The sequence below is a fragment of the Pantoea coffeiphila genome, from assembly GCF_016909495.1.
In the GTDB taxonomy this organism is placed as follows: Bacteria; Pseudomonadota; Gammaproteobacteria; order Enterobacterales; family Enterobacteriaceae; genus Erwinia; species Erwinia coffeiphila.
In genome coordinates, this window is record NZ_JAFBFW010000010.1 from 1 (window position 1) to 115,343 (window position 115,343).

The 115,343-nt window shown below is 51.3% G+C and carries 112 protein-coding genes and 1 riboswitch (1 of these 113 running past the window's edge); of the genes, 60 read left to right on the forward strand and 52 right to left on the reverse strand.

Translation table 11 applies throughout. The features are described from left to right. Positions 1-145: 145 nt before the first annotated feature. Entirely contained in the window at positions 146-997 is an 852-nt protein-coding gene (gene murI / locus JOE09_RS23455; RefSeq protein ID WP_205067544.1) for a glutamate racemase, read from the reverse strand. Then, entirely contained in the window at positions 942-2,813 is a 1,872-nt protein-coding gene (btuB, locus tag JOE09_RS23460; protein ID WP_205067545.1) for a TonB-dependent vitamin B12 receptor BtuB, read from the reverse strand. Before btuB ends, murI begins: the two co-directional genes overlap by 56 nt. 67 nt (positions 2,814-2,880) lie before the next feature. Further along, a riboswitch (cobalamin riboswitch) is annotated at positions 2,881-3,061 on the reverse strand. Between the two features lie 123 nt (positions 3,062-3,184). Between btuB and trmA the strand changes: the two genes are divergently transcribed. Beyond that, complete coding sequence (gene trmA / locus JOE09_RS23465; RefSeq protein WP_200548090.1) at positions 3,185-4,285, forward strand: tRNA (uridine(54)-C5)-methyltransferase TrmA; 1,101 nt, start codon at positions 3,185-3,187, stop codon at positions 4,283-4,285. 33 nt (positions 4,286-4,318) lie between these two features. Here the strand turns inward: trmA and JOE09_RS23470 are convergent, their stop codons facing one another. Both JOE09_RS23470 and fabR read right to left on the reverse strand, forming a co-directional pair. After that, entirely contained in the window at positions 4,319-4,672 is a 354-nt protein-coding gene (locus JOE09_RS23470; RefSeq protein ID WP_105594511.1) for a YijD family membrane protein, read from the reverse strand. Between the two features lie 12 nt (positions 4,673-4,684). Continuing rightward, positions 4,685-5,326 carry an HTH-type transcriptional repressor FabR gene (gene fabR, locus JOE09_RS23475; RefSeq protein WP_205067546.1) on the reverse strand — a complete coding sequence of 214 codons (642 nt, stop codon included), beginning with the start codon at positions 5,324-5,326 and terminating at the stop codon, positions 4,685-4,687. A gap of 192 nt (positions 5,327-5,518) precedes the next feature. On the opposite strand from fabR, the gene sthA reads away from it, so the two are divergent. Beyond that, positions 5,519-6,919: a Si-specific NAD(P)(+) transhydrogenase gene (sthA, locus tag JOE09_RS23480; protein ID WP_105594520.1), complete on the forward strand. Its 1,401-nt coding sequence runs from the start codon at positions 5,519-5,521 to the stop codon at positions 6,917-6,919. Here sthA and oxyR read toward each other — a convergent pair. Further along, positions 6,902-7,819, reverse strand: coding sequence for a DNA-binding transcriptional regulator OxyR (gene oxyR / locus JOE09_RS23485; RefSeq protein ID WP_105594509.1), 918 nt, complete (start codon positions 7,817-7,819; stop codon positions 6,902-6,904). The genes sthA and oxyR overlap by 18 nt on opposite strands. 134 nt (positions 7,820-7,953) lie before the next feature. On the opposite strand from oxyR, the gene JOE09_RS23490 reads away from it, so the two are divergent. Then, on the forward strand, positions 7,954-8,685 hold the full coding sequence (locus JOE09_RS23490; RefSeq protein ID WP_205067547.1) for a redoxin family protein: 732 nt from the start codon (positions 7,954-7,956) through the stop codon (positions 8,683-8,685). A 90-nt stretch (positions 8,686-8,775) separates the two neighbouring features. Here JOE09_RS23490 and JOE09_RS23495 read toward each other — a convergent pair whose 3' ends face one another. The 4 genes from JOE09_RS23495 to argB form a co-directional block, all read right to left on the reverse strand. Beyond that, positions 8,776-9,072, reverse strand: a complete 297-nt coding sequence (locus tag JOE09_RS23495; RefSeq protein WP_105594507.1) for a colicin V synthesis protein — start codon at positions 9,070-9,072, stop codon at positions 8,776-8,778. 296 nt (positions 9,073-9,368) lie between these two features. After that, complete coding sequence (argH, locus tag JOE09_RS23500; protein ID WP_105594506.1) at positions 9,369-10,742, reverse strand: argininosuccinate lyase; 1,374 nt, start codon at positions 10,740-10,742, stop codon at positions 9,369-9,371. A gap of 97 nt (positions 10,743-10,839) precedes the next feature. Next, a complete protein-coding gene (locus tag JOE09_RS23505) occupies positions 10,840-12,054 on the reverse strand; it encodes an argininosuccinate synthase (RefSeq protein ID WP_205067548.1) in 1,215 nt (404 codons plus the stop codon). A 25-nt stretch (positions 12,055-12,079) separates the two neighbouring features. After that, positions 12,080-12,856 carry an acetylglutamate kinase gene (argB, locus tag JOE09_RS23510; protein WP_105594504.1) on the reverse strand — a complete coding sequence of 259 codons (777 nt, stop codon included), beginning with the start codon at positions 12,854-12,856 and terminating at the stop codon, positions 12,080-12,082. Positions 12,857-13,033: 177 nt separating this feature from the next. Between argB and argE the strand changes: the two genes are divergently transcribed. Continuing rightward, complete coding sequence (gene argE / locus JOE09_RS23515) at positions 13,034-14,185, forward strand: acetylornithine deacetylase (protein WP_105594503.1); 1,152 nt, start codon at positions 13,034-13,036, stop codon at positions 14,183-14,185. 249 nt (positions 14,186-14,434) lie between these two features. Continuing rightward, entirely contained in the window at positions 14,435-17,086 is a 2,652-nt protein-coding gene (gene ppc, locus JOE09_RS23520) for a phosphoenolpyruvate carboxylase (RefSeq protein ID WP_205067549.1), read from the forward strand. Between the two features lie 102 nt (positions 17,087-17,188). Here ppc and metF read toward each other — a convergent pair whose 3' ends face one another. The 3 genes from metF to metB all read right to left on the reverse strand — a co-directional run bounded on the left by metF (position 17,189) and on the right by metB (position 22,112). After that, the gene (gene metF, locus JOE09_RS23525) at positions 17,189-18,094 is read right to left on the reverse strand and encodes a methylenetetrahydrofolate reductase (protein WP_205067629.1); all 906 of its coding nucleotides are present in this window, start codon (positions 18,092-18,094) and stop codon (positions 17,189-17,191) included. Positions 18,095-18,513: 419 nt separating this feature from the next. Continuing rightward, on the reverse strand, positions 18,514-20,949 hold the full coding sequence (locus tag JOE09_RS23530; RefSeq protein ID WP_105594500.1) for a bifunctional aspartate kinase/homoserine dehydrogenase II: 2,436 nt from the start codon (positions 20,947-20,949) through the stop codon (positions 18,514-18,516). 2 nt (positions 20,950-20,951) lie between these two features. Beyond that, complete coding sequence (metB, locus tag JOE09_RS23535; protein ID WP_105594499.1) at positions 20,952-22,112, reverse strand: cystathionine gamma-synthase; 1,161 nt, start codon at positions 22,110-22,112, stop codon at positions 20,952-20,954. A gap of 248 nt (positions 22,113-22,360) precedes the next feature. Between metB and metJ the strand changes: the two genes are divergently transcribed. Further along, positions 22,361-22,678, forward strand: a complete 318-nt coding sequence (gene metJ, locus JOE09_RS23540; protein WP_013200201.1) for a met regulon transcriptional regulator MetJ — start codon at positions 22,361-22,363, stop codon at positions 22,676-22,678. On the opposite strand, the gene JOE09_RS23545 is transcribed toward metJ, so the two are convergent. Beyond that, positions 22,675-23,553 (reverse strand): LysR family transcriptional regulator, encoded by an 879-nt coding sequence (locus JOE09_RS23545; RefSeq protein WP_205067550.1) that lies wholly within the window; start codon positions 23,551-23,553, stop codon positions 22,675-22,677. The genes metJ and JOE09_RS23545 overlap by 4 nt on opposite strands. 108 nt (positions 23,554-23,661) lie before the next feature. Between JOE09_RS23545 and JOE09_RS23550 the strand changes: the two genes are divergently transcribed. Beyond that, entirely contained in the window at positions 23,662-24,750 is a 1,089-nt protein-coding gene (locus JOE09_RS23550) for a linear amide C-N hydrolase (RefSeq protein WP_205067551.1), read from the forward strand. Between the two features lie 78 nt (positions 24,751-24,828). Here the strand turns inward: JOE09_RS23550 and rpmE are convergent, their stop codons facing one another. Further along, a complete protein-coding gene (gene rpmE, locus JOE09_RS23555; RefSeq protein ID WP_105594495.1) occupies positions 24,829-25,041 on the reverse strand; it encodes a 50S ribosomal protein L31 in 213 nt (70 codons plus the stop codon). Between the two features lie 243 nt (positions 25,042-25,284). Between rpmE and priA the strand changes: the two genes are divergently transcribed. The 7 genes from priA to rraA all read left to right on the forward strand — a co-directional run bounded on the left by priA (position 25,285) and on the right by rraA (position 33,592). Beyond that, on the forward strand, positions 25,285-27,483 hold the full coding sequence (gene priA, locus JOE09_RS23560; RefSeq protein ID WP_205067552.1) for a primosomal protein N': 2,199 nt from the start codon (positions 25,285-25,287) through the stop codon (positions 27,481-27,483). A gap of 234 nt (positions 27,484-27,717) precedes the next feature. After that, complete coding sequence (gene cytR / locus JOE09_RS23565) at positions 27,718-28,755, forward strand: DNA-binding transcriptional regulator CytR (protein ID WP_205067553.1); 1,038 nt, start codon at positions 27,718-27,720, stop codon at positions 28,753-28,755. Positions 28,756-28,927: 172 nt separating this feature from the next. Next, on the forward strand, positions 28,928-29,935 hold the full coding sequence (ftsN, locus tag JOE09_RS23570) for a cell division protein FtsN (RefSeq protein ID WP_205067554.1): 1,008 nt from the start codon (positions 28,928-28,930) through the stop codon (positions 29,933-29,935). Between the two features lie 90 nt (positions 29,936-30,025). Next, positions 30,026-30,556, forward strand: coding sequence for an ATP-dependent protease subunit HslV (hslV, locus tag JOE09_RS23575; RefSeq protein ID WP_105594491.1), 531 nt, complete (start codon positions 30,026-30,028; stop codon positions 30,554-30,556). Between the two features lie 11 nt (positions 30,557-30,567). Next, the gene (gene hslU / locus JOE09_RS23580) at positions 30,568-31,899 is read left to right on the forward strand and encodes an HslU--HslV peptidase ATPase subunit (RefSeq protein ID WP_205067555.1); all 1,332 of its coding nucleotides are present in this window, start codon (positions 30,568-30,570) and stop codon (positions 31,897-31,899) included. A gap of 171 nt (positions 31,900-32,070) precedes the next feature. Beyond that, on the forward strand, positions 32,071-33,000 hold the full coding sequence (locus tag JOE09_RS23585; protein ID WP_205067556.1) for a 1,4-dihydroxy-2-naphthoate polyprenyltransferase: 930 nt from the start codon (positions 32,071-32,073) through the stop codon (positions 32,998-33,000). A gap of 106 nt (positions 33,001-33,106) precedes the next feature. Further along, positions 33,107-33,592, forward strand: a complete 486-nt coding sequence (gene rraA / locus JOE09_RS23590) for a ribonuclease E activity regulator RraA (protein ID WP_105594488.1) — start codon at positions 33,107-33,109, stop codon at positions 33,590-33,592. A 66-nt stretch (positions 33,593-33,658) separates the two neighbouring features. Here the strand turns inward: rraA and zapB are convergent, their stop codons facing one another. Further along, positions 33,659-33,898, reverse strand: a complete 240-nt coding sequence (gene zapB / locus JOE09_RS23595) for a cell division protein ZapB (protein ID WP_105594487.1) — start codon at positions 33,896-33,898, stop codon at positions 33,659-33,661. Positions 33,899-34,343: 445 nt separating this feature from the next. On the opposite strand from zapB, the gene JOE09_RS23600 reads away from it, so the two are divergent. The 3 genes from JOE09_RS23600 (at position 34,344) to glpX (ending at position 37,856) form a co-directional block, all read left to right on the forward strand. Next, positions 34,344-35,186: an MIP/aquaporin family protein gene (locus JOE09_RS23600; protein ID WP_105594486.1), complete on the forward strand. Its 843-nt coding sequence runs from the start codon at positions 34,344-34,346 to the stop codon at positions 35,184-35,186. A 54-nt stretch (positions 35,187-35,240) separates the two neighbouring features. After that, positions 35,241-36,752, forward strand: a complete 1,512-nt coding sequence (gene glpK, locus JOE09_RS23605) for a glycerol kinase GlpK (protein WP_105594485.1) — start codon at positions 35,241-35,243, stop codon at positions 36,750-36,752. A gap of 93 nt (positions 36,753-36,845) precedes the next feature. After that, positions 36,846-37,856, forward strand: a complete 1,011-nt coding sequence (gene glpX, locus JOE09_RS23610; RefSeq protein WP_205067557.1) for a class II fructose-bisphosphatase — start codon at positions 36,846-36,848, stop codon at positions 37,854-37,856. Positions 37,857-37,910: 54 nt separating this feature from the next. On the opposite strand, the gene emrD is transcribed toward glpX, so the two are convergent. After that, positions 37,911-39,089, reverse strand: a complete 1,179-nt coding sequence (gene emrD, locus JOE09_RS23615) for a multidrug efflux MFS transporter EmrD (protein WP_205067558.1) — start codon at positions 39,087-39,089, stop codon at positions 37,911-37,913. A gap of 308 nt (positions 39,090-39,397) precedes the next feature. Here emrD and fpr point away from each other — a divergent pair, with 308 nt between their 5' ends. After that, on the forward strand, positions 39,398-40,144 hold the full coding sequence (gene fpr, locus JOE09_RS23620) for a ferredoxin--NADP(+) reductase (RefSeq protein WP_200547461.1): 747 nt from the start codon (positions 39,398-39,400) through the stop codon (positions 40,142-40,144). On the opposite strand, the gene JOE09_RS23625 is transcribed toward fpr, so the two are convergent. Continuing rightward, positions 40,145-40,579 carry a DUF805 domain-containing protein gene (locus JOE09_RS23625; RefSeq protein ID WP_205067559.1) on the reverse strand — a complete coding sequence of 145 codons (435 nt, stop codon included), beginning with the start codon at positions 40,577-40,579 and terminating at the stop codon, positions 40,145-40,147. A gap of 89 nt (positions 40,580-40,668) precedes the next feature. Here JOE09_RS23625 and JOE09_RS23630 point away from each other — a divergent pair, with 89 nt between their 5' ends. Further along, on the forward strand, positions 40,669-41,262 hold the full coding sequence (locus tag JOE09_RS23630; protein WP_205067630.1) for a YiiQ family protein: 594 nt from the start codon (positions 40,669-40,671) through the stop codon (positions 41,260-41,262). 117 nt (positions 41,263-41,379) lie between these two features. Then, a complete protein-coding gene (gene tpiA / locus JOE09_RS23635; RefSeq protein ID WP_205067560.1) occupies positions 41,380-42,147 on the forward strand; it encodes a triose-phosphate isomerase in 768 nt (255 codons plus the stop codon). 31 nt (positions 42,148-42,178) lie between these two features. On the opposite strand, the gene pdxR is transcribed toward tpiA, so the two are convergent. Further along, positions 42,179-43,618, reverse strand: coding sequence for a MocR-like pyridoxine biosynthesis transcription factor PdxR (gene pdxR / locus JOE09_RS23640; RefSeq protein ID WP_205067561.1), 1,440 nt, complete (start codon positions 43,616-43,618; stop codon positions 42,179-42,181). A 93-nt stretch (positions 43,619-43,711) separates the two neighbouring features. Between pdxR and JOE09_RS23645 the strand changes: the two genes are divergently transcribed. Both JOE09_RS23645 and mqo read left to right on the forward strand, forming a co-directional pair. After that, on the forward strand, positions 43,712-44,167 hold the full coding sequence (locus JOE09_RS23645) for a carboxymuconolactone decarboxylase family protein (RefSeq protein WP_105594478.1): 456 nt from the start codon (positions 43,712-43,714) through the stop codon (positions 44,165-44,167). A 312-nt stretch (positions 44,168-44,479) separates the two neighbouring features. Continuing rightward, a complete protein-coding gene (mqo, locus tag JOE09_RS23650) occupies positions 44,480-46,084 on the forward strand; it encodes a malate dehydrogenase (quinone) (RefSeq protein WP_200547465.1) in 1,605 nt (534 codons plus the stop codon). Positions 46,085-46,176: 92 nt separating this feature from the next. Here the strand turns inward: mqo and JOE09_RS23655 are convergent, their stop codons facing one another. Next, positions 46,177-46,764: a LysE family translocator gene (locus JOE09_RS23655; RefSeq protein WP_205067562.1), complete on the reverse strand. Its 588-nt coding sequence runs from the start codon at positions 46,762-46,764 to the stop codon at positions 46,177-46,179. A gap of 138 nt (positions 46,765-46,902) precedes the next feature. Between JOE09_RS23655 and JOE09_RS23660 the strand changes: the two genes are divergently transcribed. Then, positions 46,903-48,357 carry an aminotransferase class I/II-fold pyridoxal phosphate-dependent enzyme gene (locus JOE09_RS23660; protein ID WP_205067563.1) on the forward strand — a complete coding sequence of 485 codons (1,455 nt, stop codon included), beginning with the start codon at positions 46,903-46,905 and terminating at the stop codon, positions 48,355-48,357. Between the two features lie 3 nt (positions 48,358-48,360). Here JOE09_RS23660 and JOE09_RS23665 read toward each other — a convergent pair whose 3' ends face one another. Beyond that, positions 48,361-48,984, reverse strand: coding sequence for a glutathione S-transferase family protein (locus tag JOE09_RS23665; RefSeq protein ID WP_200547467.1), 624 nt, complete (start codon positions 48,982-48,984; stop codon positions 48,361-48,363). Between the two features lie 128 nt (positions 48,985-49,112). On the opposite strand from JOE09_RS23665, the gene JOE09_RS23670 reads away from it, so the two are divergent. Beyond that, positions 49,113-49,964: a PhzF family phenazine biosynthesis protein gene (locus tag JOE09_RS23670; protein WP_205067564.1), complete on the forward strand. Its 852-nt coding sequence runs from the start codon at positions 49,113-49,115 to the stop codon at positions 49,962-49,964. A gap of 175 nt (positions 49,965-50,139) precedes the next feature. On the opposite strand, the gene JOE09_RS23675 is transcribed toward JOE09_RS23670, so the two are convergent. After that, a complete protein-coding gene (locus JOE09_RS23675; RefSeq protein WP_205067565.1) occupies positions 50,140-50,898 on the reverse strand; it encodes an SDR family NAD(P)-dependent oxidoreductase in 759 nt (252 codons plus the stop codon). A gap of 115 nt (positions 50,899-51,013) precedes the next feature. Here JOE09_RS23675 and JOE09_RS23680 point away from each other — a divergent pair, with 115 nt between their 5' ends. Both JOE09_RS23680 and yhjD read left to right on the forward strand, forming a co-directional pair. Further along, positions 51,014-51,913, forward strand: a complete 900-nt coding sequence (locus JOE09_RS23680) for a LysR family transcriptional regulator (protein WP_205067566.1) — start codon at positions 51,014-51,016, stop codon at positions 51,911-51,913. 54 nt (positions 51,914-51,967) lie between these two features. Next, the gene (gene yhjD / locus JOE09_RS23685) at positions 51,968-52,966 is read left to right on the forward strand and encodes an inner membrane protein YhjD (RefSeq protein ID WP_205067567.1); all 999 of its coding nucleotides are present in this window, start codon (positions 51,968-51,970) and stop codon (positions 52,964-52,966) included. 29 nt (positions 52,967-52,995) lie between these two features. Here yhjD and JOE09_RS23690 read toward each other — a convergent pair whose 3' ends face one another. From JOE09_RS23690 to cpxP, 5 genes are all read right to left on the reverse strand, one after another. After that, entirely contained in the window at positions 52,996-53,742 is a 747-nt protein-coding gene (locus JOE09_RS23690) for a CDP-diacylglycerol diphosphatase (RefSeq protein ID WP_205067568.1), read from the reverse strand. Between the two features lie 182 nt (positions 53,743-53,924). Next, complete coding sequence (locus JOE09_RS23695) at positions 53,925-54,914, reverse strand: sulfate ABC transporter substrate-binding protein (RefSeq protein ID WP_105594468.1); 990 nt, start codon at positions 54,912-54,914, stop codon at positions 53,925-53,927. Positions 54,915-55,058: 144 nt separating this feature from the next. Then, complete coding sequence (pfkA, locus tag JOE09_RS23700) at positions 55,059-56,021, reverse strand: 6-phosphofructokinase (RefSeq protein WP_205067569.1); 963 nt, start codon at positions 56,019-56,021, stop codon at positions 55,059-55,061. Between the two features lie 215 nt (positions 56,022-56,236). Further along, positions 56,237-57,133, reverse strand: coding sequence for a CDF family cation-efflux transporter FieF (fieF, locus tag JOE09_RS23705; protein WP_205067570.1), 897 nt, complete (start codon positions 57,131-57,133; stop codon positions 56,237-56,239). 189 nt (positions 57,134-57,322) lie between these two features. Continuing rightward, complete coding sequence (gene cpxP / locus JOE09_RS23710) at positions 57,323-57,832, reverse strand: cell-envelope stress modulator CpxP (protein WP_205067571.1); 510 nt, start codon at positions 57,830-57,832, stop codon at positions 57,323-57,325. A gap of 152 nt (positions 57,833-57,984) precedes the next feature. Between cpxP and cpxR the strand changes: the two genes are divergently transcribed. The 3 genes from cpxR to trmL are packed head-to-tail and all read left to right on the forward strand — an operon-like array spanning position 57,985 to position 60,571. Next, positions 57,985-58,683 (forward strand): envelope stress response regulator transcription factor CpxR, encoded by a 699-nt coding sequence (gene cpxR, locus JOE09_RS23715; RefSeq protein ID WP_105594464.1) that lies wholly within the window; start codon positions 57,985-57,987, stop codon positions 58,681-58,683. Beyond that, positions 58,680-60,059 (forward strand): envelope stress sensor histidine kinase CpxA, encoded by a 1,380-nt coding sequence (gene cpxA / locus JOE09_RS23720; protein WP_105594463.1) that lies wholly within the window; start codon positions 58,680-58,682, stop codon positions 60,057-60,059. The genes cpxR and cpxA overlap by 4 nt, the downstream gene beginning before the upstream one ends. Positions 60,060-60,097: 38 nt before the next feature. Beyond that, positions 60,098-60,571 (forward strand): tRNA (uridine(34)/cytosine(34)/5-carboxymethylaminomethyluridine(34)-2'-O)-methyltransferase TrmL, encoded by a 474-nt coding sequence (gene trmL, locus JOE09_RS23725; protein ID WP_200547475.1) that lies wholly within the window; start codon positions 60,098-60,100, stop codon positions 60,569-60,571. A gap of 14 nt (positions 60,572-60,585) precedes the next feature. Here the strand turns inward: trmL and cysE are convergent, their stop codons facing one another. The 5 genes from cysE to JOE09_RS23750 form a co-directional block, all read right to left on the reverse strand. Next, on the reverse strand, positions 60,586-61,407 hold the full coding sequence (gene cysE, locus JOE09_RS23730) for a serine O-acetyltransferase (protein WP_105594461.1): 822 nt from the start codon (positions 61,405-61,407) through the stop codon (positions 60,586-60,588). 65 nt (positions 61,408-61,472) lie between these two features. Next, on the reverse strand, positions 61,473-62,492 hold the full coding sequence (gene gpsA, locus JOE09_RS23735; RefSeq protein WP_105594460.1) for an NAD(P)H-dependent glycerol-3-phosphate dehydrogenase: 1,020 nt from the start codon (positions 62,490-62,492) through the stop codon (positions 61,473-61,475). After that, entirely contained in the window at positions 62,492-62,953 is a 462-nt protein-coding gene (gene secB, locus JOE09_RS23740) for a protein-export chaperone SecB (RefSeq protein ID WP_105594459.1), read from the reverse strand. The genes gpsA and secB overlap by 1 nt, the downstream gene beginning before the upstream one ends. Positions 62,954-63,039: 86 nt before the next feature. Continuing rightward, positions 63,040-63,291 carry a glutaredoxin 3 gene (grxC, locus tag JOE09_RS23745; RefSeq protein ID WP_105594458.1) on the reverse strand — a complete coding sequence of 84 codons (252 nt, stop codon included), beginning with the start codon at positions 63,289-63,291 and terminating at the stop codon, positions 63,040-63,042. Between the two features lie 17 nt (positions 63,292-63,308). Continuing rightward, the gene (locus tag JOE09_RS23750; protein WP_105594457.1) at positions 63,309-63,740 is read right to left on the reverse strand and encodes a rhodanese-like domain-containing protein; all 432 of its coding nucleotides are present in this window, start codon (positions 63,738-63,740) and stop codon (positions 63,309-63,311) included. Positions 63,741-64,092: 352 nt separating this feature from the next. On the opposite strand from JOE09_RS23750, the gene envC reads away from it, so the two are divergent. Continuing rightward, entirely contained in the window at positions 64,093-65,400 is a 1,308-nt protein-coding gene (gene envC, locus JOE09_RS23755) for a murein hydrolase activator EnvC (RefSeq protein WP_205067572.1), read from the forward strand. Positions 65,401-65,402: 2 nt separating this feature from the next. Further along, positions 65,403-66,335, forward strand: coding sequence for a divergent polysaccharide deacetylase family protein (locus JOE09_RS23760; protein ID WP_205067573.1), 933 nt, complete (start codon positions 65,403-65,405; stop codon positions 66,333-66,335). 35 nt (positions 66,336-66,370) lie between these two features. Here the strand turns inward: JOE09_RS23760 and tdh are convergent, their stop codons facing one another. Then, positions 66,371-67,402: an L-threonine 3-dehydrogenase gene (tdh, locus tag JOE09_RS23765; protein WP_205067574.1), complete on the reverse strand. Its 1,032-nt coding sequence runs from the start codon at positions 67,400-67,402 to the stop codon at positions 66,371-66,373. Between the two features lie 9 nt (positions 67,403-67,411). Next, positions 67,412-68,611, reverse strand: a complete 1,200-nt coding sequence (locus tag JOE09_RS23770; RefSeq protein ID WP_205067575.1) for a glycine C-acetyltransferase — start codon at positions 68,609-68,611, stop codon at positions 67,412-67,414. A gap of 227 nt (positions 68,612-68,838) precedes the next feature. On the opposite strand from JOE09_RS23770, the gene rfaD reads away from it, so the two are divergent. From rfaD to JOE09_RS23800, 6 genes are read left to right on the forward strand one after another with little or no spacing between them, the layout of a single operon-like run. Further along, positions 68,839-69,771 carry an ADP-glyceromanno-heptose 6-epimerase gene (gene rfaD, locus JOE09_RS23775; RefSeq protein ID WP_105594452.1) on the forward strand — a complete coding sequence of 311 codons (933 nt, stop codon included), beginning with the start codon at positions 68,839-68,841 and terminating at the stop codon, positions 69,769-69,771. 16 nt (positions 69,772-69,787) lie between these two features. Then, the gene (rfaF, locus tag JOE09_RS23780) at positions 69,788-70,834 is read left to right on the forward strand and encodes an ADP-heptose--LPS heptosyltransferase RfaF (protein ID WP_205067576.1); all 1,047 of its coding nucleotides are present in this window, start codon (positions 69,788-69,790) and stop codon (positions 70,832-70,834) included. Continuing rightward, positions 70,835-71,800, forward strand: a complete 966-nt coding sequence (rfaC, locus tag JOE09_RS23785; protein ID WP_105594450.1) for a lipopolysaccharide heptosyltransferase RfaC — start codon at positions 70,835-70,837, stop codon at positions 71,798-71,800. Further along, positions 71,797-72,966, forward strand: a complete 1,170-nt coding sequence (locus JOE09_RS23790) for a glycosyltransferase family 4 protein (RefSeq protein WP_205067577.1) — start codon at positions 71,797-71,799, stop codon at positions 72,964-72,966. Before rfaC ends, JOE09_RS23790 begins: the two co-directional genes overlap by 4 nt. A 22-nt stretch (positions 72,967-72,988) precedes the next feature. After that, a complete protein-coding gene (locus JOE09_RS23795; RefSeq protein ID WP_420830703.1) occupies positions 72,989-74,224 on the forward strand; it encodes an O-antigen ligase family protein in 1,236 nt (411 codons plus the stop codon). Further along, positions 74,217-75,200: a glycosyltransferase gene (locus JOE09_RS23800; protein ID WP_205067579.1), complete on the forward strand. Its 984-nt coding sequence runs from the start codon at positions 74,217-74,219 to the stop codon at positions 75,198-75,200. The genes JOE09_RS23795 and JOE09_RS23800 overlap by 8 nt, the downstream gene beginning before the upstream one ends. 3 nt (positions 75,201-75,203) lie before the next feature. Here JOE09_RS23800 and JOE09_RS23805 read toward each other — a convergent pair whose 3' ends face one another. Further along, a complete protein-coding gene (locus JOE09_RS23805) occupies positions 75,204-76,301 on the reverse strand; it encodes a glycosyltransferase family 9 protein (protein WP_205067580.1) in 1,098 nt (365 codons plus the stop codon). 1 nt (position 76,302) lies between these two features. After that, a complete protein-coding gene (locus JOE09_RS23810) occupies positions 76,303-77,259 on the reverse strand; it encodes a polysaccharide deacetylase family protein (RefSeq protein WP_205067581.1) in 957 nt (318 codons plus the stop codon). Between the two features lie 161 nt (positions 77,260-77,420). Here JOE09_RS23810 and rfaQ point away from each other — a divergent pair, with 161 nt between their 5' ends. Genes rfaQ through JOE09_RS23825 form a run of 3 tightly spaced genes read left to right on the forward strand, consistent with a single transcriptional unit; the run spans position 77,421 to position 80,728 of the window. Next, on the forward strand, positions 77,421-78,491 hold the full coding sequence (gene rfaQ / locus JOE09_RS23815) for a putative lipopolysaccharide heptosyltransferase III (RefSeq protein ID WP_205067582.1): 1,071 nt from the start codon (positions 77,421-77,423) through the stop codon (positions 78,489-78,491). Next, positions 78,488-79,615 (forward strand): glycosyltransferase family 4 protein, encoded by a 1,128-nt coding sequence (locus JOE09_RS23820; protein WP_205067583.1) that lies wholly within the window; start codon positions 78,488-78,490, stop codon positions 79,613-79,615. Before rfaQ ends, JOE09_RS23820 begins: the two co-directional genes overlap by 4 nt. A 3-nt stretch (positions 79,616-79,618) precedes the next feature. Beyond that, complete coding sequence (locus JOE09_RS23825) at positions 79,619-80,728, forward strand: glycosyltransferase (protein WP_205067584.1); 1,110 nt, start codon at positions 79,619-79,621, stop codon at positions 80,726-80,728. On the opposite strand, the gene JOE09_RS23830 is transcribed toward JOE09_RS23825, so the two are convergent. Then, on the reverse strand, positions 80,717-81,733 hold the full coding sequence (locus tag JOE09_RS23830) for a glycosyltransferase family 9 protein (RefSeq protein WP_205067585.1): 1,017 nt from the start codon (positions 81,731-81,733) through the stop codon (positions 80,717-80,719). The genes JOE09_RS23825 and JOE09_RS23830 overlap by 12 nt on opposite strands. A gap of 291 nt (positions 81,734-82,024) precedes the next feature. Here JOE09_RS23830 and JOE09_RS23835 point away from each other — a divergent pair, with 291 nt between their 5' ends. From JOE09_RS23835 to coaD, 4 genes are all read left to right on the forward strand, one after another. Then, complete coding sequence (locus JOE09_RS23835) at positions 82,025-83,023, forward strand: glycosyltransferase (protein WP_205067586.1); 999 nt, start codon at positions 82,025-82,027, stop codon at positions 83,021-83,023. Between the two features lie 158 nt (positions 83,024-83,181). Then, positions 83,182-84,456, forward strand: coding sequence for a lipid IV(A) 3-deoxy-D-manno-octulosonic acid transferase (gene waaA, locus JOE09_RS23840; RefSeq protein WP_205067631.1), 1,275 nt, complete (start codon positions 83,182-83,184; stop codon positions 84,454-84,456). Further along, positions 84,457-85,233: a glycosyltransferase family 2 protein gene (locus tag JOE09_RS23845; protein ID WP_205067587.1), complete on the forward strand. Its 777-nt coding sequence runs from the start codon at positions 84,457-84,459 to the stop codon at positions 85,231-85,233. Next, positions 85,230-85,706 (forward strand): pantetheine-phosphate adenylyltransferase, encoded by a 477-nt coding sequence (gene coaD, locus JOE09_RS23850; RefSeq protein WP_205067588.1) that lies wholly within the window; start codon positions 85,230-85,232, stop codon positions 85,704-85,706. The genes JOE09_RS23845 and coaD overlap by 4 nt, the downstream gene beginning before the upstream one ends. 2 nt (positions 85,707-85,708) lie before the next feature. Here coaD and mutM read toward each other — a convergent pair whose 3' ends face one another. From mutM to radC, 4 genes are all read right to left on the reverse strand, one after another. After that, positions 85,709-86,518: a bifunctional DNA-formamidopyrimidine glycosylase/DNA-(apurinic or apyrimidinic site) lyase gene (mutM, locus tag JOE09_RS23855; RefSeq protein ID WP_205067589.1), complete on the reverse strand. Its 810-nt coding sequence runs from the start codon at positions 86,516-86,518 to the stop codon at positions 85,709-85,711. A 103-nt stretch (positions 86,519-86,621) separates the two neighbouring features. Further along, a complete protein-coding gene (gene rpmG, locus JOE09_RS23860) occupies positions 86,622-86,789 on the reverse strand; it encodes a 50S ribosomal protein L33 (protein ID WP_001051798.1) in 168 nt (55 codons plus the stop codon). A 16-nt stretch (positions 86,790-86,805) separates the two neighbouring features. Continuing rightward, positions 86,806-87,042: a 50S ribosomal protein L28 gene (rpmB, locus tag JOE09_RS23865; protein ID WP_105594435.1), complete on the reverse strand. Its 237-nt coding sequence runs from the start codon at positions 87,040-87,042 to the stop codon at positions 86,806-86,808. Between the two features lie 296 nt (positions 87,043-87,338). Further along, a complete protein-coding gene (gene radC / locus JOE09_RS23870; protein WP_205067590.1) occupies positions 87,339-88,010 on the reverse strand; it encodes a RadC family protein in 672 nt (223 codons plus the stop codon). A 194-nt stretch (positions 88,011-88,204) separates the two neighbouring features. Between radC and coaBC the strand changes: the two genes are divergently transcribed. The 3 genes from coaBC (at position 88,205) to slmA (ending at position 90,566) form a co-directional block, all read left to right on the forward strand. Next, the gene (coaBC, locus tag JOE09_RS23875; RefSeq protein WP_205067591.1) at positions 88,205-89,419 is read left to right on the forward strand and encodes a bifunctional phosphopantothenoylcysteine decarboxylase/phosphopantothenate--cysteine ligase CoaBC; all 1,215 of its coding nucleotides are present in this window, start codon (positions 88,205-88,207) and stop codon (positions 89,417-89,419) included. After that, entirely contained in the window at positions 89,397-89,855 is a 459-nt protein-coding gene (dut, locus tag JOE09_RS23880; RefSeq protein ID WP_172606646.1) for a dUTP diphosphatase, read from the forward strand. The genes coaBC and dut overlap by 23 nt, the downstream gene beginning before the upstream one ends. Before the next feature lie 114 nt (positions 89,856-89,969). Beyond that, entirely contained in the window at positions 89,970-90,566 is a 597-nt protein-coding gene (gene slmA / locus JOE09_RS23885; protein ID WP_105594432.1) for a nucleoid occlusion factor SlmA, read from the forward strand. Between the two features lie 63 nt (positions 90,567-90,629). Here the strand turns inward: slmA and pyrE are convergent, their stop codons facing one another. Both pyrE and rph read right to left on the reverse strand, forming a co-directional pair. Beyond that, complete coding sequence (pyrE, locus tag JOE09_RS23890; RefSeq protein WP_105594431.1) at positions 90,630-91,271, reverse strand: orotate phosphoribosyltransferase; 642 nt, start codon at positions 91,269-91,271, stop codon at positions 90,630-90,632. Positions 91,272-91,328: 57 nt separating this feature from the next. Then, the gene (gene rph / locus JOE09_RS23895; protein ID WP_205067592.1) at positions 91,329-92,045 is read right to left on the reverse strand and encodes a ribonuclease PH; all 717 of its coding nucleotides are present in this window, start codon (positions 92,043-92,045) and stop codon (positions 91,329-91,331) included. A 213-nt stretch (positions 92,046-92,258) separates the two neighbouring features. Here rph and JOE09_RS23900 point away from each other — a divergent pair, with 213 nt between their 5' ends. Continuing rightward, positions 92,259-93,443, forward strand: a complete 1,185-nt coding sequence (locus JOE09_RS23900) for a NupC/NupG family nucleoside CNT transporter (RefSeq protein ID WP_205067593.1) — start codon at positions 92,259-92,261, stop codon at positions 93,441-93,443. Positions 93,444-93,493: 50 nt separating this feature from the next. Here the strand turns inward: JOE09_RS23900 and JOE09_RS23905 are convergent, their stop codons facing one another. Next, entirely contained in the window at positions 93,494-93,925 is a 432-nt protein-coding gene (locus JOE09_RS23905; protein ID WP_205067594.1) for a DUF3574 domain-containing protein, read from the reverse strand. 183 nt (positions 93,926-94,108) lie between these two features. Here JOE09_RS23905 and JOE09_RS23910 point away from each other — a divergent pair, with 183 nt between their 5' ends. From JOE09_RS23910 to JOE09_RS23955, 10 genes are all read left to right on the forward strand, one after another. Beyond that, entirely contained in the window at positions 94,109-94,972 is an 864-nt protein-coding gene (locus JOE09_RS23910; protein ID WP_200562133.1) for a YicC/YloC family endoribonuclease, read from the forward strand. 203 nt (positions 94,973-95,175) lie between these two features. Further along, the gene (locus tag JOE09_RS23915; protein WP_205067595.1) at positions 95,176-96,399 is read left to right on the forward strand and encodes a tyrosine-type recombinase/integrase; all 1,224 of its coding nucleotides are present in this window, start codon (positions 95,176-95,178) and stop codon (positions 96,397-96,399) included. 17 nt (positions 96,400-96,416) lie between these two features. Continuing rightward, on the forward strand, positions 96,417-97,313 hold the full coding sequence (locus JOE09_RS23920) for an SMEK domain-containing protein (RefSeq protein WP_205067596.1): 897 nt from the start codon (positions 96,417-96,419) through the stop codon (positions 97,311-97,313). A gap of 27 nt (positions 97,314-97,340) precedes the next feature. Further along, positions 97,341-97,811, forward strand: a complete 471-nt coding sequence (locus JOE09_RS23925; protein WP_205067597.1) for a hypothetical protein — start codon at positions 97,341-97,343, stop codon at positions 97,809-97,811. A gap of 412 nt (positions 97,812-98,223) precedes the next feature. Beyond that, positions 98,224-99,696, forward strand: a complete 1,473-nt coding sequence (locus tag JOE09_RS23930) for a hypothetical protein (protein ID WP_046623977.1) — start codon at positions 98,224-98,226, stop codon at positions 99,694-99,696. Between the two features lie 88 nt (positions 99,697-99,784). Next, a complete protein-coding gene (locus JOE09_RS23935) occupies positions 99,785-100,657 on the forward strand; it encodes a DNA adenine methylase (RefSeq protein WP_021463360.1) in 873 nt (290 codons plus the stop codon). Positions 100,658-100,679: 22 nt separating this feature from the next. Further along, entirely contained in the window at positions 100,680-102,368 is a 1,689-nt protein-coding gene (locus tag JOE09_RS23940) for an AAA family ATPase (protein ID WP_205067598.1), read from the forward strand. Positions 102,369-102,579: 211 nt separating this feature from the next. After that, complete coding sequence (locus JOE09_RS23945) at positions 102,580-102,963, forward strand: hypothetical protein (RefSeq protein ID WP_205067599.1); 384 nt, start codon at positions 102,580-102,582, stop codon at positions 102,961-102,963. Beyond that, entirely contained in the window at positions 102,960-104,147 is a 1,188-nt protein-coding gene (locus JOE09_RS23950) for a relaxase/mobilization nuclease domain-containing protein (protein ID WP_205067600.1), read from the forward strand. Before JOE09_RS23945 ends, JOE09_RS23950 begins: the two co-directional genes overlap by 4 nt. Before the next feature lie 237 nt (positions 104,148-104,384). Next, the gene (locus tag JOE09_RS23955; RefSeq protein ID WP_205067601.1) at positions 104,385-104,963 is read left to right on the forward strand and encodes a DUF4755 domain-containing protein; all 579 of its coding nucleotides are present in this window, start codon (positions 104,385-104,387) and stop codon (positions 104,961-104,963) included. A 51-nt stretch (positions 104,964-105,014) separates the two neighbouring features. On the opposite strand, the gene JOE09_RS23960 is transcribed toward JOE09_RS23955, so the two are convergent. The 7 genes from JOE09_RS23960 to JOE09_RS23990 form a co-directional block, all read right to left on the reverse strand. Next, positions 105,015-105,434 carry a hypothetical protein gene (locus JOE09_RS23960; protein ID WP_142470228.1) on the reverse strand — a complete coding sequence of 140 codons (420 nt, stop codon included), beginning with the start codon at positions 105,432-105,434 and terminating at the stop codon, positions 105,015-105,017. An 83-nt stretch (positions 105,435-105,517) separates the two neighbouring features. Continuing rightward, positions 105,518-105,925, reverse strand: coding sequence for a hypothetical protein (locus JOE09_RS23965; RefSeq protein ID WP_096960497.1), 408 nt, complete (start codon positions 105,923-105,925; stop codon positions 105,518-105,520). Positions 105,926-105,935: 10 nt separating this feature from the next. Then, positions 105,936-107,771 carry a DNA-binding protein gene (locus JOE09_RS23970; RefSeq protein WP_205067602.1) on the reverse strand — a complete coding sequence of 612 codons (1,836 nt, stop codon included), beginning with the start codon at positions 107,769-107,771 and terminating at the stop codon, positions 105,936-105,938. A 4-nt stretch (positions 107,772-107,775) separates the two neighbouring features. After that, the gene (locus tag JOE09_RS23975) at positions 107,776-109,089 is read right to left on the reverse strand and encodes a site-specific integrase (protein ID WP_205067603.1); all 1,314 of its coding nucleotides are present in this window, start codon (positions 109,087-109,089) and stop codon (positions 107,776-107,778) included. Then, positions 109,082-110,296 (reverse strand): tyrosine-type recombinase/integrase, encoded by a 1,215-nt coding sequence (locus JOE09_RS23980; RefSeq protein WP_142470231.1) that lies wholly within the window; start codon positions 110,294-110,296, stop codon positions 109,082-109,084. Before JOE09_RS23980 ends, JOE09_RS23975 begins: the two co-directional genes overlap by 8 nt. 297 nt (positions 110,297-110,593) lie before the next feature. Next, on the reverse strand, positions 110,594-110,791 hold the full coding sequence (locus tag JOE09_RS23985) for a helix-turn-helix transcriptional regulator (protein ID WP_021463370.1): 198 nt from the start codon (positions 110,789-110,791) through the stop codon (positions 110,594-110,596). Positions 110,792-110,883: 92 nt separating this feature from the next. Beyond that, positions 110,884-111,741: a DUF6387 family protein gene (locus JOE09_RS23990; RefSeq protein WP_033631362.1), complete on the reverse strand. Its 858-nt coding sequence runs from the start codon at positions 111,739-111,741 to the stop codon at positions 110,884-110,886. 317 nt (positions 111,742-112,058) lie between these two features. On the opposite strand from JOE09_RS23990, the gene JOE09_RS23995 reads away from it, so the two are divergent. Beyond that, positions 112,059-112,397: a zinc ribbon domain-containing protein YjdM gene (locus JOE09_RS23995; protein WP_205067604.1), complete on the forward strand. Its 339-nt coding sequence runs from the start codon at positions 112,059-112,061 to the stop codon at positions 112,395-112,397. Positions 112,398-112,882: 485 nt separating this feature from the next. Here the strand turns inward: JOE09_RS23995 and JOE09_RS24000 are convergent, their stop codons facing one another. Further along, positions 112,883-113,527 (reverse strand): response regulator, encoded by a 645-nt coding sequence (locus JOE09_RS24000; protein ID WP_205067605.1) that lies wholly within the window; start codon positions 113,525-113,527, stop codon positions 112,883-112,885. A 768-nt stretch (positions 113,528-114,295) separates the two neighbouring features. Here JOE09_RS24000 and JOE09_RS24005 point away from each other — a divergent pair. Next, complete coding sequence (locus tag JOE09_RS24005; RefSeq protein ID WP_205067606.1) at positions 114,296-114,913, forward strand: trimeric intracellular cation channel family protein; 618 nt, start codon at positions 114,296-114,298, stop codon at positions 114,911-114,913. Between the two features lie 11 nt (positions 114,914-114,924). Here JOE09_RS24005 and ligB read toward each other — a convergent pair whose 3' ends face one another. Then, a protein-coding gene (ligB, locus tag JOE09_RS24010) for an NAD-dependent DNA ligase LigB (protein ID WP_205067607.1) crosses the window boundary here: on the reverse strand, positions 114,925-115,343 show its end. The gene runs 1,258 nt beyond the window's last position; 419 of the gene's 1,677 nt are visible here — the last part of the coding sequence; its start codon lies beyond the right edge, outside the window; the stop codon is at positions 114,925-114,927.

Genomic DNA, 115,343 nt, shown 5'->3' on the forward strand with positions numbered 1-115,343 from the left:
TCAGACAACTTCCTGAACCTCTAACACGCTGGCCTGTAAGCCGTTGTTCCGTGTCAGTGGAGGCGCAGTATAGGGATTTTCTGGCGGCTGACAAGGGCTAATTTTAAAAAGATGTTCGAGTGTTGTTTTTTTGCCCAAAAGTGCTTCAGAGCGCTAGTTTTTCGAGCTTTTCAAACCCGTAGCGCTGCAAAACGGGCATTAATTGTACTGCCTGTTCCGTAATATCCATGCAGTAAGCGATATTACTATCTGTAGAAAAGGCTTCTGGCGATTCATTTTCTAATAACCAGACGGTACGGCGAGCAATCGCAGCGCCGGAATCTATTAACCGGGTCCCTTCAGGCAGTACCTGCTGGAGCTCTTCACTAATAAGAGGGAAATGTGTACATCCCAGCACGACCGTATCCGGTGGCTCCTTCATACGCAGCCAGGGTTGTAAAATCCGCTTCACGTCTTCTATTGCCACCGGTTTACCGTGCAGTTTCGCTTCTGCCAGTTCGACCAGCTCCGCTGAGCCCAGCATTTCGGTTTTGCATTCGCTGGCAAAACGCGCCACCAGCTCATGGGTATAAGGACGCTTCACCGTTCCGCGAGTCGCTAACAGGCCCACAATCCCGTTGCGGGTTAAACGCGCCGCAGGCTTGATCGCCGGCACAACGCCCACCACAGGGAAGGAAAACCGTTCACGTAATGCTGGTAGGGTCACGGTGCTGGCCGAGTTACAGGCAATGACCACCAGCGCGAGGGGATAACGAAGCGTGACCGCTTCTACAATAGAGACAACCCGATCAACGATAAACTCTTCCGACTTTTCACCATAAGGAAAGGCAACGTTATCGAACGCGTAGAGATAGTGGAGATCCGGCAATAGCTTGCGGATCTCATCATAGACTGAAAGCCCACCGACGCCGGAGTCAAAAACCAGCACGGTGGGGCGCAGATTAGAAGGTGTAGCTGCCGTTGAGGTAGTATTCCCGTCCAGGGGTTTCATAGCCATACACTGTCTCGTAGTCTTTATCGAACAGGTTGGCAATTCTACCACGAACAGTCAGATGGGATGTGATCGGATACGACACGGCGAGATCCCAAAGGCTGACTCCGCCCATTTTCACTGTAGGGTTGGGATAAACGTTGAAATCCTTATCATAGCGCTGGCCGAGATACTGATAGGTCACAGACCAGTCGAAGTCATATACCGTCCAGTCGAGCTGGTACTTCACCTGCTGTTTCGCACGGCGCAGTAAGATCTCATTGGTCGCACCGTTACGCGGGTCCAGATAGTCGAAGGAGACTTCGTGGCTCAGCGGACCGGTATCAAATGAAGCCGTTGCTTCAACGCCCTTGATCGTGGCTTTCGAGATATTGTAGTAACGGTAGGTCGTTGGATCGCTATCAACCAGATTGTCGATATCATTACGATAGCCGGAGATATGCCACGTGACCGGGCCGGTCAGTCCCTCAAATCCGGCTTCCCACTGCTTACTCTCTTCCGGCTTCAGGTCATCGTTGCCGTAGAAGTTGCTGTACAGCTGGGCCAGATTGGGCGCTTTAAAGGCCGTACCGTAGGAAGCAATAAAGCGATAACCGTCCACAAACTCCCAACCGGCACTTGTCTGCCAGGTGTTATGCCAGCCGAACTGGGAGTTATCATCACCGCGCACCGCGCCTTCAACGGTAAACTCACCGAACCGCTGCTGCCCGGTCAGATACAGGCCGGTATTGCGTAGCTCGGTGCTGTTTGCCAGCGAGCTGGTGCCCGGCTCCGTGGTTTCCTTCTGCCAGTCTACGCCGCCGCTAACAGCCCCCTGCCCCACGGCAAATGTATTGCCCCACTGCACATTATACTGTTTGCTTTCATCCAGCGTGGTTGCTGCGCTGTAGCGCCCCAGACGCGGATCGTAGTTGTAATCCTTGACGTGGCTGATACTGGCAACAAGCTGTGAGGAGTAGATACCCTGATTAAAGCGCAGCCCGGTGTCCCAGGTCTGGCTGTAGAGCTGGCGCGTATCGACTAACGAGCCCGGTACGGTATAACCGTAGCCGCTGTCATAGCCGGTACGATTATCAAAACCGTATCCGCGCACGAAACCGCTGAACTGCTCGTTAAACTGGTGATTCAACGCGCCGTACAGCGTTTTGCTCATAAAGCCATCGCGATCTGGCTGAGCCGGGCCGTAATCATTTGGATAACCGGCCTTCACGTCGAAACCGCGGGTGTAGGTATAATCCCCGGCCAGCGTCACCTGAGTATTTTCACCCAATTTCTGCTGGGTGGAACCGTTGTAATTTTGGTAACTGTTTGATCCCACGCCGGCTTCCAGCGTCGTGCCTTCGCCTTCACGCGTGGTGATAATGTTAACCACGCCGCCAATCGCATCGGAACCATAAACCGCAGAACGGGCACCGCGAATATATTCAACGCGCTGCACCAGCGCCAGCGGGATCTGGCTGATATCCGCTGAACCGGTAATGCCGGACTGATTCAGACGAATACCGTCAATCAGCACCAGCACATGGTTTGAGTTAGTACCGCGAATAAAGAGACTGGTCTTTTGCCCCAATCCACCACTTTGTACCGCATCAACGCCCGGTAAGCGGCGCATCACATCACTCAGGCTTTTAGACTGCCAGCGATCGATTTCAGCGCGAGTCACAACGGTGGTAGGCGCAAGTACTGTATTGATCGGCTGCTGAAAGCGGTTCGCCGTTACAACCTGCGTCTCTTCTTTATTATCCTGTGCAAAGCCATACTGCGCCCAGAGTGCAATTGCCGTTGCGCTAAAGGCGAACAGCGATTTATTCATTTTTTTCATTGTATAGAGCATCCAAAAAACCAGCAGGATGCCGCAGGCTTACGATCGATAGCACGCGATGATCGTAATAATGCGACGTTAATCCGGCAGGTCTTCGGGCTCAGTGTCGTAAAAGGCAATGACTTCCCATCCGTAGACAGTGTCTGCTTGCGCGATTGCCATGACATTCTATACCGCTGCGCGTCAGCTCCAGATTTTCACTGGATTCCCTTTTAACTCGTGGGGAGGCCGGAGAGCGCATTTTATGTATAACGTAATTGGAAGTCCAGATAGCTGGACATCCATAATGGCAATTCGCTCACAATGCTGGACATCAGATATGGAATCCCTACAATCGCCCGGCTATCTCCGCCAAATATCCAGGAACCACTATGACGCCCGAACAGCTGCCCGTAGAACACTATGAAGATCAGCTTGCCGAAAAGGTAAACCGCCTGACGTCGATGATGTCGGCCTTTAACGCGCCCGAAGTTGAAATCTTTCGTTCGCCGGTCAGCCATTATCGGATGCGTGCCGAGTTTCGCGTCTGGCACGATGGTGATGACCTCTATCACATCATCTTCGATCAGCAAACGCGTGAAAGAATCCGCGTTGACAGCTTCCCGGCCGCCAGCGAGCTGATTAATCGCCTGATGCCAAGATTACTGGCTACGCTGCGGGAAACACAGGCGCTGCGCTTTAAGCTGTTCCAGATTGACTACCTCTCTACGCAAAGCGGTCAGGTCGTGGTCTCCCTGCTGTATCACCGCAAGCTGGATGAAGTCTGGCAGCAGGCCGCCGAGCAGCTGCGCGATGCGCTGCGTGCAGAAGGATTTAACCTGCATCTGATTGGCCGCGCCACGAAAACCAAAATCTGTCTGGACCAGGATTTCGTGGATGAGTGCCTGACGGTGGATGGCCGGGAGATGATTTACCGCCAGGTCGAAAACAGCTTCACCCAGCCTAATGCCGCCATGAACGTGAAAATGCTGGAATGGGCGCTGGATACCACCCGTAACTCAAGCGGCGACCTGCTGGAACTGTACTGCGGCAACGGCAACTTCTCGCTGGCGCTGGCACGTAATTTCCGCCGGGTGCTGGCTACCGAAATCGCCAAGCCTTCAGTCGCTTCGGCGCAGTACAATATTGCGGTAAATCAGATTGATAACGTACAGATCATTCGTATGGCGGCGGAAGAGTTCACCCAGGCGATGAACGGTGAAAGAAGTTTTAACCGTCTGGAAGGGATCGACCTGAAAAGCTACGAGTGTGAAACCATCTTTGTCGATCCGCCACGCAGCGGTCTGGATGATGAAACGGTGAAAATGGTGCAGGCCTATCCGCGCATCCTTTATATCTCCTGCAATCCTGAAACGCTGTGCAACAACCTCGCCACGCTATCGGCCACTCACGATGTGACCCGCCTTGCGCTGTTCGATCAGTTCCCGTATACCCATCATATGGAATGCGGCGTACTGCTAACCCGACGTTAAACAATCAGGGCGATCGTTCGATCGCCCTGAAATTCAGCTGCTCTTACGCACCCGCCACTTGCTCACAATCCAGAACACGACCGCCACCATCAAGATGGTCGGGATAAAGTTCGAACCAATGTCCGGATACTCCGCCCGTACCATCGCGCTATACAGCAGAATACCCAGCAGGAAGAATGCAGCGGCCAGCGACGGCATCCCGTCAGGCATTGAGCGATTCAGATAGCGCTGGTGCAGACTCCAGGCGGCGAGCACCAGGGCAATAATCGGGAACATTGAAAAGGGTACTATCGAGCTAAAAAGTGCAGAAAAACTGCCGTTAATGGAAAGCCCGGTTAAAAACGCCAGCAGCAGCGTTCCTTTGTCTCTGCCTGAAGCTAAACTCATGTCTCCACCTTTTTAATCGTTGGATGCCAGCGTCACAGCCAGTCTCTCCTGCTCACGGCGATACCAGTAATATGCCCCTTTCGAGATCATACGCAGCTGCAGTACCAGCCGTTCTTCCAGCTGACGACGCTGTACGGCATCAATATCCAGTGCTTCTGCACCGGCGTTAAACACAATGATGACCATCGCTTCCGCCTGCGCTTCAGTGAAGCTGCGAGGCATGCGATTTTCTACTTCCAGATAATCCGCCAGTTCGGCGATAAAATGCTGTATTTCCCGGGCCACGGCGGCACGGAAGGCGGCGGATGTCCCTGAACGCTCACGCAGCAGAAGGCGAAAGGCGTTAGGGTTATCGCCGATAAACTCCATGAAAGTTGACACGGAAGTACGAATAACGCTGCCACCTTTGGCAATACGCTGACGTGCCTGTCGCATTAGTTGACGAAGCATTAAGCCACTTTCGTCTACCATGGTTAACCCCAGTTCATCTACATCACGAAAGTGACGATAAAATGACGTCGGGGCAATGCCCGCCTCTCTGGCCACCTCGCGCAGACTCAGGCTGGCAAAGCTACGCTCGGCACTTAGCTGGCTGAATGCCGCCTCGATAAGTGACCGCCGTGTACGTTCTTTTTGCTGCGCTCTGACGCCCATTTTTGTGCCTGTTTAGCCTGCAAGTGGGCACTATAGCAAAAATTTCAGCGTACAGTGCCGCAAACTTTGTGACCGCCTGTTAACCTGGAAATTTGGCAAATGGTGGCAAAAAAAGCGGTAAGAATTGGGAAGTTGGCCGCTGGATGTTAGAATATCGTTGTAAAATTGTTTTATAAAATAGGACGTATTGGTATGCAACAGTCTTATGATTACGACGCCATAATTATTGGTTCAGGCCCGGGCGGTGAAGGTGCTGCCATGGGGCTGGTGAAACAGGGAGCGCGAGTCGCAGTGATCGAGCGCTACCACAATATCGGCGGCGGATGTACACATTGGGGAACGATTCCGTCGAAAGCACTGCGTCATGCCGTTAGCCGCATTATCGAATTTAACCAGAACCCACTGTATAGCGACCACTCACGTCTCCTTCGCTCCTCCTTTGCCGACATTCTTAACCACACCGAGAACGTAATTAGTCAGCAAACCCGTATGCGCCAGGGATTCTACGAACGAAATCACTGTGAGATGTTCCAGGGGGATGCACGTTTCGTTGATGCCAACACCATCGAAGTAGAAAGTCCTGATGGCACCACCGAACGCCTGACCGCCGAAAAATTTGTGATCGCCTGTGGTTCACGCCCTTACCACCCGCCGGATGTCGACTTTACCCATCCACGGGTTTACGACAGTGACTCGATCCTCAACCTTCACCATGAGCCAGGCCATGTCATTATCTATGGTGCCGGGGTCATTGGCTGTGAATACGCTTCGATCTTCCGTGGGCTGAACGTCAAAGTCGATTTGATTAATACCCGCGACCGCCTGCTGGCCTTCCTCGACCAGGAGATGTCAGATTCGCTTTCGTACCACTTCTGGAACAACGGCGTGGTGATTCGCCATAATGAAGAGTTCGAGAAGATTGAAGGGGTTGAGGATGGCGTGATTATGCATCTGAAATCCGGCAAAAAGCTGAAAGCGGACTGCCTGCTGTACGCCAACGGACGCACCGGTAACACCGACTCGCTGTCGCTGGAAAATGTCGGGCTGAAGGCCGATGGCCGTGGGCTGCTGAAGGTCAACAGCATGTATCAGACCGCGCAGCCGCACATCTACGCGGTGGGCGATGTGATTGGCTACCCAAGCCTGGCTTCTGCCGCCTACGATCAGGGGCGCATTGCGGCACAGGCCCTGATGAAAGGCGAAGCCAACGCACACCTGATTGAGGATATTCCTACCGGTATCTACACCATTCCGGAAATCAGCTCCGTGGGCAAAACCGAGCAGCAGCTGACGGCGATGAAAGTGCCGTATGAAGTGGGACGCGCACAGTTCAAACATCTGGCACGCGCGCAGATTGTCGGGATGAACGTCGGCAGCCTGAAGATCCTGTTCCATCGCGAAACCAAAGAGATCCTCGGCATTCACTGCTTTGGTGAACGTGCCGCCGAGATTATTCATATCGGTCAGGCGATTATGGAGCAGAAAAACGGTGGCAACACGATTGAGTACTTTGTGAATACCACCTTCAACTACCCGACTATGGCCGAAGCCTATCGGGTGGCGGCGCTAAACGGCTTAAATCGCCTGTTTTAATCCGCCAATCATCACGCCCTGCATATGCGTTCGGATCGCCTCTGCCAGCTGTTCATAACGGCCGCGCAGGGGCGAACCCGGACGATAAACCAGGGCAATGGTGCGCTGTGGTTCAGGCTTGTAGCAGGGCAGATAGCATACGCCATCACGCACCCGCTCTTTCGGCACGGCCAGCGCAGGTAACAGCGTAATTCCGCTGCCCGCCGCCACCATGTTACGCAGCGTTTCCAGACTGGTCGCGCGGAAATGCGTATCCTCATCGGCACCGGCCTGGAAGCAGAAGCCCATCGCCTGATCGCGCAGGCAGTGACCATCTTCAAGCATCAGCAGCTTTTCACCGGCCAGATCCGACATCGGCACCCGATCGCGATCGTGCCACGGGTGATCCTGATACACCGCCAGCTTCATCGGCTCATCAAACAGCGGCACTTCAATAAACGCTTCCGACTCTTTCACCAGTGCAAGAATGGCACAGTCCAGCTTACCGCTGTCGAGCTGCGCCAGCAGCTGCTGGGTTTGCGCCTCGTGCAGGTACATCTCCAGCTTAGGGAACGTTTTATGCAGCGAAGGAATAATCTGCGGCAGCAGATAAGGGCCCACGGTGGGGATCAGCCCGATATGCAGCGGGCCGGACATCGCCTCACCCTGCTGGCTGGCCATCTCCTTCAGCACCTTAACTTCACGCAGAACGGTGCGCGCCTGATCCACCAGCAGAAGCCCCGCCTGGGTAAACAGCACCTTACGGCTGGTGCGCTCAAGCAGCATAACGCCCAGTTCATCCTCCAGCTTGCGGATCTGTCCGCTCAGGGTTGGCTGGCTTACATGACAGGCATCCGCTGCACGACGAAAATGACGATGCTCCGCCAGCGAAACCAGATACTCAAGATCACGAATATTCATCTTATCCTCCAGACCACGATAGTCCGTGGCGATAGATAGGATAGCAATCAACGATTAGCCCTATCAACCCTCGATCACAATAATGTGTCCGTACACAAATAGCACACCCGAAAATTAAACGATGAGGTCTTTACATGTTTGCAAGTCAGGAAGGTAAATCCATCCCACAGGTCACTTTTCACACGCGTCAGGGCGACAGCTGGGTTGATGTCACCACTGATGAGCTGTTCAAAGACAAAACGGTGATCGTCTTCTCCCTGCCCGGTGCGTTTACCCCCACCTGTTCCTCAAGCCACCTGCCGCGCTATAACGAACTGGCTGGCGTGTTTAAAAGCCATGGTGTGGACAGCATCCTCTGCGTGTCCGTTAACGACACCTTCGTGATGAACGCGTGGAAAGCCGATCAGCATGCCGAGCACATCAACTTTATTCCCGACGGCAACGGTGAGTTCACCCGCGGTATGGAGATGCTGGTAGAAAAAGCCGAGCTCGGCTTCGGCCCGCGCTCATGGCGCTATTCAATGCTGGTGCGTAACGGCGTGGTGGTCAAAATGTTCGTTGAACCAAACAAGCCGGGCGACCCGTTTGAAGTGTCTGATGCCGATACCATGCTGCGCTATGTTGCGCCGGAATTTAAAGTGCAGGAGTCCGTTTCGCTGTTCACTAAGCCCGGCTGCCCGTTCTGCACCAAAGCCAAGCAGATGCTGCTGGATCGCGGAATTCAGTATGAAGAAATCGTACTGGGCCAGGATGCTACGACCGTGAGCCTGCGCGCCATGACCGGCCGCGCCACCGTACCTCAGGTGTTTATTGGCGGGCGCCATATCGGCGGCAGCGATGATTTAGAGAAATTTTTTGCTGCATAATAATAAAGCAATTACTCTTTATATAGAGTAATTAACGATAAATAGCGGGAAAAACAACCCGCTATTTATTATCGGAAAATAACCGACCTTTTATTTAGTCATATTACCATTTTCGATGCTTCCCATAATTTCGGAAGACTCTTTCCAGGACTGTTCATTAGACTGGGTCAGCCCTTTTACAAATCCACCTACGGTGCCGTAAATACCACCTGCAACTAAGCCTACGCCATTGCCGATAAGACCAAAGCCGAGAAGACCGCCATTAGATCCACCATAGCGGCCACCAAGGATCGCCCCAGCCCAGCCAGCAGTGGTTGCCAGACTAATCGCCCCCAGAAGTCCAGCACCGCTTACCATCTCAATTTCTTCATTATTTAATGTTTTCATTTCAATATCCTTATCAGATTAAATAGAAAACCAAAAATAGCCCAGAAAAAGAGATTATCAAATAGTAAAGAGGCCAATTGACCTAAAGTAGAAATGATTTAATAACATTAACGATATTATCTAAAGTAAAAAGCCACCTTCATAGACGGTGGCTTTAATTACGACTCAGAAGGGCACACTAAATTCGGACGCATAGAGGTCCTTTCTTTAGAAAGCATGGAGCGGTAGTTGTTTATCATCCACTTCATGCTTTTCTTAATACTTGACGTATTTGCGCAGATTTAATATTTAAACGATTAAATGAGACGCTGTTTCGCTTCGGTAATCGCCAGCGAAACCTGATGCGGAGACACACCGCCTTTCGCATTACGCTTATCCAGACAGGATTGCAGCGACAGCACAGGATAGACATCTTCGCCAATCACGCTGCTGAACTTCTGCAGGTCAGCCAGTGCCAAAGCTTCCAGCGCCACGCCCTGATTGATCGCTTCCACTACCGCTTCACCGACGATATGGTGCGCTTCGCGGAACGGTACGCCTTTCGCAACCAGATAATCCGCCAGCTCGGTAGAGTTCGCATAGCCCTGCTCTGCCGCTTCCTGGCAGCGCGGACGTTTTACCTGAATGCCGTCCAGCACCAGCGTGGCCATATGCAGACAGTCGTACCAGGTATCCAGCGCATCAAACAGGCCTTCTTTATCTTCCTGCATGTCTTTGTTATACGCCAGCGGCAGGCCTTTCAGCGTCATGCTCATGGCGGTCAGTGCGCCCTGTACGCGGCCTACTTTGCCGCGGATCAGCTCCAGTGCATCCGGGTTTTTCTTCTGCGGCATCAGCGAAGAGCCGGAGGTCACACGGTCGGACAACTCTACGAAGCCCGCTTCGCCGGTATTGAAGAAGATCAGATCTTCAGCAAAGCGCGACAGGTGGATCATACCGATCGAGGCATCGGACATCAGTTCCAGCACGTGGTCGCGATCGGAAACGGTGTCCAGGCTGTTACGGGTCGCGGAGGCAAAGCCTAACCAGCCCGCCAGCTGCTCGCGGTCGATCTCATAGGCGGTACCCGCCAGCGCACCGCAGCCCAGCGGGCTGACGTCCAGGCGCTTCAGCGTATCCTGCAGACGGCTTTCGTCGCGGGCCAGCATTTCAACATACGCCAGGCACCAGTGCGCAAACGTCACCGGCTGCGCACGCTGCAGGTGAGTATAACCCGGCATCACCGCATCCTGATTTGCTTCAGCGGTGGCCACCAGCGCCTGCTGGAACTGGCGAGTTGCGGCCAGCAGTTCACTGACCTGCAGTTTGCACCACAGTTTCAGGTCGGTTGCGACCTGATCGTTACGGCTACGGCCGGTGTGGAGTTTTTTACCCAGCGCGCCGACCTTATCGATCAGTTTGCCTTCCACCCAGCTGTGAATATCTTCGGCGTCGCTTTCCACAATCTGCTGCGGATTCGCGCGCACTTCTTCCAGCAGGACATTCAGCGCGCTTTCCAGCTGCTGCTGCTCTTCTGCGGTTAATACATTGACCGTCACCAGCGCTTTGGACCAGGCAACGGAACCGGTAATGTCCTGCTCTGCCAGACGATAGTCGAAGCGCAGTGAATCATTAAACAGTTTGAAACGTTGATCTGCTGCCTGCGTAAACCGTCCACCCCAAAGTGCCATGCTCAGTACTCCATTCAGAATTTATGCAAGAGGCGGCACGGATGCCGCACTCTGGAAATCATGCAGGGGCGAGGCACGCCTCACCCACCGCAACAGATTACTTTTTCTCGTTCAGCGCGCGGATGCGTGAAGAGAGGGAGAACAGACGGATAAAGCCGCCCGCGTGACGGTGATCGTACACTTCGTCTTCGCCGAAGGTGGCGAACTCTTCAGAGTACAGGCTGTTAGCGGATTTCTTCTGAATCGCGGTAACCTGGCCTTTGTACAGCTGCAGTACCACTTCGCCGTTCACTTCTTCAGCCAGCGCTTCTGCTGAAGCCTGCAGAGATTTACGCAGCGGTGCGAACCAGCGGCCATCGTAAACAACGTAGGACATTTCCAGGCCCAGCTGCTCACGCCATTTGAAGCTGTCGCGGTCCAGAACCAGCTGCTCAACGGCACGCAGCGCGTTAACCATGATGGTGCCGCCAGGGGTTTCGTAGCAGCCGCGAGACTTAATGCCCACCAGACGGTTTTCTACGATATCGATACGACCCACGCCGTGACGTGCACCGATCGCATTCAGTTTGTCCAGGCAGCCGAACGGCGTTAACGCTTCACCGTTAACCGCAACTACGCGACCTTTTTCAACGACAATCGTTACCTGCTCAGGCTGATCCGGCGCTTCCAGCGGATCGACGGTCCACACCCAGCAATCTTTGTTCGGTGCGTTCCAGGGGCTTTCCAGCACGCCGCCCTCGGTAGAGATGTGCCATGCGTTTTCATCACGGCTGTAGATTTTTTCCAGCGACGCGGTGGTCGGGATGTTGCGCTCTTTCAGATAGTCCAGCAGCGCTTCACGGGAACGCAGGTTCCACTCACGCCATGGTGCAACCACTTTCAGCTGTGGAGCCAGCGCGGTGTAGGTGGTTTCGAAACGAACCTGGTCGTTACCTTTACCGGTCGCGCCGTGGCACAGCGCGTCTGCGCCCACTTTCAGCGCCAGCTCAACCTGGGCTTTGGCGATGATTGGACGCGCCATAGAGGTACCCAGCAGGTAGGTGCCTTCATACAGAGCACCGGTTTGCAGCACCGGGTAAACGTATTCGCTGATGAACTCTTCACGCAGGTCAACCACATGGCACTCGGACGCACCGGACTGCAGCGCTTTCTGCTCAACGCCTTCCAGATCGCCACGCTCCTGGCCGATATCGGCGACGAAAGCCACCACTTCACAGCCGCCGTAGTTCTCTTTCAGCCATGGAATAATCGCCGAAGTATCGAGGCCGCCGGAGTAAGCCAGTACGATTTTTTTGATGCTTTTGTCTTGCATGATGATTCCTTGAAAACGTTTCTAATTAAGCGAGGATACGGGTGCCAATGGACACGCCGTTAAATAAGGTTGGCAGCTGCTCAGCATGCCGCCAGCTGGCGATGTCCACCGGGCGGCCCAGGGTACGGGCGGCATCCAGCGCGGCATTCACCTTGACGATCATTCCATCGGTAATCACACCGTCGGCGATCAGCTGCTCGGCTTTTTCAGCCGTCATCTCTTCAATTCGCTGCTTGTTGGCATCGAGGATACCGCTCACGTCGGAGAGCAGAATCAGATCGGCACCCAGCGTCGCGGCCAGCGCCGTCGCAGCCTGATCGGCATTGACGTTCATCAGCAGGCCATCCTGGGTGATGCCGATTGAGCTGACAACCGGCAGGAAACCTGCGCCCAGCAGCGTATTAATCAGCACCGGTGAACCCGGAGTAGCCTGTCCCACATGGCCAAGTTCTTCATCAAACTGAGCAACATTAACACTTCCGCCGTCGCCCAGACACAGGCCAACGGCATCAATACCGTGTTTTTTCGACCAGGCTAGCAAAGTTTTGTTAGCAGTACCGGCCAGCGCACCGGTGATGATATCGATCTGGTCGGCAGGCGTTACGCGCAGGCCGTTTTTCTTTTTCACCGGCAGGGACAGCTTGCTCATCAATTCATCCACCAGACAGCCGCCGCCGTGCACAATCAGCAGCTGACGCGAATGGGCAGCACGATAGCTCACCAGCGCATCGAACAGACGCTCCAGCGCCTCTTCACTATCCAGCAGCACACCACCCAGTTTGATAATTAACGGATTGGTCATCAGAGAGTAACTCGCTTTAAAAATGTGACTACGTTGCAGAATGCGGTTATGTTCACTTTGGCTGTCCAAGCCAAATGGTGGAAAAATTATCGGTTTCCATCCGCACGTCGATAATGTATTTTTATTCACTATTACTGCATGAATATTGATACTATCCTAACTCAAGGACTGTCAACAGTGAAGACAAAATTACCACCTTTTATTGAGATATACCGCCAGCTGATTGCTACGCCATCAATCAGCGCCACCGACAGCGCGCTCGATCAGAGTAATGAAACTTTAATCAATTTGCTTGCGGGCTGGTTCCGCGATATTGGCTTCACTGTTGAAGTTCAGCCGGTTCCCGGCACGCGTAATAAATTCAATATGTTAGCTAAAAGTGGCCTCGGTGCAGGCGGACTGCTGCTGGCCGGTCATACGGACACCGTGCCGTTCGACGACGGCCGCTGGACGCGCGACCCGTTTACCCTGACCGAGCACGACAACAAACTGTACGGGTTGGGCACCGCCGACATGAAAGGCTTCTTTGCCTTCATCTTAGATACGCTGCGTGAAGTTGATGTGTCTGCGCTGAAAAAACCGCTGTATATCCTGGCAACGGCGGATGAAGAAACCACCATGGCCGGAGCCAAGTTCTTCTCAGAAACCACCAGCCTGCGCCCTGACTGCGCCATCATCGGCGAGCCAACCTCGCTGAAGCCGGTCCGCGCTCATAAAGGCCACATTTCCAACGTGATCCGCATCCAGGGCCAGTCCGGCCACTCCAGCGATCCGGCTCGCGGCGTGAACGCCATTGAGCTGATGCACGAATCCATCACCCAGCTGATGGAGCTGCGTAACACGCTGAAAACGCGCTATAACCACAGCGGCTTCGCCATTCCATACCCAACGATGAACTTCGGCCATATCAACGGCGGCGACGCAGCAAACCGCATCTGCGCCTGCTGTGAACTGCATATGGATATCCGCCCGCTGCCGGGGCTGACGCTGAGCGATCTCGACGGACTGCTGAATGAAGCGCTGGCGCCGGTTAGCGCGCGCTGGCCGGGCCGCCTGACCGTGGGTGAACTGCATCCGCCGATCCCAGGCTATGAGTGCCCGCGTGAACATCAGCTGGTGCAGGTGGTGGAAAAACTGCTCGGCACCGAAACCGAGGTGGTGAACTACTGTACCGAAGCGCCATTTATTCAGGAAATCTGCCCGACGCTGGTGTTAGGACCGGGTTCGATTAACCAGGCACATCAGCCGGATGAATTTATCGATACGGCATTTATCAAACCGACCCGCGAATTGATCGCCCAGGTCGTGCATCATTTTTGCTATCACTAAGGTGAGAAATGGGGCAATCAACTGCAAAAACAGCTGTTTGCCTCTGATTTCGATTATTCGGGACGATAAGAATAACTTATCTCGCTCCGGTGTAATTAAATTTCATAAATTCTCGTTATTTAGCGGCACGATACGGCAAATTTAAGTCAATTGACGAATGGTTATTAACGTGGCTAGATAAAAGGCTGCGTTATACCCACAAGGGTGAAATAAAGTTACAAGTACAAGAAAGAGGGTGTCAGGGGTCATATGAACGAACAATATTCCGCAATGCGAAGTAATGTCAGTATGCTCGGCAAGCTGCTCGGGGATACCATCAAGGATGCACTGGGAGAGAACATTCTCGATCGGGTGGAAACTATCCGTAAGCTCTCTAAGTCATCACGTGCGGGAAATGATGCCCACCGTCAGGAGCTGTTATCAACGCTGCAAAATCTGTCCAACGATGAGCTGCTGCCGGTTGCGCGCGCGTTCAGTCAGTTCCTGAATCTGACCAACGTTGCCGAGCAGTACCACACCATTTCGCCAAAGGGCGAAGGGGCAAATCATCCGGAAATGCTGGCGAAAACCTTTGAACGCCTGAAGCAGCAGCCGGACCTGACCGAAGCTAACATTCGCGAGGCGATTGAATCCCTGTCGCTGGAATTAGTTCTGACCGCTCACCCAACGGAAATCACCCGTCGTACGCTGATCCACAAACTGGTTGAGGTGAACAACTGCCTTAAGCAGCTGGATCACAACGATCTTTCTGACTATGACCGCTCGAAAATCATGCGCCGTCTGCGCCAGCTGGTTGCCCAGGCCTGGCATACCGATGAAATCCGTAAATATCGTCCGTCACCGATCGATGAAGCCAAATGGGGCTTTGCGGTGGTTGAAAACAGCCTGTGGGAAGGTGTGCCACACTTCCTGCGTGAGCTAAACGAACAGGTTGAAGAGTCCTTCGGCTACACGCTGCCGGTTGATTTCGTGCCGGTGCAGTTCACCTCCTGGATGGGCGGTGACCGCGACGGTAACCCGAATGTGACCGCCGATATTACTCGCCACGTGCTGCAGCTGAGCCGCTGGAAAGCCGCGGATCTGTTCCTGCGCGATATCGCCGTGCTGATCTCCGAGCTGTCGATGTCCGAATGTACGCCGGAAGTGCGCGAGCTGTGCGGCAATCCGGAAGCGCTGGAGCCGTACCGCGAGATTATGAAAAATCTTCGCAGACAGCTGACCAGCACCCAGTCCTACCTGGCGCGCCGCCTGAAAGGCGAGCGTTTACCGCGTCCGGCAGACCTGTTGATCTCCAACGATCAGCTGTGGGAACCGCTGCACACCTGCTACCAGTCACTACAGGCCTGCGGCATGGGCATTATTGCCAACGGTCAGCTGCTGGACACCATGCGCCGCGTGAAATGCTTCGGCGTTCCGCTGGTGCGCATCGACCTGCGTCAGGAAAGCACCCGTCATACCGAAGCCATCGCTGAAATCACCCGCTACCTGGGCCTTGGCGACTACGAAAGCTGGTCAGAATCCGACAAGCAGGCCTTCCTGATCCGCGAACTGAATTCCAAACGTCCGCTGCTACCGCGTAACTGGGAGCCAAGCGCCGACACCAAAGAAGTGCTGGATACCTGCCGCGTGGCTGCCGATGTACCGAAAGGCTCGATCGCCGCTTACGTTATTTCGATGGCGAAAACGCCGTCCGACGTGCTGGCCGTCCACCTGCTGCTGAAAGAAGCCGGAATTACTTACACCCTGCCGGTAGCCCCGCTGTTTGAGACCCTGGACGACCTGAATAACGCCAATGATGTGATGAGCCAGCTGCTGAATATCGACTGGTATCGCGGCATCATTCAGGGCAAGCAGATGGTGATGATTGGCTATTCAGATTCTGCGAAAGATGCGGGTGTGATGGCAGCAAGCTGGGCACAGTACCAGGCCCAGGACGCACTGATCAAAACCTGTGAGAAAGCCGGAATTACCCTGACGCTGTTCCACGGGCGCGGCGGCAGCATCGGCCGTGGCGGTGCCCCTGCGCACGCTGCCCTGCTATCTCAGCCTCCGGGCAGCCTGAAAGGCGGCCTGCGCGTCACCGAACAGGGCGAGATGATCCGCTTTAAGTTTGGCCTGCCGGAAGTCACCATTAGCAGCCTGTCGCTGTACACCGGTGCGATTCTGGAAGCCAACCTGCAGCCACCGCCGGAGCCAAAAGCCGAATGGCGCAGCATCATGGACCAGCTGTCTGATGTGTCCTGTAAAATGTACCGCGGCTACGTGCGCGAGCACGCTGACTTCGTGCCTTACTTCCGCTCGGCGACGCCGGAGCTGGAGCTGGGTAAACTGCCGCTGGGTTCCCGCCCGGCGAAGCGTCGCCCGACCGGTGGCGTAGAGTCGCTGCGCGCTATTCCGTGGATCTTTGCCTGGACGCAGAACCGTCTGATGCTGCCAGCCTGGCTGGGTGCCGGTGCCGGTCTGCAAAAGGCAATGGAAGAAGGTCATCAGGAACAGCTGGAAACCATGTGCCGCGACTGGCCGTTCTTCTCAACCCGCCTGGGCATGCTGGAGATGGTGTTCTCCAAAGCGGACCTGTGGCTGGCGGAATACTACGATCAGCGTCTGGTGGATGAGTCTCTGTGGCCGTTGGGCAAACAGCTGCGTGACCAGCTGGATTCCGATATCAAAGCGGTACTGACCATCGCCAACGACTCGCATCTGATGGCCGACCAGCCGTGGATTGCCGAATCCATCGCGCTGCGTAACGTCTATACCGACCCGCTGAACGTGCTGCAGGCAGAACTACTGCATCGCTCGCGCCAGCAGGAAGCCAACGGCGGCGAAGTGGATGCGCACGTTGAGCAGGCGCTGATGGTGACTATCGCCGGCGTGGCGGCAGGTATGCGTAACACCGGCTAGATTGCAAGGGCGGAGACCCCGCCCGGTTTAACGCATCGCCGATGTAAAAACAGGACGCTCAGCGTCCTGTTTTTTTGCATGCTATACCCCGCTTACAGCATATCAGCCCACGTTTGCATTCACGCCAGGGCGAACGCCCAGCGTATGGCAGATGGCGTAGCTCATCTCCGCGCGGTTCAACGTATAGAAATGGAAGTCTTTCACCCCTTCCCGGCTCAGGATTTTCACCATATCCATCGCAATATTGGCACCAACCATTTTGCGCGTTTCGACATCATCATCCAGCCCTTCAAACATGCTGGTCATCCAGCCCGGCACACGCACGTTGGTCATCGTGGCAAAGCGCTGCAGCTGCTTGAAGTTAGATACCGGCAGAATACCCGGCACAATCTCAACATCAATCCCGGTGGACACGCAGCGGTCGCGGAAGCGCAGGTAACTTTCCACATCGAAGAAGAACTGGGTAATCGCCCGATTCGCACCGGCATCGATTTTACGCTTCAGGTTAATCAGGTCAGCCTGAGCGCTTTTCGCTTCAGGATGCACTTCCGGGTAGGCCGCAACGGAAATATCAAAATCACCCACCTCTTTCAGCAGCGCCACCAGGTCCGCGCCGTACATTTCAGGCTTGCCGCTGCCCGGAGGCAGATCGCCGCGCAGAGCAACGATATGGCGGATGCCGTTATTCCAGTAGTCCTGCGCAATGGTACGCAGTTCTTCACGAGTGGCATCGACACAGGTCAGATGCGGTGCGGCTTCCAGACCGGTGCGATCTTTAATCCCTTTAATGATGCTGTGGGTGCGGTCGCGCTCGCCGGAGTTGGCTCCGTAGGTGACGGAGACAAACTTCGGCTTCAGGCTGCTCAGACGATCGATAGAGCTCCAGAGGGTATTTTCCATTTCAGCGGTGCGCGGCGGGAAGAACTCAAAAGAGACATTAATCTGTCCGTTTATCTCGGCCAGACTCTGATTTAGTGCTTCGCGCTGATTTGCATGGAAAAAACTCATACCCGTTACCTCATCGATCGCTATTGATTCTATCGCCGCCGTTAAACGTCTATCCATTTAGACGTCCAGACATTCAAAATGACGGAAATTGTACATTCAGTCAACAGTTAAATGATGACATGCCGTGACAAATCCTCAACGAAGATGAGGGAAATTCATGATGCGAACGGAAGTGATATTTAGCGGCTCAGTTCGGCGGGATAACAGGGGATATCACCCTTTTGAGCGATACTGCTGGATGACGGGTGAAGAGTGGATGAATGGGATCTATGGATACATTGCCTGACGAACCCTGATGCATACGGCCGCCGAAGGCATACTTCCAATTTTACCCAGCTTTGCAGGCATCCATGCCTGCTTGAGTTCTTTCATTCAACAGAACGTTCTGATGACATTCAGCCATCAGCACGCTGTTAACACTACAGCAGCTGCGCCAGCCGGTTCAGATCCGACTGAATCGCACCGGCGGTCACATCGCGACCGGCACCCGGACCGCGGATCACCAACGGGTTGTCGCGATACCAGCGGCTTTCAATCGCAAAGACGTTATCGCACGGCAGCAGCGCGGCGAGCGGATGATCGGCGCGGACGGCCTCCACGCCAACGCGAGCCTTACCGTTGGCATCAAAGCGCGCCACGTAGCGCAGCACCAGTCCCATCTCCTGAGCCGCCTCATAACGCTGCAGCATCTGCTCATTAAGCGCGTCGCCGTTTTCGAAGAAATGATCCACCGAACCAGCCTGGCAGCCCGCCGGAACCAGCGACTCTACGCGAACCTGATCCGGTTCGATGTCGTAACCGGCTTCACGCGCCAGGATCACCAGCTTACGCATCACATCCTGGCCGGACAGATCGACACGCGGATCTGGCTCGGTCAGCCCCTGCTGCCATGCCTGGTCCACCAGCTCGGTAAAGGGCACCGTGCCGTCAAACTGCAGGAACAGCCAGGAAAGCGTGCCGGAGAAGATCCCACTGATCGCCAGAATACTGTCACCGCTTTCACGCAGGTCACGCACCGTATGATTCACCGGCAGTCCGGCCCCCACGGTGGCGTTGTAAAGCCACTGACGGCCGGTTTTAGCAAAGGCATCGCGAATTTGACGATACGCGTCGCTGCTGGATGCGCCTGCTACCTTGTTTGCACCAATCACATGGAAACCGTAGCTGGCGAAATCCAGATACTGAGCGGCCAGCGATTCACTGGCAGTGACGTCCAGCACCACCAGGTCATCAAACGGGTGAGCCCGCATCCACAGGAACAGCGATTCCTGATCCTGCTCCACCGCTTCCTCTTCAAAGAAAGCCAGTGCCCGACTGGCTTCCAGCCCGTCGTAGCTCAGCAGGCTGCGGCGGCTGTCCACCACGCCCGCTAAAATAAATTCAAAACCGGTACGCGCGGAAAGTGTTTCCTGCTCGCGAGCGAACAGTTCCAGCCAGCGCGAACCGATATTACCTTTACCAAACAGCACCAGCCCGATGCGCTTCTCCGCACGGAACAGGGTCTGATGCAGGCCGCGAATCAAATGCTCGGTCGGACCAACGCGCAGCACCGCCACCAGGCTGATACCCTCTTCCGACTGCCAGATAAACTCGACCGGCTGATCTTTCATCTGCTGCCAGAAGCGGTGGCTGTGCAGCGGATTGCGGCACACGCCCGCCCCCACCATCGCCACCAGCGCCATCCCTTCCCGCAGCTGTAAGCGCCCGGGCAGAGCCGCATCTTCCAACAGCGTCAGTGCACTGTTGACGACTTCTGAGGTGTAGCACAGCTGAAGCAGATTGCGATCGGGGTGAGCTCCCGTCGCCAGCGGACGAACCTGGGCGCGTTTGAGCAGATGGTCGATTTCCTTATGTACCTTCGCAAAGTCATGATGCGCAGGAACATGGAACTCAATCAGACAAACATCATCATGACTGGTCACAATTCGCGCCCCGGTCCCGGAGGCCAGAACGCGTTCAATACGGGTTGAGCCCTGTTCAGGCTGATAGCTACAGCGCAGTTGCAGATCGATATCGCTATTGGATACCGGCTGCAGTGTACGCGTGTGCAACACCGGTGCGGCGAGACGTGCCAGTTCGCTGGCCTCGTCCAGACGCAGCAGCGGTAGCAGGCAGGCATCCTTCACTTTACGCGGGTCAGCACTGTACACACCGGCCACATCGCTCCAGATCGTTACGCGTGACACGCCGGCCAGTGAACCAATCTGGGTTGCAGAATAGTCACTGCCGTTGCGCCCCAGCAGCACCGTTTCACCGGCATCGTTGGCGCAGATAAAGCCCGTGACAACGAGACGCTGCGAGGGATGCTGAGCGATAAGCTGCTGAAGCAACAGCAATGATTTGCCTTCATCTACCTGCGGCTGTGCAGCGCGCTCGGCACGGAGAAAATCACGCGCATCCAGCCAGCTGGCATCAATATCGCGCTGCCTCAGCACGGCCGACATCAGCCGTGCTGACCAGATTTCACCGTGCCCGACCACCTCTGCATAAACGACATCATTGATGACGCCGTCGAGCAGCGCGGCCAGTTTTTCAAGATCGTGAATAAATTCAGCAATGAGCGGGTCAGCGGTTTCCGGCGGTAACAGGCTGCTAATCAGCTCGCTCTGATAACGACGCAGAGCCTGCTGTACCTGATGCGCAGACAGCCGATCGCTCTGACTCAGTTTGAGCCAGCTGATCAACTGATTAGTGGTGCTTCCTGCCGCAGAAACGACCATCAGGTCGCCCGGCTGGCTATACTCCGCCATAATACCGGCAACGCGCTGATAGCATTTGGCATCCGCCAGGCTACTGCCACCAAATTTGTGCAACTGCCGTGAACTGCCCACCTCTGCCACTGCTGAATGACTCATGCTTACCTCTTGGCCGCAATCTGGAATGCATTATCCAGATCGGCGATTAAATCTTCGTGATCCTCAATTCCTACCGAAATACGCAGCAGCGTTTCGGAAATTCCTGCCGCGGCACGGGCTTCTGCCGACATTCCGGCATGCGTCATCGTTGCAGTATGCGAAATCAGGCTTTCCACGCCACCCAGCGACTCCGCCAGGGTAAACAGCTCCAGCGCCTTGAGGAAACGGCGCAGCGTTGCTTCATCGCCATCGAACTCAAAGCTTAACATCGCACCAAAGCCTTTCTGCTGCTTCACCGCGAACTGATGTCCTGCGTTTTCCGGCAGAGAAGGATGATACAACTTTTTCACCAGCGGTTGTTGTTTCAGATACTCAACAATCGCCAGTGCATTACGCTGTGCCGCCGCGATACGTGGATTCAGCGTGCGCAGACCGCGCAGCAGCAGGTAGCTGTCAAATGCCGCGCCGGTCACGCCAATATTATTCGCCCACCACGCAAGATCGGTCGCATGCTGCGGATCTTTTGAAATCACCGCGCCAGCAACCACATCAGAGTGGCCGTTAAGATATTTAGTACAGGAATGGAGCACCAGGTCTGCGCCCAACGCCAGCGGATTCTGCAGCGCAGGGCTGAGGAACGTGTTATCCACCACGCTGATCGCACCGGCTTCTTTCGCCGCCTGACAGATCGCGGCAATATCCACCACGCGCAGCAGCGGGTTGCTCGGGCTTTCAATCAGCACCAGCTTCGGCTTCTCAGCCAGCGCAGCCTGAAGCGCAGCTTCATCACCCTGATCGACAAACTTAACGCGATAGGCACCGCGTTTGCTCAGGCTGTCAAACAGGCGATAGCTGCCGCCGTAACAGTCGTGTGGAGCCACCAGCAGGTCACCCGGCTTCAGGAATACGGTACACACCAGATGTACCGCCGCCATGCCGGTATTGGTCAGTACCGCACCCACGCCGCCTTCCAGTTCTGCCAGCGCACGCTGCACTACATCACGGGTCGGGTTCCCACGGCGCGAATAGTCGTGCGCGCGCGGTTGGTTGAAATCGAGAAAGTTATAGGTGCTGGAAAGGTGAATCGGTGGGACAACGCAGCCATATTGCTCGTCATCATTCAATCCGCTGCGCACTGCGATGGTTGCCTGTTTACGCGTCATGGTGCATAAATTCCTGCTGAAAAGAGAGAAGGGCTATAGAGTAAACAGGGCAGCTATAGACGTCAATACATCTGGACATCTAAATGTCTTTGCGTATAGATTGAGCAATGGGCCAATAACCGCTAAAATTATGCCGATATCCCCCACAGAAAGTTGTGTTATCGCTGTGTGATACACACCAACTTCGGGCATAATTGGCCGAATTTCGGCATTTCTCATTTAAATATTGATTATGACTAAGGTAACCCATGGCTGAATGGAACGGCGAATATATCAGCCCTTACGCTGAACACGGTAAGAAGAGCGAACAGGTTAAGAAAATCACGGTATCTATTCCGTTGAAAGTACTTAAAATTTTGACCGACGAACGCACCCGTCGCCAGGTCAACAACCTGCGTCATGCCACCAACAGCGAACTGCTGTGTGAGGCATTCCTGCATGCCTTTACGGGCCAGCCTCTGCCTGACGATGTGGATCTGCGTAAAGAGCGCAGCGACGAGATCCCTGAAGAAGCAAAAGCGATTATGCGGGAAATGGGCGTCGATCCCGACACCTGGGAGTATTAACCCGTCGCAAACAGCTCGGTTATCCGGTCGAGCACCTGATGTAAAATCGGGTGCCCGGCCTGCCCCGGCTGCCAGATAGCGACCATCGTATGCACTATCCCGCTGTTCCCCATTTCAGTTTCAATCCGCTCAATATGACTTAGCCTGCCCTCCAGTAAATGTACCGGCAGAAAAGCCCAGCCTGCACCATTCTCCAGCAGCGATTCCAACAGCACGGCATCATTCACAAACTGCACGCGATCGGCGATCTGTAAGCGACGCGCCAGATGGTCTTCCAGGCCCTTATTCGGGATCAGCTGATTGCAGGCCGTCAGCGACAGTTGGCTGACGGGCCGATGCGTGAACAGCGAGGGGCTGGCATACACCCCCATTTCGATGCTGCCCACCGCGCGCCATTTAAAGCGCTCACTGACGGATTTGTTGACCGCCTGATAGATGCCAATATCGCTTTCGCCTTTTTGCAGCGCCTGCTCGGCCTCCTGACGGTCCTGATAACAGAGATTGAGCTGTACCCCCTGCCGACGGCATTCCTCCGCCAGTACGGTCAGTAGCTTGCGTGGCGTGAAAATGTCGTAGCTGAGGGTGAGCGTTTGGGGTGCTTGCTTTTGCTGCTGCATGGCCAGATAGCTGAACGCCTGAGCCTCGTGTAAAAACAGCCTTGCCCGGCGATAAAGCAGGCCGCCGCGCTCGGTTAGCGCAAACGGCCGACAGTGCCGATCGAACAGTGCATAGCCCAGATCCAGTTCCAGATAGTCCAGCAGCTCGCTGACGGTAGTACGATCTTTGTTCATCCGCTTCGCGGCGTGCGTAATGCTGCCGGACTCCACCACGCAGGCAAACGCTTCGATTTGCGCCAGTGAAAAATTAATGGCCATAAGCTCCCTGCTTAAAAAATACCGAAGGGGGAAAATCCCTCAGTTGCCGACTCTTTCCTTTTAAACGTGCTGGCTATGCTGACCATCAGTGAGCAAAAGGAGAAGACAATGAATAAAAAATTATCCAGCCTGGTGGCTGTAGCAATGGGTGCGTCCCTGGCCATCGCGACCATAGGCAGCGCCAGCGCCTGCACCCGCGCATTTTTAAATACCTATCCGGGCTATATGGTCAGCGCACGTAATCTTGATTTCTTCGGCCCGGTCGATCCTTCCCTGGTGATTACTCCACGAGGAATTGAGCACACAGGCAGTGACGGCCCAGGAGCGAAACAGTGGAAAACACGCTACGGTAGTGTAGTCATTTATGCTGACGGTGTTTTTCCAATGGATGGCATGAATGAGAAAGGCCTGGCGGGACACACGCAATATTACACCAACGGGAAACAGGTCCAGGCGGATAACAAGGATAAGCCCGAACTCGATAGCCGCGCATGGCTCAGCTATCTGCTGGATAATTTCGCCACGGTTGATGAAGCGGTGAAGGGTTTAGAGGATGTTCGTCTGGTCGCCAAAAAACTGCCGATTGATTACGCGTCGGATACGAAACATATCGCGCTGGAAGACGTCACCGGTGACTCAGCAATCATTGAAATTGACAACGGTAAGGTCAACATTTACCACAACCGCGACTATCGTGTGATGACCAATCCGCCGTCATACGATCGCCAGCTGGCAAATCTGAAAAAATATCAGGGTGTCGATGAAAACCATATTCCCGGTACGCAAAGCGCGGAAGACCGTTTTGTACGTACCAGCATCGGTGTAAAAAATATCCCGCAGCCGGATAATAAAGCACAGGCACAGGGATTTATTCTGTCGGTAGTCAATAATGCGGCATTCCCGATTAACTACCCGGACGCCAGCGATCCGATGGTGAAATCGATCACCGATGCGTACGCAAAATATTCGAAGTTCCCACAGGAGAATAAAGGCACGTCGACCTACTGGACGACCATTGCCGATCTCAGCCACGGTGAATATCACTTTAAATCGGTCTTCGCGCCATCAGAGGTGATGGTAAAACTGGGAGAGATTAACTTCTCGGCGGGTCAACCGGTAAAACGTATCGACCATCTGCAAAACTATGCGCAAAAAGGCTGGCAGGGTGACGTGCTGAAATACGCTAAGTCCTCCTGATTCCGGAAACAAAAAAACCAGCCTGAGCTGGTTTTTTTGTTCGTACATCCGAAACGTTGACCGTTTCTGACCGGCTGCTTATTTGCTGCCAGGGATGCTGAAACGCTTGTTGAAGCGGTCAACACGTCCACCAGTAGCAACGTCACGCTGCTTGCCAGTGTAGAACGGGTGACATTCGCCACAAACGTCCAGGTTCAGATCGCGACCCGTAGTAGAACGAGTTTTGATTTCGTTACCGCAAGAACATTTAGCAGTAATTTCAACGTAATTTGGGTGAATACCTTTTTTCATGGGAAACCTCAGTTAAGGCCGTGTCGCTCTCCCGCGCCAGGAATGTTTCCTGCACCGGCACCACACGAAGATTAATAGTCAGGTGATATACCCAAACCTCGAAGGTTACGGGCATCGCGATACAAAATACCGTATCAACGGCGGCGAATTATACAGAAATTAACCGTACGCTGCAATCGTATCCGCACATTGCGAACGACACAGTGTACACTAAATGGCCCTGCTTTTCACCCGGATGAAGCCATGCCCGTTGTTCAGGTCGCACTGCCCGTTCCACTTGCGCGCAACTTTGATTATTTGTTGCCACCCCACCTCAGCCACGCCGTTCCCGGTGGCCGCGTCAGCGTGCCGTTCGGTAAACGTAAAGCGATTGGCGTGGTGGTCAGTGTTGGTGAACACAGCGATTACCCTCGCGACCAGTTGAAAAGCGTGCATGAGGTGCTGGACAGTACCCCCCTGTTCTCACCTTCTTTATGGCATATCCTGCTGTGGGCGGCGGACTATTACCATTACCCGCTGGGGGAAGTGCTGTTCCATGCCATGCCGGTTCTGCTGCGGCAGGGAAAAGCCGCGGAAGAGGCCCCGCTCTGGCAGTGGGCCATCACCGAGCAGGGGCGCGCCACGCCGCCGGAAAGCCTGAAGCGTGCGCCAAAACAGCAGCAGGCGCTGGCCGCACTGCGCCAGCGAGCACTTTACCGGCATGAGGTCAGCCAGCACGATATCACCGAAGCAACATTGCAGGCGATCCGGGCGAAGGGACTGTGCGAACTTCACGCGGTGACCCGCGCGATGCAGGACTGGCGTGAAAACTTTGCGGTAAGCGGTGAGAGACTGCGGTTAAACACCGAACAGGCAACGGCAGTTGGCGCTATCCGCAGCGCCGACGATCGCTTCTCCGCCTGGCTCCTGGATGGAATCACCGGTTCGGGGAAAACCGAAGTTTATCTCAGCGTGCTGGAAAATATTCTGGCTAACGGACGCCAGGCGCTGGTGCTGGTGCCGGAAATTGGCCTGACGCCACAAACTATCGCCCGCTTTCGTGAACGCTTTAACGCCCCGGTGGACGTCCTGCACTCCGGGTTGAACGACAGCGAACGCCTGGCGGTTTGGTTGCGCGCTCGCAGCGGTGAGACGGCGATTGTCATTGGCACCCGCTCAGCGCTGTTTACGCCGTTTGCCCGACTGGGCGCCATCATTATTGATGAAGAGCACGACGGCTCATACAAACAGCAGGAGGGCTGGCGCTATCACGCCCGCGATCTGTCGGTGTTGCGTGCCCGCCAGGAAGATATTCCGGTGGTGATGGGGTCCGCGACGCCTGCACTTGAAACGTTACACAACGTGCAGCTGGGCAAATATCACCTGCTCAACCTCAGCAAACGCGCCGGAAATGCCACGCGCGCCACGCAGTTACTGATCGACCTGAAAGGCGTGAAACTCCAGGGCGGCTTATCTCCGCTGCTGATTAAAAAAATTGGCGAGCACTTAAAGGCGGATAATCAGGTTCTGCTGTTCCTTAACCGCCGTGGATTTTCCCCCACGTTGCTGTGCCACGAGTGCGGCTGGATTGCCGAATGCCAGCGCTGCGACCGCTACTACACGCTGCATCAGAATCAGCGCCAGCTACGTTGCCACCACTGCGATAGTCAGCGCCCGATACCGCATCAGTGCCCCCAGTGTGGATCGACGCATCTGGTGCCCGTCGGGCTGGGTACGGAACAGCTGGAACATAACCTCAGCACACTGTTCCCCGACGTGCCGCTGTCGCGTATCGACAGGGATACCACCAGCCGTAAGGGCGCACTGGAGCAGCAGCTGGCGGAAGTACATCGTGGCGGAGCGCGTATTCTCGTTGGCACGCAGATGCTGGCGAAAGGGCATCACTTTCCTGACGTGACGCTGGTTTCCCTGCTCGACGTTGACGGCGCGCTGTTCTCTGCGGATTTCCGCTCCGCCGAGCGCTTTGCCCAACTCTACACTCAGGTAGCAGGGCGAGCAGGACGGGCGGGCAAACAGGGGGAAGTGCTGTTGCAGACCCATCACCCGGACCACCCTTTACTGCAAACGCTGCTGAAGCAGGGCTACGATGCCTTTGCTAAACAGGCGCTCAGCGAGCGCAAAAGCGTATTTCTACCGCCCTTTACCAGCCACGCGCTGTTCCGCGCGGAGGATCACGATAATCAACAGGCTTCCCTGTTTCTTCAGCAGCTGCGCAACCTGCTGGAAGCCAGCCCGCTGAACGACGACGGCTTCTGGGTGATGGGGCCGGTGCCGGCTCTGCAGGCCAAGCGAAGCGGTCGATACCGCTGGCAGCTGTTGCTGCAACACCCTTCCCGCGCCGTACTGCAGCGGCTGATTAAATCCAGCCTGCCGCTTATCGGCACGCTTCCCCAATCACGCAAAGTGAAATGGTCGCTGGATATCGATCCCGCGGAGGGCTAATTCACCGGCACTGGTCGCACGGAAGCAGAATGCGTAAACGTTTGCATGGCAAAGTTGCGGCGTAGATCGAAAAAAGTCGCACAAGTCACATTTTTTATGCAAATTAAGTAACAGCAGTTCGCTGCATCTGTAAAAATGCGCAATGGTCAGCAAAGGGATACGCGGCCTGCCACTGAAAGAGCACATTATCACCCGTTAGTCAGGTCAGCTTCGGCTGGCGTGAGGAGAAAAGCGTTGGAGCACAATCAAGAGACAACAGCAGCGACCATGAAGGACGTAGCTGAAAAAGCAGGCGTATCAACGGCAACGGTCTCCCGTGCCCTGATGAACCCGGAAAAGGTCTCCGCCGCGACACGCAGTAAAGTTGAACAGGCGGTGATTGCCGTCGGTTATTCCCCGCATTCAATGACGCGCAGCGCCAGGCGTAGCGAATCACGGACTATTCTGGTTATCGTGCCGGATATCTGCGACCCGTTTTTTAGTGAAATGATTCGCGGGATCGAGGTTGTTGCCGCAGATCAGGGCTATCTGGTTCTGATTGGCGACTGTGCCCACCAGAATCAGCAGGAAAAATCGTTTCTGAATTTAATGCTGACGCGTCAAATCGACGGCATGGTACTGCTGGGATCGCAGCTACCTTTTGAAGCCGGGCTGGAAGAACAACGCAACCTGCCGCCGATGGTGATGGCCAACGAATTTGCACCAGAGCTTGAACTGCCCACCGTGCATATCGACAACCTGACCGCCGCGTTTGAAGCAGTAAATCATCTGCAAAAGCTGGGCCACCGCCGCATCGCCTGCATATCAGGGCCGGAAGATATGCCGCTGTGTCAGTATCGCCTGCAGGGCTACATTCAGGCCTTACGCCGCAGCGGTATGAGCGTGGACCCTCAGTACATCGTGCGCGGTGATTTTACCTTTGACGCCGGAACGCATGCGATGAAAAAGCTGATGGCGCTGCCAAAACCCCCCGATGCCCTGTTCTGCCATAGCGACATCATGGCGCTGGGCGCGATGTCGCAGGCGAAGAATATGGGCCTGAAAATCCCGAAGGACCTGTCCATTATTGGCTTTGATGACATTGAATTATCACGCTACAGTGACCCGCAGCTGACCACCGTTGCGCAGCCGCGATTTAACATTGGGCGCGAAGCGATGCTACTCTTGCTGGAACAGCTTCAGGGGCGGATGGTAAATGTTGGCTCTCGTCTACTGGATTTTGAGTTAAAGATCCGCGGTAGTACGGCACCCTCACTGCGCGATGAAGATTAACATATTGTGTAATGGTCATTTTCGCCAACTGCGACCTGGCGCAAAATCAGCGGATTCTTAGTAAGATCGCCGCTGGTCAAACTTCCGACCCTTAAGTAACATGACGGGCTGTAGCCGGGTGCCCATCGCGATTTTGCCCGGTCTTCTTTCATTGATTATTAACGGAACGATAGTGGCACAAAAAGATTATGTAGGCCGCGGGCGTTCGACAGGGACGCGTCGCAAGACCAACAGTCGCAGTAAAAAGCGCAGCGGTGGCTCAGGCGTATCAAAGTTTATGACCATGCTGGCCGTTGCAGTCCTCGTCACCTTTGTCGGTGGTTTGTGGTTTATTGCGCATCATAAAAAAGAAGACACCCCCGTCATCACCGATCATAAAGCCACCGGTAACGGCCTGCCGCCGAAACCCGAGGAACGCTGGCGCTATATCAAAGAGTTAGAGAATCGCCAGATAGGTGTGCCTACGCCGACAGAACCTTCATCCGGCGGTGAAGCCCATTCGCAGACACAGCTGACTAACGAACAGAGGCAGCTGCTGGAGCAAATGCAGGCCGATATGCGCCAGCAGCCAACCCAGCTGAATGAGGTGCCGTGGAATGAGCAAACCCCAGCTCAACGCCAGCAGACCATACAGCGTCAGAATCAGCTACAGCAGCAGTCACGTATGCCGCAGCAGGTTCAGCAGCAGCCGGTAAGAACCCAGCAAAACCAACCGGTGCAGACATATCAGCAACCTGCAAGAACGCAGCAGGCCCAGCCGGTACAGCAAAATCAGCAGCAGGTGCGAACCCAGCAGCAGACGCAACAGACCGAGCGAGCCGCGCAGCAGCAAAACCAGGCTCAGCAGAAACCGGCACCGATAACCCCTGTCACCCGTGAACCAGCACGGCAGCAGGAAGTTGCTGCTCAGCCAAAAGCTGAAACGAAGCCGAAAGAAGCCGAAAAAGAGAAGCAGCAGCGCTGGATGGTGCAGTGCGGTTCCTTCAAAGGAACTGACCAGGCGGAGTCCGTTCGCGCAGCGCTGGCCTTTGAAGGTTTCGAAAGCCGCATTACCACCGGCGGCGGCTGGAACCGCGTGGTGATTGGTCCGTATGGCAACCGTGCCGCCGCTGATAGCGCGCTGAAAAATCTTCGTGGTTCCGGCCACTCAAATTGTATTCCTCTCGCCGTTGGGGGTTGAAACCCCTAAAAGTCGCCCCATATCAGATTGCATCAGTGTCCCCGCACGAAAAGTGCGGGGACCTCACCAACTGCAACAAGGGGTCCGCCCGTGACAACAATAGTAAGTGTACGACGCAACGGCCAGGTAGTAATTGGCGGCGATGGCCAGGCTACCCTCGGTAATACCGTAATGAAAGGCAACGTTAAAAAAGTGCGTCGTCTCTACAATGACAAAGTCATTGCCGGTTTTGCTGGCGGTACCGCAGATGCTTTTACCCTTTTCGAACTGTTTGAACGCAAACTGGAAATGCACCAGGGACACCTGGTGAAAGCCGCGGTTGAGCTGGCAAAAGACTGGCGCACCGACCGTATGCTGCGCAAGCTTGAAGCGTTGCTGGCCGTCGCCGATGAAAATGCCTCGCTGATCATTACCGGCAACGGTGACGTTATCCAGCCAGAAAACGATTTGATTGCCATCGGTTCAGGTGGACCTTACGCACAGGCAGCCGCTCGTGCATTACTGGAAAACACTGACATTGGCGCGCGCGATATTGTGGAGAAAGCGCTGGGTATTGCAGGTGATATCTGCATCTATACCAACCACAACCTCACCATCGAAGAATTAGCGTCTAAAGCGTAAGGACCCAATTTATGTCTGAAATGACCCCGCGCGAAATCGTCAGCGAACTGAACAGATTCATCATCGGCCAGGACGGCGCCAAGCGCGCAGTGGCGATTGCCCTGCGTAACCGCTGGCGTCGTATGCAGCTGGACGAAGAGCTTCGCCATGAAGTCACGCCAAAAAATATTCTGATGATTGGCCCAACCGGCGTCGGTAAAACCGAAATCGCCCGTCGCCTGGCAAAACTGGCCAATGCGCCATTCATCAAAGTGGAAGCCACTAAATTCACCGAAGTGGGCTATGTAGGTAAAGAAGTGGATTCGATCATCCGCGATCTGACCGACTCGGCGATTAAAATGGTTCGCTCCCAGGCGATTGAAAAAAATCGCTACCGCGCTGAAGAAATGGCAGAAGACCGCATTCTTGACGTGCTGATCCCCCCGGCTAAAAACAACTGGGGCCAGTCGGAAGCGCCTGCCGAACCGTCTGCCGCACGCCAGTCCTTCCGCAAGAAACTGCGCGAAGGCCAGCTTGACGATAAAGAAATCGAAATCGATCTGGCCGCTGTTTCCGCCGGTGTTGAAATTATGGCACCTCCGGGCATGGAAGAGATGACCAGCCAGCTGCAATCGATGTTCCAGAATATCGGCGGCCAGAAGCAGAAGCCGCGTAAGCTGAAAATCAAAGATGCGATGAAGCTGCTGGTGGAAGAAGAAGCGGCCAAGCTGGTTAATCCGGAAGAACTTAAGCAGGATGCCATCGAAGCCGTAGAGCAGCACGGTATTGTGTTTATCGACGAGATCGACAAAGTCTGTAAGCGCGGCGAATCCTCAGGCCCTGACGTTTCCCGCGAAGGTGTTCAGCGCGATCTGCTGCCGCTGGTAGAAGGCTGTACCGTTTCGACCAAGCACGGCATGGTGAAAACTGACCACATTCTGTTTATCGCCTCGGGTGCATTCCAGGTTGCCAGCCCGTCAGACCTGATCCCTGAGCTTCAGGGGCGCCTGCCGATCCGCGTTGAGTTACAGGCGCTGACCACGCATGACTTCGAACGTATCCTGACGGAACCGAGCGCGTCGATCACCGTGCAGTACAAAGCGCTGATGGGTACTGAAGGCGTGGATATTAACTTTACCGAAGACGGCATCAGCAAAATTGCCGCCGCCGCCTGGCAGGTGAACGAAACCGCTGAGAATATCGGTGCACGCCGCCTGCATACGGTACTGGAGCGCCTGATGGAGGAAATCTCCTATGACGCCAGCGATCTGAACGGTCAGTCGATCACCATCGATGCCGAGTATGTCAGTAAGCATCTGGATGAACTGGTTGCAGACGAAGATCTGAGCCGCTTTATTCTGTAACGACGGTGAACTGCCGTACTACGGGGGCCAGTATATGGCCCCCGTTTTTTTTGGTTAAATTTCCAGCCAACTTGACCAGGGTTAATTCCTGGGGGCACTAAGCGCCTTACACTGCTTCTAAAACGTTGATCCGGCTTTTCCGGACCCGCCAATCAGAGCAGAGGCCTGCCTATGACCGACAACAGCCAGCTGGCTACCCCAATCAGTCACCCACAGGCATGGATTGAGAGTTTGCGCCCGCGCACGCTCCCGCTGGCCTGCGCATCGATAATTACCGGCAGCGCGCTGGCGTGGTGGCAGGGTTCATTCAATCTCACGACGGCACTGCTGGCACTGTTAACCACCGTGCTGCTGCAAATCCTCTCTAATCTGGCAAACGACTATGGCGATGCGGTAAAAGGCAGCGATACGCCGGCGCGTATAGGACCTCTGCGCGGTATGCAAAAAGGGGCAATTACCCAGCAGCAGATGCGAATGGCAATGGCTCTCGCCGTGGCACTATCAATGCTGAGCGGTATTATGCTGCTGATAAGGTCCTGCAAAACCCTGAGCGACATGCTGGGCTTTCTGTTGCTTGGCGCACTGGCAATCGTTGCCGCTATCGCCTATACGGTGGGCAGAAAACCCTACGGCTATCTTGGCCTGGGTGACGTATCGGTGATGATTTTCTTTGGCTGGCTTGGCGTTATCGGCAGCTGGTATCTGCAAACTCACCAATTTAATTTGCTACCACTGCTGCCCGCCACCGGCTGTGGTCTGATGGCAACGGCAGTGCTTAACGCCAACAATATGCGCGATATCGAAAACGATCGCCAAAACGGCAAATTCACCCTGGCAGTTCGCCTCGGCCCACGGCGCGCACGGCACTATCATGTCCTGCTGCTGGCGGGCGCGATAGCCAGCTTCACGCTGTTTACGCTGATGAATAATCCGCAGCCCTTCGGCTGGCTGTTCCTGCTGGCGGTGCCGCTGCTGTGGCAGCAGATGCGCTATGTGCTGCAGGAATCCAGCGCGATGGCAATGCGCCCGCTGCTGGTGAGAACGGTCAAAACGGCGCTGTTGATCAATGTGCTGTTTGCCATTGGACTGCTGTTGAGCTAATCGCGATGTACTTGACCCATCGTAACTTTTAACAATTGATGATTTTGCCAACAGTGACGATTAAGCGATATACTTAAGCTCCCTGTAGCAAACAGACGAAATCCCTATGAAATACGATACCTCAGAACTGTGCGACATCTATCACGAAGACGTGAATGTCGTTGAACCGCTCTTCTCAAACTTTGGTGGCCGCACCTCGTTTGGTGGGCAAATCATTACGGTAAAATGTTTCGAGGACAACGGTCTGCTTTATGATTTGCTGGAGGAAAATGGCCGGGGCCGGATACTGCTGGTTGACGGCGGCGGTTCCGTGCGTCGTGCGCTGGTTGATGCCGCACTGGCAAGGCTGGCAGTACAGAATGAATGGGAAGGCATTGTGGTCTACGGCTCAGTGCGCCAGGTAGACGACCTGGAAGAGCTGGATATCGGCATTCAGGCGATTGCTGCCATTCCTGCCGGCGCTGCCGGAGAAGGGATTGGTGAAAGCGATGTGCGCGTTAATTTCGGTGGCGTTACCTTCTTCTCTGGCGATCATCTCTACGCCGATAACACCGGTATGATCCTGTCTGAAGACCCGCTCGATCTCGAATAACGGATACAAAAACGGGTGCCGCTGGCACCCGCTCTCTGCAGACTCACTTTAATAAAAAGTGAAGTCTTACACTTCTTCCATTTTACCCAGCAGCGCACGCAGGCGATCCTGCCACACGTGCTGCTCTTCCTTTAGCTGCTGGTTTTCACGCACCAGCGCTTCGCTATTACCAGCAGCATGTTGAATTTGCTGATTCAGATTTCCATTCTGTTCTTTAAGCTCTTCGATCTCCATCTGCAACAGCGTGATGGTATCAATCGCCTGCTGCACTTTTGCTTCCAGTTTCTCGAATACTTCAAATGACATATCTATAACCTCTCCTAATCGCAGGGCGCTGATGATGCTAGCCGCAGGGATAAGGAGTGAACCGACATTCCGCGGATAACAACGATTCTTCGATTGTAAGTAGACGCGCATAGCAAGTCCAGCAGCTAAGCCAGTTGGGGTGCAGTCTGTAACAATTTTCAGCGTAGACCTGGTTTACGTAACATATTCACGCAATAAGGTGGGGGCGAGGTTAATGAGTTGAACATTTCGTTACCGCTTAAACGCGCAGCATAGTGATTTTAAGCACCCTGAAATACGCGAATTCGCTCATTTTTATGACACAGTACACAACTTTTGATTTCGCTATTTCTCGTTTATGCTCGTTAACGATAAATTCACATCAGCCCTACAAAAGACTTGGGCGGCTCAGGGAATGAGAAAAACGATGATAGTAAACTCTTAACTCGCCTTCAGGAATTTCAACATGAGTCATGCAACAAGCACACTTAAAGGACAATGCATCGCCGAGTTTCTTGGCACCGCGACCATCCTCTTCTTTGGTGCAGGCTGTGTCGCTGCGTTAAAACTCGCTGGTGCTGCTTTTGGCCAGTGGGAAGTCAGCATCGTGTGGGGTGTCGCCGTTGCCATGGCGGTCTACCTCAGCGCGGGCATCTCCGGTGCACATCTGAATCCTGCTGTCAGTATTGCCCTGTGGTTATTTGCCAATTTTGAAGGACGTAAATTGCTCCCCTACATCATTTCTCAGATAGCCGGCGCGTTCTGCGCGGCTGCGCTGGTGTACGGGCTCTACTACAATTTATTCCTCGACTACGAACAGACTCATCAGCTGGTACGCGGTAGCGTAGAAAGCCTGGACGTTGCTGGCGTGTTCTCAACCTATCCAAACCCGCATATCAGCGTGGGGCAGGCGTTCCTGGTTGAAGCCGTGATCACCGCCGTAATGATGGCGCTGATTATGGCCCTGACCGATGACGGCAACGGCCTTCCGCGCGGGCCTCTGGCACCGCTGTTGATTGGTCTGCTGATTGCCGTGATTGGTGCAGCAATGGGCCCGCTGACTGGATTTGCTCTGAACCCGGCACGTGATTTCGGTCCTAAGCTGTTCGCATCACTCGCAGGCTGGGGCAGCATGGCCTTCACCGGCGGTCGCGATATTCCTTATTTCCTCGTGCCAATCTTCGGGCCGATGCTCGGTGCAATCGTTGGCGCATTTGGCTACCGTTCTCTGATTGGCCGCAATCTGCCGGGCCAGACGGCGGTAAAGAAGGATGAAGTGGTGCAGCGCGCTGCACAGCGTAAAGCGTAATCCTGCTATACCCGCTCCGGCGGGTATAACTCTCGAACTCATCAGGAAGACATTATGACCGTAGAAAAAAAATATATCGTCGCACTCGACCAGGGAACTACCAGCTCACGTGCGGTAATTCTGGATCATGATTCCAACATCGTTGCCGTGTCGCAGCGCGAATTCCAGCAAATTTATCCGAAAGCGGGCTGGGTTGAGCATGATCCGATGGATATCTGGGCGTCACAAAGTTCAACCCTGGTTGAAGTGTTGGCACACGCGGACATCCGTTCTGATGAGATCGCCGCCATTGGTATCACCAACCAGCGCGAAACCACTATCGTCTGGGATAAAGAAACCGGTAAGCCAATCTATAACGCCATCGTCTGGCAGGACCCGCGTACCGCAGACTACTGCGCAAAACTGAAGAAAGAAGGCCTGGAAGAGTACATCCAGCACACCACTGGTCTGGTGATTAACCCGTACTTCTCCGGGACCAAAGTGAAGTGGATACTCGATCATGTAGAAGGCTCACGTGAACGTGCCCGCCGTGGCGAGCTGCTGTTCGGCACCGTCGATTCCTGGCTGGTGTGGAAAATGACACAGGGACGGGTGCACATCACCGACTTTACTAACGCCTCGCGTACCATGATGTTTAACATTCACAAGCTGGAGTGGGATCAGCGCATGCTGGACATCCTCGACATCCCGCGTGAAATGCTGCCTGAAGTGAAATCTTCTTCAGAAGTGTACGGCCAGACCAACATCGGTGGTAAAGGTGGTACCCGTATTCCTATCGCCGGTATCGCTGGCGATCAGCAGGCTGCTCTGTACGGTCAGCTTTGCGTGCAGCCGGGTATGGCGAAAAATACTTACGGCACCGGCTGCTTTATGCTGATGAACACCGGTAAAGAAGCAGTCACCTCAACTCATGGCCTGCTGACTACCATCGCCTGCGGTCCACGCGGCGAAGTGAACTATGCACTGGAAGGTGCCGTATTTATCGGTGGTGCATCCATTCAGTGGCTGCGTGACGAGATGAAGCTGATCAGCGATTCTGCTGATTCAGAATATTTTGCTACCAAGGTGAAGGATTCCAACGGCGTCTACATGGTTCCGGCCTTTACCGGCCTGGGCGCACCGTACTGGGACCCGTATGCACGCGGCGCGATCTTCGGTCTGACCCGTGGAGCAAATGCCAACCACATTATTCGCGCCACGCTGGAATCTATCGCTTATCAGACTCGCGACGTGCTGGAAGCCATGCAGAATGACGCCAATACCCGCCTGCAGTCGCTGCGTGTGGACGGCGGTGCCGTTGCCAATAACTTCCTGATGCAGTTCCAGTCGGATATCCTGGGCACCCGCGTTGAGCGCCCTGAAGTTCGTGAAGTGACCGCATTGGGTGCCGCGTATCTGGCAGGACTGGCGGTAGGCTTCTGGCAGGATCTGGAAGAGGTTCGCGCCAAGTCGGTTATCGAGCGTGAATTCCGCCCTGGCATCGAAACCACCCAGCGTAACGTGCTTTACGCGGGCTGGAAGAAAGCCGTTGCCCGCGCTCAGGCGTGGGAAGATCAGGACAACTAAGGATTTACCCGCCCGCAGTCGCCGACTGCGGGCACCTCCTCCCCTCCCCGCCTGTGATAAACTTCCCGCCTCATCACTTTTCCGAGGCACGTCATGAAACGAGAACTGGCAATTGAATTTTCACGCGTAACCGAAGCGGCGGCGCTGGCTGGCTATAAATGGCTGGGGCGCGGTGACAAGAATGCGGCCGATGGCGCGGCGGTACACGCCATGCGCATCATGCTTAACAAGGTGGATATTGACGGTCAGATCGTGATTGGCGAAGGGGAAATTGATGAAGCGCCGATGCTGTACATCGGCGAAAAAGTGGGCAGTGGCAGTGGCGATGCGGTGGATATTGCCGTTGATCCGATCGAAGGTACGCGTATGACGGCCCTGGGCCAGGCGAACGCACTGGCGGTGCTGGCGGTCGGCGATAAAGGCACCTTCCTGCATGCCCCCGATATGTATATGGAAAAGCTGGTTGTCGGCCCCGGCGCGAAAGGCGCTATCGACCTGAACCTTCCGCTGGAAGAGAACCTGCAGCGTATTGCTACCGCGCTCGACAAGCCGCTCAGCGAGCTGACCGTCACGCTGCTGGCGAAGCCGCGCCACGATGCGGTGATTGCCCGCCTCCAGCAGCTTGGTGTACGCGTATTCACCTTCCCGGATGGCGATGTAGCAGCATCAATCCTTACCTGCATGCCGGACAGCGAAGTAGACGTGATGTACGGTATCGGCGGCGCGCCGGAGGGCGTGATCTCTGCGGCAGTGATCCGCGCACTGGATGGCGATATGCAGGGCCGTTTACTGGCTCGTCATGAGGTGAAAGGCGATACGGCGGAAAACCGTCGTCTGGGCGAGCAGGAAGTTCAGCGCTGCCATGAAATGGGCATTGATGCCGGGAAAGTATTGCTGCTCGATCAGATGGCGCGCAACGATAACGTGATCTTTTCTGCCACCGGCATCACCAGCGGCGATCTGCTGAAGGGCATCACCCGGAAAGGCAATATGGCGACCACCGAAACGCTGCTGATCCGCGGTAAATCTCGCACCATTCGCCGTATCCAGTCCATTCACTATCTCGACCGTAAAGACGACAATCTTCATCCATTTATTCTGTAATTCACTCGCCGGGGCCAGCCGCTGATTGCTGGCTCCGGCGTTGCTGGTTTAGCGTCAAACGGTCTGCGGCTCCGGACGCTTCGACAGCGGCAGCCAGCAGAACAGAATTAACAGCGAAGTCGCAAACATCAACATCCCGAGGCTGAACTGCCCGTTTTGCGGCAGCAGCGCAGAAAGCCAGGCAGTCAGCCCCGATCCCAGATTCTGCAACCCACCGACCAGCGCACCGGCAGTGCCCGCCATATAGGGCCAGGGCTCCATCGCTCCGGTTGTGGCCAGCGGAAACAGCATGCCTGCGCCAAAGAAAAACAGTGAAGCGGGCACAATCAGCGTCCACAGATTCATCACGCCCAGCCAGCCGGGGAGCCACATCAGTACGCCTGCCAGCAGGCAGCTGTTCACCGCATACCACATAATGGTGGTGAAGGGCTTATCGCTTTTACCGGCAAACCAGGCGCCAAAAAACGCCGCCGGCAGCGGCAGGATAAACAGCAAACTGACGGCGAAGCTGCTCATTCCCAGAACGCCGCCCATCAATACGCCGCAGCTGGCTTCAAATACCGCAATACCGGCCAGCGCACCGATCAGAATTACCAGATAGCGTACAAAGCTGCTGTCGGCCAGCAGGGGACGATAGCGTGAAAATAGCGGGCGAGGCTGCACGGTCTGCGGGCGTGTTTCCGGCATCCATCGCAGAATGGCGCAGCTGACCATCAGGCACAGCAGCAGGAGAAACGCAAAGCACGCCTGCCAACCGAACAGCCGGGTCAGTCCTGCACCGATTAGGGGAGCGATCAGCGGGCTTATAAGGATACCCATATTTAACAGGCTGTTGGCATGGCGCAGCGCCCTGCCCTCATACAGATCGCGCGGCATGGTCCGTGCCATTACGCCCGCCACCCCCGTCCCCAGCCCCTGGATCGCCGCCCCCAGCACCAGCCCGTTCAGGCTGTGCGCCAGCAAAGCCGTCAGCGAGCCGAGGATAAATATCCCCATACCGAGCAGAACCACCGGCCGTCGGCCAATACTGTCCGAGAGCGGGCCATAAAACAGCTGAGAGGCACCGTAGGTCATCAGATATGCCGCCATCACCCGCTGAACGGCACCGTCGCCAACATGAAATGCCGCCGCAATGGTGGACATCGCCGGAACATAAATAGTCTGCGCCATTTGTCCAACCGCCAGCAGGGCAATCAACATCACTAACAGATGTCCATTTTCAATCTTTTTCATCGCGCCATATCAGTATAAATAACGGTAAAATTTTTCGTATCCAGAGGATCAGACAAATGGATACGCTCATTGCCGGAGAAAATATCAGGAATGGATGACAAAGCGAGGACTGAACCCAAAATAAGCCACCTGCACCTGTCACTAAAATCGGGCGCAGCTGTAAAACAATTTTTACGCTAAGGTAAATTCGTGCGCATACTTTGTTTATACGAGCTTTACCGCCGCCGGAAACTGGAAAAACCACTCACAGCTGACGAAGATAGCCGCAGAGAAGCCAATCCTGCCGCAACTGAGTTAAGGAGTTTGTTATGGCCGCCTGGGTCAACGCCCGAGTAGAAAAAGTGACGAACTGGACGGAGAGCCTGTTCAGTATCATTGTGACCGCCCCCATCGACCCCTTTACCGCCGGTCAGTACGCCAAGCTGTCGCTGGAAGTTAACGGTGAACGCGTGGTTCGCGCCTATTCCTTTGTGAATGCACCGAGTAATAAAAATCTTGAGTTCTATCTGGTGCTGGTTCCTGAGGGTAAGCTCAGCCCGCTACTGTATGCGCTGAAGCCGGGTGATGAGGTAATGATTACCCAGGACGCGCAGGGCTTTTTTGTTATCGAAGAAATTCCGCAATGCGATACGCTGTGGATGCTGGCAACAGGTACCGCCATTGGCCCTTATCTGTCGATTTTAGAAGAAGGGAAAGGGCTGGATCGCTTTAAGAATATCGTACTGCTTCATGCCGCGCGCTACGCCCGGGATTTGAGCTATCTGCCGCAGATGCAGCAGCTACAGCAGCGCTATAACGGCCAGCTGCAGATTCAAACGGTAGTGAGTCGTGAAGAAGCCGAAGGCTCGCTGACCGGCAGGGTGCCGGCACTGATTGCCAGCGGCCAGCTGGAGGCCGCAACCGGCCTGAAAATCGATGCTGAGTCGAGCCACGTCATGCTGTGCGGTAACCCGGAGATGGTAAAAGACACCCAGCAGCTGTTGAAAGATACGCGCGGAATGCGCAAGCACTTCAAGCGTAAACCGGGCCACATGACCAGCGAACACTACTGGTAATCAGGCTGTTCCACGGCGCAGGAACACCACATACTGCGCCGTCTTACCGTAACGGTTATCGCCATCCGTACCGCGGAAGAAGCCAAGTTCAACCATCATGCTGACCAGAATCAGCGTGGGGATAAAACGCCCCACCAGCCACTGCGCATCGGCCGGCAGCATCGACCAGTTACCGGCCATCAGCACCCACGCGAGGATCAGCAGCAGCGCCCACTGGCCGCCCTTGTTGCGGTCGTGTAATCGTTTCACCAGCACTGCGCTGACCGGCCACAGCAGCGCCACCACGCAAAATGCCGCCAGTTGCATATCCATCAAACCGTTACCGGCAAGACTAAACAACAGCGTCAATAGCAGTATCCAGACCACCTGCCAGATCCAGAAATCCCGCCGCCTGAGACGGCCACGAAACGAGAAACACCATTGTTGTAGAGTCATTATTTTTCCCAGTGTCAGGGTGCCCTTTGACTTTTCCAGTCATTGTCCGTTTTAATCTTGAGCAGAGTTTACTGGTTAGGGCCATGAAAATGAATCAAGCGATCTGGGCAGCGATTATCCTGCTGACCACACTGAACATCGCTACAGCAAAAGCCGATCCCGATCCTCAGGACCGGGCAGAACATATGCCTGCGGCACCCTATCTGCAAATGGGGGCCCCAACCTTTGATATGACCATTGGCCAGTTTCGTGAAAAATATAATGCTGCCAACGCAACGTTACCGTTAGGTGAATATCGCGCAATTGACACACCCGATGATAAAAGCAATCTGACCCGTGCCGCCAGTAAGATCAACGAAAATCTTTACGCGTCCACGGCACTTGAACACGGCAGCGGGAAAATCAAAACGCTACAGCTCACCTGGCTACCCATACCCGGGCCGGAACAGAAAGCCGCGCGGGAAAAGGCACTGGCCTATATGGCGGCGTTTGTGCGGTTCTTTGAACCGATGCTCAGCGATGAACAAAGTCAGAAACGGGTGAACGATCTGCTGGCGAAAGGCAAGAATTCGCGATATTACCAACAGACGGAGGGGGCGTTGCGCTACATTGTGGCGGATAACGGCGAAAAGGGGCTTACTTTCGCGATCGAACCGCTAAAACTGGCTCTCGCGGCCCCCTGAATCGATTCATGCAAACGATGACGAAAAGCAAAGCCTTTCGCATATTTGATCTCTATACTGTCGGCAGACAACGCTGCCTGCCGGCAGCTTTAATACTCTCTAAGCGTGGAGGATACAATGCGACATCCATTAGTGATGGGTAACTGGAAACTGAACGGTAGCAAGCACATGGTCAATGAGCTGATCGCCGGTCTGCGTAACGAACTGAGCGGTGTTGACGGTTGTGGCGTGGCAATTGCCCCACCGGCGATCTATCTGGATCAGGCAAAACATGCCATTTCCGGTAGCCATATCGTACTGGGTGCGCAGAACGTTGACGTGAACCTGTCAGGTGCGTTCACCGGCGAAACCTCTGCCGACATGCTGAAAGATATCGGTGCGCAGTACATCATTATCGGTCACTCTGAGCGTCGTACCTATCACGCCGAGAGCGACGAATTCATTGCTAAAAAATTCGCCATCGTGAAAGCGGCAGGCCTGGTGCCAGTTCTGTGCATCGGTGAAACCGACGCTGAAAACGAAGCGGGCAAAACCGAAGAAGTTTGCGCTCGTCAGATCGACGCGGTGCTGAAAACTCAGGGCGCTGAAGCCTTCAACGGCGCGGTTATCGCCTATGAGCCAGTATGGGCCATCGGTACCGGCAAATCAGCCACCCCTGAGCAGGCTCAGGCGGTACACAAGTTCATCCGTGACCATATCGCGAAGCAGGATGCGGCCGTGGCAGCACAGGTCATCATCCAGTACGGCGGTTCCGTTAACGATAAAAACGCAGCAGAGCTGTTCGGTCAGCCGGACATCGACGGCGCGCTGGTTGGCGGTGCATCGCTGAAAGCCGACGCGTTCGCGGTTATCGTGAAAGCCGCTGCCGCAGCGAAAAAAGCCTGATCCTCATCCCTGCCCTTCGGGGCAGGGATAGTTAGCCAAACTCCTCCACCAGCGCCTTCAGTCTGGCCGCACTCGCGGCAAAACCACCTTCCGGCAAATTAGTCACCCCTAAAACCAGCCCGCAGTAAGCCGTTTTATCCTGATACCACACCGACAGCGGTGACGGGGCCATACCGTACGCCAGCGCCGCCTTTGCAATCTGTACATCGCGCGTGCCCTGCGGCAGGGGAATAATCACCGCCAGTGCCGCACGCGACAACGCTGTAAAATGCGGCTCAAGCGCCTGTAGCAGCTCGTTAAGCCGGGCGGCATACAGCCGCTTCATCCGCCGCAGATGGCGCATGTAGTGCCCCTCATGCAGAAATTCCGCCACCGCGTTATGCAGAACGGATGACGATGCCGGAGCCAGCAGCGCCACCGTTTCCGCAAAATGCCCGGCCAGCGCGTCCGGCACCACCAGATACCCCATACGTAGCGCCGGGCTGAGCGTTTTACTGAACGTGCCGATATGCAACACGCGCTCTGCATCCAGCGCCGCCAGGGCAGGAGCCGCCCGACCCTGCAATTGCAGTTCGCCAAGATAATCATCTTCGATAATCCAGCTATCCTGCCGCCGCGCCCAGGCCAGCAGCTCGCCGCGGCGCGCAAGCGATAATGTCACGCCGAGCGGTGACTGCTGCCCCGGCGTCACCAGCGCCACGCGGGCGTCGTCCGCCAGCCGTATACCGTCCGCAACGGAAATTCCCTGCTCATCTACCGGCACCGGAACCGCCTCGATTCCGGCCAGGTTCAGTGCACGGCGAGCCAGCAGATAGCCCGGATCTTCGCTCCAGGCACGCGAACCGTGCAGCCCTAACGCCAGGCAGATAATGCCCAGCGCACCGGTATAGCCATTGGTGATAATGACCTGCGAGGCCTGGCAGCGGATACCGCGCGCCAGCGACAGATAGCTCACCAGCTCCTGACGCAGTGCCAGGCTGCCGCGCGGATCGGCATACCCCGTTGCCCCTCCGGCAATCTCCCGAACGTGACGGGCCAGAATGCGCGACCAGACTTTGGCCGGAAAAGCATCGCTGGCAGGAGCTCCCATCTGAAAAGTCATTGGCACCACGTCAAAGGCATGGACGACATCCGCCAGCGGGGCCAGCACCGGTGCATTCTGCGGTATTGCGTGGGCGGCGGGCAGAACGGCACTGACCCAGGTTCCTGCCGCACCACGGGCCACCAGCAGCTGGCTGTCTACCAGCAAATCGTAGGCGTTGCGCACCGTACCGCGCGCAACGCCCAGCGCAACCGCCAGATCGCGGCAGGAAGGCACGCGCGATCCCGCCGGGAGGCGACCTTCCGCAATCGCCTGGGCCATCCCGGCACGAATCTGCTCCGTCAGCGAACGATCGGCATAGCGCTGCAGGCCAATCTGTTCCGCCGTCTGCACGGCAGATGGACCACTGTTTTTGTCAATTCCTGGCACTTTTATTGCCCCATCAAACCGATGAAAATAGTCATCAGCAGCGAATGCTGTCGATCATTCACGCCAATCCCCCCTGTCTTTGGAGACACAAATATGAGCGAACGTATTGATTTTAATGCCACCTCCCCTGCCGGAATGAAGGCGCTGGGCGGCGTCTATGGTTATGTCGCGCAGTGCGGCGTGCCGATGAGCATTATCGAACTGATTTTCCTGCGCGTCTCACAAATTAACGGCTGCGCATACTGCATCGACATGCACACTAAAGCGTTACACAAAGAGGGGATGCCGTGGGACAAAATTGTGCTCACCCAGGTCTGGCGTGAAGCAGGAAACTGGTTTTCCAGCAATGAGCAGGCGGCGCTGGCCTGGGCCGAATCCCTGACGCTGATTGCGCAGACCAACGCACCGGACGAGGTGTATGCCCTGGTACAAAAAGAATTTAGCGAAAAAGCGATTACCGATATGACAATTGCTATCGGTTTAATGAATGCTTATAACCGTCTGGCCATAAGCCACCGCAAGCTACCAGACAGCGCCCCTCGTAATTAATCCATCCTTCTCAGCCATTTACCCCTCATCTCCTGCTGGTATTGCGGGCCGCTCAACGGCCCGTATAAATGTTACTAATTTCCGCTCATGAATCATTCTCATTTTTAATCTTTAAACACTTTTTTAATTAGCCCGTAACAATGGTATATTTCTGATACTTCCTAAAAGTGATTAAACTTGCAGCAAAAAATGCGGGTGGAATCTTTTAGCATTCCTGAATTAGCGCAATAACTTCACTGGTTCAGAGATATATCGGGTCTGTTTTACCTGCTTAACATGTTGAATTAATTCAGCATACGGAGATGTATCCTCATGCGTAAAATGGCAGTACTTCTGGCGGGTCTGGGTTTAACCAGTAAAGCCGCTGTAGAAGACGAGAAGCACGTTGATGTCTTACTGATCGGTGGTGGAGTGATGAGCGCCACGCTTGGTACCTACCTGCAAGAGCTGGAGCCGAACTGGCGCATCAGCATGGTAGAGCGTCTCGATGCAGTCGCCGAAGAGAGTTCCAACGGCTGGAATAATGCCGGGACGGGACACTCAGCGCTGATGGAACTGAATTACACTCCGGAAAATGCCGATGGATCGATCGACATTAAGAAAGCGGTAGAAATTAACGAAGCGTTCCAGATTTCCCGCCGTTTCTGGGCACACCAGGTTGAACGTGGCGTATTGCGCGATCCGCGCAGCTTCATTACCAGCGTGCCGCATATCAGCTTTGTCTGGGGCGACGATAACGTCAGCTTCCTGAAACGTCGCTATGCGGCGCTGCAAAACTGCAGCCTGTTCCGCGGTATGGAGTACTCAGAAGACGCTGAACAAATTAAACAGTGGGTGCCGCTGGTGATGGAAGGCCGCGAGCAGGGGCAGAAAGTTGCCGCTACCCGTATTCCTATCGGCACCGACGTCAACTTCGGTGAAGTCACCCGCCAGCTGGTCACCTCGCTGAAGAAGAACCCGAACTTTAGCCTGAAAAATCGCCACGAAGTGCGCAAGGTTCATCGTAACAGCGACGGCAGCTGGAACGTGACCGTGGCCGATCTGAACAACGACGGCAAGCAGGACACCATTCGCGCTAAATATGTCTTTATCGGTGCCGGTGGTGCGGCGCTGACGCTGTTACAGGAATCCGCAATTCCTGAAATGAAAAACTATGCAGGCTTCCCGGTAGGTGGCGAGTTTCTCGTTAGCGAAAACCCGGAAGTGGTGAAGCGCCATCTGGCGAAGGTGTACGGCAAAGCGTCCGTTGGTGCACCGCCGATGTCCGTTCCGCACCTGGATGCCCGCACACTGGACGGCAAGCCGGTTCTGCTGTTCGGTCCATTTGCTACCTTCTCCACCAAGTTCCTCAAGCAGGGTTCCCTGTGGGATATGTTTGGCTCTATTACGCCATCGAACCTGATGCCGATGATGCGCGTGGGGATGGATAACTTCGATCTGGTGAAATATCTGGTCGGTCAGGTGCTGCTCAGCGCTGACGATCGCCACAAGGCGCTGTGCGAATACTTCCCGGACGCGCGTAAAGAGGACTGGCGACTGGTGAAAGCCGGTCAGCGCGTGCAGATCATTGAGAAAGATGCCAAAAAAGGCGGCGTGCTGAAGCTGGGCACCGAAGTGGTCACCTCGCAGGACGGCACCATTTCCGCACTGCTGGGCGCATCGCCGGGTGCCTCAACGGCGGCGCCGATCATGCTGGACCTGATGAGCAAAGTGTTCAAAGAGCAGATGGCATCGTCAGACTGGCAGAGCAAACTGAAGGCGATTATCCCGTTCTATGGCCAGAAGCTGAACGGCAACGTGGCCGCGACGGAGAAGGAACTGGCGGACACCAGCCGCATCCTGCAGCTGGACTACGCGCCAATGACCTCTGCCAATGATGAAAACAGCGAGCAGGCGGCGGAAGTCGTCGGTAAGTAATCGCAGGATGGGGAAACCCATGCGCCAACGGGCGATTTGAAAACGAAAAAAAGGCGGATATCCGCCTTTTTTCTTGCGCTAAATTCGAGGAACTAAGCCAGCTGGATAGCTTCCACCAGCATCCACAGCGTCGTTGCCAGCAGCGACAGCGCCATGATGGTGTTAAACAGCTGTAGCTTCCACGGCACCTGCAGATGCTTACCCAGCCGATCGCCCATCATCGCCCACACCAGGATGCACGGCAGATTCAGCACCATAAAGCCGACCATCACCGCCAGAATACTGCTGTTGACGGTGTACATCAGCGCCACGTTGGTTGCCATCAGCCAGGCTTTCGGGTTCACCGCCTGAAACAGCGCGCCGCCAATCATCGTCATCGGACGCGCTTTACCACGCAGTTCCGGCGCGCCGGAACGGAAGATTTTCCACGATAGCCACAGCAGATAGCCGCAGCCCAGCAGCGTCAGCGGCAGGCGGATTGCTCCCATCCACGTCAGCAGGACTTCCAGCAGCGCACCGGCCAGTGCGGTCTGTAAGCCACAGCCCAGCATAATCCCGGTGACCATCGGCAGAGTACGGCGCATACCAAAATTGACCCCGGAGGTCGCCAGCATCAGGTTGTTAGGGCCTGGGGTAATCGACATAACGGTGACATAGCTGACAAAAGAGAGATCGAGCATAAGAGAGTTCCTACATTCCGGGTGAATACAACCAGTGTATTCACTCTGTCATGATGGTAACAGATGCAGAAAAACAGTATTGTTATGGGTACAAAGTGATTTAAGTTATCACTGTACCCATCCGTTGAGGAGCGATCTGTGTCCATTACCGAACCGCAGGCAACGCTGTACCATAATCTGGCCGAAACGCTGGCCGCCGCGATCCAGCAGGGTACGTTTATGCCCGGTAGCCGACTGCCCGCCATCCGCCGCTGCGCGGCCAGCCATCAGGTCAGCGTTAATACCGTGCTGACCGCCTACGGCATTCTGGAAGATCGCGGCCTGATTGAAGCGCGGCCGCAGTCCGGTTACTACGTGCGCGATGCGCTCCCTTCGCTGACCTACCAGTCTCCACCGCGCAGCAGCGTACGCTCGCCGGGGAGTAAAAAACTCGACCTGATCGATGCCGTTTTTGCCGCGCAGAACCATGCCGACTACACCAATATCTCGCTGGCCTGCCCGCAGAACAGCGACTTTTTCCCCACGGCAAAAATCAGCCGCATCATGGCCTCACTGCTGCGCCGTGAACCCGACCTGATTGGCCGCTACGCCCTGCCGCCGGGCAGCCTGCGCCTGCGTCGGGAAATCGCCCGCCGCTCAATGGATTTGGGTATTCGCATCAGCACGGACGACGTAACGCTCACCCACGGCTGTATGGAAGCACTCCAGCTGGCGCTGCGCGCGGTTACCCAGCCCGGCGACTGCGTTGGGCTGGAAACGCCGACCTACTTTTACCTCTTTCCACTGCTCGCCAGCTTAGGGCTTAAGGTGCTGGAGATCCCCACCGATCCCCAGCTCGGGCTGTCTCTGGATGCGCTGGAGCTGATGCTGCAGGAGCGGCGCATTCAGGCGATTATCGCCATGCCGAACGCGCAGAACCCACTGGGCAGCAGCATGACGCTGGAAGGGAAAAAGCGGCTGGCGCGACTGGTGAATCAGTACGAAGTACCGCTGCTGGAAGATGGCCTGTATGCCGAACTGCAGTTCTGCTGGCCGCTGACGCCTGCGGTGAAAGCCTTTGATGAAAACGGCTGGGTGCTGTACTGCAGCAGCTTTACCAAAACGGTGGCACCCGACTTCCATCTCGGCTGGATTGCCGCCGGCCGTTTCAGCCAGGAGCTGGCACGGCTTAAATCCGTTTCCTCGCTGGCAGAATCGCGCCTGCTGTCGGAAACGCTGGGGATTTTTCTGGAGTCCGGTGGCTACGATCACCATCTGCGCTCGCTGCGCCGCCGCTATGCCGCCCAGCTGGAGGAGGCGCGCGGTATCATCGCCCGCCATTTCCCGCACGGAACGCGCGCCACCCGCCCCAGCGGAGGGTTTGTCTTTTGGGTTGAGCTGCCTGGCAATATCGACAGCGTTGAGCTGTTCCACAGGCTGCTGCAGGAGAAAATCTGCCTGACGCCCGGCGCGCTTTACACGCTGAGCGAGCGCTGTAATAACGCTCTGCGGCTCTCCTGCTGCTACCCGTTTAATGAGCGCTACATCTGGGCGCTACAGCGCAGCGGTGCCGTGGCCTGTGAAATGAGCGGCATTGCGGCTGGCGTGGCGTAAAAACTATGGCGTACCGTTGCGACCCCAGGCTGCATAGCCCTTACGCGCGGTCAGGCGCTCGTAGTAGGCCCGAACGGCAGGAAACTCCGCGTGTTCAAGCGGGGTTTCATACCAGCGATTAACCGACAGGCCAACCGGGATGTCTGCCAGTGAGAAGTTGTCCCCGGATACGTAAGCTCCGGTTTTCTCCAGCTGCTGGTTGAGTATCCCCATGGTGTATTCCCAGCCCTTGCAGGCCGCCGCCAGTAAGGTTGGGTCCTGATGTGCAGGGGAATGGCGAACCAGCGACATAAACGCATAGCGCCAGGCGGTGTTAAGTTCGGTAGCCTGCCAGTCAATCCACTGGTCTACGCGCGCACGCTGTCGGGGATTTTGCGGGTAGAGCCATTCGCCCCCATAGGCATTCGCCAGGTAGCGGATAATGGTGTTGGATTCCCACAGGATAAAATCATCGTCCAGAATAACCGGAATGAGCGCGTTCGGATTCAGCGCTTTAAACGCCTCTTCCTTCGGCGACTGAAAACCCTCGCCCCACTCTTCACGTTCAAAGGGGATACCTAATTCATCACAGATCCACAGTACTTTTCTGACATTGATCGAAGACGCTCTTCCCAGTATTTTCAGCATAATATGTTCCATTTTTTATCTGATATTATCTAGTAATAGCCATAATCAACGAGGCTGACAACCCCTGTGATAAATCATCGCACTACGTGGTCAGTCCCCATGGAAATCTTCCGGTTACAGGTATTGTTATGACGCAGCTACGCCCTTTTAAACAGGTTGATGTTTTTACTTCCACGCCGTTTAACGGTAATCCACTGGCGGTCATTATGGATGCCGACGGCCTGAGCGATGAGCAGATGCAGACCATCGCGCGCTGGACCAATCTTTCCGAAACTACCTTTGTTTTACCGGCAACCGAACCGGCGGCAGATTACCGCGTGCGTATTTTCACCCCGGACATGGAGCTGCCGTTTGCCGGGCATCCTACGCTGGGCACGGCGCACGCATTGCTGGAGTCCGGTATTTCGCTGAATCAGCCGCAGCAGATCGTGCAGCAGTGCGGCGTCGGTCTGGTGAAGATCCGCATCGCCGATGACGGCGCGCTGGCGTTCGCCTCGCCGGAGGCAGTGCTGACACCGTTTAGCGATGCGCCCATTTCCAGCGCGCTGAACAGCGATAAGCTGGAAGAGCAGCTGCCGGTGATGGTGGTCGATATGGGTATTCGCTGGCTGCTGGTGCCAATGAAGTCGGCGGAAGCGGTGCTGGAGATCAAACCGGACGCCGTCGAGTTTGCCCGGCTGATTAAGAAATCCAACGTGAACGGGGTAATGCCGTTTGGACCACTCAAAGGCGTCGCTGATGGCTATGAGGTGCGTGGCCTGCTGATTGAACAAGGTTCCCTGACGGAAGATCCGGTGACCGGCAGCGCGAACGCGTGCCTGGCACGCTATTTCCAGGCACGCGGCGTGGAGCTGGACTATCTGGTTCATCAGGGAACCGCCATCCAGCGTGCGGGAAGAGTGACCGTGACCTACGCCAGCGACGGCGTGTGGATTGGTGGCCAGACGGTCACGGTGCTGGATGGAGCCATCAGACTGTAAGGCAGTCGCAGGCGATTCGATTCGCTATCACAGTGGAGCGCCCCGGCTGGCTTGCTGGCTTGCTGGCTTGCTTGCTTGCTTGCTTGCTTGCTTGCTTGCTTGCTTGCTTGCTTGCTTGCTTGCTTGCCAAAGAGGTTGCGCTCCCGGCCGTGATAGTGAATCGCAATCAGGCGAATTACAGGAACATCCCGCCTGACGCTTCGATGCGTTGGCCGTTAACCCAGCGGCACTCTTCGCTCAACAGAGCGGCAACGGCGTTGCCGATATCATCAGGCAGGCCAACGCGGCCCAGCGCGGTTTGCGCAGCAATCGCTGCATTCATTGCCGCATCATCACGCACCCGACCCCCGCCAAAATCTGTCTCAATCGCACCGGGAGCAAGAATGTTGACCGCAATACCGCGAGCCCCCAGCTCTTTGGCCTGATAACGTGTCAGTACCTCCATCGCACCTTTGACCGCCGCGTAAGCGCCGGAGCCCGGCAGCGTAAAGCGCGCCAGCCCGCTGGACACATTCAGAATGCGCCCGCCGTCGGTAATCAGCGGCAGCAGCTTCTGAGTGAGGAAGAAAGGCCCCTTAAAATGCACGTTCACCAGCTGGTCAAACTGTGCTTCGGTCGTGTCGACAAACGGCGTATAGAGGCCGGTTCCTGCATTGTTGAATAAGTAATCAAAGCTGTCGCGCTGCCATACTTTTTGCAGCGTTTCCCGCCCGCGTCCGGCAAAGGCATCAAAGCTGCTGCTATCGCCCACATCCAGCTGTAGCGCCACTGCGCGCGCACCCAGAGCCTGGATTTTCGTGACAACCGCCTGCGCTTCCTGCTCTTTACTGTGCCAGGTCAGAATGATATCAATCCCCTTTTCCGCCAGTTTTAACGCTGCATTCTGGCCTAAACCGCGGCTGCCGCCGGTGATCAGTGCAATTTTCTCGCTCATTTGTTTCTCCAGGGAGTGGGCTGTGGACAAAAAACAAGATATTACTGCTCTGATGAACTATAAATAGCGTTAACTACGCTTCACTGTTCCATTAACAACAACAATAAGAGAAAAAATGGATAAAATACACACAATGAAAGTGTTTGTACGCGTGGCGGAAATGCAGAGTTTTACCCGCGCTGCAGAGAGCCTGGGACTGCCCAAAGGCAGCCTGTCGCGCCAGATCCAGGCGCTGGAAAACAGCCTTGGTTCACGCCTTCTGCACCGAACGACGCGGCGGGTGCAGCTGACACAGGATGGTCAGATTTACTTCGAACGCTGCCGTGATGTGCTGGCCACGCTGGAAGAGATGGATTCGATGTTCCAGCACGATCCGGCCACGCTCAGCGGTCGGCTGCGGGTAGACATGCCGGTCAGCCTCGCCAGCGGCTATCTCATCCCGCTGCTCCCCGAATTTCTTCAGCACTACCCCGGAATTGAACTGGAGCTGAGCAGCAGCGATCGCCGGGTAGATGTGGTACGAGAGGGCTTCGACTGTGTCGTTCGCGTGGGGATTTTAGAAGATTCCGGGCTGGTCGCACGGCCGCTGGGCCATCTTCCGCTGATTAACTGCGCCAGTCCTGACTATCTTGCACGCTTCGGTACACCGGAATCCCTGAAGGATTTGTCCCAGCATGCGATGGTTCACTACAGCCAGCAGCTCGGTGTGCAGTCGGGCGGCTTTGAATATTTTGATGGTAAAACGACCACGCTGATCAAAACCGGCGGTGCCGTCACCGTGAACAGTACGGAAACCTACCGCTCGGCCTGCCTGGCCGGTCTGGGCATTATTCAGGTACCGAGCGTTGGCGTGCAGAGCGCGCTGAAAGAAAAAAAACTGGTGGAGATTTTGCCACACTTCCCGGCATGCCCGATGCAGCTGTCGCTGCTCTGGCCGCATCGTCGTAATCAGGCACGGCGGGTTCAGGTGTTCATTGAATGGCTGAGCCAGGCACTGAAGCGCTACGTTGCCTGACTGGCAGGCTATAATTTGCAATTAAACGTTAATCAAAAGGATAGAGAAGGATTCATGGCGGATACTCAACGGCACGATCCCCAGGCGGCAGACACGGCGAAAAAACCGCTGATCAACATCAAAACCGGGAATCATACGGTCGATAAATCCATCACCCGAGTCTCCCGGCTGGTCAGCTGGTTCCGTGCCATTCCGGCGGTAGCGCATTTTATTCGTGCGGGTGAGCGATTTAACGATCGGCTTGGCAGCCAGTTTGGCGCAGCGATTACCTATTTCTCATTTCTTTCGCTGATCCCGATCCTGATGGTGTCGTTTGCCGCCGTCGGCTTTTTACTCGCGTCAAATCAGGATCTGCTGACCGAACTGATCGATAAGATCGTCAGCAGCATTAGCGATCCCGCTCTGGCGGCAACGTTAAAGAATACGGTCAATACGGCGATCCAGCAGCGTACGACGGTCGGGATAACCGGTCTGCTGGTGGCGCTGTATTCAGGCATCAGCTGGATGGGTAATCTGCGTGAAGCGATACGCGCTCAGTCCCGCGACGTCTGGGAACGGACGCCGCAGGATCAGGAAAAAGTCTGGTTCAAATATTCTCGCGACTTTATCTCGCTGACCGGGCTGGTGCTGGCGCTGATTATTACCCTGTCGCTGACCTCAATTGCCGGTGCGGCGCAGGCGACGATCGTAAGGGCTCTGGGGCTGGAAGATATCGAATGGCTGCGCCCGGCGATGACGACGATTGCTCTGTCGATCTCCATATTTGCCAACTATCTCCTGTTTCTGTGGATTTTCTGGATACTGCCGCGCCACAAGCCGCGTAAAAAGGCACTGCTGCGCGGTACGCTGCTGGCGGCGATTGGTTTTGAGGTAATTAAATTTATTATGACCCTGACGCTGCCGAAGCTGGCTTCTTCACCGTCCGGTGCCGCTTTCGGCTCCGTGCTGGGGCTGATGGCGTTCTTCTACTTCTTTGCCCGTCTGACGCTGTTCTGCGCGGCGTGGATCGCCACCGCACAGTATAAAGATGACCCGGAACCTATCGGGAAATAACGTTAACAGGCCGGAGAAATCCGGCCTGACTACTTCAGCAGCGCACAGCTGTGGTCCTGCAACTCTTCGGCAGATCCCCGGTTCAAAAGCAGCCAGTTGCGCTCGACCACCATCAGCGCCCGCCGCCCGTCCTTCAACGCAGCAATGGCCACACCGTAACGCCCCATATTTTCACGTGCGCCGGGCAGTTCGTTGGCTATACGGATAAACGGGCTGGTGCGCTTAAACTCATCGCGGGTAATCGCCCGTATAAAGTAATCATGTTTACCCAGTTTATAGGTCTGCCACTGGTCATTCAGCGTGCTATCGAGGGCATCCAGCTGCTGGCGAATATCGGCCCGCAGGCAGGAGATATGAACGTGCAGCTGGTTCTGCGTCCGTCCCCACTCAGAATTCACCGCCAGCGAATAGACCCGATCGTTAATCGCCGCCCCCCGTCGTTCTTCCATAAAGTGCCGGGTGCGCCAGGCCTCGGATAAAAAATTCGGCGTGGCCGGGCTGAGTAATTTTCGACTTTCAACGCCGGTTATTTTTGCGATCGGCAGTAGCAGAAACTGTAGCGCACCATTACGGTCTTTTAGTACCACATAACCATCGGCTTCACTGACCAGGCTGCACGGGGCCGGATCGTGTTTCTGCTGCTCGCCCACGACGCACTGCTGGCTGACAATCTTCCATAAGGCATCGGCATTATTATTAAAATACAGAGCCATAGCGCCAGCCGATGCCGCTATTACCCCCACCAGCAAAATCGCTAAGCGCTTTCTTCCATGCATCAATCATTACCTCAGCCAATAATCGTTCACAATGTAATCGAAGCGGGCGGCAAGATCATGTGAAATCATCGGCGAGCGTGCTTCCGCGGCAAGGAACGTTGCGATGAATACGCTTAGTCCAACAGAGAAAAACAAAAAGGGCCGACAGTGTCGGCCCTGATTGCATGACTCCCGATCGGTATTTAGCGCTTCATCACCTGATCGTAAGTTCCACCTTCAGCGAAGTGGGTTTTCTGTGCCGCCGTCCAGCCACCGAACTTACCGTCGATAGTGAACAGCTTCACCGGCTGGAAGGTGCTGGCAAATTTCTTGGCAACGGCCTCATCGCGCGGACGGTAGAAGTTCTGCGCCGCGATAGTCTGGCCTTCCGGCGAGTAGAGATACTTCAGGTACTCGTCAGCAACTTTACGGGTATCGCGCTCGTCGACCACTTTATCCACCACGGAAACGGTCGGCTCGGCCAGGATGGACTCGCTCGGGGTGATAATTTCAAACTGATCTTTACCCAGTTTGTTCACCGCCAGATACGCTTCGTTTTCCCAGGCAATCAGCACGTCACCAATGCCGCGCTCAACGAAGGTGTTGGTGGCGCCACGTGCGCCGGAGTCCTGTACTTCAACATTCTTAAACAGCGACTTCACGTATTCCTGCGCTTTAGCCTGATCGCCGTTGTTCTGATCCAGTGCCCATCCCCAGGCTGCCAGATAGTTCCAGCGTGCGCCGCCGGAGGTTTTCGGGTTCGGAGTAATCACAGAGACGCCCGGCTTAATCAAATCCGGCCAGTCATGAATTTGTTTTGGGTTACCTTTACGCACCAGGAAGACAATGGTGGAGGTGTACGGTGCGGAGTTATCCGGCAGGCGTTTGATCCAGTTTTTATCGATGCGGCCACGTTCTGCAATGGCGTCAACGTCCGAGGCCAGCGCCAGGGTCACAACATCCGCTTTAATCCCGTTGATCACCGACGTCGCCTGTTTGCCTGAGCCACCGTGCGACTGGCGAATCACCACGTTATCGCCGGTTTCCTGCTTATAGTGAGCGCTGAACGCTTTATTGTATTGCTCATACAGTTCACGTGTTGGATCGTAAGAGACATTCAGCAGCTGAATATCCTTCGCCAGCACGCTGGTTGAGGCCAGTAACAGGGTAATTCCCACACTCCACTTCTTCATTGCACGCACTCCCAAAGGTTTAATCTGAGAAGGAGCGTGACATAAAGCAGACTGCGAATTAAAGAATTAAAAAGAAGCTGTAATAACTATATGGAATAACACTTTGCATAAAAAAGGCGCTGGAGCGCAGCGCCTTGTTTTTTATCAGTAAAGCTTTTTGGCCGTATCCAGCCAGTCGCCCTTAAACGGACGCTTCATATTTTCGATCGCATCAATGATGTCGTGGTGAACCATTTTCTCGTTCTGAATACCCACGCAGCGACCGCCGTAGCCCTGCAGCAGCAGTTCGATGGAGTAAGCACCCATACGAGAAGCAAGAATACGGTCATAGGCAACCGGTGCCCCACCGCGCTGAATATGACCCAGCACGGTTGCACGGGTTTCACGCTTCGTTTCAGCTTCGATATATTTCGCCAGCTCGTCCACATCGCAGATGTGCTCGGTAATCGCCACAATCGCGTGCTTTTTACCCTTGGCAATACCGGCTTTAATCTCCGCCAGCAGCTCTTCACGGGTGTATGGCGTTTCTGGCAGTACGATAAACTCACAGCCACCGGCAATCGCCGCCGCCAGGGTCAGATCGCCACAGTAGCGGCCCATCACTTCAACGATAGAAATACGCTGATGCGAAGAGGAGGTATCACGCAGGCGGTCAATCGCTTCAACGACCGTTTCCAGCGCGGTGAAGTAACCGATGGTGTAGTCCGTACCGGCAACGTCGTTATCGATCGTGCCCGGCAGGCCGATGCACGGGAAGCCCATTTCGGTCAGGCGCTTGGCACCCATGTAGGAACCGTCACCGCCGATCACTACCAGCGCGTCAATGCCGCGCTTTCTCATATTATCAAGGGCTACCGCACGCACTTCGTCTTTACGGAAATCAGGGAAGCGTGCAGATCCAAGGAATGTACCACCGCGGTTAATCATGTCGGATACGCTGTAGCGATCCAGATTAACCATGCGATCTTCATACAGGCCCAGATAGCCGTCATAAATACCAAAAACTTCCAGCCCTTCACTCAGCGCCGCGCGTACGACACCGCGGATTGCAGCGTTCATACCTGGGGCGTCGCCGCCGCTTGTCAGTACACCGATTTTCTTGATCATGACAACCTCTGAACTTGTTGATGCAAATGTTGAATTCTGAACGCCGGGGCGGCAGGACGCGCGCACAAGAGCTAACCGACTAAGTTAAGCTGATAGTATATCAAATCTTGTTAGCTGAATTGATTCAGGTCAGGCCAGATTTGCCTATTTTTTTTGCGGTAACTCACGTTTTATGTGATGCAGAGCTAACTGATTCATTTAACGACAATTTACCACTAAAAATTATTTTTTGGCTCCACCGGCACTACGGAGCACGGGTCCTGATGGATAATCACATCAGAACCCGGAAATCGTGCCAACAGCGCCTGCTCCAGCTCATCCGCTATCTGATGTGCCTTAACCAGCGGTAAGTGGTCATCCATTTCCAGATGGAGCTGAATAAATCGAGTCGGACCAGACTGGCGGGTGCGAATATCATGCGCCCCCTGGATACCGGATTTCGCCGCAATAATCTCCAGAATGATCTGCCGCTCCTCATCGGGCAGTGCGCGATCGAGCAGCGCCTGGACAGCTTCATAACCCATCCGTAACGCGCTATACAGAATCCAGACGCCAATGCCTAAGGCAAACAGCGCATCCGCGCGATGAAAACCGTACCAGCTCAGGCCAAGTGCCAGCAGTATCGCCCCGTTCATAATCACGTCTGACTGATAGTGCAGCATGTCGGCACGAATCGCCAGGCTGTGGGTGCGGCGTACGACCCAGCGCTGGAAAGTGACCAGTATTAGCGTAGAAAACAGCGCGATAACGGTGACGATCATCCCCACCAGCGGCGCATGCATTGGGGCGGGCGTGGCCAGATGCTGAAGACCCGTCAGGAACAGAAACAGGGCCGATCCAGAAATAAACATGCTCTGCGCCAGGGCGGCGAGCGATTCGGCTTTGCCGTGGCCGAAAGTATGTTCCGCGTCAGCGGGCTGCAGCGAGTAGCGAACAACCAACAGATTGGTCAGGGAAGCGGCGATATCCACCAGCGAGTCAACCAGCGCGGCCAGTACGCTGACCGATCCGGTATGCCACCAGGCGAAAATTTTGATGATCAACAGCAGCGAAGCAAGAACCGTAGCGGCCAGTGCTGCCGAGTTGACCAGCCGAGCATAGCGTTGATTCATGACGCACTCCGGCAGGAAAAGTACCGTCAGTATACTGGATTTAAGCGCAAAAAATCCCCGGTTATTGCGAGCCGGTGCATGTGGAGAAACATTGAAATCTGATGGGCAAAAAAAACCCCCTCATCATGAGGGGGAAGACAGGGATGGTGTCTATGGCAAGGAAAAACAGGGATAGTATGTACTGGTACTTTACGGGTTACTGCTGGTGTTACGTACTGCCTGCAGCGGTGAGGCCTGCTGCGAGTTCGTTAGCTGGCGCAATTCATTGATGCGCTGCTGATGTTTCTGTTCTAAGACAGCCTGCTGCTGCGGTGTTAACAGGTGATACATCTGGTTGCGTACCCGGGCCATCTCGACCTGGCGTCCAACCTCTGCCTGCGCTATTTTTTCCACCTGAGCTTCGTAAGCTGCCTGATCGAATTTATCTGCAATAATCAGTTCGTGTAGCTGCTCTAAATCGTTAATACTTATAGGAGAACGATCGTGCCGTGCCTGCTGCATCAGATCCCGTAGTTGCTGACGCTGCTGCTCCGTTAAATTGATGCCATCAAACATGTGATTTTGCGGGCCCAGCCTGAATGTGCTGCTTGCTCCATCAGTGTGATGCATCTCGTCATTCGTCGTAACGTCAGCAGCCCATGCGGTGGAGAGGCTAAGCACCAGCGCCTGAACCGCAACGACGGCGGTAACTCTGCGCATCGTTTACTCCCAAGTTTGTTTCCGTATTTCGATTCAACGAGATTCAGTCTACGGGGCCTGCTGCAAACAAGCGTCAGGGGGTGTAAAACTACGTAAAGTCATAGATTGAGCGCGTTCGTTCACGGTATTTTGCCTGCGGAGGGCAATAAAAGATGAATAAAATCCTGTTGGTTGACGATGACCGCGAATTGACTTCGCTGCTGAAAGAATTGCTGGAAATGGAAGGCTTCAATGTGCTGGTTGCCGGTGACGGTGAACAGGCGCTGGCGCTACTGGATAGCAGTGTCGATCTGCTATTACTTGATGTGATGATGCCGAAGAAAAACGGCATTGATACCCTGAAAGAACTGCGTCAACAGCATCAGACGCCGGTGATTATGCTGACCGCTCGCGGCAGCGAGCTGGATCGCGTACTCGGGCTGGAACTGGGCGCGGACGATTACCTGCCAAAACCGTTCAACGACCGGGAACTGGTTGCGCGTATCCGTGCCATTCTGCGCCGCTCCAACTGGAGTGAGCAGCAGCAACAGCACGACAACAGCTCGCCAACGCTGGAGGTGGATTTACTGCGCCTGAACCCGGGCCGCCAGGAAGCCAGCTTCGACGGCGTGACGCTGGATCTGACCGGAACAGAATTCACTTTGCTCTACCTGCTGGCACAGCATTTAGGCCAGGTTGTATCACGTGAACATCTGAGCCAGGAAGTCCTTGGTAAGCGGCTTACCCCGTTCGATCGCGCTATCGATATGCATATCTCAAACCTGCGGCGCAAGCTGCCGGAGCGTAAAGACGAACATCCGTGGTTCAAAACGCTGCGCGGACGTGGCTATCTGATGGTGTCCGCAACATGATATCCAGCCTGACCACCCGCATCTTTGCCATATTCTGGCTGACGCTGGCACTGGTGCTGATGCTGGTGTTAATGCTGCCGAAGCTCGATTCCCGCCAAATGACGCCACTGCTGGACAGTGAAGAACGGCAGGGAGTCATGATTGAGCAGCACGTTGAGGCGGAGCTGGCACAGGACCCGCCCAACGACCTGATGTGGTGGCGCAGGCTGTTTCGCGCAATTGATAAGTGGGCTCCCCCCGGCCAGCGTTTGTTGCTGGTCACCAGCGAAGGCCGGGTGATTGGCGCGCAGCACAATGAAATGCAGGTGATTCGTAATTTTATCGGCCAGTCTGATAACTCGGATCAACCGCAGAAGAAAAAATATGGCCGCCTGGAAATGGCTGGCCCGTTCTCCGTGCGCGATGGGGAAGACAGCTATCAGCTGTATCTGATCCGTCCCGCCAGTAACTCACAGCTCGATTTTATCAATTTGCTGTTTGACCGGCCGCTGCTGCTGCTGATCGTCACCATGCTGATCAGCTCACCGCTGTTGCTCTGGCTGGCATGGAGCCTGGCAAAACCGGCACGCAAATTGAAACATGCCGCGGATGATGTAGCCGCCGGTAACCTGCGCCAGCGACCGGAACTGGAAGCCGGTCCGCAGGAGTTCCTTGCGGCGGGTGCCAGCTTCAACCAGATGGTCAGCGCGCTGGAACGGATGATGACTTCGCAGCAGCGGCTGCTATCCGATATCTCGCATGAACTGCGCACCCCGCTGACTCGCCTGCAGCTGGCCACCGCGCTGATGCGCCGCCGCCACGGTGAGGCCAAAGAGCTGGAGCGTATCGAGATGGAAGCACAGCGCCTGGATGGCATGATCAACGACCTGCTGGTGCTCTCGCGTACTCAGCACAAAAATGCGCTGGTCAGCGAGGCGATCAAGGCCAATCACCTGTGGTCGGATGTACTGGAAGATGCAAAGTTCGAAGCAGAGCAGATGGGTAAATCGCTGGAGGTGCCTTATCCACCGGGTCCGTGGCCACTGTACGGTAACCCCAGCACGCTCGACAGCGCGTTGGAGAACATCGTGCGTAACGCCCTGCGCTACTCGCACAGCAAAATTTCGGTCAGCTTCTCGGTGGATAAAAAAGGCGTCACCGTCCATGTGGATGATGACGGCCCGGGCGTCAGCCCGGAGGATCGGGAACAGATTTTTCGTCCGTTTTACCGCACCGATGAGGCGCGCGACCGCGAATCCGGCGGTACGGGGCTGGGGCTGGCAATTGTGGAAAATGCCATTCAGCAGCATCACGGCTGGGTGAAAGCCGATGACAGTCCGCTGGGCGGGCTGCGGCTGACCATCTGGCTACCGCTGTATACCACTCAGCACGAATAATTTGCTATCCTGCGGCCCTCGTATCAGAGGGCCGTTTCATGCTACATATCGTTTTATTCGAACCTGAAATTCCGCCGAATACCGGCAATATCATTCGCCTGTGCGCCAATACCGGCTTTCAGCTGCATCTTATCGAACCGCTGGGTTTTGCCTGGGATGATAAACGACTGCGCCGCGCCGGGCTGGACTACCACGAATTCACCGCCATTAAGCATCATGCAAACTATGAGGCGTTTGTCGCCGCAGAAGCGCCTGAGCGCCTGTTTGCGCTGACCACCAAAGGAACCCCTGCCCACAGCGCGGTAAGCTATCAGGATGGCGATTATCTGCTGTTTGGCCCGGAAACGCGCGGCCTGCCGGCCAGCATTCTTGATGCCCTGCCCGCACAGCAAAAAATCCGTATTCCGATGATGGCGGACAGCCGCAGCATGAACCTGTCAAATGCGGTATCGGTGGTGGTATATGAAGCGTGGCGGCAGCTGGGCTATGCGGGTGCGCTGCTAAGAAGCTGAAATCTGAGCCAGGCTCAGATCCCATCGCCGAATTCGAAGCCCGGCACCATACCGTTAAAGTGCTGGTCCATATCCATTGACGGCATGTCGCTGTTGGGCTTGCCGACAATGCGCGCAGGAACGCCAGCGGCGGTGGTATGCGGCGGAACCGGCTGCAATACAACGGAACCCGCGCCGATCTTCGCCCCCTGACCCACTTCGATATTGCCGAGGATCTTAGCGCCCGCGCCGATCATCACTCCCTGACGGATCTTCGGGTGGCGATCGCCGCTGGTTTTACCGGTACCGCCAAGGGTAACGGATTGCAGAATAGAGACATCGTCTTCGATAACCGCCGTTTCACCCACAACGATCCCCGTGGCGTGGTCAAGCATGATACCGCGGCCGATTTTCGCCGCCGGGTGGATATCCACGGCAAACGATACGGACACTTCGTTTTGCAGATAGACCGCCAGCGCACGGCGGCCCTGATGCCACAGCCAGTGGCCAATGCGATGCGCCTGAAGTGCGTGGAACCCTTTCAGATAGAGTAGCGGGGTCGAGTATTTATCGACCGCCGGGTCACGCTGACGCACCGCCTGAATATCGCAGGCGGCGGAAACGATCATCGACGGGTCCTGCGAATACGCATCCTGAATAACTTCACGGATAGCAATCGCCGGCATAATCGGATTTGCCAGCTTGTTGGCCAGCATATAACTCAGCGCACTTCCGAGGTCATCGTGCTTGAGCAGGGTAGCGTGGTAAAAACTGGCCAGCATAGGTTCACAATCGGCCAGCGCTCGCGCTTCCGTTTTGATGTTATCCCAGATCAGTTCAGGTTCTGCACACGACATAACTCACTCCCCACTAAAAATGGCGTCACCAGGACGCCAACAGACAACGACACGGTTACACCATCTTAGCTACCGCTGTTCTCATCTTTTCTGGTACGCCCAAGCAGACTCAACGCTGCCTCACGTGCATTTTTACCACAGTACAGTACCTGATAAATCTGCTCGGTGATTGGCATTTCAACGCCAAATCGCGCGGCCAGTGCTTTCACTTCTTTGGTATTGCGGAAGCCTTCCACTACCTGGCCGATGGTTTGCTGCGCGCCTTCAACATCCGCGCCCTGGCCCAGCATCATGCCAAAACGACGATTGCGCGACTGATTGTCGGTACAGGTCAGCACCAGGTCACCGAGGCCGGCCATACCCATAAACGTCGTAGGGTCGGCACCCAACGCTGCACCCAGGCGGCTCATTTCAGCCAAGCCACGGGTAATCAGCGCCGTACGGGCATTCGCACCAAAGCCAATGCCATCCGACATTCCCGCTCCGATAGCGATAACGTTTTTTACCGCGCCACCGAGCTGAACGCCGATAAAATCAGGATTATTGTATACCCGGAAACTTTTACCACAGTGCAGTAACTGCTGGATCTCATCTGCGAAAGTGCTATCGGTAGCCGCCAGCGCTATCGCCGTTGGCATACCGGCAGCCAGCTCTTTGGCAAATGTCGGACCGGAAATCACCGCCAGCGGGATCGCGTCGCCCAGAATTTCTCGCGCCACATCCTGCAACAGACGACCGGTTTCTTTCTCCAGGCCTTTCGTTGCCCACACCAGACGGGAGTCGGCACGCAGATGTGGTTTAATCTGCTGCAAAACGTCGCCAAATACATGGCTGGGAACAACGACCAGCAAATCCCGGCTGGCAGCAATTGCTTTAGCCAGATCGGTTTCAATCTGCAGAGTATCGGGGAAAGGCACATCGGGAAGGAAAGCGGTATTGCAGCGATCGGACTGAAGCTGCGCCTGGTGCTGTGGATTATGCCCCCACAGCACCACGTCGTGGCCATTACGGGCAAGCGTAATCGCCAGGGCGGTGCCGTACGAGCCGGCACCGATGACGCTCATGGAAGCATGAGAGCTACGCATTAAGCATCCTGCTGCTGCGCTGCACCTTCTGACTGCTGCAGATAGTTCATAAACAGCGCGTCGAAGTTAACCGGTGCAAGATTCAGCTGCGGGAAAGTACCGCGAGAAACCAGGCTGGTGATGCATTCACGAGCATACGGGAACAGGATGTTCGGGCAGTATGCACCCAGGCAGTGTGCCATCTGCGTGCCTTCAATGCCGCTGACGGAGAAAATACCCGCCTGCTGAACTTCGCACAGGAACGCCGCTTCGTCGTTTACCGTTGCGGTTACGGTTACGCGCAGTACAACTTCATATACGTCGTCAGCCAGCTGAGTAGAGGCGGTATCAAGATCCAGCTTAACTTCCGGTTCCCACTCTTTCTGGAAAACCTGCGGTGCATTTGGCGCTTCAAAAGAGATGTCTTTGGTATAGATACGCTGGATCTGGAAAGCCATCTCGGTGTTGTTTTGTTCTGACATGATACGTAATCCTATGGGTTAATAATCCGTTATTGTGCCGCAGTGTTCGTCATCCTGTGAGCGCTCAGTGCGTACTCAGCTCGTTACTATTTTAACAGCGGGTCAAGACCGCCGCGGCCGTCGAGCGCAAAGAGATCGTCACAGCCGCCAATGTGCTGTGCATCAATAAAAATTTGAGGAACGGTAGTCCGGCCGCTGCGTTTGATCATCACTTCACGCGTATCGGCATCCCCATCAATCGGGATTTCCTGATAGCTCACGCCTTTCTGATCCAACAGCGCTTTGGCACGATGGCAGAAAGGGCAGGTTGCTTTGGTATAGATCTCAATGTTAGCCATGCCGACACTCCTGAAGTTTACTTACCGCGAACCAGCGGCAGGTTCTCGCCGCTCCAGCCGGAAATACCGTCTTTCAGCACATACACCTGTGCAAATCCGGCAGCGTTCAGCTGCGACGCGGATTCACCTGCTGAAGTACCGGTCGCACAAACGACAATCAGCGGCTGCGCTTTGTGTTTTTCCAGTTCGCTGAAGCTGCCTTTTTTGATATCAGCAGCCAGTACGTTAACTGAATTTGAAATATGGCCTTTACGGAAGTCATCGCGCCCACGCACATCTACAACCACGGCATCTTCTTTATTGATTAAACGGGTGGCTTCACCACGGCTAATCGTTTTTACTTTGGAGAACAGACCCTTAACCGTAGTCACGATCACCAAAACCAGCAAAACAACCCACGCCAGACTTAAAATTGTGTGATTGCCTGCAAACTGCATAATATCTTGCATGAGGGGTAACAACTCCCGGAAGGGTTAATAAGCTAAAAATAAGGCTTCTGAGTATACCTGCCAAGGCTGCCATGTACAGTCGATAAGCTGCTCAGAGTTATGTTTTCTGCGGCAGATTACAAAAAAAAGTTGCCTTAAGTGAAAAATACTATCCTGACATAACGGTGTATCGTTCTTAAGCGGTTATTTGTTGTGCAGCGAGCCATTACGGCTGTCGCTCATCGTGATTCTGAAAGGATTAACGACCGCGCAAAAATCCCGTGCCGGAGAGCGATTACTGTTACTGTCAGTAACTGAAAACCCGGTAGAGATGGCTGGTAAGCCGCTGTTCATCGTGGAATAATCCGAAGCTATGAGGGAAAAAGCAACAGTGATACATTCATGGACCCCACGTAACAAGCAGGCATCCACGCCGTCATTACGTGCAAGCTTGTCCATCCTGACCGTCAGTGTTCTTTGCACCGGCGCGTTGCTATGGTCTTTTTCTGCTTCCGCCGCCGACGACAATAAGTCACAGCTGCAGAGTATCCAGCAGGATATCGCTGAAAAAGAGAAAAGCGTTCAGCTGCAAAAACAGCAGCGCAGCAAACTTCTCGATCAGCTGCAGGCTCAGGAAAAAGTTATCGCTCAGGCCAGCCGCCAGCTGCGGGAAACGCAGTCGGGTCTGGGTTCACTGAGTAAAGATATCAGTTCTCTCACCGCCTCCATCAATAAGCTTCAGAAACAGCAGCAGCAGCAGGAATCTATGCTGGCGCAGCAGCTTGATGCCGCTTTCCGCCAGGGCCAGCACAGTGGTTTACAGCTGATCCTCAGTGGCGAAGAGAGCCAGCGCAGCGAGCGCATGCTGGCCTATTTCGGCTATCTGAACGATGCCCGGCAAAAATCCATCGATGAGCTGAAGCAAACCCGCAGCGACCTCTCGGCGCAAAAAACCAGCCTGGTAGACAAGCAGGCGCAGCAAAAATCCCTGCTGGAGCAACAGCAAACGCAGCAGCAAAAGCTTGAGGGTGCGCGCCAGGCGCGCAAACAAACCCTGACCACGCTCGAATCGTCGCTGGAGAAAGATCAGGCGCAGCTGGTGGAACTGCGGCAGAACGAAAGCCGCCTGCGCGACAAAATTGCCAAAGCCGAGCGGGAGGCGAAAGCCCGTGCTGAACGGGAAGCGCGTGAGGCGCAGAAAGTGCGCGAACGCGAGGCGCAGGCGAAACGGAAAGGCACCACCTATAAACCCACCGAGAGCGAGCGAGCGCTGGTTTCCCGTACCGGCGGCCTTGGCCGGGCGGCAGGACAGGCGCTGTGGCCGGTTCGCGGCAGCATCGAGCACCGTTTTGGCGAACAGCTACAGGGTGAGCTTCGCTGGAAGGGCCTGGTGATCGCCGCACCGGAAGGGACCGAAGTTAAAGCGATTGCCGACGGTCGAGTGCTGATGGCCGACTGGCTGCAGGGTTACGGGCTGGTGGTGGTCGTGGAGCACGGTAAAGGCGATATGAGCCTGTACGGCTATAATCAGAGTGCGCTGGTGAGCGTGGGAACACAGGTCCGGGCAGGGCAGCCCATTGCGCTGGTTGGCAACAGCGGTGGCCGCGGCACGCCTTCACTCTATTTCGAAATCCGCCGCCAGGGACAGGCCGTCAATCCACTGCCGTGGTTAGGAAGATAAGTTTGTTTCAGTTACGAAAACTCAGCGGCCTGCTGGTAGCGCTTGTTTTGGCCAACCCGGCGTTTGCCGGTAAGCTTTCAATAGTGATTGATGATTTTGGCTACCGTCCGGCGCAGGAAAATCAGGTATTACAGATGCCTGCGGCCATTTCCGTGGCGGTGTTGCCCAATGCACCACACGCCCGGGAGATGGCAACCAAAGCCCATCAGCGCGGCCACGAAGTGCTGATCCATTTGCCGATGGCCCCACTCAGCAAACAGCCGCTGGAAAAAGACACTCTGCGACCGGACATGTCCGTGGATGAAATTGCGCGCATCGTGCGTGAAGCCGCTGCCGATGTACCGTATGCCGTTGGGTTAAATAACCATATGGGTAGCGCAATGACCTCCAGCCTGCCCGGCATGCAGAAAGTGATGCAGGTTCTTGACCGCTATAATTTTTATTTTCTCGACAGCATGACTATCGGCAACAGCCAGTCAACGCGCGCCGCCGCCGGCACCAGCGTTAAAGTCATCAAGCGCCGCGTGTTCCTGGACGATACGCAGAATGAGGCGGATATCCGCCAGCAGTTTACCCGGGCGGTCCGGCTTGCCCAACGCGACGGCTCGGCAATTGCCATTGGTCACCCGCATCCGACAACGGTGCGCGTTTTGCAGCAGATGTTGCCAACGCTGCCTGCCGATATCACGCTGGTGCGCCCAAGCCAGCTTCTCAACGAACCACAGCATGGCAGCAACACGCCGCTGCCTGAGACCCGGCCGCAACCGAACAAGCCGCGCAATCCGTTCCGCGTGGGCAAAAACTGCCCGGTGAAAACCGTGCCGGTTCCGGCAACGCTGGCTCTTGGGATTGTCGCTGAAAGCGTCGCCAGCAGCCCGCTGTTGAAAACGCTGTCGCAGCAGTTTTCAGGATTAAAGCCTGATTTTTCTCGCTAATTCGTTTGCCGCCAGCGCCAGCTGGCGGCAGCGTGTTAAGATGGCCAGTTAAGGATCACCTTGCCCGAGTGGCCGGAACGCATTTCATCAAACCCCTGCTGGAAATCATCAATATCAAAGCGATGAGTAATAATCGGCGTTAAATCCAGCCCGGACTGCAGCAGCGCCACCATTTTGTACCAGGTTTCAAACATTTCCCGACCATAAATCCCTTTGATAAACAGCCCCTTGAAGATCACCTGATTCCAGTCGATGGCCATTTCCTCGGAAGGAATACCCAGCATAGCAATACGCCCGCCGTGATTCATCACGCCCAGCATGGAACGAAATGCTGCGGGTACGCCAGACATCTCCAGTCCGATATCAAAGCCTTCCGTCATTCCCAACTCACCCATCACCGATCTCAGGTCGTCCCGGCTGACGTTAACCGCCCGGGTGACGCCCATTTTCTGGGCCAGCTTCAGCCGGTATTCGTTAACGTCTGTGATAACCACATGCCGCGCCCCCACGTGGCGACAGATGGCCGCCGCCATGATGCCAATCGGCCCCGCGCCGGTTATCAACACATCCTCACCGACCAGATCGAATGACAGCGCCGTATGCACCGCGTTGCCGAAGGGATCGAAGATGGCCGCCAGCTCGTCAGGAATATTATCGGGAATTTTAAACGCGTTAACCGCCGGAATTGACAGATATTCGGCAAAGCAGCCCTGACGATTCACGCCAACGCCAATCGCATTGCGACACAGATGAGTTCGCCCTCCCCGGCAGTTACGGCAGTGGCCGCAGGTGATATGCCCCTCGCCGGATACCCGGTCACCGGGCTGAAAACCGACCACTTCCTGCCCCACCGCCACCACCTCGCCGACGTATTCGTGGCCGGTAATCATCGGCACCGGGATGGTTTTCTGTGACCAGGCATCCCAGTTATAGATATGCACGTCGGTACCGCAGATCGCCGTTTTGCGGATTTTTATCAACACATCATTGTGGCCCGGCTCGGGTATTGCGGCGTCGTTGATCATCCAGATCCCCTGGCGGGCGTGCAGTTTGGCTAACGCTTTCATTACTCCTCCTTATCCGGCAATGACGCCCAGCTGACGGCCAACACGGGTGAATGCATCAACCGCACGTTCCAGCTGCGGCTGGGTGTGGGAGGCTGAAATCTGGGTGCGGATGCGCGCTTTTCCTTCAGGCACCACCGGGTAGAAGAAACCGGTAACAAAGATCCCTTCCTGCTGTAACAGACTGGCAAAGGTCTGGGCCAGCCGCGCATCGCCCAGCATCACGGGAATGATGGCGTGATCAGCCCCTGCCAGAGTGAACCCCGCGGCCTGCATCGCGGAGCGAAAATAATTTACGTTATCCCACAGCCGCTGCCGCAGCCCATCGCCTTCTGCCAGCATGGAAAGCACCTGTAAGGATGCCGCGACAATTGAGGGTGCCAGGGAATTGGAGAACAGATAAGGGCGCGATCGCTGACGCAGCCACTCCACCACCTCTTTTTTGGCGGCGATGTAGCCGCCGGACGCCCCACCAAGCGCTTTGCCCAGTGTGCCGGTAATGATGTCCACTCGGCCCATCACGCCGCAGTATTCATGGCTGCCCCGTCCCGCCTCACCGACAAAACCTACAGCGTGAGAATCATCCACCATCACCAGCGCCTGGTAGCGATCGGCGAGATCGCAGATCCCCGCCAGATTAGCAATCACGCCATCCATCGAAAACACGCCGTCGGTAGCGATAAGAATATGACGTGCGCCCGCTTCCCGCGCCCGTTGCAGGCAGGATTCCAGCTCGGCCATATCATTGTTGGCATAGCGATAGCGCTGAGCTTTACACAGGCGGATGCCGTCTATAATCGATGCGTGATTCAACGCGTCGGAGATCACCGCATCCTCCGCACCCAGCAGGGTTTCAAACAGCCCGCCGTTGGCGTCAAAGCAGGAGGAGTAAAGGATGCTGTCTTCCATGCCCAGAAATTCCGCCAGTCGATGTTCCAGCTGGCGATGCTGGTCCTGCGTCCCACAGATAAACCGCACCGAGGCCATGCCAAAACCGTGCGTATCCAGCCCGGATTTTGCTGCAGCAATCAGCGACGGATGGTTAGCCAGCCCGAGATAGTTATTAGCGCAAAAATTCAGTAGCTCGCTACCGTCAGCTAATTCAATTACCGCCTGCTGCGCACCTGCAATCTGCCGCTCGTGCTTAAACAGCCCCTCGCGATCCGCATTCAGCAACTGCTGCTTAACCTGCTGATAAAAAACATCCTTCATGTTTATCCCCCTCCTGCTCTTTTCAGCGACACTGTGCACTGAAAGTACAGCACAATAGCGGACAGACATGATGGAAGATGCAAATATTGCAGCATATCTCACGGAATAATTTGTTCAGCACCCCAGGTTACAGACTCGTCTGGCTGTGTGTGGCGCGTTGAGATGTTATGATAAGACTATTAGCGCGTGGAGCCTCCTGCTCCACCCCACAGTAAAGGTTAATGCTCATGATTATCGTCACCGGCGGCGCTGGATTTATTGGAAGCAATATCATCAAGGCGCTGAATGATAAGGGCCATACTGACATTCTTGTGGTCGACAATCTTAAAGACGGAACCAAATTCGCCAACCTGGTGGATTTAGACGTCGCCGACTACATGGATAAAGAAGACTTCCTGATTGCCATTCTGGCCGATGAAGATTTTGGCGATGTTGAAGCCGTGTTCCACGAAGGTGCCTGTTCATCCACCACCGAGTGGGACGGAAAGTACATGATGGATAACAACTATCAGTACTCTAAAGAGCTGCTGCATTACTGCCTTGAGCACGATATTCCGTTCCTGTACGCCTCTTCCGCGGCGACTTACGGTGGCCGTAACGCCGACTTTATTGAAGAGCGCCAGTTTGAAGAGCCGCTGAACGTATATGGCTACTCCAAAATGCTGTTCGACCACTATGTACGCAGCATCCTGCCTGAAGCGCAGTCTCAGGTTTGCGGTTTCCGCTACTTCAACGTTTATGGACCGCGCGAAGGACACAAAGGCAGCATGGCCAGCGTGGCATTCCACCTGAATACCCAGTTGAAAAACGGTGAGAACCCGAAACTGTTTGAAGGCAGCGACGGATTTAAGCGCGACTTTATCTATGTGGAAGACGTTGCTGCGGTCAACCTGTGGTTCTGGGAAAACAGCGTGTCCGGCATCTTCAACTGCGGTACCGGCCGTGCCGAATCTTTCCAGGAAGTGGCGGACGCCGCGCTGAATTATCACCAGAAAGGTGAAATCGAATACATTCCGTTCCCGGAAAAACTGAAAGGCCGTTATCAGGCGTTTACCCTTGCCGACCAGACCAAACTGCGCGCTGCGGGCTACGATAAGCCGTTCAAAACCGTCGCCGAAGGCGTGGCTGAATACATGGCGTGGCTGAACCGTAACGGTTAACGGAGCGGGGCAGGCAATGAAAATTCTGGTTATTGGCCCATCGTGGGTCGGCGACATGATGATGTCGCAGAGCCTGTATCGTACGCTGAAGGCGGAACATCCCGAGGCGACGATCGATGTGATGGCGCCAGCCTGGTGCCGGCCCCTGCTGTCGCGCATGCCGGAAGTGAACGAGGCGCTGGCGATGCCGCTGGGCCATGGCGCACTGGAGATCGGTGAACGCCGTCGGTTGGGCAAGGCGCTGCGCGATAAAGGCTACGATCGTGCGTTTGTGCTGCCCAACTCGTTTAAATCCGCCCTGGTGCCGTTTTTTGCTGCCGTCCCACGCCGTACCGGCTGGCGCGGTGAAATGCGCTACGGCCTGTTGAACGATATCCGCACGCTGGATAAAGCCGCGTTTCCGCTGATGGTGCAGCGCTACGTCGCGTTGGCATACGACAAATCTCGCATCGCCAGCGCCAGCGATCTGCCCCAGCCGCTGCTGTGGCCGAAACTGGTGGTACAGGAAGCGGAGAAGCAGAGCACAGCCGCCGCATTTAATCTGGCCGCTGACCGACCGCTGATTGGTTTCTGTCCCGGTGCGGAATTTGGCCCGGCGAAACGCTGGCCGCACTATCACTATGCCGCGCTGGCGCAGCAGCTGATCGACCAGGGCTACCAGATAGCGCTGTTCGGTTCGGCGAAAGACCATGAGACGGGCGATCAGATCCTTGCCGCGTTGAGCGAAAACAATCGACAGCACTGCCGCAATCTCGCTGGCGAAACCCAGCTGGAACAGGCGGTGATCCTGCTGGCCTGCTGCCACGCCGTGGTGAGCAACGACTCAGGACTGATGCATATTGCCGCAGCGCTCGACCGCCCGCTGGTTGCGCTTTACGGTCCAAGCAGCCCTGATTTCACACCGCCGCTGTCCGATAAGGCACGGGTGATACGTCTGATCGACGGCTACCACAAAGTGCGTAAGGGTGATGCTGCCGAAGGCTATCACCAGAGTTTGATTGATATTACTCCAGCGCGCGTTATCGCCGAGCTGGAAACGCTTTGCCCTACTCCAGGAGTTTGAATGCGGGTTCTGATTATTAAAACCTCCTCAATGGGAGATGTATTGCACTCGCTACCAGCATTAACGGACGCCATGCAGGCCATTCCCGGAATTCGTTTTGACTGGGTCGTTGAAGAGGGCTTTGCTCAGATCCCTTCCTGGCATCCTGCCGTGGATAATGTCCTGCCTGTGGCGATTCGCCGCTGGCGCAAACACTGGTTTGGCAGCCAGAACCGCGAAGAGCGCGTAGCGTTTAAGCGCGAGCTACAGTCGCGTGAGTATGATGTGGTGCTGGATGCGCAGGGGCTGATTAAAAGCGCGGCGCTGGTCACGCGTCTGGCAAAAGGCGTTAAACACGGGGCCGACAGCCGCAGCGCGCGTGAACCGTTTGCCAGCTGGTGGTATGACCGCCGTCATCCGATCGACAAACAGCAGCATGCAGTACAGCGCACGCGAGAACTGTTCGCCAAAAGCCTCGGCTATGCGCTGCCGGAAACCACGGGTGACTACGCTATCGCCCAACATTTTATTCACGAGCTGCCGGAAGATGCGAACCGCTATCTGGTGTTTCTACACGCCACCACCCGCGATAATAAGCACTGGTCGGAAAGCCACTGGCGTGAACTTATTGGTTTAATACAGCCATCAGGATTGCGGATAAAGCTGCCCTGGGGGGCAGAACATGAGCATCAGCGTGCGATTCGCCTGGCTGAAGGCTTTGATTTCGTTGACGTGCTGCCGAAGCTGACGCTGGAGCAGGTCGCCCGCACGCTGGCGGGCGCGCGTGCGGTGGTATCCGTCGATACCGGTTTGAGCCACCTGACCGCTGCGCTCGACCGCCCGAATATCACGCTGTATGGCCCAACCGATCCGGGACTGATTGGCGGCTACGGCAAGAATCAGTTTGCCCTGATTTCTCCGGATAAAAACATGGATTCGTTGAGCGCAGAGCAGGTGCGCGAAGCATTGAGCAAGGTCATGTCATGAAGAAACTACACATCATTAACCTGGGAAAAATGGGCGGCGTAGAGCGCCTTTTTTTGCAGTACCTTAATGAAGCAGGCGATGACAGCAATGAAATCATCTGTGTCAGCCGCGAGATAGGCCCTGAAATTGCGCGCCAGATGCCACAGCAGAAAGTGACCTTCGCTACGCGACTTATCGATAAGCTCCCGCTACGCTGCCCACAGTTTCTGCGAAAGTACCTTTTGCAATGGAAAGTTAACCGTGCCAATGCTGACGTGATTATCGTCTGGGATTTAATCCCAGGGCTGGCCGCTAAACCGCAACGCGGCAAGCTGCTTTATTACGATCACGGCTGCTCATGGCGCTATGCCAAAAACACCAAGACGCTGCGTTTTCTCTCAATGCTTGATGGCGTTATTTCAGCCTCTTATGCTTCTAAGCGGGTGATGGAGCTGCGTTTTAATCTACCCTGTCCACACAAGGTGGTGATTAACCGCATCAAAACGCCTGACGGTATCAGTGCCGCGCCTCGCCATCTTAGGTCGCCAATACGTCTGGGTACGGCTTCGCGACTGGTCAGCCTGAAGGGTATCAGCGTTGGATTACTGACATTGAAAGAGCTGCTAGCACGAGGACACGACGTGGTGCTGGAGATTGCCGGAAAAGGTCCGGACCGCGCGGAATTTGAGGCACTGACAGAAAGATTACAGCTCGGCGATCGGGTCACTTTCAGTGGTTTTCAGCATAACGTTGCGGATTTTTTTAACCGTACTGATATTTACCTCAGCACACCGATCACCGAACCTTTCGGATTATCCTGTATGGAATCGTTATATTTTGGCGTTCCGGTGATATTTCCAATGGTAGACGGCCAGCCAGAAGCCGTTAAAGAAGGCGTCTGCGGCATCGGTATCGTTCCTTCCGTCAGCATTGAACAACACAAAACTCTCACCGGTATTGAGGTGGATTTCCCTCATCAGGTCTACGATCCTCTAGCGGACGCGCTGGTTTCTGCGAAATTAATTTCACATACTGACTGCGCGGATGCCGTAGAAAAATTGATAGCGGAAAAAAATTACGAATCCTACAGCAGAAATGCGCAGAAATTCCCATTAGAGAACTTTAGTTTTGCAGTATTTCAGGATGAATTTAATAACACCCTTGAATATTACAAAAATGAGAAATAATGTGAGAGATTTAGCCAAAGGCATTTTTAATAACCCAGCTCCATCGCCACTATGGAGTTATTTTTCGTACTCGTGCTGCGCTATTAGCCTTTTAGTTTTGCCTTTTCTTCCGAGTACGGGCCGTGACTTATTTTATCTTAGCGGATACTTTGCATTTTTCTGTTTTTTATTCAATTTAAAATACTATACCCGCAATAAGAAAAACCTGATCCTGCCAGGATTATTTCTGACATTATCCTTTTCCACCATTTTTTGGCTGGTCGTTTATAAAGCCCCCGGCGACTATATCAATATCTATCGTTCGTATATGAACATGTCGAGACTGTTTATAGCCACCGCTTTTGTTCTACTACTGGCTCTCAATGAACGCCTGGGCTTGCAGCGTAAAATTCTCTATTTTTGCATCACTGCTGGAGTCGTGATTAACCTCTATGCTTTCTATCAGAGCATAGCGTTGAGATACATTCGTATTGAACTGGCCTTCGATCGCGCGACGATAGTAGCCTATATTCTTACCGCCGTTAGCTTACTGATGATGCAGTCCATTTTGATGCTAAAAACCAGATATCGCCTGGTATTCTATGCACTGGCTTTTATGTTCAGCTATGCCGCCATCGTGTTCACGGGCACACGTGCCGCTATGCTGCTTTACCCTGTGCTAATTGGTTTGTCAGTGCTTGCGACAAAAAATGTGATATCTCATCGGCATAAGATCGTGATTATATTGCTTCTTCCGCTGCTGCTTACCGTTTGTGGTTTTATCTTTAAGGATAAAATTGCTAAACGTATTGAGGATGCACAGAGAAATTTCGTCATGCTAAATACGGCAAAAGCGGATAACTCTATTTTCTCCCGAGTATGGATGCAAATTATCGCAATCAGAACCGGTAATGATGCACCTTTTGGGCAGTCTGCTGAAAATCGAGCGAAAGAAGCACTGAAAATTATTGCCGAAGAACCAAAATTATATAATGCCAAACGCTATCTAGACGTGCATATGCATAATGAAGTGCTGGAAACCTATTCGCTAAAAGGTATATGGGGCGTTGCCATACTGCTCGCCATCTACCTGACCCTGTTGATTCAGTCCTTCAGACCTGAACGAAACGCTATGCTGCTGGGTGTCAGCGCAGCACTGATCCTCTATGGCCTGAGCGACGTTCTGTTCTTTAGCTCGGAGGCAACCATCACCTTTTCACTGGCAATTATCTTCAGTGTGCTGTCGCTGAAGAAAACTCGGGGACAGGCCGATGCGTGAGGTTGAAAACGGCCGTTTACTCAGCATTATTATTCCGTTCTACAATAATGAAAACTTTTTGGGTGACTGCCTGGAATCATTATTGCGACAAGTTGATGATGATATTGAGATCGTACTGGTTAATGACGGCTCGACAGATGGATCTGTCACAGCGGCGCAAGAGGCCCTGAACCGCTACGCGCATCCACACGTTGTTTTTATTTCTCAGCAAAACGGTGGGATTGCACATGCACGTAACGTTGGACTTCAGCAGGCCAGCGGACAGTATGTGACTTTTCTTGATGGGGATGATCTGCTCAGTCGCCACTATCTGGTCACCCTTCGCCCACTGCTGTTATCCGGGAAGTATGAGTTAATAGATTTTAAATATCATATATTTGCCAACGTAACGCAGGAAGACAACCACCCCGCAGAATCAGCATTTTCCACCAGTGATTTTACGCAGGGAATGAGCTGCCTGATGCCGCTTTTCAGTCGCTCCATGTGGCATCTGTGGAACAGAGTGTTCCATCGTTCTCTGCTCGTTGGTGAATCATTCGAAGCAGGCCGACGCTATGAGGATGTGATCTTTACGCCATTCGTCTACTTCAAGACGCAAAAGATCGGCCATATCGATCACCCACTCTATTTTTATCGCGATAATAGCCAGGGCATCACTCGCAACGTTAAAGAAAAAGACATTGAAGACATGCTGTTTGCGATGAAGAAAATGCTGAACTTCGCCTCGCAGAATCAACATGATAAGGCAATAAAACAGCTCGCTGCCCTCATGGTGCTGAACTGCTTTAATGAGGTGAAAGCCATGTCGAAGAAACTTTATGGCTACTATTTCTATCCCGAGAAAGTCCGGGCTGTATTAACACAGGCCGCCACACTGTGTGATGGCACTGCCGTACCGAAGAAAAAGGTCCGGCAGATGCGGTATGCCAACATCGATACCTGGCTGTCAAAACTTCGCAGGAGATCGAAGAAGTAAAATTTACTTCTCAATCAGCTGCAGGTGTTCCACAACCTCATCATAAACCCGCTGTGGTTGGATCACTCCCATCGGACTCTCTGCTTCCAGCGGCATCGTATAGCCAGTGCGGGAAAGATGAATAACGCGGTGCAGCTCTAAATCCTGAATAGGGCCGGTAGATCGCGGGTCGGCGGTAACAAACAGGCTGATGGTTTTTACCTTCAGAGCGATCGCTACGTGCAGTGGCCCCGTATCACCGGTCACCAGCAAATCGAAACCATCCAGCAGCGTAATCATTTGCTGTAACCCGGTTTTCCCAATGCGGTCATCAACATGCTCTGCGGTCGTTGCGCTGACGCTTTGTAGAAAGCGCTGTGCTCTTTCCCTGTCGGTACCGCCGCCAATCAGCACAATTTTCACTTTCGGCCAGGCTGCCACCAGCATTTCAGCCAGTCTGACGTAATGCGAAACAGGCCAGCAGCGTGACTCCGTTGATGCACCCAGTTGAAAACCAATGGTTATCTGGTCAGGATTTTTTACCGCTCTCTCAAAAGGAGCGGGGATCTCCATGGTGGGATCGTCACTGCGGCATCCCAGAATCGAAACCAGCTCAAGCTTACGACGAACAAAATGCCCGTAGTAATGGAACACATAGTTGGTCAGCCATTTCTCCAGCCCGCTAATCCCGGAGCTGTAGTTATCGCGGATGATATATTTGGCCCCGGCCATCACGGCGCTGATCACATCATAGGGCAGATGCGAATGCATAATCAGAGCCAGATCGGGCTGATGCTCCCGTAAGGATTTCAGCAGCGGGCCCAGCGTTTTGATTTTACTGTTCCAGTAAACGATGCGGTTAAAGTCTCGCCCGCCCTCCACCAGCTCCCGGTTCTTCTCATGCACCACCAGCGTGATATGCGCATCGGGATAACGCTCGCGTACGGCACGAATAGCGGGTGTGTTGAACATAAAATCGCCGAGTGCCGTTGTCGAATAGATAACGATATTGTCGAAATGAATCCCACTGTCGAAAGTGGATTTATCCTGAAGGCGACCGTATCTGGCGGTATAGCGGTCAAGGAAAAAGTTCGCGAGCTTAATCTTCCATTTCTTCGACATCTCAACCCACTTTACTCTGGTAATATTCTGATAAAGTTAACCCCGTCGTACGCGACTGTAGCCAGCCGAACAGCTGGTCCAGCTCATCGTACAGCGCATCAATATCCGCGGCGGTTTTGAACGTCGGGCTGCCGCCGGGCATAAACTCCGACGAATGCAGCATAAACTCCACGTAGTCACTGCCAGCGGCCAGCGTTTTTTCCGCCACGCCGATCATCTGTTGAAGATTACCGCGCATCGGCCGCAGCCAGTGGACCGATGGGCTGCGTTGCTTGCCGCGCAGCCGATCCCAGCCCTGCTTAACGCCGTTCATCAACGCTGAATGCTTGTACTGAATACTCATCGGCACTTCCAGCAGCGGGGAATCACCCGCCCGGGAAATATCCTGCGGATCGATAAAATAAGCGCGATCGGGAAAATGCTGGTAGTTGGTGCCGCCGTTACCCTGCGGCGCACCCGGCGAAAACTGCCAGTTCACGCGAGGGGTGACCGAGCAATCAACCTGATAGCCCAGCTCAATCAGCAAACGGGCATAAAATTCGTTAAACGCCCAGCGCCCGGCGCGGTGGCTGCGCATTTTCGTCTGCAGAGTGTCTTCCAGCAGCCGGGTGATGTAGCTGACTTTCTCACGGATTATCGCTTCAGGGTATTCAATCAGATAGGGTTTGTGCCGCCAGTCGTCGCCGGTGAGGTCCTGTATCGGTGGATTGTTCCACGCGTGCAGATGCATACCAATCTCACCGGTATCGCGCGCAATCACGTCGCGGGCAAATTCAACGTAGGCCGGATCGATCGCCATTTCATAGTTCGTTAGCCAGGTTGGCTTAAAGGCATACTTTTCACAAAGCTGCTGGAAACGTGGCAAAAACCGGGTGTTTTCGGTGGTGATCCGATCGTGATTTTGCCAAAGATTATCGCCTTCGGTATCGATGGTGATGATAAACGCGGGCTTACCCATATTCTTTCCTGTCAGCACAATTACCTGCGGCTATGTTACGTAGCGGGCCAGCAAAGCGCAAAGGTAATTCCGCTCATCACGGCGTTAGCGGGAGGCGAGGCTAGCCACGCCCTGGTGACTGCTTTAGAATCAGCGACTGGTTTATTGAACAGCGATAAAGCATGGAATCTCTGGATCTGCCCCACATCCCTCACCCGGTATCACGTATCCTGGTGATCAAATTTCGCCACCATGGCGATATGCTGCTGACGACGCCGGTTATTCACTCGTTAAAAGCCGCCTTTCCTGATGCTCAGATAGACGTGCTGCTTTTCGAGGAAACCCGCACCATGCTTAGCTGCCATCCGGATATTCACCGGATCTATGCTATCGATCGCAGCTGGAAAAAACAGGGTGTGCGTTTCCAGATTAGCCAGGAGTGGCGGCTAATGAGCACGCTGAGAAAGCAGCATTACGATATGGTGCTGAATCTGGCCGATCAGTGGCGCAGTGCGATTATTACCCGCTTCACCGGCGCACGTGTGCGTCTGGGGTTTGATTTCCCGAAGCGTCAGGGAAGGCTGTGGCGTCAGTGCCATACGCAGTTAGTTTCCACTGCAGACCATAATTCGCTGCATACCGTGGAGCAGAATCTGTCGCTGCTGGCCCCTTTGCGGCTTCCACAGCGGCGGGATAACGTCGCCATGCACTACTCTGACGCAGATCGGCAGACCGTTCGCGATCTTGCTGGTCCGGAAGATTATATCGTGGTTCAACCGACCTCCCGCTGGTTCTTCAAATGCTGGAGCGAGGAGAAGTTTGCTGCCACGCTTCAGGGACTGCTGGATGATGGACGCAAAGTAATACTGACCTCCGGTCCTGACGGCAAAGAAATAGCGATGGTTGAAGGGATTATCGATCGACTGAGCTCGCGAGAAGGCGTTCTCTCTCTGGCCGGGAAGCTGACGCTGACCCAGCTTGCCGCGCTGATTGACGGCGCGCAGCTGTTTATCGGCGTGGATTCCGTTCCGATGCACATGGCTGCGGCACTTCAAACGCCAACCGTCGCGCTGTTTGGTCCCTCAAAACTGGTGTTCTGGCGCCCGTGGCAGGTTAAAGGCGCAATCATCTGGGCTGGAGACTACGCTCCCCTGCCGGACCCGGACAGCGTTGATACCCGCACCAGCGAGCGCTATCTGGATGCCATTCCCGTTGACGATGTCCTGGCAGCAGCACGGAGGCTTTTAGCATGAAACCCATCAGACTGGCGATCGTACGGCAGAAATACCGTCCCGATGGCGGCGCAGAGCGTTTTATCGCCCGCGCGCTGGAAGCGCTGGACCAACAGTCGCTGGACCTCAACGTGATTACCCGTGAATGGCAGGGTCAGCGCCAGCCCAACTGGCACCTGCATATCTGTAATCCGACAAAATGGGGCCGCATCAGCCGCGAGCGAGGGTTTGCCGACGCAGCCCGGGCGCTGTGGCAGCGTGAAAACTTCGATATCGTTCAGAGCCACGAGCGCATTGCAGGATGCGATATCTACCGCGCCGGCGACGGGGTTCATCAGCGCTGGCTTGAGCTGCGCGGCCGGCTGATGCCGGGCTGGCGACATAAGCTACTGCTGGCGAATCGCTATCACCGCTACGTGATGGCGGCTGAAAAAGCGATGTATGAAGCCCCGGAGCTGAAAGCCGTTATCTGCAATGCGGAGATGGTGAAGCAGGAAATCATCCAGCGGTTTGGCGTTGCCAGTGACAGAATCCATGTCATCTACAACGCGATTAATACTGCCCAGTTCGTCCCGGCGGAGATGGCGACAAGGGCGGCTATCCGTCAGCAAATCGCGCTGCCGCTGGATGCCAGCGTGCTGATTTATGTTGGCTCCGGCTTCGAGCGTAAAGGGCTGGCGGCAGCAATACGCGCAGTAGCCAGTACCGATCGCTACCTGCTGGTCGTCGGCAAAGATAAAGCAGAGAAACAGTACAGAGCACTGGCGACTACGCTGGGCTGTGCCGATCGTATCCGCTTCGTCGGGATGCAATCGGATACGCTGCCGTGGTATCAGGCCGCCGATGGGCTGCTGCTGCCCACGCTGTACGATCCGTTCCCCAATGTAATCCTCGAGGCAATGGCCTGCGGTCTGCCGGTGATCACCTCGACCACCTGCGGCGGCGCAGAGTTTATTCAGCAGGGGCATAATGGTTATGTGTGTGATGCGCTGGATATCAACGCACTGCGTGATGCGGTGATGGCCCTTCCCGCTTGTGCGACCGACAGCAGCATGGCGCTGGCGGCCCGTGAACAAGTGATGGCTTCTACGCCGCAGCGGCTGTCACAGCAGCTTGTATCGCTTTATCAACAGATTCTGGACTAACCAATGCGTATTTTGATGATTATTGACGGCCTGCCGGGCGGCGGTGCAGAAAAAGTGGTGCTGACGCTGTGCGAAGGGATGCAGAAGATGGGCCACGATGTCAGCCTGTTCTCGCTGCGTAACGTGTGCAATTACGCTATCCCGGACGGGATTGATTATCAGATCGTAGAACGCCCGAGCAACGCTCCCTGGCGCAAGCTGACCGAGCTGTCGCGCCGCGCCGCCGCGCTGGATGATGCCATCGCTGTCAGCGAATCGCGTGGCGGCAGCTATGATTTAATCTTCTCCAATCTGCATAAAACCGACCGGATTGTATCGCGCTGTAAAGCCATTCCGCCGCAGAAGCTGTGGTACTGCATTCACGGTATTCTCTCTACCTCTTACCTTGGTCATCGCAGCGGGTTCAGCCGCTGGCTGAAACTGCGTAAGATCGCCCGTGTTTATCAGGGCAAAAATATCGTCGCGGTCTCCCGCGCGGTGGGAGAAGATCTGACCCAACAGCTGGCGATCTCGCCATCCCGGCTGGCGGTTATCAATAATCCTTTTGATATTGAAAGTATTCTGCAGCAGGCAGCAGAACCTTTATCCGTCGCGGGCGTGCCTTATATCGTTCACGTCGGGCGTTTTCATCCGCACAAGCGTCATGACCGCCTGCTGGAAGCCTTTGCGGCATCGGGTATTCCGGCCAAACTGGTGCTGGCAGGAACCGGCAGCGAAGACCAGCTCGCGAAGACGAAGGATCTGGCCATTCGTTTGGGTATTGATGACCGGGTGGTTTTCGCCGGTTTCCAGGCTAACCCTTACCCGCTGATTAAACATGCCCGAATGCTGGTACTGAGTTCAGACAGTGAAGGTTTTGGTAATGTGCTGGTGGAAGCCCTGCTGTGCGGCACCCCGGTGGTCAGCACGCGCTGCCCGGGTGGCCCGGCGGAAATTCTCGAACGTATGGGCATGAACGATGCGCTGGCAGAGTTAACGGCCGATTCACTGGCCGCGAAGATAGCGGCGACCTGGCAGTCGCCACCGTTCATCGATAGCCAAAAGCTCGCTGAATATGATTTAGAACCCGTTTGCCGGCAGTATCTGGCGCTTCAGGCGAAATCAATCCGCTAAGCTTTGCAGCTGCTGCCAGACCTCATCGACGCTGACATCTGCGCACTCACCGGATGGCGTCTGCATAATCCGGTAGTCGCCTGACCACGGATGCCAGACCTTGCTGTCCGTGTCACCAAACAGTACCACCTGCTTTTTATTCATTGCCGAGGCCAGATGCATCTGGCCTCCGTCGCTGCACAGCAGGCGATCGCAGCGTTCAAATGCCGCCACCAGCTCGCGCACCGACGCGGTGGGATAGAGTGAAACACGTTCGCTGTCGCAGGCCGCCAGTACCTGCCGGGCGCGGTGTTCATCGCCTACATCATCAGGCGCCAGCGTGCCCTGCGGGGACCAGAAGATAACCGCACTGCCGTTACCGTTCGCCAGGTGGCGCTGGATGATCTCAACGTAGCGCTCCAGCGGCCAGCGCCGTTTAGGGCTACGGCTGCTGATATGCACTGCCAGAACCGGGCCATCGCTATAGCTTCGCCCGGCAAAACGGCGGGCGGCCTGCTGGCGCTCCTGCTCGCTCAGCCAGATCCGCACCGGGGGGATCATCAGCTTTTTGTCGCTGATGGCAGAAAGATAGCTGAAGGTACGCTCCACCTGGTGCTCACCAATGAAATCCACAGGCCGGAAAGGAACGCTTATCGCCCGGTCGCCGGTATCGGCACCGATGATATGCTTTACACCCGCCATTTTCGCCAGCCGAAGGCTGTATACGCAGGGATTCGGGTTCGCCAGGATCGCTGCATCAAAGCGGATGCGGCGCAGCCGCATGAAAATTTTCAGACGATCGAGATACACGCCAAACTTGCTCTCATTTTTCTTACGGTGCTTGGCTTTACGGTAAATAAAGGTGTTTTCAATGTGCGGATTATTTTTGACCACGTCCTGGCTGACGGTGTTGATCAGTAAATAGACATTGGCATCGGGCCAGGCAGATTTGACCCCTTCAATCAGCGGCGTGGTACACACCAGATCGCCAATATTGTCACGGCGGATAATCAAAATGTTTTTCATTGTACTTTTCAGGCGACGGTTCTCGCCCGATCTTTTCACCGATGCCAAAGAGTAGATCCCAGCCCCTCTTCAACCAGTTTCCAAAACATCTCAATCCGTCGAGAGCATAAAAAAGTGCGCCTGTTGAAACACACTTGCGGTATCCGATCGTTCGTCCGCTAACAGCTCAGACAGCACGTAATATTAAATTACACATGTATCGTCAAAAAAAGAATTCCTGCCTTGCCATAATAACGACTAACACCATGAAAATTATAGTAATAAGAAAATACTTAGAGAATGGACTCTTCTATGCAACTCCCCCCACTGCTCACGGTGATCGTTCCACTGTACAACGCCGGTCGTTTTTTTAAGCCCTTTATGGAATCGCTGCTGGCACAAACTTTCCAACAGCTGGAAATAATCATTGTTGATGATGGCTCAACCGACGGCTCCGGGGAATCGGCCGATGAATATGCCGGCCGTGTGGCACATATTCGCGTGATCCATCAGGCAAACAGCGGCGTATCCCGGGCCAGGAATGCCGGTCTGCGGGAGGCCCGTGGGCAGTATGTTACCTTTCCCGATGCGGACGATATTCTGGAGCCGCAGATGTATCAGACCCTGATGGAAATGGTATTAGCGGATGGTCTTGACGCCGCGCAGTGTAATGCTCTGCGTATTAATGCTCACAATGATCACAGCAGCCCGCTGATTCCTTTTGACCGATTACAGTCAACGTCCGTCATGTCCGGTGCAGACTGGCTCAACCAGGCGCTGAAAACCCGCCGCTATCTGCATGTTGTCTGGCTGGGGGTTTATCGTCTTTCGCTGATTCATGAATGCAGGCTGCGCTTTATCCCCGGCCTTCATCATCAGGACATACCGTGGACGACCGAATTTATGTTTAACGCCCAGAGGGTTCGCTATAGCGATGCACCACTCTACCGTTACAGAATTCATACCGAATCGATTAGCCACCGCCGCCGCCAAGGTCGGCAAAATGTCCGATACCAGCGCCATTATCTTCGCATCTGCGCTTTGCTGGACGATATGAATCGCCGCTATCAGCATCGGATACCCGTCTATCGTTCCTTTCATGCACAAATTACCCGCGAGGCGCTCAGCGTCTGTCATGCTATTCGCCGCGAAACTGATGCCGAGGCCCGCCGCACAATGATTCACGACCTCATGCGAACCCGAACCCCTCAGCGTATGATGCGCAACGCACGCGGTATTACACAGTGGTATAAACTGCTGGTATGGCAGATGCGCCTGTTTTATCTTTATCACTCCCACCGAGTGAGTTAATAAGACACACTGCGGTATTTAACGCCGCCATCATCAGGTACAGTAGCCCGATAATGAAGTACTGTGAGACAGCATCACTTATCTGATAACATGCCCTATTATTCCTTTTTTTGGCAATCTCTGGGCATAAGTCTCTTTTCACCTGAAAAAACAATGTGATGATTACCATTTATACCGTTTTACTGTATCTCATTCAGCCCTTCATCTGGCTCCGTCTCTGGCTACGCGGGCGGAAAGCGCCTGCCTATCGTCTGCGATGGGCTGAACGCTATGGTTTCTGCAAAGGTAAAGTAAAACCTGATGGGATCTTGCTGCATTCGGTTTCTGTCGGTGAAACCCTGGCCGCTATACCGCTTGTTCGTGCGCTACGCCATCGTTATCCCGATCTGCCGATCGTCGTAACGACGATGACGCCAACGGGTTCCGAACGCGCCAGCTCGGCGTTTGGTAAAGACGTTCATCATGTCTATCTGCCCTATGATTTACCCGGCGCAATGAACCGCTTCCTGGATACCGTCAATCCCCGACTGGTGATCATTATGGAAACCGAGCTCTGGCCGAACATGATCTCGCTGCTGCACGCGCGTAAAATTCCACTGGTGATCGCCAACGCCCGTCTGTCCGAACGTTCGGCGAAGGGCTATCAGAAGATCGCCAAGTTTATGAAGCAGCTGCTGCAAAAAATTACCCTAATCGCCGCGCAAAACCAGGAAGACGGTGAACGCTTTATCGGCCTTGGGCTGAAACGTTCGCATCTGGCGGTGACCGGCAGCCTGAAGTTTGATATTTCCGTGACCCCAGAGCTGGCTGCTCGCGCCGTGACGCTGCGACGCCAGTGGGCACCGCACCGCCCGGTATGGATAGCCACCAGCACCCATGAAGGTGAAGAAAGCATTATTCTGGAGGCGCACCGCAAACTGCTTGCCCGTTTCCCGACGCTGTTGCTGATTCTGGTACCGCGCCACCCGGAGCGCTTTGACACCGCGCGTAGCCTGACGCAGAAGGCAGGGATGAGCTATACGCTGCGCAGCAGCGGAGAAATCCCCTCCGGCAGCACGCAGGTGGTGATCGGCGATACAATGGGTGAACTGATGCTGCTATACGGAATTGCCGATCTGGCGTTTGTGGGCGGCAGCCTGGTTGAGCGCGGCGGTCATAACCCGCTGGAGCCTGCGGCTCATGCCATTCCGGTTCTGATGGGGCCACATACCTTTAACTTTAAAGATATTTGCTCCCGCCTGCAGCAGGCTGACGGTCTGATCACCGTGACCGATGCCGATTCACTGGATAAAGAGATTGGTACGCTGCTGACCGACGAGGACTATCGTCTCTATTACGGTCGTCATGCGGTTGATGTTCTGCATCAGAATCAGGGCGCACTCCAGCGTCTGCTCCATCTACTGGAGCCTCACCTGCCACAGCGGAATCACTAAATGAACACTCGCCAGCAGCTGTCGGTTGTCCTGATTGCGAAAGATGCGGCGGAACTCCTGCCGGAATGTCTGACTTCGGTCAGTTGGGCAGATGAAATTATTTTGCTCGACTCCGGCAGCCGCGACGGCACAGCAGAAATCGCTGAACGTCACGGGGCGCGAGTCTTCCACTCCACGGAATGGTACGGCTATGGCAAACAGCGCCAGCTGGCGCAGAGCTATGCCAGCCATGCAATGATCTTGATGATCGATACTGACGAACGCGTGACGCCAGAACTGCGCCGCAGCATTGAGCTGGTGCTTGAACAACCTGCCTCAGAGACGGTGTACAGTATTGCCCGGCGTAATCTGTTCCTTGGTCGCTTTATGCGTCATAGCGGCTGGTATCCCGATCGTGTCACGCGGCTTTATCCGCGCAGCTATCGCTACAACGATAATCAGGTTCATGAATCACTGGAAACCGAACAGGCAAAAGTCCGGCCTCTTCAAGGAGACCTCCTGCATCTGACCTGCCGTGATTTTTCCGATTTTCAGTGGAAACAGTTCGCCTATGCAGAAGCCTGGGCAAAACAGCGCCACCAGCAGGGTAAACGCTGCGGTATTGCGGCAATTTTCGGCCACACCGCAGGTGCCTTCCTGAAAACGCTGGTGCTGCGCGCCGGTTTTCTGGACGGCAAGCAGGGATGGCTACTGGCCGTGGTTAATGCACAGTACACGTTTAATAAATATACGGCCCTGTGGGCTCTCAATCACGCATCCAGGAACGGCAGACTATGAGCACCAAAGCCATCTACCCCGGCACCTTCGACCCAATGACCAATGGTCATCTGGATATCGTGACGCGCGCCGCACTGATGTTTGACCATATTGTGCTGGCGGTAGCGGCCAGCCCCAGTAAAAAGCCCATGTTCACGCTGGAAGAGCGCGTGGCGCTGGCCACAGAAGTGACGACACATCTGGGTAATGTGGAAGTGATCGGCTTCAGCGATTTAATGGCAAACTTCGCCAAAGCGCAGCAGGCCAACGTGCTGGTACGAGGACTGCGGGCGGTATCTGACTTCGAATATGAGCTGCAGCTGGCGCATATGAACCGCCATCTGCTGCCAACGCTGGAAAGTGTCTTCCTGATGCCTTCTGAAGAGTACTCGTTTATCTCATCATCCTTGATGAAGGAAGTCGCACGCCACGGCGGTGAGGTAAAAGCCTTCCTGCCGGCACCGGTGTATCAGGCCCTGCAGGCGAAGCTCTGAGTCTATTTCTGGCAGCACGGGCAGAAGAAGGTACTTCTCTGAGCGTGTTTACTGCTTTCTATCGGCGTGCCGCACGCGCGGCACGGTTCTCCCGCCCGCCCATACACCTGTAGCTCCTGAGCAAAGTAGCCGGGCTTCCCGTCGCTCTGCAGAAAATCCCGCAGCGTAGTACCACCCTGTTCGATTGAACGCAGCAGCACGGCCTTGATGGTGGCCACCAGCAGGTCTGCTTCAGACTCATTGAGCGCCATGGCAGGACGATCGGGATGGATACCGGCAACGAACAGAGATTCACTGGCGTAGATGTTGCCCACCCCCACGACCAGCTTGTTGTCCATCAGCCACGGTTTGATCGCCGTGCGTTTACCGCGCGATTTCGCAAACAGATATGCACCGTTAAAACTGTCTTCCAGCGGTTCAGGACCGAGATGGGAGAGAACCGAACTGGCTGCAAGGTCTGTACACCATAGCCAGGCACCAAAGCGGCGCGGATCGGTATAACGCAGAACCTTACCGTTACTCATGACCAGGTCAACGTGGTCATGTTTCGCCGGCGGCAGTTCGTGCGGAAGCATTCGCAGGCTGCCGGACATGCCCAGGTGGATGATAATCCACCCGGTCGGCAGCTCCAGCAGCAGATATTTGGCACGCCGCTGCACGCTGAGCACGGGCTGATCGCTGAGAGCATGTATTTCGTGTGAGACGGGCCAGCGCAGGCGGGAATTACGCACCACGGCGTGCAGAATCGTTGCGCCGACCAGATGCGGCTCAATTCCGCGTCGGCTGGTTTCTACTTCTGGTAATTCTGGCATCTTCCCGCTCCCGTTGGCTTATCAACATAATGACGCAGTACTCTAATACAAAACTCAGAAACAAAAAAACCCGGCCGGAGCCGGGTTTTTCAACTGAGATTAATTACTTAATCTTAGCTTCTTTGTAGATCACGTGCTGGCGGACAACCGGATCGAATTTCTTCAGTTCCAGTTTTTCCGGCTTAGTACGTTTGTTCTTCGTGGTGGTATAGAAGTGACCTGTACCAGCAGAAGAAACCAGCTTGATCTTCTCACGAATACCTTTAGCCATGTTTCAGTTCCTTACCTTAGTACTTCTCACCGCGGGTACGCAGATCGGCCAGAACCGTCTCAATACCCTTTTTATCGATTACACGCATGCCTTTGGCAGATACGCGTAGTGTAACGAAGCGCTTTTCGCCCTCAACCCAAAAACGGTGAGAGTGCAGGTTCGGCAGGAAACGGCGTTTCGTCGCGTTCATTGCGTGGGAACGGTTGTTACCCGTCACCGGACGCTTGCCAGTTACTTGGCAGACTCGTGACATGTCTATTCTCCAAAAATCAAATCAGCTCGAGCTTTAAAAATAAGGTTTTGGCCGCCTCGTCAGACTAATAGCCTATCCAGGCGAGTTCTATGTGAACCCGCTGAGCAGGCCCAAACGCCAAACCCGAGATTCTCAAAGGTGGCGTAGTATACGCCCTGTAGCGCGAGTGCTCAAGTCCCGAACAGATAAAGATCCCTCTGGATCGCCTGTAACCGTCTTAATTGCATGTGAAACAGCCTGTTTTTGTACGCTGAACGGCCCGACATTCGTGATTGAGGGCAGTAAAAGGCGATTTTTCACATCCACCCCAGTTCGGCAAAAGAAAAATATTCACCTCGCCCAATCACGATATGGTCAAGCACACGAATGTTAAGCAACGAGCAGGCACGGACGATTTGCTGAGTAATATCACGATCGGCGCGGCTTGGTTTTGCCAGCCCGGAGGGATGATTGTGAGCCAAAATCAGTGCCGCCGCATTGCGCTTTAAGGCTTCGCGGACAATTTCCCGCGGATGGACTTCCACGCTGTTGATGGTGCCGCTGAACATCTCGCAGGTATGGATAACCCGGTGCTGGTTATCAAAAAAGATCACCTGAAAGATCTCGCGCTCCCGATGAGCAAGCGAACTGTGTAAAAAATCCAGCATTTGCTCAGAGCTTGTCACGGCATGGCTCTTCAGCGCTTCCTGACAGGTAAAACAGCGCCTCGCCAGCTGAGCGACGGCATGAATCTGCGCATATTTAGCGACACCTATCCCACCGACCGACTGGAAATCCTCTTTTGTTGCATGCATCAGCCGATACAGCGAGCCAAAATGATCGATCAAGCGCTGCGACAATTCCATCACATGCACACCGCGCGTACCGGTGCGCAAAAAAATGGCCAACAGCTCACAGTCACTCAGCGTGGCCGCTCCAAATTTGATCAGCTTTTCACGCGGGGGCAACCCCTGCCACTTATTTTCCATCTTCTGCGTCTCCTTGCCTGAATACGCAAAAGCATGTCATTATATACAGTAGTTTTCTATCACCACCCGCCAGCTTTACGAGGCAGATCGCAAAGGGACCCAGGTGAAAAATAACCAGCCCGATCGAATGTGATAAAATATCCGGCATTGCGGTACAAAGTTACCGGGCAGGCTCAACAGAAGGCGAAAGGCAGATGATGGGATTATCGGGAAAGCGGATTGTTCTGGGCGTCAGCGGCGGTATTGCTGCCTATAAAACGCCAGAGCTGGTCCGCAGGCTCCGCGATCGCGGAGCAGAAGTCCGCGTGGTGATGACGGATGCTGCGAAAGCTTTTATCACCCCACTTAGCTTACAGGCCGTTTCCGGTTTCCCGGTATCGGATGATTTGCTCGATCCGGCTGCCGAAGCGGCGATGGGCCATATCGAACTAGGGAAATGGGCAGATCTGGTGATTCTGGCACCGGCGACTGCCGATCTTATCGCACGCGTTACTGCCGGAATGGCTAACGATCTCGTCACCACGATTTGTCTGGCAACGGCGGCCCCTATTGCGATTGTTCCTGCCATGAATCAGCAGATGTATCGCGCGCTCCCCACCCAGCATAACATCCAGCAGCTGGCACAGCGTGGTGTGATGATCTGGGGCCCTGACAGCGGCAGCCAGGCCTGCGGTGACGTTGGCCCGGGACGCATGCTTGACCCATTAGCGATTGTTGATCTGGCTGTTAGCTGGGCCACACCTGTCAATGACCTGCAACATCTTCATATTATGATCACCGCGGGCCCCACTCGCGAAGCACTGGACCCGGTGCGCTTCATCAGTAACCACAGCTCCGGTAAAATGGGGTTTGCCATCGCCGCAGCCGCAGCCAAACGCGGGGCCAGCGTCACGCTGGTAGCGGGTCCTGTTGAATTGCTAACCCCACCATGGGTCAAACGCATCGACGTCACGACGGCACTTGAGATGCAGCACGCCGTGATGGAACAGGTGGCGAAGCAGCATATTTTCATCGGCTGTGCAGCGGTGGCTGATTATCGCGCCGCAGCGGTTGCCGAAGAAAAAATCAAAAAGCAGGGTGATGAAATTACCCTGAAAATGGTGAAAAACCCTGATATCGTCGCCGGCGTGGCGGCTTTAGCCGAGGGGCGCCCCTACGTGGTAGGATTTGCTGCTGAAACCCAGAATGTGGAAGAATACGCACAACAAAAACGGGCGCGCAAGAATCTGGACTTGATCTGCGCCAATAATGTTGCCAAAGCCGGGCAGGGTTTCAATAGCGATTCCAATGCTCTTCACCTTTTTTGGCAGGAAGGAGATAAAATCTTACCGCTCAGCGATAAGTCTCTCCTTGGCCAACAGTTACTAGACGAGATAGTCATCCATTATGATGAAAAAAATCGACGTTAAGATTTTAGATCCGCGTGTCGGCAACGAATTCCCTCTGCCGACCTACGCGACCTCTGGATCTGCCGGGCTTGATCTACGCGCATGCCTGGACGGCGCAGTTGATCTGCAGCCGGGCCAGACTACGCTGGTGCCAACGGGGTTAGCTATCCATATTGCCGACCCGACGCTGGCTGCAGTTATTCTGCCGCGTTCCGGCCTCGGGCATAAACATGGCGTGGTGCTGGGCAACCTGGTTGGCCTGATTGATTCTGACTACCAGGGACAGCTGATGGTTTCCGTCTGGAACCGCGGCCAGGACGCATTTACTATCGAACCCGGCGAGCGTATTGCTCAGATGGTCTTTGTTCCTGTGGTGCAGGCTGAGTTCAATCTGGTCAACGATTTTGACACCAGCGTGCGTGGTGAAGGCGGTTTTGGCCATTCTGGTCGCCAGTAACTCACCACCACTCCCGTAAAACGAAACCCGTTTTTCGCCGTGAGCCATCAGGCTCACGGACGTTGCGTGGGCTCGTGCCCATTTATGGTGATCTTTTCAGGGGTCTTTTAAGACATGGTTGAAAAAAAGAGTGCGAAAAGGAATCGTCGCGAGGAAATCCTGCAGGCACTGGCGCAGATGCTGGAATCAAGTGATGGCAGCCAGCGGATAACGACCGCAAAACTGGCGGCAAGCGTTGGCGTATCTGAAGCTGCGCTCTACCGTCATTTTCCCAGCAAGACCAAGATGTTTGACAGCCTGATCGAATTTATCGAAGACAGCCTGATTACGCGCATCAATCTGATTTTGAAAGACGAAAAAGAAACGCTGCCGCGTTTGCGTCTTATCACGCAGTTGATTCTGGGCTTTGGTGAGCGTAATCCGGGTTTAACGCGAATTTTGACCGGCCATGCGCTGATGTTTGAACAGGATCGTCTGCAGGGGCGTATCAACCAGCTGTTTGAGCGTATTGAAGTACAAATTCGCCAGGTAATGCGCGAAAAGAAAATGCGTGAAGGCGAAGGGTTCGCTACGGATGAAACGCTGTTGGCCAGCCAGCTTCTGGCTTTTTGCGAAGGGCTGCTTTCGCGTTTTGTTCGTTCAGAGTTTCGCTATCGTCCGACAGCGGAATTTGAAGTTCGCTGGCCGCTGTTCGCAATGCAGCTGGTGTAAACCGACGTGGACTGGCCCAGCAATGAGGCCAGTCCATATCGACTTTTCAGATCAGCAGATGATTCAGATACCGTATTCGCTACGGTAGGCGCGAACTGCCGCCAGGTGATCGGCAAGCTCAGGTTTCTCTTCCAGATAGCTGATTAACTCTTTCAGCGTGATAATCGAAATCACCTTACAGCCGTAATCCCGCTCCACTTCCTGGATAGCCGAAATGGCGCCGCGTCCGCGTTCCTGACGATCGAGGGAAATCAGTACACCAGCCAGGCTCGCCTCGTTCGCCGCAATGATCTCCATAGACTCACGGATCGCCGTACCGGCGGTAATCACATCATCCACCAGCATCACCTTACCCTGCAGCGGGCTGCCAACCAGCGTGCCGCCTTCACCGTGAGTTTTGGCCTCTTTTCGGTTAAAGCAGTACGGCACATCGCGATCGTGATGATCGGCCAGTGCAACAGCAGTGGTGGTAGCAATCGGGATACCTTTGTAGGCCGGACCAAACAGCAGATCGAAATCAATGCCTGAATCTACCAGAGCCTGCGCATAGAAACGGCCCAACAGGGCCAGATCGCGACCGGTGTTGAACAGACCTGCGTTAAAGAAGTACGGGCTTTTACGCCCTGACTTCAGCGTGAACTCACCAAACTTCAGCACCTGCTTGTTGATGGCGAATTCGATAAATTGGCGCTGCCAGGCTTTCATGTTGTCATTCCTCAATATTCAGGCAAAAAAAAGGCGACTCTTGGGTCGCCTGGAAAATCAGTTACTCAGCGCCGCTTTCTGCGCCTGTACCAGTGTGTCAATGCCGCCCCGGGCCAGCTCAAGCAGCTTGAGCAACTCATCGTGGCTGAAGGGTTCACCCTCTGCTGTCCCCTGAACTTCAATCATGCGGCCGTCTTCGGTCATCACCACATTCATATCGGTTTCGGCAGCGGAATCCTCAACATATTCCAGATCGCACAGCGCTTCGCCATTTACGATGCCAACGGAAATGGCAGCAACCATGCCTTTCATTGGATTGGCCTTCAGCTTGCCAATCGCAACAAGGTGGTTCAGTGCATCGGCCAGCGCCACGCAGGCACCAGTGATGGATGCGGTGCGCGTACCGCCGTCGGCTTGTAATACGTCGCAGTCCAGGGTGATGGTAAATTCGCCCAGCGCTTTCAGATCCAGCGCGGCGCGCAGGGAGCGAGCAATCAGACGCTGGATCTCCAGCGTGCGGCCACCCTGTTTACCTTTCGCCGCTTCGCGGGCGTTACGGCTATGGGTGGCGCGAGGCAGCATGCCGTATTCAGCCGTCACCCATCCCTGCCCCTGACCTTTCAGGAAACGAGGAACGCCCTCTTCAATCGTTGCAGTACACAGTACTTTGGTATCACCGAATTCAACCAGCACAGAGCCTTCTGCATGTTTGGTGTAATGACGGGTCAGGGTTACGGGGCGCACCTGATGTGCGCTACGGCCTGATGGACGCATAGTATGTTCTCCGGCTAGCTAATTATAATTGGCTGCGCATTATACGGATTTCACTGGTGAATGCCTATCTAAGGCAGCTTCATCCGCGCGCTGTTATGCAACTGGCAGATAATCAACGTTTAAAACAGCAAGATAATCGGGAACAGGATGTAAAAATAATCGAGATATGGCTAAATGCCCCTCTTTATTGACTCTTCACGCGGGACCGTCCGTATGACTGCTGTTTTACATTTTATTCTGGCCCTGGCCATTATCTTCTGCCTGGCGCTGCTATTCAGTTCCGACCGAAAGAAAATTCGTCCACGCGTACTGTTACAGCTGGTCGTAATTGAAGGCGCTTTGGCCTGGTTCTTCCTGCACGCATCCGGTGGACTAAGCGTAGTGAGTGCCGTGTCCGGCTTCTTCGAGGTGCTGTTGAAATATGCCGCACAGGGTACCGACTTTGTGTTTGGCAACATGAGCTCGCAGGGGCTAGCTTTTATCTTCCTGGGCGTACTGTGCCCAATCGTCTTTATCTCTGCGCTAATCGGTATTTTACAGCACCTGAAGATTCTGCCGCTGCTGATCCGGTTTGTTGGTACCGTGCTGTCTAAAATCAACGGTATGGGTAAGCTGGAGTCATTCAACGCCGTCAGTACCTTAATCCTTGGTCAGTCAGAGAACTTTATCGCCTATAAGGGTATCCTGGCAGAGATTTCGGAGCGGCGCCTCTACTCAATGGCCGCAGCCGCGATGTCTACCGTTTCACTGTCGATTGTCGGTGCCTACATGTCGATGATTGAACCGCGCTATGTAGTAGCCGCACTGGTGCTTAACATGTTTAGCACCTTTATCATCCTGTCAATTATTAACCCGACGCCGGTGGGTGATGAACCCGAGATTCGGCTGGAAAAACTGCACGAAGACCAGAGCTTCTTTGAGATGCTTGGCGAGTACATCCTCGCAGGTTTTAAAGTCGCGATGATTATCCTGGCCATGCTGATTGGATTTATTGCCCTAATCACAGCGGTTAATGCACTGTTCGCTGCGGTATTCGGTATCAGCTTCCAGCAGATCCTTGGCTATATTTTCTGGCCGTTTGCCTGGCTGATCGGTATTCCGCCGGCCGATGCCCTGAAAGCCGCCAGTATTATGGCCACTAAGCTGGTGACCAACGAGTTTGTCGCGATGATCGAACTGAAAAAAATCGCAGCCGAACTGTCACCACGCGGGCTGGGGATACTGTCCGTATTTCTGGTTTCGTTTGCTAACTTTGCCTCCATCGGCATTGTGGCAGGTGCCATCAAGGGACTTAACGAGCAGCAGGGAAACGTGGTGTCTCGCTTCGGGCTGAAGCTAATTTATGGATCCACGCTGGTCAGTTTACTTTCCGCCGCCTTCGCCGGATTGGTGTTGTAAACATTCAGCCCGGTACTGCGGTACCGGGCTGCTTGATAAGTTAATGCCGGTCAGAAAGCCACACAGGCTGACGTATCAACCCGCATAACCGAATCCTGAGCAAAACGCTGCTTGTAAATCGCCCTCAACGCTTCAATCCCCTGCTCACTGCTCCGATCCGTTGGGTGAATCAGCATCAGCGCTTTGCTGTCTTCACGCGCGAGTTTTCCATCGTTGCCCAGCCACTGCCCTTTCGCGTTAAATACCGTCAGGCCATCTTTAAAGCGCGGCGTAACGTCCTTATCAACAAACGTCTGCCATTCAGCCTCAGTAATCGCCTGCCCGTGCGGCCTGTTCAGGCCAAAATAGAGCGTTGTCTGCTGCATCGCCTCACCGGTCGCACATGTCGGTGTCGGTGCAGCTGTGCTCGTCACCTTGCCTGGCACACTGCATCCCGTGAGCGCTAAGAGTAAAAAAGAAGAATAAAATAAACGAGCAGACATGAACTCTCCTGGTAAATAACGATGGCGATCGAGTGGCCCGGCACTCAGGCCGGATTATTCTTAACATATTAATCTCTGGTTGATAAAACGTCAGCCGTTGCTCCGACTTTTGACTGAATACCTGTTAAGCCAGCGCCTGCGCCGTTATACTTCCGGCATCTTTCTCTTAAGCGAGTACGCAAAATGATCCGCAGTATGACCGCCTACGCCCGCCGCGAAACCAAAGGTGATTGGGGCAGCGCCGCCTGGGAGCTGCGTTCCGTAAACCAGCGCTATCTTGAAACGTATATCCGTCTGCCAGAACAATTCCGCGGGCTGGAACCGGCTATTCGCGAACGCATCCGCAATCGGCTGACTCGCGGTAAAGTGGAAGTGAATCTGCGTTTCGACGCCGATCCCAGTACGCAGAGTGCACTGGTACTGAATGAAAAGCTGGCAATCCAACTGGTACAAGCGGCTAACTGGGTCAAAATGCAAAGCGATGAGGGTGAAATTAACCCGGTAGATATTCTGCGCTGGCCCGGAGTGATGTCGGCTGAAGAGCAGGATCTGGATGCCATCTCAGCACAGCTATTAATTCTGCTCGATGGTGCCATTGACGACTTTATTGCTGCGCGTGAGGTCGAAGGTGCTGCACTGAAGGCACTTATTGAGCAGCGTCTGGAAGGCGTCAGTTCAGAAGTCAGCAAAGTTCGCACCCATATGCCAGATGTTCTTAAATGGCAGCGCGAGCGCCTGGTAGCCCGTCTGGAAGACGCGCAGGTACAGCTTGAAAATAACCGTCTGGAGCAGGAACTGGTGATGCTGGCACAGCGCGTAGACGTTGCGGAAGAGCTGGATCGCCTGGAAGCGCACGTGAAGGAAACCTATAACATCCTGAAGAAAAAAGAGGCGGTTGGCCGCCGTCTGGACTTTATGATGCAAGAGTTCAACCGTGAGTCCAATACGCTGGGTTCCAAATCGATTAATGCGGAAATCACCGCATCGGCCATTGAGTTGAAGGTGCTGATTGAGCAGATGCGCGAGCAGATTCAAAATATCGAGTAAATTCTTTTAAAGTCCACTGAGATACATAAGCCCATGTTAAATGGGCTTTTTTATTTAAATCATAGTCTATTAAAGACCACTTAGATACATTAAAAACCACCAATAAGTGGGGAGTAAAACGGGGAGCGCTTTTGCTTTACTAGTCTCATCTGGCAGTTTATAACCATATACCCCCCACGACGATTTTTAATCAGGATAGGTATATGGCCTCACTCACTGTCAGGACGGTTCAGGCTCTCATCAAAGCAGGAGAACCGGGGAAGTTTGGAGATGGGCGAGGCTTGTACCTGAAAGTCCCACAAAAAGGTGAGGCGTATTGGATGCTTCGATACACAATCGGCTCTAAGAGACGAGAACTCACACTTGGCAAGGTATCCCATCTATCTCTGTCTGAGGTACGTAGCCTCGCTGAGGATACTCGAAGAAAAGTTGCCACCGGAGATGATCCTATTGCTGAACGGAAACTTAACCGACCGAAGCAAATCACAACGGTAGATGGATTGTTTGAAGACTGGCACAAAGACCTGGTTAGGCGGTTGAAGCATCCACAAATCCCAGAAAGGGTATACAAGAAGGATATTGCCCCTACTATTGGTCAACTTTCTTTGACGAAGATAACCCCCATTGATATCCGGTCAATTCTGCAAAAAATTACAGATAGCGGAAGGCCAACCATTTCAAACGATGCCCTACTCTACATGAAGCAACTCTTTGACCACGGCATTAAGCTTGGGCTGCTTCAGAGCAACCCAGCAATGGCGTTCAAGGTCAATGATGCAGGTGGAATCGAAAAAAGCAGAGAAAGAGCATTAAGTCTGGAAGAAATTGGTCAGGTGTTTAAAGTTTTCAGAGAACACTCTGACAGCTTCTCTCGTGATAACTACCTTGCCTGTGCTCTGCTACTACTCCTTGCTGTTCGCAAAAGTGAGCTAACCGAGGCTCCTTGGGCAGAATTCGATTTGGATGAGAAAAAATGGTCTTTACCAAAAGAAAGGAGTAAGTCAGGAGTGGGCATTGTGATTCCGCTACCACCACTGGCAATTGAAATGTTAAAAGAGCTAAAGGTCAGAGCTTTTGGTTCTGATTATGTCTTTCCTAACCGCAGATCCAGTAAGAATCTACATATGGGAAAAGATACCCTCAACAGGGCGATAGCCAAGCTATTCGGGGTAGAACCGGGTAAGAGGAAGCAACCACCTAATGTAATGGGTAATATTGAATATTTCACAGTCCATGACTTACGAAGGACTTGCAGAAGTTTACTTGCATCACTGTCTGTTCCCCCACATGTCGCAGAAAGATGTCTGAACCACAAGCTGAAGGGTGTAGAAGCTATTTATGACAGATATGATTACTTTGAAGAAAGAAAAGATGCTCTTAAGAAGTTAGCTGGAACATTTGAAAAATATACTAAGAATAGCTGTTAGCAAAAGGAAAAACCGTCATGATGAAGAATGAAGTCTTGTTAAAAAAACTTACGGATTTATTGAGTACTCATGCTTACACAATGAAAAACTTGACAGCAATTGGTTTGAATGATGGAGCAGTGCTATCTGAAGATCTTTATTTAAAAATTGGAAATAATCTATTTGGTATAAGTTTAACAAACACAAATATTGATAAAATAAATCAGGATACAATAGATTTATACGATGAAAAAGAGAGTATCGCAATACAAGTTACCGTAAGGACAGATAAAGTAAAAATACAATCAACGATTGATAATTTTATTAAGAAAAACCATTATCTGAAATACAATAAACTATATTTTCTAATTATCGATAATGGTAGAAAAGAAGATTATTATAAAGGTACCTTTAACACAGAAAATAAATTTGATTTTAACATTGAAAATAATGTATTTCTTATAAGAGACATAATAGCAAAAGCTAGGGGTTTAGATATAAACTCTTTAGACACTTTAGTCTCAAATGTTAGTGAATACATTGATTTTCCGAGCACAAAAAAATCAGAAAGAACTGAATTATGGAATCGTATTAGCACTTTATCAAATCATGTAAATTACGCACTTGAACCAGACCCTACAGGATTGAGAGTTTACGACCCTGTTCAAGAGCTTGAAAATTCATTAAAAGCGATTTCAGAATTGTTATTATTTTTAAGAATGAACAGAATTCATTTGGATACTGACATCATAAATTCTGTCAATGAAATTATAGCAAATGCATCAGACACAATTGATTTTACACGAATATACACAAAGCGCAGAAATCCAGGTTCGGATATATCGCTGCAAGACTGGATAAATGCAACGAATAAAAAAGACATATTCAATAAAACAGTATCAAAAATAGAGGGGTTGTTAAGACAAAATACATAGCCCTACAAATGATAAAAAGGGGATTAAATGAAATACAAAATAAATATAAGATGGGAGGAAACAAACATCCATTTTACAAAGCATAAAACTATTAATTATAAAAATAAAACATTTTTCTTTAAATTAGAAAACAATATAATTTATAGGAAGAGTGGTAATTTCCCTGTTATTGAAAACGAGCCAGACAATACCTTATTCATTGTATCAAAGGTAGATAATAACAATTATATTTTGGAAAGCACAGGGATACATAAGGATGAGTATTTTGACATTGAACAAAAAGTGTTGGATAAATTTAATAGTATGGCTTTCAAAGCAGGAATGACAAAAACGGAATTACGTTTTTTAACATCATGCCCGTCCTGCTTTATGTATAAATATATTATTGACGAGAAGGTTGATTTAGTCTTTGTAAGCATCCCATTAATAGATGATTTATATGACTTAAGTATTAATGCGCCGATACCATTGATTAACATCACAAAAATGGAAACATGAGCAATAATCTTTAAAAGATACTCAATTATATCATGCCTAAATCAATAACATTCAGCTCCTAAAAATACATGGCAAGAGGTATTGTTGCGAAGCTATATTATGTTGTCCACTACTATACCTATTACCAATCCAAGTAAGAAATTCAAAATCGGAGCTTGGTAGGATTTCGTTCACGTCAGGTCTGAGAGCTTTTGAACAACTTGAAGACGTTGACGTTCTTTTCATAAAATATAAAATACACCATAATCAATGAGTTAAGTACTTATTGTTTGAATTCATCTTATGGGATGAAAAAAATTGAAACTCTGCTTCGTTATACGTAAATTACTAAGTTAGACAATTGATTACTTAACGTACATCTCTGGGACTTACCATAACTTCTTGAAATTATTAAAAAAAGGCAGGGAAGTAAATGAATTTTGATACTATACACATCAACAACCTTTTACTGGATTTAGACAACCCACGCTTTCCAAGAATTGTAGAAAGCCAACGAGAAGCAGTAAACTTAATGATTGAAATTCAATCAGTTAAGATTGAAGCTTTGGCAAAAGACATATCAGAATTTGGATTAGATCCTTCTGAGCGATTAATTGTTTATAAAAATGATCTTTCTGATAACCAAAAAGCATATACAGTAGCTGAAGGTAATCGTCGCCTAACGGCTTTGAAGCTCTTGCAGGAGCCAGAACTTTCAGATGATGAAAAGTTAAAATCGCGCATAAAAAAAATAATACAAATTAGTAATCAATTACCAAATGAAATTGATTGTGTTGTTTTTGACACTCCTGAAGATTTTGAACATTGGGTTAATTTAAAACACAGTGGACAAAATAATGGGGCAGGACGTGTTCGTTGGGATACAAAAGAACAAGAGAGATATCAGTCAAAAAATGGTAATTCATCATTTGGAAGCCAATTCTTAAAATTCTTGGAAAACGAAAAAAAACTTGAGGAAAAAGTCCCATCAGATTTTAGCATATTGAAAATCACGAATATTACTCGTTTATTAGGCGATCCAGATGTTAGGGAAGCACTTGGGCTTGAAGTAATCAATGCAAAATTGTTCTGTAGTCAAAATAAAGCAAGATTCATAGATGAAATATCAAAAATAATTAATGCTATGTTGGAAGTAGATGATAAGGGTAGGCCTATTTTTACCGTTAACAAAATAAGGCATAAAACTGATCGTCGTGATGTATTAAATGAGTTAAATATTACTAAACCTAACATAAAACTCAGAAAGCTGTGGGAATTATCTGATCCAAACTCTTATAAAGAAGATAATGAGGAGAAATATCATTCTAACTCATCATCAGATAATAAAAGTAATTCAAAGAACGATGAATATAAAAATAATAGTTCACAAAGTGAAACTACAGAATCAGAATCAAAACAAAAGAATGAAAACAAAGCTCATAACAGCAATAAGAAAGACGAACAAAGTGTTAAGCACAATCCCAATCGAAATAATTTGATACCAAGTAATGTAAAATATAATTTCGACAATAAGAAATGCAGGAAAATATATGATGAACTGAAAGGTAAATTAAGACATGATGAATGCCCGATGTCCATTTCAGTCCTATTTAGAGCATTTTTAGAATTATCTTTGATTTGCTATTTAGATAAAAACAATATTAATCTAAAAAAACAACAACAAGGACTTCATGATAAAGTCGTTGCTGTAAGTAATGATCTTAAAGACAAAGGAATTCTAACAAATAGCCAGGTATCCTCAGTCCAGTCAGTATCTTCAAGCATAACGGTGAGCCAAGGTTCATTACAGCAATACATGCATAATAAAGACACGCTTCCTGATAAAAGCTCGTTAAACACCCAGTTTGACAATCTCCATTGTCTCTTCTCGGCAATATGGAAATGAGACAACCCCTCGCCTTTCAAGCGAGGGGTGCCACACACAAATGGATATGTTATAATGACTAAAAATCATACTTAATCAACGGTAAAAAATGGCATTCTATACACCTTTAAGATATCCAGGCGGTAAAGGTAAGCTTGCTTATTACTTAAAAGGGATTATCAAGCATAACTCCCTTTTGGATTGCCATTACATTGAACCTTTTGCTGGTGGAGCTGGTGTCGCACTCGAACTCTTGATGCAAGAATATGTCCATAAAGTTACGATTAACGATTATGATCCGGCCATATATTCATTCTGGCACTCAATTTTAAATAATTGTGAAGAATTTTGTGAAAAAATTCATCAGACAGAAGTTTCAATGAATACTTGGTACGAGCAAAAGGAAATATTAAGCGCAAACAGCTATGATGATCTCCTTTCATTAGGCTTTGCTGCATTTTTTATGAACAGAACAAACCGTTCTGGAATATTGAATGCCGGAGTTATTGGTGGAAAGGCTCAAGCTGGTAAATGGAAACTTGACGTAAGATTCAACAAAGAAGACTTAGTTAATAGAATAAAAAGAATAGCAGCATATAAAGATAGGATAATAATACAGAACAAGGACACCTTGGATTTACTAATAGATTTAAGCATAAAGTCGCATGAAAATACGCTTATGTATTTAGATCCTCCTTATTATGTTAAAGGACAGGAACTTTATAGAAACTTCTATGAACATCAGGATCATGTTGACATCAAAAATCAACTCTTAAAGATGCCAATCTTGCATTGGATTGCAACCTATGACAACACGGAGCAAATCAAAGAGATATACAAGGGACAAACAATAATTGATTTTGATCTGCAATATTCAGCACAATCTAAAAGAGTTGGCTCAGAAGTAATCATTTTCTCAAAGAATCTAAAAATTCCATCCGTGGAGTTAGGGAAGAAAAAAATTAAAGAGACCGTTTCTTAAATTTATAGAATGGTAGGATAAAATGATTAAGAATATAGATTTTGTTAGTTTTAAAAAGCTCAAAGGGATAAATCTTTCCTTCGACAGTCATCTAAACGTGATTTCTGGCACTAACGGCGCATGTAAAACAACATTACTTCATCTAATAAGCAATGCATTTCAAATGCCTACCGCAAGATCTAACCCGCATATAAATAGTAAGTGCATAAAAATAATAAAAGATATAAATAAAATAGCTAACCCTAAAATGGAAGCCATTGTTAAAGATTCAAAATATACTGATCCAGCAGATGGTATTAAAGGTAAGCTATTTAGTGTAAATTATTTAGATGATCAAACCCTTGATTTTAGAAAGCATAACTCTAAAGATGATAATTTAGCTCAACGATACGCTCTAAAACCAATGTATTCGAGAGGGAAGCCAAAAGAATCACTTCCTTCAAGACCCGTAATTTATTTAGGTTTATCAAGGTTATTCCCAATCGGAGAAACAAAAGACTCTGATATATCTATCCAAAGATCTAACCTTCCTGATGAATATAATAATTTGATCTCGAATATATATAAGGAGTTTTTAGGTTTCGAAATTAGTAATATAGCATCTAATAGTATTAATGATTTTAAGTCCGGCCCAGAATTCAAAACGAATAATCCTGATATAGATTCGAACACTATCTCTTCCGGGGAAGATAACCTTTTTATCATATTAAAAGCTTTGGTAAGCCTAAGATTCTATTACCAATCATTGACCGAATCGATTCATGACAAAGAAAGCATTCTCCTTATAGATGAATTTGATGCTACTCTTCACCCATATTTGCAAACTAAATTATTAGAAAAGATGAACGAATATGCGAAGGAATATAAAATACAAATATTCTTAACAACGCATAGCCTATCATTATTAAAATTTTCTTCTAATTCAAAAATAAAAATAACATATTTGATTAATGACCATAGTAATATAATAAGTTTAGAAGACCCAAGCTATATAAAAATAAAAATGTTTTTACAAAACAAAAGCAAGGATAGCACTTACAGTCGACACAAAATACCTGTATTTACCGAAGACCCAGAGGCACGCTATTTATTTAATGAGATTTTTAACTACTGGACGTCAAAAAGGCCTGAATTAGCAGCAGTAAGAGATTGTTTCCATCTCGTAGATTGTTCTATTGGTGCCAACAATTTAAAAACTATTTTCGATGATCCATTTCTTATGGAGACATCATTAAAGTCTATTTGTATATATGACGGTGATCATCAAGGTGATGTAAGAAAAAGCACAATTTCTCTCCCTGGGAAAAAATCCCCAGAGGAATTTATCCTTGAACATTGTGAGACCGTTCTAAAAGAAGATGATGCTTCATTTTGGCGTAATCCTGATATATATAACCTTGGTTTTACGAAAGATTATTATCTCACAGAAATTCAACCATTAATAAACACTATAAAAATGCAATATGAATCCATGAAAGAAAATAGTGAGTCTACTCATGGATACAAAAGAGCTAAATACAAAAAATTATTTAATGACCATAGAAATTACTTTACGATGATCACAAGAAATTGGATTGTCAGGGCTGAAAACCAAAAGGAATTAGAGTTCTTTTACAACGGTTTAAAGCAACTTTTTTATAAAGTCATGATACAAAACAATATTAGTAATGTAAAATGGACTACAGATTTTAACAGCATAGCCCAAGACTAAAAAATCAATATCTGTTTAAGCAAGGGCTAACTCATCGAAGCTACGCTTCTTTGAGTTCCCTTGTTTTTCGCCCTACGGTTGAAAAAGAAGAGCCGGGTCAAATTCAAAATATTGACATATCACATTTTTGAAATATAAATGTACAAAGTGCTGCAACGGAATTGCTCACAATAAAAGTAATACAAAACCTAATATACGAAAAGGAGCTTCTATGAAAGAAACTATAGGATTACCATTCTGTAAGAAAAACAACAAAGTCCCAGCTAAATCATTGCGTACTCATTGTGTCAGCGCCCGATTCAACCATGAAGAACTACAGCTTCTCGACACGAAACGCGGTGATAAAAGCAAGGGAGAGTGGCTTCGCTTAGCGTCCCTGGATAAGCTTCCTTTGTCCGTTCCTGCCATCAACTTAGAAGCCTGGAAATCTCTGAGCGAAATTTCACAGAAGCTGAACAAGCTTGTCGCTCATCTGGATAACAAAAGCCAGGGTAGCTCTCTGACGCAAACAGAACTATTCGCAGTGAAGCGCCAGATCTCTGAGCTTCGCATAAATCTTGTTGGTGCAGATCTATGGGGAGAAAGAAATGAATGAAAGGGATGCAAAAAATCAAAAGAGGAAAAACCTTTAACGGGCTAATTTCTTATTTATTAAAACCTGCTTCGCACCACAAATTAGATCCGAGTGTGGTTGGTGGCAATGTGATAGAAAGCTTCGCAGAAGCACTAAGTGCAGAGTTCAACGCTACGAAGCTCCTGCGCTCCGATGTCAGTAAACCTGTATGGCACAATTCTCTGCGTCTGCCTGCTGGTGAGAGTCTATCTATACAACGATGGAAAATGTTAGCCGATGACTATATGAAGCGTATGGGCTTCTCTGAAACGCATTTACGTGCATACGTGCTTCATGATGATAAAGATGGCCAACATATCCATATAGTAGCAAGCCGCATTGATGCAACATCCGGGAAGCTCTACTTAGGTAAAAATGAGAACCTTATCAGCACCCGTATCATCCAGGATCTTGAAAAAGACTACCAGCTAACACAAACCAAAGGTGCTGATGCACTAAAACCCTCTTCATCACCAGTAAAACGTAAAAAATCACGTAATGAAGCGATGCAGGAGAAAAGAACTGGCAAAAAATGCCCAAAAACAATCATACAAGAAGCTATAGATACGCTCATAACCAGCAAGATTTCAGAAGATGAGTTTGTGCAGCAGCTTGCAGCACAAAAGATAAAAGCAATTCCCAACAGGGCTTCAACCGGAAAAATGAACGGTTTTTCGTTTGAGTACGCCAACATTTCATTCAAGGCATCCCAATTAGGTAAAAAGTATTCATGGAAAAACTTAGAGCCGTTCATCATCATTGCTCCCCTTGCCGTAGATGACAGAAAAGCTTCCATTGCCTTCAATGCAACCAACCCAGAAGAAATTATCAGGATAGTGAAAGCTGATGCCGTAAGTTTTTTTGGTGGTATAGATGCAGAAAACACCCTGCTTCCTTTATCTGTCTTGCCTGTAGTAGATGATATCTATCAAGAGAAAGTTAAAACCACAGGTAAAAGCTATGTGGACGTAGCGATGCGATGGATAGAAACCATTCCTTTTATAGACACAATAGTCATCACCCTCAAAAAACTACGTAATCCATTGTTAAGGGCGTTTAAACAGCCTCCGAAGATTTTTTCGGCTACCCCCCTTTATATACACAATACCCCTCTTTCTGCTGTTGAAAAAACTATAAAATCAAACGTTTTTAGGTCGAAAATTTAGCATTATTTTTGCTGAAAGCAGCTATGCAATTGATTTTAGTATAATTAATCGATCGTCACAATCGATCGATTAATTACATATGATAGGCGAAACCTATCAGGATGAAAATATCGATCGGTACAAATGATTTGATAACTTTATAGCTTTGTACAAAATGTACTTTGAAGGAACTATCGGCTAATAGATTGATTTTACTAGCCTATTTACAATATCGTTATATCATACAGGAACAAACGTATGAAATTCTTCATGATGAAGCGTGTATTGCTGGCGATTGCACTCCCTATTATTGTTGCTTACTTTGGGGGTTCTAAAGTGATGTCAGTATATTGGGTTCCCATTTTTTTTATCAGCGCTATGTTATGTGCAACAGCTTTTGGTAAATATATTGTCAGGAAAAACAATGATGCGACATTCAATTACCTAAATGAAAACAATGATGGGATCTATCTTCATAAATTCAATGATTGTGAAATCCGGTTAGACACAAATAAACAAGAGATTTTCCTTAAAAATAGCGAAGGAGCAAATACATATTCTTTTGAGGAAATTAAAGAGTGGAGCTACAACATTACCTATGGTGGTGAAGTTGCAGGTACTGGATTAAGCAGTATCAGAGAAAACGGTAAAACATTAAGTCAAAACATCGCTGATACAGGTCTCTTTATCCGTGTAAAAGACGTTCGTAAACCAGAGTGGCATATCCAGTTCTATCCTCGTAATGATTCTTTTAATTCTCGTAAGGGCATTAATGATCTCAAAGCACAACTTAACCAATGGATGGAGATCTTTGACCAGAATTTGAATGCTGCATGAAATCAAAACACATCTTGCTTAAAACAGAGTCTATATCGAGGTAGATTCTGTTTAAGCATTTTTGTTATAGTTCGCTATATAGTTTACATTCTTATCTCTTAATGATTTTGCTAACACGGAACGATCATATTTTCTTTTTTCTGTTATAAAAACAGTTTCTGAATTAGCTTTATTCTTCATGATGAAGTGAATGAGTAATCCACACATTCTTCTTATTTTATCAGCATCGATTACTCTTTTTTCAACATTGTTAATAAAGCAGTAATAAGAGGTAAGCATAAAAGATAAAACAACATCTCTATTAGCTAACTCTATATTATCAATGTCATTTTTATACTTGATATAGAAACCAACACAAAAAAGGTAAGATTTATCAATTATATCTGATTCTGATAGTCCAGATTCTTCGAGTTTCTTCACGAAACGTTCAAAAAGAATTAGAAAACGTTCCATGCTATTTAGTTTTTCCATAATTTGCATCCTTGCAATTAATTATATCGTCCTGATATTGTATATCTACCATAAAATATCATTGAGTCAATAGGTATAACCTATCAATTGCATCTATCAATTTCAGGAAAGTAAGAATTTAGCTCGTTTTCTGTTATCCCTTTTAGATAACAACAATAATTTAGTTTAACATTTTCTTCATGCAAAACTTTATTAGCCATCTCTAATTCTTTAACTTTTATTTCGAGAGTGGCTATTCTTTTCTGTGCGGAGATTAGATTATCTGGCTTTTGTAAGCCTGTAGCTTCTCTTTTTAATACTTTTTTCTTAAATCTTAACGAGTCAACTATTTCTTTGTGTGTGTTTAGAGCTTGACGAGTAGGCCTCCTTCCTAACTTTCTAGATATAAGGGTACAGAGATTATCCCAAGTCAATTTATTTCTACTATCGTCCCAATTTGTTATACAACCTACAATATAATTAATCTCTCTTCTTGTTAAATGTTTCGCCATAAAAACCTCTCTAATTATTATTTATTCCTTTTAGGTGAATTAAATTATGATTAAGCCATCTTTCAGCACCATAAACGCCATCTTCTTTATCTTTATAATTTATTGAGATAAGTTTTTCAATTTTTTCTTTCAAAGAAGAATTTATATCTTCCAAATTTAAACCAGGGTATCTTGAACATGGAGTAATGGCATAATTATGCTGACAATAACCAATAGTAGAGAATAGATACGCACCATGAGTTAGATTCTCAAGCTTAATGACTTTAGATGCCTTGTTAATATCCCCGTCTAAATTTGGACATGAGTGAGGTTTTGTATCATCAATACCCAATGCTTTAACGAAAGATTGCATATGCTCTTTTGATGTGTGGTCATAATACTTGTTTTGATAGATGTTTCTCCTACCGGACCATCTTGCAATGTTTAGTTCACTCATACCGCCAAACTTAGCAAATGTATTCAACAAATGCCTTGGTTGATGTGAATGCATGGAAAAGGGTATTTCATGTTCATCATAAAACCCATGACGTTCAAAAATATTCTTATAAAGTTTGTTTACAGCAGAGTTTTTATTAATATCAGTCATAAAAAAGCTATATGTAGGTCGATACAATTTCCATTCATTAGTGTCTTTCATTGGATGTAATTGATGTTCATTTATCAAGCACAACGCATTGCTATATTTGGTTTTTGAATATTGATCCAAATATGGAAATTCTTTTGGCTTGAAACTACGAATCTCATTCCATAATGACTTTAATGTAAAATTAAAATCATATCGTATTAAGTTATTTATCCCATAATTTAAAACTAATCGTCTTAACTTATCTTTGCATTTTTCTCTTTCGGTTATATCATATCCTAATGCTTGGCACACCTCTATGACGGTTAGAGGCTTATTTGGATTGATATTAGGACATGTCGCTGTCATAAATACTTCTTCTTTTAAATTTTCATGCCATTGAGCTAATCCTCTTGCCTGCTCGGAAATGCGTCTTAATCTTGCTATAGCTTTCTTCGCAACTGGAACCATAGCAGTAGATATCCATTTTATATCTGCCCCAGCTCCTTTAGATGTATAAATCCTCAATCCATAACGAGCGATTCCTTCACTATCACTCTCAAATATTTCACAATCTTCTGAAAGAGATAAAATTTCGTTTATTCTGCATGGGGCACACATCAACAAAGCAAATATGGATGTAGTAAAAATGTCTTTTAAACTAAGCAAATGATCCTCTTTAGCAAAGATACTCGCTAAAGCCTCCATTGCCTTTAAATCAGAAAGTTTTCCATCTTTTCCAATAATTTCATCTATAGATTGCCTATCTGCTGATTTCTTAGCCCTGATAGGACTAACCCATTTCATGGTAAAAGATTTAACGAAATTATGGTTAATAAGAAATTTTGATATGCGCTCTAATGTCTTGCCAACTTTAGCAACAACTGAAATACTATATTTAGATTTTGAGATCCTTACTGCATTATCAAAGACCATTATGGTACAGTTAGTTATCTTAGCATTACCTGTCAACTGGATAAGCGACTTCTCGATTAGCTTTAAAGCTCTCATTTCTTCCTTAAGCTTTATTTTATTACCAAGAGCCTGATGGTAAATGATAAATGCTTTAGCAAAATCTAAAAAATCCGAATCTAATGTATCCTGTGGGCTTAAAATTCCTTTCTTGGCATCGAGTTTTCTAAATGTATAAAACCCCTTCCACACATTATTATTCCAATCGAAATCTGGGCCATAGACGTTAAGTTTGTTTCTACAAAAATTAATGAAATCACTGATGTTTTCTTCTGCTTTTGACTTTGAACTTTCAAAAATTAAATTTTTCATAATATCACCAACTGTTAAAATGTTTGCACTCAGTACAACCTTTAATTAATACATTTTTTTCTGTTCTACATCCTCGAATGTCGCTAACAAAAATATTAAGCAAAATGTCGCCTTCATAAGCTTGTTTACCCAAAAAAATGTCAGATATAGGCTGAAGATATTTAGATATCGCTTTATCTATGTCTATTACATTATCAGGAAGATTCTGAACATAGCAGCCTACACTTCCTGTTCCAGAATGGTCCAAAGACATAGCAATTGACGCTAAACTTTCACCGGACTTAGCCAGCATTGTGGCAAATGTGTATCGAAATCTGACTGAGCTAATTCGTATAATCTTCCCCGTTCTTGGAGAGACTAATTTCATTTTCTTAGACAATGATGCTATTGCACGATTCATTGATCCTGTAGTTATATGAAGATCTTCATTTTCTAAATAGTGTTCAATATCAATATCCCTGTCTAAATTTCGTAAGCTATATGTTGATAAGAAAAGAGGGATTTTATCAATGTTTTTATACTTTAATTCACATCCAAGATAATCAGAAATAATCTCAGTATTGATATCTAATATTTTGTGCAATGTGTCCCATAACGATTCATTTATTTCAACTTTTCTATAGCTACCTTTATTTACACCTCTCTGTTTTTTTCTTGGTATATTCAAATAATAAATATTATTTTCATTAAATAGATCTTTCCTTTTCAAGGCTGTTAATTGCGAAATCCTTCTTCCACTATGCAATAAAAGTTTTAGCATGGCGTAAGTATGGATACTTATTTTCCCTGTGTTATAAGCCTCTTCCGTAGCATTTGAAATACACTTTAACTCTTCAATATTAAAAGGTCCTTTATTGGGGTCCCTCATTTTTACAACATCACCATAGCCATATTTTTTTATTTTTATCTCATTAAATAGTTTAATGACTTTTGAATCTATCCCTGGAAAGTTTAATGAGTGCCATTTGTTTAGCATTACTTTTAATTTACTGAATTGATACAAACGATTTTTACCCAACCTAGCCATGAAGTTTAATATTAATGATTCATCTATATAATCTACTACCTGTTTATTAATCATCTTGTTAAAAGTATGGAACACATGCTCCGCATAACCATCACTTAACTCACTTACAAAATATGTCATTGTTTTTATAAAACCATCATATAGCCCTTCATTTAAATATTTTAGAGTTTCAGCAATATTCAGATTACAGTTTTTGCTTATTTTCCAGTTATCATCAAAGGTATTGACCTCATATCCAGAACTACTCAATATATAATCATTATTATACTTTTTTAATCTCGCTTTATTCATTTTGACCTCCACCTAAAAAATACTCTATTTTCATCTGCACCTTTCTCATCAATAAATTAGACTGCTCTATATTAAATTTATGGTTATAGAACTTTACTGTCCCTGAGTTTGGAGACCAACCCATTAAATAAGATCTAATCTCTTCAGGTTCAAAACTTACTCCTTCTTTTCGAAGATTTGATGATTCTTTAGAAAATACATAATTCCAAGTATGTCTAAGACGATGCCCTGAAAAATCATTCAAAGTTGGGTCTATTCGTTTTATTTTCATAATCATTTTCTCGTATGCAGATATGGTTAAAGGGAAACCACACTTCGATAAACTACCTTGACAGATAAACAAAAAATCATGTTTGTTTTTTTTAGAATATTTCTGCCTTTCACCAGTCATGTAATTATATATTTTACTTTCTAACCAATCGGAAAAATACAAGTCCCTATTGAGGGTTTTAACTAATGGTTGATTTAATCTATCATCGAATATATCGTCATGCCTTCGGACTATTTTTATAATCTTTTTCTCAAAATCTATATCACTGATTCTTAAATTGAGTAATTCTCCAGCACGAATGCCGAGGCAATACAACATAGTAATAATTAATTCATTTCGTGATTGAACAGATTTGCTAAAAGGATTTAATTCGGATTCTGGTTGTAAACACTTAAAAACCTTGACTATCTGCGAATCGCTTAATGACTTTTGAACTTTAGTATAGAAATCAAAATCTATTTGTTTCCTTGGTCTTCTTTCCCTAATACTATTTATAAACCTCGATATATCCTCACGGCGTTCGTAATCATACCTTATCAAATATTCACAGAGCCACTCTAAATAATTAGCAACAGTGCTTAGTCTGCTATATTTAGTATAATCCTTCAAAATATTACTATTGATATTAACAACCTTTCTTACCTTATGGCGTTTTGTCAGATATTGAGTTAAGTCATCAATTTCATAAGAAGTAAGAAATTTTCTTCCTAAAATCCTTTCCATTATATTCATGTTCTTTTCATCAAAAAAAGACTGCAACAAACCTAACACCTTAGCATTAGATTCAATTGTATTAATAGAAAGCCCTTTATTTCGAAAATTGGCGGTTAGATACATATTAGGATAAAATAATGGCTTTAATGTTTTTTTATTAATTAAGACACAATATCTTTCCCCGTTTTCGAAAATTGTTTTCCTCACACTATAAATGCACATACCCCCTCCTTTTAAATTTTACATTTAATAGATTGCTCTGGATATATATTTTATTAATTATAATTTTACAAATATTTTTATGATAGATTTATTATTAATACTATGATTTGAATAGAGAAAAAGAACTAATATTTACAGAAATTAATATCAGTCTGAATAAAACATAAGTTATCCAGAGTCATTTCTCGCAAACACTTATAAATATTATCTATTACAACTATTGTAAAGTATATTGTAAATTTTACCCTAAATTAGGCCTCAAAGTTTACATTACCACTATAACTAAATCTCACAGTTTTAATTACGTGAATTCCCAATTTTTTCTAAGATCCAGTTTTCAATTTCACTTTCAATAAAAGCAACTGCACGAGCACCAATTTTAATCGGGGCTGGAAATAGGTTTTGATTGATAAGATGATAAATCCAAGCCTTACCATATCCAGTTCTGTCGATAACTTCTGGTAAACGAATAAGGCGAGTATTCTGCTGATTCATATTTTATTCCTCATTTCAGTTGCGATGGGAATTACTATATAAATGAATCAGCAACAAAAGTAGCGAACTTCATAACACCTAAATGATAGAAATTAACTCTTTTCAGAATCAGAGAGTTTCATGGTGTCTGAAACTCTCATGTTTTTTAAATGGCTATTCTTGTTTATGAAGTAATAAAACTGCCTGATGAAGTCAACTGAGGCCGCTTTGAGGGCAAGTGGTCTGTCGGTATCCTTTACATGATAGTGAAGTCTGATCTGACTTTCATCATCATCATCGGTATAAAGCAGCCTGGACAGTCGATCATCCGATACACGAATCTGTTTAATCTTTGTCCAAACTAAAATGTCGAGCATAGGGATGATTCGATAGTTGATAAGCTTCTTAATGGTTCCATATCCAAAGCGAACGGAATCCAGAGGGTTTTCCTGTATTTCCATGTACTTACGCCACTGAGGTAATGCCGCTTTGAGTGATTCCGCAATTTCGTCGTCTGTGCCACTTGAGAGATCAACTTCTAACATGACTGTTCTTTGGAATTGGTCGGGTAAACTTTCGTAGAGAGTTTCTTCCTGTAGCTCACCGTTGATTGAATACTTATCATCGCCATGCCACACAAAAGTGCCCCGTTGCATTGAGATGATGCTCAGTTCAGCAAGTCGTTCAAGTGTAGTTAGAAAGAAATGAGGCGGTTGAAACAATCGGTTGTCCGGTGCCATATAGCCAAGTTGCTTTTCCTCAATCAAGAATGGATTTCCGCTGAAAATTTTTTCGAAGTATCCCATTAGGGCTTTTGCCTCAAAATCCTCCCTGTAGCTTTTGAAGAACAGTGTTCTGGCCCACAGCTCGTGGTATAACTGTAGAAGGGTGAGATCTTCGAACTTACGATATGTGTCGATATCTAACCATTTCTTGATTTCTTTGGTATGTTCAGTTGTCCAGTTTTTCACTCATCCTCTCCGTCTATAACTCAATATTTAAGTAAACTATACGGGGGGTGATTCGGGGAGTAAATATCGATTTAAAGATCTTTAGTTGTTATCAACCCGCTGATTATTAAAGAAAATAACAATGAAATCGATATTCAGATTCAGAACATTGAGTAGTTTTTCTGCAGCGATATCAAATTTTTAACAGAAAAGAGAACGTTCGATCAATACCCTAACGCTATAAGCCTGCTTATAGCGTTTTTTTATGGTAGGAAGAAGATGCTTCAGAGGGTAAACTATCACCCTTCTTTTAATATGGATTTATTTGAGGCTCAACCATGCAAACTTTACCTCCCTGCCCTAAGTGTCACTCTGAATACAGTTGGCAGGATGGAGACATGCTTAACTGCCCGGAATGCGGTCATGTCTGGGCTGATGGTGCTGATAGTGGTACGGATGAGGGACTTATCGTTAAAGATGCCAATGGTAATTTACTGGCTGATGGCGACAGCGTGACGGTCATTAAGGACCTGAAAGTGAAAGGAAGTTCAACGCCGCTAAAAATTGGCACCAAAGTGAAAAGTATCCGTCTGGTAGAAGGCGATCACAATATTGATTGTAAAATTGACGGTTTTGGGCCAATGAAGTTGAAATCTGAATTTGTTAAAAAGAGCTGATCGTTGCCAGTAGCCATTCAGGCTACTGGCCTGTTCGTATTAATGCGTGCGTTTTCTGAAAAAATCAAAAAACACAGTAATATTACAACAATAGTTTGCAATTATACTGTTCTAGCCCTAAAACCATTCCATTATAAAAAGCGATTCCTTTCCGATTAGAATTTTATCAACTATTTTTTATAAAGTAAGCATCTTTTGCCAAGTCATCACCAATACATAAAGCATCAACCCTATCTCATTTTGTCGCCTTATACTTTCAGGTAAAAGTAAATATTGTTCCCTGGGAAAATCACCTTTGCCGCATTCATCCTTGCAACTAATGAACAGTGCTTATACTAAATAAATCATTAGAAACAGCCAAAATACATTATTGAGTAATAACACAAAAAATAAAACACTAAGATCTCATTAAATGATTAATAAAATATGTTCTTATTGATAAAGATAGTTTCCAGAAAAATAGATATTTTCTAGATATATTTAGTTCAGATCAGTCCTTGCGCATAAGCATAACGGATTAATTCAATGTTTGAGGAAACGCCCAGGCGACGCATAGCGTTATACTTTTGAGTAGAAATCGTGCTGATTGTCCGATTCTGGCGCTGTGCAATTTCTGCAAGCGAATAGCCTGATGAAAACAACCGGACCACCTCCAGCTCTTTGGGCGTCAGGGTGCTACCTCGCTCACTACCTTTGCTGGAAGGCACTTTGAGATAGTTGAAGGATGATGAGTAATAGCACTCCTGCTGGCTAACGACATGATGACAAGCCAACACGGTTTCTTCCACACTATCGCACTTACTTACAACGGCTTTGACACCATAATCACTTGCCTTTCTTAAAATCGCCGTATTCTTTTGCGAGGTCAGTAAAACAATTTTCACATCAGGAAAACGACCGTGCAGAGCTCGTAATTTAGTAAAACCATCAATTGTCGAACGATCCGATCCCAAAGAGAAGTCAGTAATGACAATATCTGTTGGCCTGGCAGACAGGGCAGATAACAAGTCTTTACCGCAGACGGCCTCATTCGTGATAAGAAATTTATCATTGCCAGAAAAAAGCATCTTCAGCGAATACAAAATATGTGGATGATCATCAGATATGGTTACTGTGTATCTATTATGCATACTCCCTCCCGATAAAATATCATCATAATGTTCCCTATGATTCGATAACAAGTTAACGTTTTATCGTCACTCAGACTGCAACTTGTAGTAAATCCATGTATTAACACCGTACGACTTTGAGAAAACAGCCATAACTGATCATTTACTGAATCATAACAAAATTGTTTTAGATTAGGGCCCTCAAAAAATATCAAACGCATACCAGATAATTCCATGGTAGCAGTGCAACGCATCAAATCACTCAGCCTACTAATTACATCAATGCATAGACTACCTCTTTAGAATTAATTTAACCGTAGAAGATCATCCTAATGAGATTAATTCAGGAGTATACATTTTTCTACCCAACACAGCCAGAAAGGTCAAAAAAAATAACCATCAAAAAACGAACAAGTAATAATAAAATTCTGCGATAGCCGACTTACATCAATAATTATCGCAACCATTTACCAATTCGAATAACGTGATCATGTATATATGCTACGCCCCTCCTACACGGGTCAGCACGAGGAAAAATCAACATCGCGTCATGCACCATCAACTTCACATACGATAAAATTCAGAATAATTTTTATTAATGCACCTTTGCGAAAAAAAGAAACAAAATCCAATAAAAACCATTTAAATTCAAAATGTTATAATCATATCAGTCATTAAAATCCCTCGGAGAATTATTAAAACTAATACTTTCGTCTCTCCCTGAGAAAAATTCAGTCGCCGAAAGCTGCATAACCCCTTAGGCTTGCGGCCTCTACCCAGGAGCAGACCATGTTACTCACCGTACTTTACATTATCGGTATTACTGCCGAAGCCATGACCGGGGCACTTGCTGCGGGTCGCCGTAAAATGGACATGTTCGGCGTTATCATTATCGCCTCAGTCACCGCGATTGGTGGAGGGTCGGTGCGGGATATGCTGCTTGGTCACTATCCTCTGGGATGGGTAAAACACCCTGAGTACATCATGATTGTCGCCGCTGCGGCGGTTGTCACGACGCTGGCCGCCCCACTTATGCCTCATTTGCGTAAGGTCTTTCTCGTACTTGATGCGCTAGGCCTGGTCGTTTTTTCAATTCTGGGCGCACAGGTTGCACTGGACATGGGATATGCTGGAATCATTGCCGCTATCAGCGCTGTCGTCACCGGCGTCTTTGGTGGTGTTCTGCGCGATATGTTTTGCAATCGTATTCCACTTGTTTTTCAAAAAGAGCTTTATGCGGGGATCGCCTTTGCCTCAGGATGGGTTTATATCCTGTTGTTAAAAACCGCACTGGCCATGGAAACAGTCGTCATCATCACCCTGATTTGTGGATTTATAGCACGCCTGCTGGCACTGCGTTTCAAACTGGGTTTACCCGTTTTCAATTATCCGCACGGCGACCACTGAAGCTCTAGCTCTCAGGGCCGTATTCTCAGTTCGGGTTGCATCAACCAGGCTATCATCTCCTGCACGTCACGATGATTCAGAAAATCACTAATCTGACGTGCCAGACCCACGCCAACACCCGGGAGCTGCTGCCACTGCTTCTCCGTTCGTGCCAGGAGTACCTCCCAGCTGTCATCCACTAGCGTCCGTAATGCCGATTCGGGTATCGGAACGCCCAGTGCTCTGACCCAGCGTTTAAAAGGCTGCCGACGGCTAAGCTGAAACTGCTGCCAGAAAAGGTGTGCCATATGCTGGCTCATTCCAATCGACGATTGTAACCTCTCCTCGGTCAGCACCATCGATGAGAAAAGATGATTCAGGCTGCCTGTCTGAATCAGCCGCTGCCACCCGCTTCGCCCCAGCCCCGTAAAGTTAAGTGCCTGTTTACCGC

Bases quoted from the DNA above. Each gene is read 5' to 3' on its own strand.
- JOE09_RS23825 (WP_205067584.1), top strand. From the start codon at position 79,619: ATGCGTATTTTGATGATTATTGACGGCCTGCCGGGCGGCGGTGCAGAA.
- JOE09_RS23960 (WP_142470228.1), bottom strand. From the start codon at position 105,434: ATGGAAAAACTAAATAGCATGGAACGTTTTCTAATTCTTTTTGAACGT.
- JOE09_RS23545 (WP_205067550.1), bottom strand. From the start codon at position 23,553: ATGGCCATTAATTTTTCACTGGCGCAAATCGAAGCGTTTGCCTGCGTG.
- waaA (WP_205067631.1), top strand. From the start codon at position 83,182: ATGATTACCATTTATACCGTTTTACTGTATCTCATTCAGCCCTTCATC.
- JOE09_RS23995 (WP_205067604.1), top strand. From the start codon at position 112,059: ATGCAAACTTTACCTCCCTGCCCTAAGTGTCACTCTGAATACAGTTGG.
- rraA (WP_105594488.1), top strand. From the start codon at position 33,107: ATGAAATACGATACCTCAGAACTGTGCGACATCTATCACGAAGACGTG.
- argH (WP_105594506.1), bottom strand. From the start codon at position 10,742: ATGGCACTTTGGGGTGGACGGTTTACGCAGGCAGCAGATCAACGTTTC.
- JOE09_RS23600 (WP_105594486.1), top strand. From the start codon at position 34,344: ATGAGTCATGCAACAAGCACACTTAAAGGACAATGCATCGCCGAGTTT.
- oxyR (WP_105594509.1), bottom strand. From the start codon at position 7,819: ATGAATATTCGTGATCTTGAGTATCTGGTTTCGCTGGCGGAGCATCGT.
- JOE09_RS23770 (WP_205067575.1), bottom strand. From the start codon at position 68,611: ATGAAGGATGTTTTTTATCAGCAGGTTAAGCAGCAGTTGCTGAATGCG.
- argB (WP_105594504.1), bottom strand. From the start codon at position 12,856: ATGACCAATCCGTTAATTATCAAACTGGGTGGTGTGCTGCTGGATAGT.
- JOE09_RS23585 (WP_205067556.1), top strand. From the start codon at position 32,071: ATGACCGACAACAGCCAGCTGGCTACCCCAATCAGTCACCCACAGGCA.
- coaBC (WP_205067591.1), top strand. From the start codon at position 88,205: ATGATGGGATTATCGGGAAAGCGGATTGTTCTGGGCGTCAGCGGCGGT.
- tpiA (WP_205067560.1), top strand. From the start codon at position 41,380: ATGCGACATCCATTAGTGATGGGTAACTGGAAACTGAACGGTAGCAAG.
- JOE09_RS23750 (WP_105594457.1), bottom strand. From the start codon at position 63,740: ATGCAAGATATTATGCAGTTTGCAGGCAATCACACAATTTTAAGTCTG.
- metJ (WP_013200201.1), top strand. From the start codon at position 22,361: ATGGCTGAATGGAACGGCGAATATATCAGCCCTTACGCTGAACACGGT.
- JOE09_RS23550 (WP_205067551.1), top strand. From the start codon at position 23,662: ATGAATAAAAAATTATCCAGCCTGGTGGCTGTAGCAATGGGTGCGTCC.
- JOE09_RS23695 (WP_105594468.1), bottom strand. From the start codon at position 54,914: ATGAAGAAGTGGAGTGTGGGAATTACCCTGTTACTGGCCTCAACCAGC.
- grxC (WP_105594458.1), bottom strand. From the start codon at position 63,291: ATGGCTAACATTGAGATCTATACCAAAGCAACCTGCCCTTTCTGCCAT.
- JOE09_RS23985 (WP_021463370.1), bottom strand. From the start codon at position 110,791: ATGAATCAGCAGAATACTCGCCTTATTCGTTTACCAGAAGTTATCGAC.
- rfaC (WP_105594450.1), top strand. From the start codon at position 70,835: ATGCGGGTTCTGATTATTAAAACCTCCTCAATGGGAGATGTATTGCAC.
- JOE09_RS23980 (WP_142470231.1), bottom strand. From the start codon at position 110,296: ATGTGCATTTATAGTGTGAGGAAAACAATTTTCGAAAACGGGGAAAGA.
- JOE09_RS23645 (WP_105594478.1), top strand. From the start codon at position 43,712: ATGAGCGAACGTATTGATTTTAATGCCACCTCCCCTGCCGGAATGAAG.
- cpxR (WP_105594464.1), top strand. From the start codon at position 57,985: ATGAATAAAATCCTGTTGGTTGACGATGACCGCGAATTGACTTCGCTG.
- trmA (WP_200548090.1), top strand. From the start codon at position 3,185: ATGACGCCCGAACAGCTGCCCGTAGAACACTATGAAGATCAGCTTGCC.
- dut (WP_172606646.1), top strand. From the start codon at position 89,397: ATGATGAAAAAAATCGACGTTAAGATTTTAGATCCGCGTGTCGGCAAC.
- JOE09_RS23930 (WP_046623977.1), top strand. From the start codon at position 98,224: ATGAATTTTGATACTATACACATCAACAACCTTTTACTGGATTTAGAC.
- hslU (WP_205067555.1), top strand. From the start codon at position 30,568: ATGTCTGAAATGACCCCGCGCGAAATCGTCAGCGAACTGAACAGATTC.
- JOE09_RS24005 (WP_205067606.1), top strand. From the start codon at position 114,296: ATGTTACTCACCGTACTTTACATTATCGGTATTACTGCCGAAGCCATG.
- JOE09_RS23490 (WP_205067547.1), top strand. From the start codon at position 7,954: ATGTTTGCAAGTCAGGAAGGTAAATCCATCCCACAGGTCACTTTTCAC.
- envC (WP_205067572.1), top strand. From the start codon at position 64,093: ATGAGGGAAAAAGCAACAGTGATACATTCATGGACCCCACGTAACAAG.
- JOE09_RS23950 (WP_205067600.1), top strand. From the start codon at position 102,960: ATGAAAGGGATGCAAAAAATCAAAAGAGGAAAAACCTTTAACGGGCTA.
- JOE09_RS23655 (WP_205067562.1), bottom strand. From the start codon at position 46,764: ATGCTCGATCTCTCTTTTGTCAGCTATGTCACCGTTATGTCGATTACC.
- glpK (WP_105594485.1), top strand. From the start codon at position 35,241: ATGACCGTAGAAAAAAAATATATCGTCGCACTCGACCAGGGAACTACC.
- rfaQ (WP_205067582.1), top strand. From the start codon at position 77,421: ATGGAATCTCTGGATCTGCCCCACATCCCTCACCCGGTATCACGTATC.
- murI (WP_205067544.1), bottom strand. From the start codon at position 997: ATGGCTATGAAACCCCTGGACGGGAATACTACCTCAACGGCAGCTACA.
- JOE09_RS23925 (WP_205067597.1), top strand. From the start codon at position 97,341: ATGAAATACAAAATAAATATAAGATGGGAGGAAACAAACATCCATTTT.
- cpxP (WP_205067571.1), bottom strand. From the start codon at position 57,832: ATGCGCAGAGTTACCGCCGTCGTTGCGGTTCAGGCGCTGGTGCTTAGC.
- pyrE (WP_105594431.1), bottom strand. From the start codon at position 91,271: ATGAAAGCCTGGCAGCGCCAATTTATCGAATTCGCCATCAACAAGCAG.
- JOE09_RS23530 (WP_105594500.1), bottom strand. From the start codon at position 20,949: ATGAGTCATTCAGCAGTGGCAGAGGTGGGCAGTTCACGGCAGTTGCAC.
- JOE09_RS23505 (WP_205067548.1), bottom strand. From the start codon at position 12,054: ATGCAAGACAAAAGCATCAAAAAAATCGTACTGGCTTACTCCGGCGGC.
- radC (WP_205067590.1), bottom strand. From the start codon at position 88,010: ATGGAAAATAAGTGGCAGGGGTTGCCCCCGCGTGAAAAGCTGATCAAA.
- fabR (WP_205067546.1), bottom strand. From the start codon at position 5,326: ATGGGCGTCAGAGCGCAGCAAAAAGAACGTACACGGCGGTCACTTATC.
- JOE09_RS23910 (WP_200562133.1), top strand. From the start codon at position 94,109: ATGATCCGCAGTATGACCGCCTACGCCCGCCGCGAAACCAAAGGTGAT.
- mqo (WP_200547465.1), top strand. From the start codon at position 44,480: ATGCGTAAAATGGCAGTACTTCTGGCGGGTCTGGGTTTAACCAGTAAA.
- JOE09_RS23940 (WP_205067598.1), top strand. From the start codon at position 100,680: ATGATTAAGAATATAGATTTTGTTAGTTTTAAAAAGCTCAAAGGGATA.
- gpsA (WP_105594460.1), bottom strand. From the start codon at position 62,492: ATGCGTAGCTCTCATGCTTCCATGAGCGTCATCGGTGCCGGCTCGTAC.
- yhjD (WP_205067567.1), top strand. From the start codon at position 51,968: ATGGCGGATACTCAACGGCACGATCCCCAGGCGGCAGACACGGCGAAA.
- JOE09_RS23805 (WP_205067580.1), bottom strand. From the start codon at position 76,301: ATGTCGAAGAAATGGAAGATTAAGCTCGCGAACTTTTTCCTTGACCGC.
- JOE09_RS23970 (WP_205067602.1), bottom strand. From the start codon at position 107,771: ATGAAAAATTTAATTTTTGAAAGTTCAAAGTCAAAAGCAGAAGAAAAC.
- JOE09_RS23915 (WP_205067595.1), top strand. From the start codon at position 95,176: ATGGCCTCACTCACTGTCAGGACGGTTCAGGCTCTCATCAAAGCAGGA.
- JOE09_RS23790 (WP_205067577.1), top strand. From the start codon at position 71,797: ATGAAGAAACTACACATCATTAACCTGGGAAAAATGGGCGGCGTAGAG.
- JOE09_RS23690 (WP_205067568.1), bottom strand. From the start codon at position 53,742: ATGCATGGAAGAAAGCGCTTAGCGATTTTGCTGGTGGGGGTAATAGCG.
- JOE09_RS23945 (WP_205067599.1), top strand. From the start codon at position 102,580: ATGAAAGAAACTATAGGATTACCATTCTGTAAGAAAAACAACAAAGTC.
- JOE09_RS23630 (WP_205067630.1), top strand. From the start codon at position 40,669: ATGAATCAAGCGATCTGGGCAGCGATTATCCTGCTGACCACACTGAAC.
- JOE09_RS23900 (WP_205067593.1), top strand. From the start codon at position 92,259: ATGACTGCTGTTTTACATTTTATTCTGGCCCTGGCCATTATCTTCTGC.
- JOE09_RS23625 (WP_205067559.1), bottom strand. From the start codon at position 40,579: ATGACTCTACAACAATGGTGTTTCTCGTTTCGTGGCCGTCTCAGGCGG.
- JOE09_RS23835 (WP_205067586.1), top strand. From the start codon at position 82,025: ATGCAACTCCCCCCACTGCTCACGGTGATCGTTCCACTGTACAACGCC.
- JOE09_RS23495 (WP_105594507.1), bottom strand. From the start codon at position 9,072: ATGAAAACATTAAATAATGAAGAAATTGAGATGGTAAGCGGTGCTGGA.
- mutM (WP_205067589.1), bottom strand. From the start codon at position 86,518: ATGCCAGAATTACCAGAAGTAGAAACCAGCCGACGCGGAATTGAGCCG.
- JOE09_RS23935 (WP_021463360.1), top strand. From the start codon at position 99,785: ATGGCATTCTATACACCTTTAAGATATCCAGGCGGTAAAGGTAAGCTT.
- JOE09_RS23965 (WP_096960497.1), bottom strand. From the start codon at position 105,925: ATGGCGAAACATTTAACAAGAAGAGAGATTAATTATATTGTAGGTTGT.
- rph (WP_205067592.1), bottom strand. From the start codon at position 92,045: ATGCGTCCATCAGGCCGTAGCGCACATCAGGTGCGCCCCGTAACCCTG.
- JOE09_RS23670 (WP_205067564.1), top strand. From the start codon at position 49,113: ATGACGCAGCTACGCCCTTTTAAACAGGTTGATGTTTTTACTTCCACG.
- ppc (WP_205067549.1), top strand. From the start codon at position 14,435: ATGAACGAACAATATTCCGCAATGCGAAGTAATGTCAGTATGCTCGGC.
- glpX (WP_205067557.1), top strand. From the start codon at position 36,846: ATGAAACGAGAACTGGCAATTGAATTTTCACGCGTAACCGAAGCGGCG.
- pfkA (WP_205067569.1), bottom strand. From the start codon at position 56,021: ATGATCAAGAAAATCGGTGTACTGACAAGCGGCGGCGACGCCCCAGGT.
- JOE09_RS23845 (WP_205067587.1), top strand. From the start codon at position 84,457: ATGAACACTCGCCAGCAGCTGTCGGTTGTCCTGATTGCGAAAGATGCG.
- btuB (WP_205067545.1), bottom strand. From the start codon at position 2,813: ATGAAAAAAATGAATAAATCGCTGTTCGCCTTTAGCGCAACGGCAATT.
- JOE09_RS23820 (WP_205067583.1), top strand. From the start codon at position 78,488: ATGAAACCCATCAGACTGGCGATCGTACGGCAGAAATACCGTCCCGAT.
- metF (WP_205067629.1), bottom strand. From the start codon at position 18,094: ATGAGTTTTTTCCATGCAAATCAGCGCGAAGCACTAAATCAGAGTCTG.
- rfaF (WP_205067576.1), top strand. From the start codon at position 69,788: ATGAAAATTCTGGTTATTGGCCCATCGTGGGTCGGCGACATGATGATG.
- tdh (WP_205067574.1), bottom strand. From the start codon at position 67,402: ATGAAAGCGTTAGCCAAACTGCACGCCCGCCAGGGGATCTGGATGATC.
- JOE09_RS23905 (WP_205067594.1), bottom strand. From the start codon at position 93,925: ATGTCTGCTCGTTTATTTTATTCTTCTTTTTTACTCTTAGCGCTCACG.
- zapB (WP_105594487.1), bottom strand. From the start codon at position 33,898: ATGTCATTTGAAGTATTCGAGAAACTGGAAGCAAAAGTGCAGCAGGCG.
- sthA (WP_105594520.1), top strand. From the start codon at position 5,519: ATGCAACAGTCTTATGATTACGACGCCATAATTATTGGTTCAGGCCCG.
- JOE09_RS23975 (WP_205067603.1), bottom strand. From the start codon at position 109,089: ATGAATAAAGCGAGATTAAAAAAGTATAATAATGATTATATATTGAGT.
- trmL (WP_200547475.1), top strand. From the start codon at position 60,098: ATGCTACATATCGTTTTATTCGAACCTGAAATTCCGCCGAATACCGGC.
- metB (WP_105594499.1), bottom strand. From the start codon at position 22,112: ATGACGCGTAAACAGGCAACCATCGCAGTGCGCAGCGGATTGAATGAT.
- rpmG (WP_001051798.1), bottom strand. From the start codon at position 86,789: ATGGCTAAAGGTATTCGTGAGAAGATCAAGCTGGTTTCTTCTGCTGGT.
- cpxA (WP_105594463.1), top strand. From the start codon at position 58,680: ATGATATCCAGCCTGACCACCCGCATCTTTGCCATATTCTGGCTGACG.
- cysE (WP_105594461.1), bottom strand. From the start codon at position 61,407: ATGTCGTGTGCAGAACCTGAACTGATCTGGGATAACATCAAAACGGAA.
- priA (WP_205067552.1), top strand. From the start codon at position 25,285: ATGCCCGTTGTTCAGGTCGCACTGCCCGTTCCACTTGCGCGCAACTTT.
- JOE09_RS24000 (WP_205067605.1), bottom strand. From the start codon at position 113,527: ATGCATAATAGATACACAGTAACCATATCTGATGATCATCCACATATT.
- slmA (WP_105594432.1), top strand. From the start codon at position 89,970: ATGGTTGAAAAAAAGAGTGCGAAAAGGAATCGTCGCGAGGAAATCCTG.
- coaD (WP_205067588.1), top strand. From the start codon at position 85,230: ATGAGCACCAAAGCCATCTACCCCGGCACCTTCGACCCAATGACCAAT.
- JOE09_RS23675 (WP_205067565.1), bottom strand. From the start codon at position 50,898: ATGAGCGAGAAAATTGCACTGATCACCGGCGGCAGCCGCGGTTTAGGC.
- JOE09_RS23955 (WP_205067601.1), top strand. From the start codon at position 104,385: ATGAAATTCTTCATGATGAAGCGTGTATTGCTGGCGATTGCACTCCCT.
- JOE09_RS23920 (WP_205067596.1), top strand. From the start codon at position 96,417: ATGATGAAGAATGAAGTCTTGTTAAAAAAACTTACGGATTTATTGAGT.
- JOE09_RS23665 (WP_200547467.1), bottom strand. From the start codon at position 48,984: ATGCTGAAAATACTGGGAAGAGCGTCTTCGATCAATGTCAGAAAAGTA.
- rpmE (WP_105594495.1), bottom strand. From the start codon at position 25,041: ATGAAAAAAGGTATTCACCCAAATTACGTTGAAATTACTGCTAAATGT.
- secB (WP_105594459.1), bottom strand. From the start codon at position 62,953: ATGTCAGAACAAAACAACACCGAGATGGCTTTCCAGATCCAGCGTATC.
- JOE09_RS23830 (WP_205067585.1), bottom strand. From the start codon at position 81,733: ATGAAAAACATTTTGATTATCCGCCGTGACAATATTGGCGATCTGGTG.
- JOE09_RS23810 (WP_205067581.1), bottom strand. From the start codon at position 77,259: ATGGGTAAGCCCGCGTTTATCATCACCATCGATACCGAAGGCGATAAT.
- JOE09_RS23680 (WP_205067566.1), top strand. From the start codon at position 51,014: ATGGATAAAATACACACAATGAAAGTGTTTGTACGCGTGGCGGAAATG.
- JOE09_RS23800 (WP_205067579.1), top strand. From the start codon at position 74,217: ATGCGTGAGGTTGAAAACGGCCGTTTACTCAGCATTATTATTCCGTTC.
- JOE09_RS23470 (WP_105594511.1), bottom strand. From the start codon at position 4,672: ATGAGTTTAGCTTCAGGCAGAGACAAAGGAACGCTGCTGCTGGCGTTT.
- rpmB (WP_105594435.1), bottom strand. From the start codon at position 87,042: ATGTCACGAGTCTGCCAAGTAACTGGCAAGCGTCCGGTGACGGGTAAC.
- rfaD (WP_105594452.1), top strand. From the start codon at position 68,839: ATGATTATCGTCACCGGCGGCGCTGGATTTATTGGAAGCAATATCATC.
- fieF (WP_205067570.1), bottom strand. From the start codon at position 57,133: ATGAATCAACGCTATGCTCGGCTGGTCAACTCGGCAGCACTGGCCGCT.
- fpr (WP_200547461.1), top strand. From the start codon at position 39,398: ATGGCCGCCTGGGTCAACGCCCGAGTAGAAAAAGTGACGAACTGGACG.
- emrD (WP_205067558.1), bottom strand. From the start codon at position 39,089: ATGAAAAAGATTGAAAATGGACATCTGTTAGTGATGTTGATTGCCCTG.